The sequence below is a fragment of the Halobacteriovoraceae bacterium genome, assembly GCA_020635115.1.
Taxonomy (GTDB): domain Bacteria; phylum Bdellovibrionota; class Bacteriovoracia; order Bacteriovoracales; family Bacteriovoracaceae; genus JACKAK01.
Window position 1 is genome coordinate 115,343 of record JACKAK010000008.1, and the last position, 115,343, is coordinate 230,685.

Annotated in this window: 109 protein-coding genes (2 of these 109 running past the window's edge); 53 read left to right on the top strand and 56 right to left on the bottom strand. The window is 32.4% G+C overall.

The genetic code is table 11. The features are described from left to right. A protein-coding gene (locus H6622_13695) for an IS5 family transposase (GenBank protein MCB9062571.1) crosses the window boundary here: on the bottom strand, nucleotides 1-543 show its 5' portion. Its footprint begins 207 nt before the window's first position; 543 of the gene's 750 nt are visible here — the first part of the coding sequence; its start codon is at nucleotides 541-543; its stop codon lies off the left edge, out of view. A gap of 143 nt (nucleotides 544-686) precedes the next feature. Between H6622_13695 and H6622_13700 the strand changes: the two genes are divergently transcribed. The 3 genes from H6622_13700 to H6622_13710 all read left to right on the top strand — a co-directional run bounded on the left by H6622_13700 (nucleotide 687) and on the right by H6622_13710 (nucleotide 2,414). Beyond that, complete coding sequence (locus tag H6622_13700) at nucleotides 687-1,259, top strand: hypothetical protein (GenBank protein ID MCB9062572.1); 573 nt, start codon at nucleotides 687-689, stop codon at nucleotides 1,257-1,259. A gap of 22 nt (nucleotides 1,260-1,281) precedes the next feature. Continuing rightward, nucleotides 1,282-1,980 (top strand): hypothetical protein, encoded by a 699-nt coding sequence (locus tag H6622_13705; GenBank protein MCB9062573.1) that lies wholly within the window; start codon nucleotides 1,282-1,284, stop codon nucleotides 1,978-1,980. 95 nt (nucleotides 1,981-2,075) lie between these two features. Continuing rightward, nucleotides 2,076-2,414, top strand: a complete 339-nt coding sequence (locus tag H6622_13710) for an alkylphosphonate utilization protein (protein ID MCB9062574.1) — start codon at nucleotides 2,076-2,078, stop codon at nucleotides 2,412-2,414. Nucleotides 2,415-2,422: 8 nt separating this feature from the next. Here the strand turns inward: H6622_13710 and H6622_13715 are convergent, their stop codons facing one another. After that, complete coding sequence (locus H6622_13715) at nucleotides 2,423-3,619, bottom strand: DUF1343 domain-containing protein (protein ID MCB9062575.1); 1,197 nt, start codon at nucleotides 3,617-3,619, stop codon at nucleotides 2,423-2,425. A gap of 86 nt (nucleotides 3,620-3,705) precedes the next feature. Between H6622_13715 and H6622_13720 the strand changes: the two genes are divergently transcribed. From H6622_13720 to cheB, 5 genes are all read left to right on the top strand, one after another. Next, nucleotides 3,706-4,500 carry a thymidylate synthase gene (locus tag H6622_13720; GenBank protein MCB9062576.1) on the top strand — a complete coding sequence of 265 codons (795 nt, stop codon included), beginning with the start codon at nucleotides 3,706-3,708 and terminating at the stop codon, nucleotides 4,498-4,500. Further along, entirely contained in the window at nucleotides 4,500-4,991 is a 492-nt protein-coding gene (locus H6622_13725; GenBank protein ID MCB9062577.1) for a dihydrofolate reductase, read from the top strand. Before H6622_13720 ends, H6622_13725 begins: the two co-directional genes overlap by 1 nt. Nucleotides 4,992-5,115: 124 nt before the next feature. Then, complete coding sequence (locus H6622_13730; GenBank protein MCB9062578.1) at nucleotides 5,116-7,005, top strand: chemotaxis protein CheA; 1,890 nt, start codon at nucleotides 5,116-5,118, stop codon at nucleotides 7,003-7,005. Continuing rightward, entirely contained in the window at nucleotides 7,002-7,538 is a 537-nt protein-coding gene (locus tag H6622_13735) for a purine-binding chemotaxis protein CheW (GenBank protein ID MCB9062579.1), read from the top strand. Before H6622_13730 ends, H6622_13735 begins: the two co-directional genes overlap by 4 nt. Further along, the gene (cheB, locus tag H6622_13740) at nucleotides 7,538-9,436 is read left to right on the top strand and encodes a chemotaxis-specific protein-glutamate methyltransferase CheB (GenBank protein ID MCB9062580.1); all 1,899 of its coding nucleotides are present in this window, start codon (nucleotides 7,538-7,540) and stop codon (nucleotides 9,434-9,436) included. Before H6622_13735 ends, cheB begins: the two co-directional genes overlap by 1 nt. On the opposite strand, the gene H6622_13745 is transcribed toward cheB, so the two are convergent. Genes H6622_13745 through H6622_13765 form a run of 5 tightly spaced genes read right to left on the bottom strand, consistent with a single transcriptional unit; the run spans nucleotide 9,433 to nucleotide 14,892 of the window. Next, on the bottom strand, nucleotides 9,433-10,332 hold the full coding sequence (locus H6622_13745; GenBank protein ID MCB9062581.1) for an MCE family protein: 900 nt from the start codon (nucleotides 10,330-10,332) through the stop codon (nucleotides 9,433-9,435). The genes cheB and H6622_13745 overlap by 4 nt on opposite strands. After that, nucleotides 10,329-11,096, bottom strand: a complete 768-nt coding sequence (locus tag H6622_13750) for an ATP-binding cassette domain-containing protein (GenBank protein ID MCB9062582.1) — start codon at nucleotides 11,094-11,096, stop codon at nucleotides 10,329-10,331. The genes H6622_13745 and H6622_13750 overlap by 4 nt, the downstream gene beginning before the upstream one ends. Beyond that, nucleotides 11,093-11,827, bottom strand: coding sequence for an ABC transporter permease (locus tag H6622_13755; GenBank protein ID MCB9062583.1), 735 nt, complete (start codon nucleotides 11,825-11,827; stop codon nucleotides 11,093-11,095). Before H6622_13755 ends, H6622_13750 begins: the two co-directional genes overlap by 4 nt. A 37-nt stretch (nucleotides 11,828-11,864) precedes the next feature. Then, nucleotides 11,865-14,528 (bottom strand): PAS domain-containing protein, encoded by a 2,664-nt coding sequence (locus tag H6622_13760; protein ID MCB9062584.1) that lies wholly within the window; start codon nucleotides 14,526-14,528, stop codon nucleotides 11,865-11,867. Between the two features lie 31 nt (nucleotides 14,529-14,559). Then, nucleotides 14,560-14,892, bottom strand: coding sequence for a hypothetical protein (locus tag H6622_13765; protein MCB9062585.1), 333 nt, complete (start codon nucleotides 14,890-14,892; stop codon nucleotides 14,560-14,562). An 83-nt stretch (nucleotides 14,893-14,975) separates the two neighbouring features. Between H6622_13765 and H6622_13770 the strand changes: the two genes are divergently transcribed. The 3 genes from H6622_13770 to H6622_13780 are packed head-to-tail and all read left to right on the top strand — an operon-like array spanning nucleotide 14,976 to nucleotide 16,740. Then, on the top strand, nucleotides 14,976-15,284 hold the full coding sequence (locus H6622_13770; GenBank protein MCB9062586.1) for an Hpt domain-containing protein: 309 nt from the start codon (nucleotides 14,976-14,978) through the stop codon (nucleotides 15,282-15,284). Beyond that, nucleotides 15,284-15,958, top strand: coding sequence for a hypothetical protein (locus H6622_13775; protein ID MCB9062587.1), 675 nt, complete (start codon nucleotides 15,284-15,286; stop codon nucleotides 15,956-15,958). The genes H6622_13770 and H6622_13775 overlap by 1 nt, the downstream gene beginning before the upstream one ends. Next, on the top strand, nucleotides 15,955-16,740 hold the full coding sequence (locus tag H6622_13780; GenBank protein ID MCB9062588.1) for a response regulator: 786 nt from the start codon (nucleotides 15,955-15,957) through the stop codon (nucleotides 16,738-16,740). Before H6622_13775 ends, H6622_13780 begins: the two co-directional genes overlap by 4 nt. Before the next feature lie 4 nt (nucleotides 16,741-16,744). Here H6622_13780 and H6622_13785 read toward each other — a convergent pair whose 3' ends face one another. From H6622_13785 to H6622_13815, 7 genes are all read right to left on the bottom strand, one after another. Further along, nucleotides 16,745-17,911, bottom strand: a complete 1,167-nt coding sequence (locus tag H6622_13785) for a response regulator (protein ID MCB9062589.1) — start codon at nucleotides 17,909-17,911, stop codon at nucleotides 16,745-16,747. 106 nt (nucleotides 17,912-18,017) lie between these two features. Then, nucleotides 18,018-18,728: a 1-acylglycerol-3-phosphate O-acyltransferase gene (locus H6622_13790; protein ID MCB9062590.1), complete on the bottom strand. Its 711-nt coding sequence runs from the start codon at nucleotides 18,726-18,728 to the stop codon at nucleotides 18,018-18,020. 2 nt (nucleotides 18,729-18,730) lie between these two features. Further along, entirely contained in the window at nucleotides 18,731-19,774 is a 1,044-nt protein-coding gene (locus tag H6622_13795) for a tyrosine-type recombinase/integrase (protein ID MCB9062591.1), read from the bottom strand. A gap of 81 nt (nucleotides 19,775-19,855) precedes the next feature. Then, nucleotides 19,856-20,833: a PAS domain S-box protein gene (locus H6622_13800; protein MCB9062592.1), complete on the bottom strand. Its 978-nt coding sequence runs from the start codon at nucleotides 20,831-20,833 to the stop codon at nucleotides 19,856-19,858. Between the two features lie 297 nt (nucleotides 20,834-21,130). Continuing rightward, a complete protein-coding gene (locus H6622_13805) occupies nucleotides 21,131-23,245 on the bottom strand; it encodes a hypothetical protein (GenBank protein MCB9062593.1) in 2,115 nt (704 codons plus the stop codon). Between the two features lie 206 nt (nucleotides 23,246-23,451). After that, on the bottom strand, nucleotides 23,452-26,325 hold the full coding sequence (locus H6622_13810; GenBank protein MCB9062594.1) for a PilZ domain-containing protein: 2,874 nt from the start codon (nucleotides 26,323-26,325) through the stop codon (nucleotides 23,452-23,454). Nucleotides 26,326-26,333: 8 nt separating this feature from the next. Beyond that, the gene (locus tag H6622_13815) at nucleotides 26,334-26,693 is read right to left on the bottom strand and encodes a TIGR02266 family protein (GenBank protein MCB9062595.1); all 360 of its coding nucleotides are present in this window, start codon (nucleotides 26,691-26,693) and stop codon (nucleotides 26,334-26,336) included. A gap of 1,028 nt (nucleotides 26,694-27,721) precedes the next feature. Between H6622_13815 and H6622_13820 the strand changes: the two genes are divergently transcribed. Together H6622_13820 and H6622_13825 are read left to right on the top strand one after the other, a co-directional pair. Beyond that, entirely contained in the window at nucleotides 27,722-29,710 is a 1,989-nt protein-coding gene (locus tag H6622_13820) for an Ig-like domain-containing protein (protein MCB9062596.1), read from the top strand. A gap of 265 nt (nucleotides 29,711-29,975) precedes the next feature. Continuing rightward, a complete protein-coding gene (locus H6622_13825) occupies nucleotides 29,976-30,791 on the top strand; it encodes a hypothetical protein (protein MCB9062597.1) in 816 nt (271 codons plus the stop codon). Nucleotides 30,792-30,938: 147 nt separating this feature from the next. Here H6622_13825 and H6622_13830 read toward each other — a convergent pair whose 3' ends face one another. Together H6622_13830 and H6622_13835 are read right to left on the bottom strand one after the other, a co-directional pair. Beyond that, entirely contained in the window at nucleotides 30,939-31,682 is a 744-nt protein-coding gene (locus tag H6622_13830; GenBank protein MCB9062598.1) for a hypothetical protein, read from the bottom strand. Between the two features lie 276 nt (nucleotides 31,683-31,958). Further along, entirely contained in the window at nucleotides 31,959-33,083 is a 1,125-nt protein-coding gene (locus H6622_13835) for a hypothetical protein (protein ID MCB9062599.1), read from the bottom strand. 202 nt (nucleotides 33,084-33,285) lie between these two features. Here H6622_13835 and H6622_13840 point away from each other — a divergent pair, with 202 nt between their 5' ends. Together H6622_13840 and H6622_13845 are read left to right on the top strand one after the other, a co-directional pair. Further along, entirely contained in the window at nucleotides 33,286-34,131 is an 846-nt protein-coding gene (locus H6622_13840; protein ID MCB9062600.1) for a TIGR02147 family protein, read from the top strand. A 281-nt stretch (nucleotides 34,132-34,412) separates the two neighbouring features. Continuing rightward, a complete protein-coding gene (locus H6622_13845) occupies nucleotides 34,413-36,929 on the top strand; it encodes a hypothetical protein (GenBank protein ID MCB9062601.1) in 2,517 nt (838 codons plus the stop codon). 81 nt (nucleotides 36,930-37,010) lie between these two features. On the opposite strand, the gene H6622_13850 is transcribed toward H6622_13845, so the two are convergent. The 5 genes from H6622_13850 to H6622_13870 form a co-directional block, all read right to left on the bottom strand. Continuing rightward, entirely contained in the window at nucleotides 37,011-37,598 is a 588-nt protein-coding gene (locus tag H6622_13850; protein MCB9062602.1) for a hypothetical protein, read from the bottom strand. Between the two features lie 87 nt (nucleotides 37,599-37,685). Then, nucleotides 37,686-38,975 (bottom strand): cyclic nucleotide-binding domain-containing protein, encoded by a 1,290-nt coding sequence (locus H6622_13855; GenBank protein MCB9062603.1) that lies wholly within the window; start codon nucleotides 38,973-38,975, stop codon nucleotides 37,686-37,688. Between the two features lie 6 nt (nucleotides 38,976-38,981). After that, nucleotides 38,982-40,025, bottom strand: coding sequence for a globin (locus H6622_13860; protein MCB9062604.1), 1,044 nt, complete (start codon nucleotides 40,023-40,025; stop codon nucleotides 38,982-38,984). A 50-nt stretch (nucleotides 40,026-40,075) separates the two neighbouring features. After that, nucleotides 40,076-41,044 carry a nitronate monooxygenase gene (locus H6622_13865; GenBank protein ID MCB9062605.1) on the bottom strand — a complete coding sequence of 323 codons (969 nt, stop codon included), beginning with the start codon at nucleotides 41,042-41,044 and terminating at the stop codon, nucleotides 40,076-40,078. Beyond that, entirely contained in the window at nucleotides 41,034-41,795 is a 762-nt protein-coding gene (locus tag H6622_13870; GenBank protein ID MCB9062606.1) for a hypothetical protein, read from the bottom strand. The genes H6622_13865 and H6622_13870 overlap by 11 nt, the downstream gene beginning before the upstream one ends. An 86-nt stretch (nucleotides 41,796-41,881) precedes the next feature. Between H6622_13870 and H6622_13875 the strand changes: the two genes are divergently transcribed. Both H6622_13875 and H6622_13880 read left to right on the top strand, forming a co-directional pair. Continuing rightward, nucleotides 41,882-42,556 carry a hypothetical protein gene (locus H6622_13875; GenBank protein ID MCB9062607.1) on the top strand — a complete coding sequence of 225 codons (675 nt, stop codon included), beginning with the start codon at nucleotides 41,882-41,884 and terminating at the stop codon, nucleotides 42,554-42,556. Next, a complete protein-coding gene (locus H6622_13880; protein ID MCB9062608.1) occupies nucleotides 42,553-42,903 on the top strand; it encodes a hypothetical protein in 351 nt (116 codons plus the stop codon). Before H6622_13875 ends, H6622_13880 begins: the two co-directional genes overlap by 4 nt. A 2-nt stretch (nucleotides 42,904-42,905) precedes the next feature. Here H6622_13880 and H6622_13885 read toward each other — a convergent pair whose 3' ends face one another. The 10 genes from H6622_13885 to H6622_13930 form a co-directional block, all read right to left on the bottom strand. Beyond that, on the bottom strand, nucleotides 42,906-43,331 hold the full coding sequence (locus H6622_13885; GenBank protein MCB9062609.1) for a hypothetical protein: 426 nt from the start codon (nucleotides 43,329-43,331) through the stop codon (nucleotides 42,906-42,908). 18 nt (nucleotides 43,332-43,349) lie between these two features. Next, nucleotides 43,350-44,960, bottom strand: a complete 1,611-nt coding sequence (locus H6622_13890) for a hypothetical protein (protein ID MCB9062610.1) — start codon at nucleotides 44,958-44,960, stop codon at nucleotides 43,350-43,352. A gap of 165 nt (nucleotides 44,961-45,125) precedes the next feature. Beyond that, entirely contained in the window at nucleotides 45,126-45,551 is a 426-nt protein-coding gene (locus tag H6622_13895) for a hypothetical protein (GenBank protein MCB9062611.1), read from the bottom strand. An 18-nt stretch (nucleotides 45,552-45,569) separates the two neighbouring features. Continuing rightward, nucleotides 45,570-47,180 (bottom strand): hypothetical protein, encoded by a 1,611-nt coding sequence (locus H6622_13900; GenBank protein MCB9062612.1) that lies wholly within the window; start codon nucleotides 47,178-47,180, stop codon nucleotides 45,570-45,572. 135 nt (nucleotides 47,181-47,315) lie between these two features. Continuing rightward, a complete protein-coding gene (locus tag H6622_13905; GenBank protein ID MCB9062613.1) occupies nucleotides 47,316-48,098 on the bottom strand; it encodes a hypothetical protein in 783 nt (260 codons plus the stop codon). 56 nt (nucleotides 48,099-48,154) lie between these two features. Further along, nucleotides 48,155-48,823 (bottom strand): haloacid dehalogenase-like hydrolase, encoded by a 669-nt coding sequence (locus tag H6622_13910; GenBank protein ID MCB9062614.1) that lies wholly within the window; start codon nucleotides 48,821-48,823, stop codon nucleotides 48,155-48,157. Nucleotides 48,824-48,839: 16 nt separating this feature from the next. Further along, the gene (locus H6622_13915; protein ID MCB9062615.1) at nucleotides 48,840-49,685 is read right to left on the bottom strand and encodes a helix-turn-helix transcriptional regulator; all 846 of its coding nucleotides are present in this window, start codon (nucleotides 49,683-49,685) and stop codon (nucleotides 48,840-48,842) included. Between the two features lie 259 nt (nucleotides 49,686-49,944). Next, nucleotides 49,945-51,765: a hypothetical protein gene (locus H6622_13920; GenBank protein ID MCB9062616.1), complete on the bottom strand. Its 1,821-nt coding sequence runs from the start codon at nucleotides 51,763-51,765 to the stop codon at nucleotides 49,945-49,947. A 333-nt stretch (nucleotides 51,766-52,098) separates the two neighbouring features. Further along, a complete protein-coding gene (locus H6622_13925; protein MCB9062617.1) occupies nucleotides 52,099-53,085 on the bottom strand; it encodes a tyrosine-type recombinase/integrase in 987 nt (328 codons plus the stop codon). A gap of 69 nt (nucleotides 53,086-53,154) precedes the next feature. After that, nucleotides 53,155-53,448 carry a hypothetical protein gene (locus H6622_13930; protein MCB9062618.1) on the bottom strand — a complete coding sequence of 98 codons (294 nt, stop codon included), beginning with the start codon at nucleotides 53,446-53,448 and terminating at the stop codon, nucleotides 53,155-53,157. A 164-nt stretch (nucleotides 53,449-53,612) separates the two neighbouring features. On the opposite strand from H6622_13930, the gene H6622_13935 reads away from it, so the two are divergent. From H6622_13935 to H6622_13945, 3 genes are all read left to right on the top strand, one after another. Further along, on the top strand, nucleotides 53,613-54,599 hold the full coding sequence (locus H6622_13935) for a hypothetical protein (GenBank protein MCB9062619.1): 987 nt from the start codon (nucleotides 53,613-53,615) through the stop codon (nucleotides 54,597-54,599). A gap of 95 nt (nucleotides 54,600-54,694) precedes the next feature. Next, nucleotides 54,695-56,260: a hypothetical protein gene (locus tag H6622_13940; GenBank protein MCB9062620.1), complete on the top strand. Its 1,566-nt coding sequence runs from the start codon at nucleotides 54,695-54,697 to the stop codon at nucleotides 56,258-56,260. Between the two features lie 70 nt (nucleotides 56,261-56,330). Beyond that, nucleotides 56,331-57,401, top strand: a complete 1,071-nt coding sequence (locus tag H6622_13945; protein ID MCB9062621.1) for a putative porin — start codon at nucleotides 56,331-56,333, stop codon at nucleotides 57,399-57,401. Here the strand turns inward: H6622_13945 and H6622_13950 are convergent, their stop codons facing one another. Next, nucleotides 57,402-58,214 (bottom strand): hypothetical protein, encoded by an 813-nt coding sequence (locus H6622_13950; GenBank protein ID MCB9062622.1) that lies wholly within the window; start codon nucleotides 58,212-58,214, stop codon nucleotides 57,402-57,404. A gap of 676 nt (nucleotides 58,215-58,890) precedes the next feature. On the opposite strand from H6622_13950, the gene H6622_13955 reads away from it, so the two are divergent. Together H6622_13955 and H6622_13960 are read left to right on the top strand one after the other, a co-directional pair. Next, nucleotides 58,891-59,151, top strand: a complete 261-nt coding sequence (locus tag H6622_13955; protein ID MCB9062623.1) for a hypothetical protein — start codon at nucleotides 58,891-58,893, stop codon at nucleotides 59,149-59,151. 361 nt (nucleotides 59,152-59,512) lie between these two features. After that, a complete protein-coding gene (locus tag H6622_13960) occupies nucleotides 59,513-59,728 on the top strand; it encodes a hypothetical protein (protein MCB9062624.1) in 216 nt (71 codons plus the stop codon). On the opposite strand, the gene msrA is transcribed toward H6622_13960, so the two are convergent. After that, nucleotides 59,729-60,319, bottom strand: coding sequence for a peptide-methionine (S)-S-oxide reductase MsrA (msrA, locus tag H6622_13965; GenBank protein MCB9062625.1), 591 nt, complete (start codon nucleotides 60,317-60,319; stop codon nucleotides 59,729-59,731). Nucleotides 60,320-60,522: 203 nt separating this feature from the next. Between msrA and H6622_13970 the strand changes: the two genes are divergently transcribed. The 3 genes from H6622_13970 (at nucleotide 60,523) to H6622_13980 (ending at nucleotide 61,788) form a co-directional block, all read left to right on the top strand. Continuing rightward, nucleotides 60,523-61,122: a hypothetical protein gene (locus H6622_13970; protein MCB9062626.1), complete on the top strand. Its 600-nt coding sequence runs from the start codon at nucleotides 60,523-60,525 to the stop codon at nucleotides 61,120-61,122. Nucleotides 61,123-61,236: 114 nt separating this feature from the next. Beyond that, nucleotides 61,237-61,443, top strand: a complete 207-nt coding sequence (locus tag H6622_13975; protein MCB9062627.1) for a hypothetical protein — start codon at nucleotides 61,237-61,239, stop codon at nucleotides 61,441-61,443. A 102-nt stretch (nucleotides 61,444-61,545) separates the two neighbouring features. Then, on the top strand, nucleotides 61,546-61,788 hold the full coding sequence (locus tag H6622_13980) for a hypothetical protein (GenBank protein ID MCB9062628.1): 243 nt from the start codon (nucleotides 61,546-61,548) through the stop codon (nucleotides 61,786-61,788). A 20-nt stretch (nucleotides 61,789-61,808) separates the two neighbouring features. Here the strand turns inward: H6622_13980 and H6622_13985 are convergent, their stop codons facing one another. Further along, nucleotides 61,809-62,489, bottom strand: coding sequence for a hypothetical protein (locus H6622_13985; protein ID MCB9062629.1), 681 nt, complete (start codon nucleotides 62,487-62,489; stop codon nucleotides 61,809-61,811). A 161-nt stretch (nucleotides 62,490-62,650) separates the two neighbouring features. On the opposite strand from H6622_13985, the gene H6622_13990 reads away from it, so the two are divergent. Continuing rightward, nucleotides 62,651-63,415, top strand: coding sequence for a hypothetical protein (locus H6622_13990; protein ID MCB9062630.1), 765 nt, complete (start codon nucleotides 62,651-62,653; stop codon nucleotides 63,413-63,415). A 3-nt stretch (nucleotides 63,416-63,418) separates the two neighbouring features. On the opposite strand, the gene H6622_13995 is transcribed toward H6622_13990, so the two are convergent. The 7 genes from H6622_13995 to H6622_14025 all read right to left on the bottom strand — a co-directional run bounded on the left by H6622_13995 (nucleotide 63,419) and on the right by H6622_14025 (nucleotide 67,517). After that, the gene (locus H6622_13995; GenBank protein ID MCB9062631.1) at nucleotides 63,419-63,913 is read right to left on the bottom strand and encodes a hypothetical protein; all 495 of its coding nucleotides are present in this window, start codon (nucleotides 63,911-63,913) and stop codon (nucleotides 63,419-63,421) included. Next, a complete protein-coding gene (locus H6622_14000) occupies nucleotides 63,906-64,370 on the bottom strand; it encodes a hypothetical protein (GenBank protein ID MCB9062632.1) in 465 nt (154 codons plus the stop codon). The genes H6622_13995 and H6622_14000 overlap by 8 nt, the downstream gene beginning before the upstream one ends. 12 nt (nucleotides 64,371-64,382) lie before the next feature. Next, on the bottom strand, nucleotides 64,383-65,084 hold the full coding sequence (locus H6622_14005) for a hypothetical protein (protein MCB9062633.1): 702 nt from the start codon (nucleotides 65,082-65,084) through the stop codon (nucleotides 64,383-64,385). Between the two features lie 38 nt (nucleotides 65,085-65,122). Continuing rightward, nucleotides 65,123-65,452 (bottom strand): zinc-binding dehydrogenase, encoded by a 330-nt coding sequence (locus H6622_14010; GenBank protein ID MCB9062634.1) that lies wholly within the window; start codon nucleotides 65,450-65,452, stop codon nucleotides 65,123-65,125. 9 nt (nucleotides 65,453-65,461) lie between these two features. Further along, nucleotides 65,462-66,109, bottom strand: a complete 648-nt coding sequence (locus tag H6622_14015) for an NAD(P)-dependent alcohol dehydrogenase (GenBank protein ID MCB9062635.1) — start codon at nucleotides 66,107-66,109, stop codon at nucleotides 65,462-65,464. 343 nt (nucleotides 66,110-66,452) lie between these two features. Continuing rightward, the gene (locus tag H6622_14020) at nucleotides 66,453-67,175 is read right to left on the bottom strand and encodes a DUF481 domain-containing protein (GenBank protein ID MCB9062636.1); all 723 of its coding nucleotides are present in this window, start codon (nucleotides 67,173-67,175) and stop codon (nucleotides 66,453-66,455) included. A gap of 9 nt (nucleotides 67,176-67,184) precedes the next feature. Further along, nucleotides 67,185-67,517 carry a hypothetical protein gene (locus H6622_14025; protein ID MCB9062637.1) on the bottom strand — a complete coding sequence of 111 codons (333 nt, stop codon included), beginning with the start codon at nucleotides 67,515-67,517 and terminating at the stop codon, nucleotides 67,185-67,187. Between the two features lie 136 nt (nucleotides 67,518-67,653). Between H6622_14025 and H6622_14030 the strand changes: the two genes are divergently transcribed. Continuing rightward, the gene (locus tag H6622_14030; GenBank protein ID MCB9062638.1) at nucleotides 67,654-70,203 is read left to right on the top strand and encodes a DUF4214 domain-containing protein; all 2,550 of its coding nucleotides are present in this window, start codon (nucleotides 67,654-67,656) and stop codon (nucleotides 70,201-70,203) included. Here H6622_14030 and H6622_14035 read toward each other — a convergent pair whose 3' ends face one another. After that, nucleotides 70,204-70,800 (bottom strand): hypothetical protein, encoded by a 597-nt coding sequence (locus H6622_14035; GenBank protein MCB9062639.1) that lies wholly within the window; start codon nucleotides 70,798-70,800, stop codon nucleotides 70,204-70,206. It lies immediately after the preceding gene. Nucleotides 70,801-70,999: 199 nt separating this feature from the next. On the opposite strand from H6622_14035, the gene H6622_14040 reads away from it, so the two are divergent. The 4 genes from H6622_14040 (at nucleotide 71,000) to H6622_14055 (ending at nucleotide 73,687) form a co-directional block, all read left to right on the top strand. After that, nucleotides 71,000-71,317, top strand: a complete 318-nt coding sequence (locus H6622_14040; protein ID MCB9062640.1) for a hypothetical protein — start codon at nucleotides 71,000-71,002, stop codon at nucleotides 71,315-71,317. 19 nt (nucleotides 71,318-71,336) lie between these two features. Beyond that, nucleotides 71,337-72,191 carry a hypothetical protein gene (locus tag H6622_14045; protein ID MCB9062641.1) on the top strand — a complete coding sequence of 285 codons (855 nt, stop codon included), beginning with the start codon at nucleotides 71,337-71,339 and terminating at the stop codon, nucleotides 72,189-72,191. Nucleotides 72,192-72,347: 156 nt separating this feature from the next. Then, nucleotides 72,348-72,545, top strand: coding sequence for a hypothetical protein (locus H6622_14050; protein MCB9062642.1), 198 nt, complete (start codon nucleotides 72,348-72,350; stop codon nucleotides 72,543-72,545). 197 nt (nucleotides 72,546-72,742) lie between these two features. Beyond that, nucleotides 72,743-73,687, top strand: coding sequence for a hypothetical protein (locus H6622_14055; GenBank protein ID MCB9062643.1), 945 nt, complete (start codon nucleotides 72,743-72,745; stop codon nucleotides 73,685-73,687). Nucleotides 73,688-74,321: 634 nt separating this feature from the next. On the opposite strand, the gene H6622_14060 is transcribed toward H6622_14055, so the two are convergent. Beyond that, nucleotides 74,322-75,098 (bottom strand): hypothetical protein, encoded by a 777-nt coding sequence (locus H6622_14060; protein ID MCB9062644.1) that lies wholly within the window; start codon nucleotides 75,096-75,098, stop codon nucleotides 74,322-74,324. A gap of 13 nt (nucleotides 75,099-75,111) precedes the next feature. Beyond that, nucleotides 75,112-75,882 (bottom strand): hypothetical protein, encoded by a 771-nt coding sequence (locus H6622_14065; protein MCB9062645.1) that lies wholly within the window; start codon nucleotides 75,880-75,882, stop codon nucleotides 75,112-75,114. A gap of 245 nt (nucleotides 75,883-76,127) precedes the next feature. On the opposite strand from H6622_14065, the gene H6622_14070 reads away from it, so the two are divergent. Then, nucleotides 76,128-76,874 carry a hypothetical protein gene (locus H6622_14070; protein ID MCB9062646.1) on the top strand — a complete coding sequence of 249 codons (747 nt, stop codon included), beginning with the start codon at nucleotides 76,128-76,130 and terminating at the stop codon, nucleotides 76,872-76,874. 364 nt (nucleotides 76,875-77,238) lie between these two features. Continuing rightward, nucleotides 77,239-78,918 carry an asparagine synthase B gene (gene asnB, locus H6622_14075; protein MCB9062647.1) on the top strand — a complete coding sequence of 560 codons (1,680 nt, stop codon included), beginning with the start codon at nucleotides 77,239-77,241 and terminating at the stop codon, nucleotides 78,916-78,918. A gap of 51 nt (nucleotides 78,919-78,969) precedes the next feature. Here asnB and H6622_14080 read toward each other — a convergent pair whose 3' ends face one another. Continuing rightward, nucleotides 78,970-80,241, bottom strand: coding sequence for a hypothetical protein (locus H6622_14080; GenBank protein ID MCB9062648.1), 1,272 nt, complete (start codon nucleotides 80,239-80,241; stop codon nucleotides 78,970-78,972). Nucleotides 80,242-80,533: 292 nt separating this feature from the next. On the opposite strand from H6622_14080, the gene H6622_14085 reads away from it, so the two are divergent. The 8 genes from H6622_14085 (at nucleotide 80,534) to H6622_14120 (ending at nucleotide 89,077) form a co-directional block, all read left to right on the top strand. Next, nucleotides 80,534-81,988, top strand: coding sequence for an ankyrin repeat domain-containing protein (locus H6622_14085; protein ID MCB9062649.1), 1,455 nt, complete (start codon nucleotides 80,534-80,536; stop codon nucleotides 81,986-81,988). Next, entirely contained in the window at nucleotides 81,988-82,893 is a 906-nt protein-coding gene (locus H6622_14090) for a chemotaxis protein CheX (GenBank protein ID MCB9062650.1), read from the top strand. Before H6622_14085 ends, H6622_14090 begins: the two co-directional genes overlap by 1 nt. Nucleotides 82,894-82,983: 90 nt before the next feature. Then, nucleotides 82,984-84,405 carry a hypothetical protein gene (locus tag H6622_14095; protein ID MCB9062651.1) on the top strand — a complete coding sequence of 474 codons (1,422 nt, stop codon included), beginning with the start codon at nucleotides 82,984-82,986 and terminating at the stop codon, nucleotides 84,403-84,405. 147 nt (nucleotides 84,406-84,552) lie between these two features. Continuing rightward, nucleotides 84,553-85,638 (top strand): bifunctional 3-deoxy-7-phosphoheptulonate synthase/chorismate mutase type II, encoded by a 1,086-nt coding sequence (locus H6622_14100; protein MCB9062652.1) that lies wholly within the window; start codon nucleotides 84,553-84,555, stop codon nucleotides 85,636-85,638. 10 nt (nucleotides 85,639-85,648) lie between these two features. Beyond that, nucleotides 85,649-86,824 carry a pyridoxal phosphate-dependent aminotransferase gene (locus tag H6622_14105; GenBank protein MCB9062653.1) on the top strand — a complete coding sequence of 392 codons (1,176 nt, stop codon included), beginning with the start codon at nucleotides 85,649-85,651 and terminating at the stop codon, nucleotides 86,822-86,824. Then, the gene (locus tag H6622_14110) at nucleotides 86,824-87,549 is read left to right on the top strand and encodes a prephenate dehydrogenase/arogenate dehydrogenase family protein (GenBank protein ID MCB9062654.1); all 726 of its coding nucleotides are present in this window, start codon (nucleotides 86,824-86,826) and stop codon (nucleotides 87,547-87,549) included. The genes H6622_14105 and H6622_14110 overlap by 1 nt, the downstream gene beginning before the upstream one ends. A 4-nt stretch (nucleotides 87,550-87,553) precedes the next feature. Continuing rightward, the gene (pheA, locus tag H6622_14115; GenBank protein ID MCB9062655.1) at nucleotides 87,554-88,384 is read left to right on the top strand and encodes a prephenate dehydratase; all 831 of its coding nucleotides are present in this window, start codon (nucleotides 87,554-87,556) and stop codon (nucleotides 88,382-88,384) included. Nucleotides 88,385-88,471: 87 nt separating this feature from the next. Continuing rightward, the gene (locus H6622_14120; protein MCB9062656.1) at nucleotides 88,472-89,077 is read left to right on the top strand and encodes a hypothetical protein; all 606 of its coding nucleotides are present in this window, start codon (nucleotides 88,472-88,474) and stop codon (nucleotides 89,075-89,077) included. Nucleotides 89,078-89,159: 82 nt separating this feature from the next. Here the strand turns inward: H6622_14120 and H6622_14125 are convergent, their stop codons facing one another. The 5 genes from H6622_14125 to H6622_14145 form a co-directional block, all read right to left on the bottom strand. Continuing rightward, the gene (locus tag H6622_14125; protein ID MCB9062657.1) at nucleotides 89,160-89,543 is read right to left on the bottom strand and encodes a response regulator; all 384 of its coding nucleotides are present in this window, start codon (nucleotides 89,541-89,543) and stop codon (nucleotides 89,160-89,162) included. Then, the gene (locus H6622_14130) at nucleotides 89,512-92,358 is read right to left on the bottom strand and encodes a response regulator (GenBank protein ID MCB9062658.1); all 2,847 of its coding nucleotides are present in this window, start codon (nucleotides 92,356-92,358) and stop codon (nucleotides 89,512-89,514) included. Before H6622_14130 ends, H6622_14125 begins: the two co-directional genes overlap by 32 nt. A 2-nt stretch (nucleotides 92,359-92,360) precedes the next feature. Further along, entirely contained in the window at nucleotides 92,361-93,554 is a 1,194-nt protein-coding gene (locus tag H6622_14135; protein ID MCB9062659.1) for an FIST C-terminal domain-containing protein, read from the bottom strand. Between the two features lie 198 nt (nucleotides 93,555-93,752). Next, complete coding sequence (locus H6622_14140; GenBank protein ID MCB9062660.1) at nucleotides 93,753-94,022, bottom strand: hypothetical protein; 270 nt, start codon at nucleotides 94,020-94,022, stop codon at nucleotides 93,753-93,755. A 14-nt stretch (nucleotides 94,023-94,036) separates the two neighbouring features. Next, complete coding sequence (locus H6622_14145) at nucleotides 94,037-95,134, bottom strand: hypothetical protein (protein MCB9062661.1); 1,098 nt, start codon at nucleotides 95,132-95,134, stop codon at nucleotides 94,037-94,039. Between the two features lie 332 nt (nucleotides 95,135-95,466). Here H6622_14145 and asd point away from each other — a divergent pair, with 332 nt between their 5' ends. Genes asd through H6622_14180 form a run of 7 tightly spaced genes read left to right on the top strand, consistent with a single transcriptional unit; the run spans nucleotide 95,467 to nucleotide 102,382 of the window. Next, nucleotides 95,467-96,468, top strand: a complete 1,002-nt coding sequence (gene asd / locus H6622_14150) for an aspartate-semialdehyde dehydrogenase (GenBank protein ID MCB9062662.1) — start codon at nucleotides 95,467-95,469, stop codon at nucleotides 96,466-96,468. Continuing rightward, a complete protein-coding gene (lysC, locus tag H6622_14155; protein MCB9062663.1) occupies nucleotides 96,465-97,823 on the top strand; it encodes a lysine-sensitive aspartokinase 3 in 1,359 nt (452 codons plus the stop codon). Before asd ends, lysC begins: the two co-directional genes overlap by 4 nt. A 3-nt stretch (nucleotides 97,824-97,826) precedes the next feature. Next, complete coding sequence (locus tag H6622_14160; protein ID MCB9062664.1) at nucleotides 97,827-98,519, top strand: hypothetical protein; 693 nt, start codon at nucleotides 97,827-97,829, stop codon at nucleotides 98,517-98,519. Further along, nucleotides 98,516-99,400: a 4-hydroxy-tetrahydrodipicolinate synthase gene (locus H6622_14165; GenBank protein ID MCB9062665.1), complete on the top strand. Its 885-nt coding sequence runs from the start codon at nucleotides 98,516-98,518 to the stop codon at nucleotides 99,398-99,400. Before H6622_14160 ends, H6622_14165 begins: the two co-directional genes overlap by 4 nt. After that, on the top strand, nucleotides 99,400-100,140 hold the full coding sequence (locus H6622_14170) for a 2,3,4,5-tetrahydropyridine-2,6-dicarboxylate N-succinyltransferase (protein ID MCB9062666.1): 741 nt from the start codon (nucleotides 99,400-99,402) through the stop codon (nucleotides 100,138-100,140). Before H6622_14165 ends, H6622_14170 begins: the two co-directional genes overlap by 1 nt. After that, nucleotides 100,140-101,333 (top strand): PLP-dependent decarboxylase, encoded by a 1,194-nt coding sequence (locus H6622_14175; GenBank protein ID MCB9062667.1) that lies wholly within the window; start codon nucleotides 100,140-100,142, stop codon nucleotides 101,331-101,333. Before H6622_14170 ends, H6622_14175 begins: the two co-directional genes overlap by 1 nt. Further along, nucleotides 101,333-102,382, top strand: coding sequence for a succinylglutamate desuccinylase/aspartoacylase family protein (locus H6622_14180; protein MCB9062668.1), 1,050 nt, complete (start codon nucleotides 101,333-101,335; stop codon nucleotides 102,380-102,382). Before H6622_14175 ends, H6622_14180 begins: the two co-directional genes overlap by 1 nt. Here the strand turns inward: H6622_14180 and H6622_14185 are convergent. The 3 genes from H6622_14185 to H6622_14195 all read right to left on the bottom strand — a co-directional run bounded on the left by H6622_14185 (nucleotide 102,369) and on the right by H6622_14195 (nucleotide 104,225). Beyond that, nucleotides 102,369-102,770: a response regulator gene (locus H6622_14185; GenBank protein ID MCB9062669.1), complete on the bottom strand. Its 402-nt coding sequence runs from the start codon at nucleotides 102,768-102,770 to the stop codon at nucleotides 102,369-102,371. The genes H6622_14180 and H6622_14185 overlap by 14 nt on opposite strands. 2 nt (nucleotides 102,771-102,772) lie before the next feature. Further along, nucleotides 102,773-103,261 (bottom strand): response regulator, encoded by a 489-nt coding sequence (locus H6622_14190; GenBank protein MCB9062670.1) that lies wholly within the window; start codon nucleotides 103,259-103,261, stop codon nucleotides 102,773-102,775. Nucleotides 103,262-103,502: 241 nt separating this feature from the next. After that, nucleotides 103,503-104,225: a response regulator transcription factor gene (locus H6622_14195; GenBank protein MCB9062671.1), complete on the bottom strand. Its 723-nt coding sequence runs from the start codon at nucleotides 104,223-104,225 to the stop codon at nucleotides 103,503-103,505. Between the two features lie 509 nt (nucleotides 104,226-104,734). Between H6622_14195 and H6622_14200 the strand changes: the two genes are divergently transcribed. The 3 genes from H6622_14200 to H6622_14210 all read left to right on the top strand — a co-directional run bounded on the left by H6622_14200 (nucleotide 104,735) and on the right by H6622_14210 (nucleotide 109,228). Continuing rightward, nucleotides 104,735-105,706, top strand: coding sequence for a ribonucleotide-diphosphate reductase subunit beta (locus H6622_14200; GenBank protein ID MCB9062672.1), 972 nt, complete (start codon nucleotides 104,735-104,737; stop codon nucleotides 105,704-105,706). 52 nt (nucleotides 105,707-105,758) lie between these two features. Then, nucleotides 105,759-108,128: a ribonucleoside-diphosphate reductase subunit alpha gene (locus H6622_14205; protein ID MCB9062673.1), complete on the top strand. Its 2,370-nt coding sequence runs from the start codon at nucleotides 105,759-105,761 to the stop codon at nucleotides 108,126-108,128. Nucleotides 108,129-108,364: 236 nt separating this feature from the next. Continuing rightward, a complete protein-coding gene (locus H6622_14210) occupies nucleotides 108,365-109,228 on the top strand; it encodes a hypothetical protein (GenBank protein ID MCB9062674.1) in 864 nt (287 codons plus the stop codon). A 49-nt stretch (nucleotides 109,229-109,277) separates the two neighbouring features. On the opposite strand, the gene H6622_14215 is transcribed toward H6622_14210, so the two are convergent. Next, nucleotides 109,278-110,726: a S8 family serine peptidase gene (locus H6622_14215; protein ID MCB9062675.1), complete on the bottom strand. Its 1,449-nt coding sequence runs from the start codon at nucleotides 110,724-110,726 to the stop codon at nucleotides 109,278-109,280. Nucleotides 110,727-110,908: 182 nt separating this feature from the next. Between H6622_14215 and H6622_14220 the strand changes: the two genes are divergently transcribed. Beyond that, the gene (locus tag H6622_14220; GenBank protein ID MCB9062676.1) at nucleotides 110,909-111,844 is read left to right on the top strand and encodes a D-glycerate dehydrogenase; all 936 of its coding nucleotides are present in this window, start codon (nucleotides 110,909-110,911) and stop codon (nucleotides 111,842-111,844) included. A gap of 36 nt (nucleotides 111,845-111,880) precedes the next feature. Here H6622_14220 and H6622_14225 read toward each other — a convergent pair whose 3' ends face one another. Together H6622_14225 and H6622_14230 are read right to left on the bottom strand one after the other, a co-directional pair. Continuing rightward, nucleotides 111,881-112,345: an Hsp20/alpha crystallin family protein gene (locus H6622_14225; protein MCB9062677.1), complete on the bottom strand. Its 465-nt coding sequence runs from the start codon at nucleotides 112,343-112,345 to the stop codon at nucleotides 111,881-111,883. Nucleotides 112,346-112,418: 73 nt separating this feature from the next. Further along, nucleotides 112,419-113,390 carry a hypothetical protein gene (locus tag H6622_14230; GenBank protein ID MCB9062678.1) on the bottom strand — a complete coding sequence of 324 codons (972 nt, stop codon included), beginning with the start codon at nucleotides 113,388-113,390 and terminating at the stop codon, nucleotides 112,419-112,421. Between the two features lie 83 nt (nucleotides 113,391-113,473). Here H6622_14230 and H6622_14235 point away from each other — a divergent pair, with 83 nt between their 5' ends. After that, nucleotides 113,474-115,343 carry the 5' portion of an RNA-binding transcriptional accessory protein gene (locus H6622_14235; protein ID MCB9062679.1) on the top strand. Its footprint extends 437 nt past the window's final position, so the window shows 1,870 of its 2,307 coding nt (coding positions 1-1,870); the start codon lies at nucleotides 113,474-113,476; its stop codon lies off the right edge, out of view.

Below are 115,343 nucleotides of genomic sequence, written 5' to 3' on the forward strand. Positions count from 1 at the left end.
TTTTGTTCCTCTGATTACCCAACGAAGATATTCACCATCATACCCCTTATCAGCAATAGTATAAGTACTATGAGGAGTTCTTTCTATAAGTTCTGGTGCCATTTTTATATCATGAACTTGCCCCTCAGTAATTTCAAAATCAATTGGATTCGCGTGAGAATCAACAACCATATGTATTTTAGAACTATTGCCTCCAGCTGTTTTTCCAATACCACTCTCGGCGTCCTTACGTGCACCACAAGCATGTTGATGAGCTTTGACTACACTTCCATCAATAATTTTCCACTCCATATCTGGTTCAACTACAAGTTTCAGAAATATACTCTTTAATTTGTCGTACTTGGACCAGTCGTTAAATCGCGAATACACTTTTTTCCAGCTCCAGTGCTCTTGTGGCAAGTCTCTCCAGGGGCATCCAACTCTCATTTTGTACAAGATTCCTTCTGTGGTATGTCGAAGATCAGGCTTGTCATAGATGCCATTTTGAGACATTATTGGCCATAACTTCGACCAAAGCTCATCTGTGAGCATTAATCGAGGCATAAGTAAGTCCTTTGTTGTTTTTTGCAAATCAATTCTAAGGACTTACTTTCAATTATGCATACGGCCCTGAGTCGAATTCTGGACAGCCCCTAGTATCATCTCTATATGGACAGGTCTGCCTTGAAAATATTTCAAAAGTTACAATGGGAATTAATAATTCAGTTTATAAAAGAGATATAAAAGATGTCTCTGATGAGATTGCTTCAAAGTATGATGCCGAAATAAGTTTTGAAAAATATATTTGCGCAGATTATAGGCCGCAGTATGATTTTGCCTTTGGACTGGGCGGACGCATATTACGAGTAGACATTGAAGGATCTAAATCTAAGCTACTCATGTCCATTTGGGGAAGTAAGTTCATAGGGCATATGAATTCCGCTGAGTTTTGGATTGAGAACAAAGTATTTCAAGACATAAATGGTATCGATTACAATCATACAAACTACTTCAATCAAATTCATATGACGCTGAAATTTTATGTATTAAATGAGCTAAAAAGTGATTTATTTTTTTATTTGAAATTGGGGTCCGTCTCAAATCTTAGCGAAGATCTTAAAACAGGGCCAAGTGTTGGTTTAGGTGTTCATTATCTTCAAACTTTTAAATATAAAAATCATTTTGACTTTTCTTTAACTTATAATAATTACGAAGTTAATTACGAAAAGGATAGTGTCAATCAGTCAAAATTTTCGTTAAATATAGCATATTTATATTAAATTTTTTTTAAAGAGGTGAGCTATGTCAAATCTAGTAGATAAGATACAAGCACAAAAAATTGGGGATGTTCTTCATATGTTAGTTGATAATTATGAAAGAAATCCAGATGGACATTTTGTAAAAGCAAATTTGATTTTAAATAGTGGAAATAGTGTGGCCGGAGTAGTTATTAAAATTGAGGACGTTGAAGGGTACAAGAACATTGTGATGTGTGAAAATCCAATGGATGAAAAAATAATGAATCTTACATTTCTTCCAATGTCTCAAGTCATCGGCCTTCATTTGTCCAATGCTCAGTTTATAGCTCCTCAGTTAAGCAATGGAAAGATTTCACGAGTTCCTGGAGGAGTAAGTGAAATTACTAATTTGGATTGTAAAAGAAAGTTGCAGATAATTTGGGATGAAATAAAATCAGAAGGGCAATTAAACACAGATTTTAATGTAGATTGGAATACCTGTACAGATTCAAATGAACTCAGATTTAATTTGCTCGATGTTGCGAAGGCCGTAAAAAAATCTATATTGAAAATAGTTGAGGATGATTACGGAGCTGAAGCTTTTTCTCAGATAGAAAAATTTATTGTGTCAAATGGCGCTGATAAAAATATGAAGATCCATAAAAATGGATCTGAACTTCAGTTGCAATTAAACTTAGAGATGATGTTACCAAATAAGTTGAATGAAAAAATTGAAGAGTCATTAAATTCAGTTTTAGGTTGATAGTCATCATTTTGGGGCAGATAAGTTCTCACATTTTTTTAATAAAAAACTAGATTACTTTCTTGAAACGTAGTATGTTTCAAAAAAGGATTGCTATGTCAGAAGATGTTAAAGAATGCCCAAAATGTCAGTATCCATATTGTTATTTTGATTCCTCATTATGGATTTGCCCTGAATGTTCTCATGAGTGGAATCCAAATGAAGTGTCTGAAGTAGCAAGTTCTTTTCAAGATGCATTTGGAGCAGTACTTGAAAATGGTGATAGTGTTAAAACGATTAAAGAACTCAAAGTTGGTAAATCTGTTATAAAATCTGGAACAAAAGTAAAAAATATCCGCCTTCTTGATGTTCCTGTAAATGACCACGATATTTCTTGTAAAATTGATGGAATTGGGCAGGTCTATTTGAAGTGTTCTGTTGTCAAAAAGGCATAGGTCGTTGCCTAACTGTACAGAAGACATGCTGATCGTTTCTCAATGAACTCACTTAGGCCACTTTTATCAACAATTGTTCTAAGTTCTTTTTTAGTGCCATTGTTTTCAATCCAATTTCTTATTTTGCTTGAGCCATTTATTAAGTCGATGGCCAATCGATCATGTTCATATTCATACGGTTTTTCATTCCAAATAAATTCTTCCTTTAAATGCTTATAGAAGTTTTTCATTAGATGTTGTCCAAATTCCCAAGTCTTTGCACAACGAGGATCTTTGACTTCTATAAACACACCTCCACATCCAGTGTGTGCATGTTTTTGAAACATAGGGTGAAAGTGGATGGGTCTACAGGCCAGCCCATTTCTAATTTCTTCATCAATTTCATTTTCAAGTTGTTTGCAAAATGAATAGGCCTCAATTTTTGGGAATCCAATTTGTTCAAGTGCTCTGGTCGTACCCCGGCCCTCTGAGATATGACAACCTTCAAATAAAACACTACCGCAAAAGACATAGGCCCCATTTGGAGTTGAGAGATTCGGAGAAGGATTTGTCCATGGAAAGAGTAAGGAATGATAGACAGTATTTCTATTCCAATTTTCACATTTGATTACATGCAGATCAAGATCATCTAAAGAATGATATTTTTGAGTAAATAGTGCTATTTCACCCATGGTCATTGCATGGCGCATCGGTATTTTATGATGACCTACAAAGGAATGAAATTCTTTTTCTAGCACATTACCCTCAATAAGCTCTCCTCCAACCGGGTTGTGTCTATCTAAGATTATTACGCGTATTCCTGTTTTATTTAACTTCTCTAGAAGTAGCCCAAGTGTAGATATGTAAGTATATACTCTCGTTCCTACATCTTGTAGATCTATAACAAAGGTGTTGATATCTTTAAGCATATTGTCAGTGGGGATTCTAGTTTCTCCATATAAAGAATGAACCGGGATTCCAAAATACGGATGTATATAATCATAAGTTTCAATCATATTATCTTGCACATCACTTACAAAACCATGTTGCGGCCCAAATAATTTGATAAACCTTTTTTTAAATAGCATTTGGAAGATTTCAGGAGCAGTTTGGTAGTCTTCTGTAATTGAAGCATTGTGACAAAGAAGGGCAATATTTCCTACACACAAATTCTGTAAACTGTTGCTTTCTTTAAGTCTTGATAGTGCTGGCCTTATTGTTTTCATAGATATCCTTATTTCTATTGTTTACTATTGGTTTTGATTGAGTACAATCACCTCAGATTTTAACAAAGATTAAAAGGCATCTCTACATGAAACAGTACTTAGATCTTATGAAATATGTATTAGAAAACGGACATGAAAAAAGTGACCGTACTGGAACTGGCACACTTTCTGTTTTTGGCCATCAGTCTCGTTACGATTTAAGTGAGGGCCTTCCTTTAGTGACGACAAAAAAGTGTCATATGCGTTCTATCATTCACGAGCTTTTGTGGTTCATTAAGGGTGAAACAAACATTCAATACTTAAAAGATAACAAGGTTTCCATTTGGGATGAATGGGCAGATGAATCAGGAGAATTGGGACCTGTTTACGGAGCTCAATGGAGAAGATGGAAAAATAGTGAAGGAGATATAATTGATCAGCTTGCTCAGTTAATTGACGGATTAAAAAATAATCCAAACTCTAGAAGGCATATTATTAATGCTTGGAACGTAGGGGAAATTGCTAAAATGGCCCTTCCTCCTTGTCATGCTTTTGCACAGTTTTATGTCAATCAAGGTAAATTGTCGTGCCAGCTTTATCAAAGATCAGCTGATATTTTTCTTGGAGTTCCTTTTAATATTGCTTCATATGCTTTATTTACCATGATGATCGCACAGACCACAGGTCTTATTCCTGGTGAATTTATTCACACATTGGGGGACGCTCACCTATATTCTAACCACCTTGATCAGGCCAGATTACAACTGGAAAGAAAACCATTTGCGTTACCAAAGATGAAAATAAATCCTGAAGTGAAATCAATTTTTGAATTTTCTTTCGAAGATTTTGAATTGGTTGACTATCACGCACATCCCCATATTAAAGCAAAAGTAGCTGTTTAATGATTATTTCGATGATTGTAGCAATGGGAAGTAATCGTCAAATAGGAAAAGACAATCAGCTTTTGTGGCATATTCCGGAAGATTTAAAAAATTTTAAAAAACTAACTATTGGCAAAACTATCGTTATGGGACGAAAAACGTATGAGTCTATTGGAAGGCCATTGCCGAATCGTGAAAATATTGTATTGAGTAGACAAGAAATCCCTTTGGGCGATGTGAAAATTTTGAGAAGTGTTGAGGAAGTTATTTCGTATGCAGAATCTGCTCAGATTCCTGAGCTAGTCATATGTGGAGGTGAAAATATTTATGCACAATTTTTACCTCGAATTCAAAGATTTTATTTAAGCAAAGTTATGTGGAATGGGGAAGCGGATGCCTTTTGTCCTCAAATTAATCTTGATCAATATAGTCTGACTTATTCTAGTAAACACCCACAAATAAATGCTCAAATTCCTGCATGGGAGTTTGAGCAATGGGACCTAAATTCCTAAATTATTTCAAACAGTTAAATTTATCCACTTTTTAAATACCGAAAAACTACATCATGTAGTTTTTTTTTAATATTCAATAAAATCCAACCGATATGAAATTGAAATATCATAAAAGGTGGGAGTCGTGGACGATTTAGATATGAGTATCACCCTTGATTTTATTTGCGAGGCAAAAGAACTTGCTCAGGGTGCAGAAGAAAGCATACTTGCTTTAGAAAGTTCTGAGGATAGAGAGACTCAATTAAGTGCTATTTTCAGAATGGCCCACAATATAAAGGGTTCAGGGCGTGCAGTTGGCTTCACAAGACTGGGAGATTTCGTACACCTTTATGAAGATGTTATTGGTGCTGTTCAACAAGGGAAAATTGAACTCAATCCAAATATCATAAATCTAATGCTTCAGAGTAATGATGTTATTATACAGTATCTAGATTATCTTATGGAGAATCCTGATGGGGGATTTGATACAAAAGAAATTGAAGGAAAATTATCTCAGGTATTAAATGGAGGAGAAGCTGCTGTTCCTGCTCAAAATGCTGCCACAGGAAGTGAAGAAGAAGTTACTCCAGCAATTCAAGAACTATCAGAAGAAGATAAAGCATTGCTTGCAGAGTTTCATGCATCTCTAGAAGGTGTTCCAGCTCCCAAAGAAGAGAAAAAAACTGAAGAAAAAAAAGAAGAACCTCCACTCAAGATTGTCCAAGCTTCGGAAAGTGAGAAGGTTGTACCGGTCCCAAAGAAGGAAACAGTTCAACAACCTCAAAATACTGGAGGGGGAACAGGTGATAATGGGGGAGGAAAAGGACAATCCCAAAAGAAAGCAAGTGATGATTTTTTAAGAATAAGATTAAGTAAATTAGATGCTATCATTGATTCTTTGGGAGAACTTTTAATTTATCAAAGTATGTTAAATGAAGCGCGTAGCGAGTTTACTGGCCCACGCTTTATGAAATTAAATAAAATCGTAGATGCCTTAAATGGAATAACAAAAGAGATGCAAGGAGTGACAATCACTCTCAGAATGCTTCCTTTGCAGAATGTTTTTTCTAAAATGAATCGTATAGTTCGAGAGCTTTCTAATGAGCAGAAAAAACGAATAAATTTTATTACTACTGGTGAGCATGTTGAGCTTGATAAAATTATAGTTGATTCTCTGGGAAATCCACTCACACATATGATTAGAAATGGTATTGATCATGGAATAGAAACTCCAAAAGAAAGGGCCGCAGTAGGGAAACCTGAGACAGCGACGTTAAATCTTGAAGCAAAAATTGAGGCCGGAGTTGTCAGAATTATAATTGAAGATGATGGAAGGGGACTGAATAAGGAGAAAATTCTTCAAAAAGCTATAGAAAAAAGAATGATTTCAGAACAAAGTGCCCAAAATCTAGAGGAACAAGATATTTACAGGTTTATTATGGAACCAGGTTTTTCAACACGTGACCAAGTTACAGATGTTTCTGGTCGTGGAGTTGGAATGGATGTTGTTAGAACAATCATTGAAGGCCTAAGTGGTTCTATTGAAATTCATTCTAGACAAGGTGAAGGCACTCGTTTTGTAATCACGTTACCACTATCACTTTCAATTATCGAGGCCATGCTAATTATGTCCCATGGGGAAAGATATATTATTCCTATTTCACAACTTACTGAGACTATTGAAATAGAACCTGATCATGTTGCATTTATTAATTCTAAAGCAATGGTCCTTAAAATTAGAGATGATGAAATTCCGCTTTTTCCATTGTCTGAGGTTATGAAGTGTAAGGTAGTTGATGGTGATGATTCAGATGCTAAAAAAATTGGGATTGTCACAATTGTTGATGGTATGAAATATGCCTTTTCTGTAGATAAAATTATTGGAACACAATCAGTTGTTGTGAAAGAAATGGGTCCTGAGTTTTCTGAGCTTAAAGGACTATCAGGGTCTGCAATTCTTGGAGATGGGCAACCTGGAGTTATTATCGATTTACCTGCTCTCATTAATCATAGAACACAGAGGGATGCAGCATGAGTGAAGCAATTAATATCGAAGAGTTAAATCAACAAGAAGAAAGTAAAAATGAAATAGCTCATCATCAAGAAATTGAATATCTGGATGAAGCACAAAGATTTTTAATTTTTAAAGTTGGCGTAAATTATTATGGGGCACCTCTGCTTTCAGTTCAAGAAGTAATGGAAGAACAAACAATTAAGCCAGTTCCATATGCACCAAGTTACTTTTTAGGAATAATGAATCTAAGAGGAAAAATTATATCAGTACTTGATTTGCGTTCTAAGTTTAGAATCCCACAGACTGAAAATGAAAAAAAAGTTAAATACATTATGATTTTGGACTTAGAAAACACATCTATAGGTGTAATGATTGATAAAATAGTTTCTGTTCAACATTTGTCGCCTAAGGAAATTTCACATCTTCCGTCTGTCGAAGCAAACATTCGTCCGGAATACATTATTGGGGCAACCAGAATTGATGATCGTCTCATTACTCTGGTACAATTATCGAAATTAATTGAAAAAGATGAAGTAGAAAGGTTTTTGAAGTAATGTTTATCCAAGAAAAACAAGCTATTGAAATAAAAAAACTTCTTACCTTGGCAACAGGTCAGGACTGTTCAGATATTTCAAATAAGAAAATGTTAAACATACTAGAAAAAAGATTGAAAGAACTCAAGTTTAACGACTTCAATAATTACTTAAAATATTTAAATCAAAATTCACTTAAAGAAATTTCACAACTTAAAGAAAATGTTGATATTGAAAAATATGCTTTTTTCGAATTTAAGTTCCATCATGATAAAATTTCTAAGGAAATTTCAGGAAATAACGTTTCAAATAAATTGCCTAAAGAACTTAATATTTTATCTATTGAATCAGGTAAAGGCGAATTTAGTTATTCAAATGTCTTGTTTTTTAAGAATCTTTTTGAAAAATTATATTCAAATTGCAAATTAAATTTTTATTCAATGTTCGCGGATGTTAAAGGACTTAATCATAGTCAAAACGGGGTTTACTTAACCGATTGCCTTATAAAACAAATTCCTTCGGAATACCATAAATATTTTAAAAAAGGTAAAGGTGAATTGTCCAAATATATAAAAATTCAAGATGAAATAAAAAAAATTGTTAGTTCTAAATGTGCAAGTTTCAAAGATAAAGTTTTACCTTATTATTCTGAAAAGTTTGATTATGTTTTAGTCGATTTAAATAGTTTGGAACTTCCAGGAGTTGATTCTCAAAGTATTTTAAAAAAATTAGAAATTGTGACGACTCCTGAATCTAAAGTCTTTATAGATCCAGATTTTAATATCAATCCATTTGGAAGCTCCTTTAATAAAAATAGTCCAGGATGTTTTGTAAGAACAAAAACAGAAGCAGAAAATGTTGCTACTTTTTCCTATAATAAAATTAGATTACTTATTGTAGATGACTCTAAAACAATTCATACATTACTTAACAAAGTTTTTGAGGATATAAAGGGATTCGACATAATTGGAAGTTGTTACGATGGAGAAGAAGCACTCAATTTTCTTTCAAAAAACTCGAGTGTAGATGTTATTTTGTCCGACATTAATATGCCAAAGATGGATGGACTTACCCTTCTAAAAAAACAAATGGCAAAATATAAAATACCTACTCTCATGTTAAGTGCTATATCAAAAGATGAAGGAAGCTATCTATTTGATGCTTTAGATGCTGGAGCAATTGATTACCTAGAAAAACCAAGTACGAGTGATTTGAGTGCAATTTCAAATAATCTTCTTGAAAAAATTAAAATTGCAAAAGACTCAAAGAATAAGAAAAATACAGTAAAAAACAAAGGTAAAGTTGTTAATTTTCAAAATATTGGTAGTCAGGATAAAACAATTATTCTCATTGGCTCTTCAACCGGAGGGCCACAAGCGTTACTTGGACTTTTCAAGGCTCTACCAAATAATTTACCTCCCATTCTTGTATCCCAACATATGCCTAAAGAGTTTGTTGCTCATTTTTGTAAAAGGTTAACTGAGCAAACTGAATTTCAAGTAAGCCTTGGATCTCGTAATGATAAGCTATTGCCAGGACATATTTACTTTTCGGAAGGCGATAAGCATATGAAACTAGTTAATAAGGGAAATATGTTAGGAATTGATTATGATAACTCTGGCACTTACAAGGGACCAACTTCAGTTGATTGCCTTTTTCATTCTGCAGCAAAATATGCAAATGAGTATGATTTCATTAGTATTATCTTAACAGGAATGGGAAAAGACGGTGCGGAAGGAATGAAAAAACTCCATGATCAAGGTGTTTATACAATAGCTCAAGATGAAAAAAGTAGTGTAGTGTGGGGAATGGCCGGAACAGCAGTCAGTTATGGTGCTGCTGATGTCGTTTTAGATATAGATGATATTCCTCAAGAAATTGTAAATCATCTCAATAAAAAAATTCAAAAGTCAGCTTAATTATTTTTCTTTCCTTTTATATCTTTAACGTGATCTTCCAGAATCCAAGTTTTCTGCAATGCTCTTAACGTTATTGTGAGCTCCTGAATTGCTTTCATGAGTTGTTTACTAAACCCTGGGTTATCTGCTAATTCTTTAGAAAATAACTGAAGATTATCTAATAATTGATTTACCAACTCACCTCGTTTAGATATTGGATTAAATACGCCATCTACACTAGTAAAAACTTTGTTTCCAGATTCAAAAAAATCAGGAATATATGAACTTTTTTTAGATAAGGATACTGTAATTTTTTTTAAATCACTAATCATACCATTTAAATTTTTAAATAATGGAAGTACATTTGAGTATAGGTCTTTTAAATCTTTTTCATTCATTTCTGTTAGCAATAGCCTCATCGCTTCAGAAAGTTTACCAATTCCATCTCCTAAATTTGCCAGTTTCCCAAATATATTAGACATATTCTTACCTGTTAGAAGGTCAGTTATGCTCAGTCCATCTTCTCCTAATATCATTCCCATATTTGGAATTTTTTCACTTTCAATTGAACCAGGTACTATATCTATTCTTTTTTCACCTACGACAAATGATCTATATGCCCTTGCAATTGAATCTTTAGTAAGTTTATCTTGCATGCTACTAAGAACAGAAAATTTTACTTTTATTGAATTGTCCCGATCTACATAAATATCTTTAACTGTACCGACTCTTAAACCTGAGATTGAAACCATGGAACCAATCCGTAGCCCGTCTGCATCGTTTAATTTTGTAAAATAAGTATTTTTTTTGTAAAACCAAAGATTTCGTTTTCCAATTTGATAAATACTAGCGCCTAAAAAAATACTTACCCCCATAAGTGCTAGGAGTGACTTCTTCTCAAATGGATTTAATTTCATATTTGACCTTCCATTAACGATTTGAACTGTAGTGATGTGCTATACCAGGGGTTATCTTTTAAATTTTCCTCGTTATTTTCTAGCTTCATGTTTGATTTTGGATCAATAAACCAATCACAGATTGATAGACCAAACGGATAATCATTTGTACCAATTAGTATTCCAGAACCTTTTATTTTCTGTATTTTTATCCAGTTCAATATCTCTGGAAGTTCAATTGTGGAAAACAAAGAAGATGGATCATCTAATAATAAAATATCTGGGGAGAGAACAACTGATCTGGCCAGAAGCGTTCTTTTCACAATTGTCCAACTCACAAGATGTGGTCTTCTATTCCACAATTCTTCTGGAACATTGATTTCTTTTAGCGCCTTCTGTGCAAAATAAAAATCCTTCGCTCTTCCGTTATAGTAACCATGAAATTTTGCAGGCAAATCAACATTTTCTAATATTGTAAGATTTGATAACAGACCTTTATCTCGAAAAGCAAAGCCTATATGCTTTCTCCATCTAATTTGTCCCTTTAAAAGAGAAGGATCAACAAATAGCTCCTTGCCTAAAATTTTAATCGATCCACCTTGAATTTCTCCATTTCCAAGTATTAATCTTAAAAGCTGGCTTGGACGTTTCCCACCTAAAATAAGACCTATTTCATTTCTGTTAAGTTCAAAACTTAAAGATTCTTCTCTGTGAACAACATTATCGATGAGCTCGGTACTGCCTTTGAGATTTATAATTTCTAAAACAATATTACTGTCTATCAAAGTCCTACTCCATTAATGAAATAAAAACATGCACTTAAAGTAATTTGAAAACTTACTGTAAAAAAAAGTGAGTCTACAACGGCCTTATTCGTTACAATTGGAACCTCAAATGGGGCCTTATTGAGTGACATTCCTCTTGTGTAGGCAATGTGAATCACAATGCCACCAGTGATTGAAGATTTAAAAAAGAAAAACAAAAGATCACCTGGACGCAGAGAATCTGTCACATTTCCAATGAAATGAGAAATTGGAACGTAAGATGACCAGTTTGCTCCATACCAACCACCGATTAAACAAAAACCCCAAAATACAATCGACATACATGAAAGAGAAATGATACCTGAAAATACTCTAGGTGGAATGAGAAATTTTTTAGTATCTATTCCCATTATTTCTAATGCCTGGATTTCTTGTTGAACTTTCATCGTGGCCATTTCCGATGCTACTGCAGTTACACTTCTTGCTATTAAAATAAGTGACGTTCCAAGAGGAGTAATTTCACGAAAAAGAATTGAAACTAAAAAACTTCCAAGTTCATCATTTTTCCCAAGTGGTGATAGGTTTTCTTGAAAAGATGATGCCAGACCAACAACACTCCCGAGAATAAGAAGTAGGGGAATACTTTGTACAAATGTAAAATATATTTGCATGAGTAGTAGGTGAAAAAATTGTTCAATTTCACCTTCTTCTAATATAGTTCCTAGAATACTTTCTTTGATTTTTCTAATCATTAAATATGATTATCTCAAAAACTGACCGAGTAAACCATTACGATACTTTTTTCCGTTGAAATCTATCGAAATAGTCAGATAATAAGGGTCTTAGTTTGTTCATCCGAATTGGTTTTTGAATATAATCAGTCATTCCTGCGTTCAAACATTCTTTTATCTCAATATCAAGGACATTTGCAGTTAAGGCAATTATTTTGTCTTTGTAATTTTGTCTGGCCGAGAGTAACTTTTTAGTTGCGGTTATACCGTCCATCTCTGGCATATGAACATCCATAAGAATCAAGTCGTAATCTTTATTAAGGGCCATTTGAAGACCTTCGTTCCCATCATGAGCAATATCTATTTCATTATTCATTTTTTGAAATAACGAATGAATTAATATTTGATTTGTGGAATTATCCTCGCATACAAGAATATTATACTTTGAAAGATCTAGTTTTTTATCTTTTGTTTTAATTTTAGGTGAGCTTAAGGGCGTTCCAATAGCTGGTTTAAATTTTGTAGTAAAGCTAAATACTGACCCGATATTTTTCTCAGATGTTACTTGAAGTGATCCTCCCATAATATTAATTAGCTTTACACTAATTGAAAGACCTAACCCTGTTCCTCCAAATTGTTTTTGAACTTTTGAATTGGCCTGACCGAATTCGTCAAATATTCTAGAAATTTCAATGTCGGTCATTCCTATTCCAGTATCTTTTATTTCAAAATAGAGTGTATTTATATCAGTATCAAGACTGACTTTTAATCTTACCTCACCTTGTTCAGTAAACTTGATCGCATTTCCAAGAATATTTATAACAATTTGTCTTAGTCTTCCTTTATCAATATGTATTTCGAGATCTCTATCAAAATGACATTCAAGATCAAGTCCAATATTTTTTTGTTGGGCCATACTTTGAAACATATACATTATATTTTCCAAATATGGCCTTAGCTTTAGGTCTTCTTCAAAAAGTTCTAATTTCTTTGCTTCTAATTTTGAAAAATCAAGAATATCATTTACAATTGCGAGCAGGCCTTCACTGCAATCAATCATTGTATTTACTATCTTATTTTGTTCCTCTGTTAGTTTTGTATCAAATAAAAGATCAACCATACCAATTATTCCATTAAGGGGCGTTCTGATCTCGTGTGACATATTGGCCAGAAATTTTGACTTGAGCTCAGTTGCTTTTATTGCATCTTCTCGAGATTTAATAATTACTTTTTCTTGTCTTTTTTCTTTTGTGATGTCTAGATTGACACCCAATACACGATAGGCCTTGTCATTGTCATCTCTAAAAACTTTTGCAATATTTTTGATATATTTAAAATTTCCGTCATTATTCTTAATTCTTAGTTCACTCTCTATTCGGTCACCTCTTATAATGGCCTCATGAAGTTCATCTTCAAATTTTTCTCTATCTTCATCACATATAAGTCTATACCAAGCACCTATACCTTCTTCCATATTCAAATTATCAATATTGTACATTGATAACATGTTTTCATCCCAAATAAGTGTGTTTGATAAGATATCAAGATCCCAAATTCCAATATTTGCCGATTGTGCCGCTAAGTTTAATCTTTCTTCACTGTGAGCGAGTTCTATTTCAGCTCGTTTACGTCCATCAATGTCTTGAAATGTTCCATAAAGTTTTTGAATTTCTTCATCATCTCTATCAACTTCACAAATGACTTTTATCCACTTAACTGTCATTTCATTAGTAATTATTTGAAATTCACCTTCGAAATTTTTCCCATGTTGAATGGCCTCATCGAATAATTCAGAAATATCATTTGATTCAATCTTTATAAAAAAACTTATAATTTTATTCAAATTAATTTGCTGATTTCTATTCATCTGAAAAATTTCATTATTAAATTCCGTCCATTTAAATTCTTTTTCAGAAATCAGATATTCCCATGATCCAATTTTGGCGGCCTTTTGTGTTCTTTGTAAAAAGAGCTCATTTTTTAAATTTTTTGTAATATCTGTCGTTGTTGCAAAAACTTTTCGCCCGGTTTGTGGATTGTTTTCGATAATTGTTCCTCTCGTTAGAGCATAAATCCATCGGCCAGAGAAGTGTTTCAATCTGTGACTACTTTCAAAATATTTATCATGTCCATTTATATGTTTGTTTATATCTTTTTTAAATTTTTCGATATCTTGAGGATGAACTCTAGAAATAATATCTTCAAGTGTTCCTAGTTGTGATTGACTGTTTTCTCCAACAAGTTTAAGCCATTCCTTGTTGAGAATGACTTCTCCTGATTCAACATTCCACTCCCATGTTCCAACATTTGTGCCGATAAGGGCCATTTTGAATTTTTGGCCTTGAAAACGGATTTGATCTTCAAATATTTTTTTTAAGGTAATGTCGCTACCAATAAAGACCAGAATTTTTTTACCCTCATAATTTAATAATGAAATTTTTAAATCTATCCAAAATGGTGTGCCTTGTTTAGAGATTTGCTGTAGTTCCCCCTTCCAAATATCGTTGTTTTCTACGGTATCCCAAATTTGCTTTTTATAATTTCTGTCATGAATTGGAGAGGTCAAAGTTTTTATATCAAGTCCAAGAAGTTCATCTGCGCTATAACCAGAGATACTGCGATATCTTTCATTACAATAAATGATGATTCCTGTTTGATCAGTTATACAGGCCAGACTCATTTTCTCCATCAAATTTTTAGTAATGTTTTCAAAAGTATCCATTGTTCATGGATCGGTAAAATTTAATGAAAAGTTAAATAACTTGTAACTGAGCAACCAGGTCGGATATAATCTTTTTTATTTCCAAGATTCTCGATTTTATTTCTTCATCTGAGAGTTCATTATAACTATATTCCACTGACTCTATTAGTCCGATTATCTCTTCATCTGGATAAAAGATTGAAGTGCTTCCGCGTAATGAATGTAATTCTTTAGCCATTTGTTCCATTTCAGCAGAAATAAATGACTTATCAATCATATTTAGAAGTTGAAGCGATTTAATACTAAAATCCTTAATGAGTTTATCTAGTATATCTCTATCTTCCTCGTAATCTTCTAAAAGAAGATCCTTATCAAACTTATGCAAGGTCATTGTTTCCTTATTTTTTTTTTACCCTTCAGTGCCATTTTATTTTATAATGAATTTAGTTTTAAAAATAGGGGAACATTATGACTAAATTTGTTGTAAGAGTTGACATTGACCTCGAAGATTTGATTCCGGGTTTTTTAGAAAATCGTAGAAAAGATATCGAGACTTTTCAAAAACAATTATCTGAAAATGACGTTGATGGAATCAAAGCACTTGCACATAAAATTGCTGGAAATGCAGGTGGGTATGGCTTTGACGGTTTAGGAGAAATGGGTGCTAAGATTGAAAATTTAGCAAAAAATGGAGATATTTCCAACGTACCTTCAATAATTGAGGAAATGCAAGATTATTTAGATAATGTAGAAGTTGAATTTGAAGAGATAGACTGATGCCTAAAAAAGTATTAATTATAGATACAGACCAGAGTTCGCTATCAGTAGCAAGAAGAATCCTAGAAAATTCTGGACATGATTTATATACAATTGATGAATTAAACAATGCTGTAGCAGGAATGGAACGAATATTACCACATCTTGTTATTCTCGGTTTGGCCAATAATCCACAGTTTGCTATAGATATTTTAAAAATGCGTACAGAAAGTAAAGTTCTTGAAAAATTGCAGTTTCTCGTTTTTTGCGGACAAAAAAATGAGAAAGAAAAGAAGATTGCTCTTGGATTAGGAGCTGTTGATTATCTTGAATATCCAATTAAAGCACAAAATTTAGTTGTGAAAGTAAAACGTTACCTCGATAATTTTGAGTTTCCAGCATATATTCCATCTCAAGATGAAAAAAAAATCGAATTGCGTATGAAAGGAGATATTGAAAAAATAAGTGAGGTATCATTGATTTTACAATGTCAGGCAAAATTTGATGGTAAAAAACAAGTCGAAATATTCTCGAATTTTCTCAGATCAATTGGAGCAGAACATTGTCAATATAAAACGTATGGCAAAAGTTCATTTGTCGACAAGGGTGTTTATAACGTAGAATTTATAATAGTAGGTGCAGATAATAATGTAACAACAAATATACGAAAAGTATCAAGAGATAAAATGAGATGATTAAAGGACGAAGAAACTATACATTGTTAAATATTGATGATGATGATGAATTCAATGTACTTCTAAAAAGAATTCTCAAAAATTTAAATTTAAAAGTAGTTTCCACTACTGACCCAAAGGATTTCATTGAAAAATTAAAAACTGAAGAACCTGATATTTGTCTCATTGATCTTAATCTAGGATCTTCTTTTGGAGCTGGATTTCAGCTTATCAAGGCACTGAGAAAAGTCAAAGGTCCTGAGATTCCTCTGCTTGTGATGTCTAAAAGAGCATCTAAAGAAGATATCGTAGCTGCTCTAGATGCAGGGGCAAATGATTATCTTACAAAACCAATTGATCGCATTTTGCTTTTTAATAAAATAAATGAATATATTCGTTTATATGGGGAAGTTGTAGATAGTCTGCCTTTTTATACTGTTGCAAAAGATAAAAAAAGAGCTGAATTTAGCTTTGATTTAGAAATTGTAAATATGACCGAAAACGGTCTAACAATATGTGGTACTGTTTATATTTCACAAGGTACTCACATAATGATAAAAAACTCTTTACTTGCGAAATTAACTGCAAGTGAGGAATCACTTGTGACTGTACAGAAATCATGGATTGTTCGCTCTGAAGATGGAATGAATGATCTTTATTATGCTTTTTTAGAATTTGGACAAGAAGATTTTGAATTAAGAGATGCTGCTAAAGCGTGGATTGTTGAATATGCACAAACTGTTTCAGCAGAAGAAAATAAGTTACCAAAAGGTGATGAAAATATTGAAGATGAGCTGGTCTAAAATTTCACATTACGATTTTTTTAATCTCTTCAACTAATTTTTTCGGACGAAATGGTTTGTTTATAATCCCAACAGCTCCAAGTGATAAAAGAGCCTCAATTTCATTACCTCTACTTTTTGCAGTCATGAATATTACAGGTATGTTTTTGGTTGAAGGATTATTTTTCAATTCTATAATAACTTCTTCTCCACTTTTATGAGGCATGACTGAATCAAGTAAAATAAGATCTGGCTTATTTTTTTTAATAAAATCAAGTGAACTTAAACTGTCTGAATGTGTCGAAAGTTCTATTCCACTACCTTTAAGACCCATGTTCGCCAACTTATGAAAATCCAAATCATCGTCTATATAACAGATTTTTTCTAGTTTAGTTAATTTAATTTTATTAATTGAAGGACTAATTACTTCGCTTTCATTAGATTGAGTTTCTTGCTCCTGTGTGACTCTTCTCAGTAAATCTTCGAGATTTTTTCTAATATTAATGTCCTTAACTAAATGATATTGATATGGTGGCGTTTTATGTCCTACATTAGAAGATAAGAGGATGGTAGGAATTTTTTTATGCAAATCTTCATTTGCAATTCTTGCAACAACATCTCCATTCAAACCAACTAAAGTTTTTGATGTTACTATAATATCAAAATCTTCTTCCATAATTCGACCTAAAGCTTTGTATCCATCAGTGTAAAATGTTCCTTTAAAACCTAGATTTTTTAAAACTTCTTTCAAAACAGTATTGATGCTTTTTGAAGATTCAATAACAAGTGCCTTATATCCCATCGGAGAGGCGAGATAATTAATCTTTTTAAGTTCTTCATTTAAACTTTCTTCCACTAAAGTTCCATGCAAAAAGCCATTGATATATTCTCTTACTAGATCAATATAGGACCACAGATAATTTTTCTCGCCAATTTCTATATGTTTTTGAAAATTATGTTCAATATAATCTTCCATCATATGAAACATATTAGAAAGTAATCGAAACTCAAAAGAACCTGAACTACCTTTAGCACTATGAAGAACACGATTTATTTCTTTAAGCTTTTCAGGATCTCTATCACCCTCGTATTCTCCAATCATACCCTCAATATCATCCAAAGTGTCCCTAAGCTCTTGAATATAATCTAATCTAAATTCTTCAAAATCTTGATCGAAATTTCTCTGATTCATAGTATTTCCTAATTTTTCAATACAAAATTATCGGAATTTTTTTAATATTATTAAATTTGTTAATAGAATTCAGAAATGTAGTATTTTTCTACAGAAATACTTATGTCTAGTATTGTAAAAGATCTCTTTCGTAATAATGATTTAATTTTTCTCTTGCAAAAATGGCCAGTTCTTCAATATCCATATTTTTATAGTCCTCAGGCGAAATTGCATCTAGTACAGTTATAGTCACCTTACCAGGAGAACATTTATTTAAATTGATATTTTTATAATTGGAAACATAAATTGGAACAAGAGTGGCTTCCAATTCTTTGGCCAACTTGAAAGCTCCTTTTTTGAAAGGTAGCAACGTTTCTGAATGATTTCTCGTTCCTTCTGGCATAATCCAAATTGAAATTTTTTCTTTGAGCATTTTACTACGAATTACTGCTAATTGTTCATATGCCTTTTTTTTGTTTTTACGATCTATTATGAAATTTCCGGCCAATACAAATAACTGACCAAATATGGGTATCATTGCTAATGATTTTTTACCAATGGCGACAATTTTGGGGCCTACGATTGAACCTATAGAAAAAATATCAAAGTTTTCCTGATGATTGGAGTAAAAGATTGTTGGACTATCAACGAGTAGCCTTTCTTTATTAATAATTTCTACTTTTACATTTGTTAAAAATAATCCTATTTTGCCCATTATTTTTGCAATATAGTAAGTATTATTTGGATTAAATGGCCTGAATAAACAAAAAAATACTCCGACTATACTTGATAGTCCTATATGAATCATGATGAGAAGTCTTCTTATCAAGTGTAACATTGTTATACATTAACTTCAGCTGTGTATTTCGCAAAGTCTTTTTCTTTCTTGGCACGCAAATAATGATTGTCAATATAAGTTTGTGTTACTTTTGCGTCTTTATGATTCAAATAATCTCTTACTTCTAATAAATCCTTTGATTTCTCATATAATCTAGTTGCACATGCTTTACGAAAGCTGTGGGGAGTAAGGTCTGCAGAAAGTCCATATTTTTTAAAAAGTGCCATAACTCGATTGTGCAGAGATCTTTTAGTAAGTTTCTTGCCCTTTGAGTTCAAAAATAAAGGCCCTTCATCTATTTCAGTATGAAGTGAATATCTCTCTAACATGGTGAAAATGATATTGGCCATTTGTGGCCTAAAAATATGCAAAGAGCCACCTTTTCTTTTAACTGAGATGACCTTCTTTTCAGTATCAAAATCATCAATATTCAAATTGGCCAACTCTTCAAGTCTAAGACCTGCATAATAAAGTAGATAAATCATTAGACGATCATGACCTCGATAAACTTTATCATCAAGGATTTGCCAATCTTCTTCAGTTAATAGTTTTGTGTGTTTAATATCAATATCTTTCAATTTAATATTATGAAGTTTTGGTCTTACAGGATTAATATGAAAGTCTTTATTTTCTTCTTCATATTTTTGTTTCAGATATTCATAGAAATTTTTAATTGTTGATAAGTGTCTTTTTCGAGACGAAATTGATAAAGGTACCTGGATGAATAATAGTTGCTGAATTTGCTTTGCTCTATTTACATTAAATAATTTTGCAACAAAATAGACAATCTTGCGGGCCAATCGTTGTGTTTTGGTAATTGATCCACCTTTTGCAAGAAAATCCATGTAATCAATAATAACCTGCCCGTTAGCTTTGCTTATCGGCCCATGAAATTTCGATTCATACCAATGCAAAAATCTAATACAATCTGAGTGATAGTTGATTTTCGTGTGAATTGACTTATTTGTAGATACGCAGTGGTAAACAAATTCGTTTAACCACTTTGAATTTTCTTTGATTTCGAGTTGTATTTGGTTTAAAGACATATATACATAATATATCAATTTACTTTTTTAATAAAGGCCGTTGATAAAAAAAATTGTTAATTTTTAGCTAATCGTAGAATCTTAAATTTTTATTTGTGAGAAAATATTATTTTTAATCTCAATTGTTTTTAAAGGTTTTACAATGTAGTTATTAACGTTGGGAAACTCAAATGCTCTTGAAATATCTTTTGCATGAACACTTGATGAATAAATTGTAACATTATCATTTTCTTGAAGTGGTGCATGTTGCAAAAATTCAAATCCATTAACTCTTGGCATATTCAAATCTAACATTATCAGATTCTTTGAACCTGAATACTTCTTTAGCAATTCGATTCCAGTATCACCATCATCAGCGAAATGAATTTTGCTTTCAAGCCCCAGTTTTACGGCCAGAGATTGAAAAAGTTTATGAATAGATTCTGAATCGTCTATAACAAGTAGGTTGTCATAAAACTTTTTCCTAATTTTATCCTTTCTACTACAAACTATCTTATTTTTTTCAATAAGTAATTGCTCTATATCATCAAGAAGGTGTTTAAATTCTCTAAATTCACTATGACTTTTTAAATTTTTTGAAGTTTTTGCGAGAGCAATTAAACTTGTTAAAGGCCCTTTTAATTCATGCTCTAAAAAGTAATCAAGACGACTATCGACTTCAACTTCATGTATCAGTTCCAATAGTCCATTTTTTTTAGAAATAGCCTCCGAGTAATCAGATATGAAAACGACAACTGATTCTTCTCCTCTAAATTCCCAAGGGTTTAAATTGATTCTAATTTTTATTATTTCACCATCTTTTTTGAGGCCAGAGACAGTTCTTGTGCCCATGCTGAGGTATTGCTTGTTTTCCATAAAATTTTGGACTAACTGTTTATGATATTGACGTTTTTCATATTCAATTAAAGTCTCAACATTCTGGCCAATTAATTCATTATTCTCGTAACCAAAAAGCCTTGAAAGTTCAGGGTTTGCGAAAGTTATCGTGGCATCATTATCAGTGATGAGAATAGGCTGTCGCACATTCTTGAAAAAATCTTCAACCTTTGTTATTCCCATAATTCATCCTAAAAGATATGTTAGTATGTCTAAGTTTATTGCTACATTACAGAATCTGTCAATCCATCTATCTTAGATATACTCAAAGTAAACTATAACAAACTTATTTTGAGTAAGTTTGAAAATACACCTTACTGAAAAAGAAAACAAACGTTTTTAAATATATAGGAATTACTAGCTATCTTTCTTAACTTCTCAAGTGTTAAGGAAAGTTAGCATAGTGTAATGCTAGTAATTTCTCAGTAATTCATTAAACTATAGAACATTTACCAAATTTTTTTATAATAAGATTTCATTTTAAGCACTTTTTTTTAAAGTAACTAGACTTTCAATTTTATCTTTTAGATATAGAAGTGTAGAGTCAGCTATGGTTTCTTTATATTGATGTTTCGGACATTGATTAATTAGTTTTTCAATAGAATTCAATGAGTTAAGATCTAAATTATGATTTAACTCGTCATCAATAAGTTTTCTGAATGTAGGTGCATGTTTTGATTTAATTTCACGAATTTCTTTATTGTTGTGGCCATAATATTCATAGAGTACACGGGCTTGCGAAGACCCCCTAGGAGTTTCAATACCAAGAGGCCTTAGAAATCTATAATCAAAACCATTTATAAGAACTGATTCATCAAGTATTACATCGACAAAATACTGTTTTGTAATCCCTTCTAATCTAGCTGCTATATTGACTATATCTCCAATTATTGTTCTATCCATTTTTGAGAGAGTTCCAAAATTTGCAGAAAGTATATCTCCATATGCCACGCCAGTTCCAAAATGGATGGTTTTTTTGCCATTTTGATATCGTTGTCTATTTAATTCAACCATTTTATCACGAGATTCACAGAGTGCAGTAAAACATTTGAATTTGTCTTTGAACGAGCACATAACTGCATCTCCTATAATCTTCTCTACATGACCACCAGCGTTTTGAACACTATCAATAATTTTTTCTATATATAGATTTATTATATAGTGCAATTCTTCTTTATCGAGTATTTGAGAAAGATGAGTGAAATTTCTCATATCATAAAACATTACGCATAAATCCTCTCTTCGAGGTTCATATTTCATCGGATTCAAACCTAAGCTTAACTCTGTATTGATTATTGGGTTTGAAAATGTTCGAATTGTTTCCTCTCTCATTTTTAATTCTTTAAAATTATTTTTTAATCTGTCATAAGTTTTATTAAGTGTATTATATGAACTAGCTAAATCTAACCTCAGTTTTTCAACAATCGATGTTGCTAATAAAAAAATCATAGATAGAAAACCAATCATTGTTCCCCATAACCTGAATATTTCAATGTCAATAAAGTCAAAAAAATAAGCAATTTGTATAGTAGTTAAAAAAGAAAATGAAGCCCAAGCTATAGTTGAATAGATTTGTTCCTTTTGCCCTTCTCTATATTTTTTTAACGACCAATAGGCGGCTTGGTATATAGACAAATTTAAAGAAAAGGAAAATATGTTTATTGCAATCACTTGATCATAGAGAGAAACAATACCAAAAAGAACTTGACCAATAATTGATAAAGTTGAGAGAGACTTCGAAAATATTGACCCAAAGTAATGTTTTTTACCGATAACGTTTATTGAAAAAAAAGTTAAAGATAAAAAATATAAACACGAAAAAAAAAACCAATATTTGTATATTGTAATATAGTTAAAATTAAAGTTTAAACCAATGGTGGAGGAAGCATAGAATATAGATCGAAAAATTCCAAGGAGAAAACTTGCAAGTAGGAAAAAGTTAACAAGTGCACTGATTAAAAGAAGAACTACTGCTTTTTTTGCCATAACAAATACAACCATTAAGAGTGCCAACAAAGAAATACATACACCTATAAAGATTGAAGATTTCATAATCATTTTATCTTTTTCTTTATAAAATTCTATTTGATCAAAAACACGAATAGGAAAGTGTGGAGCGACTGCATCCATTGTGAAAAATATACTAGATTTACCATTGGGAATTGTAAATTTTAAAGTAGGGTAATTGTGTCCCGAAACAAAACTCTCTTTTTTAGAATTTATAAACATCCCGGCAATTTGAGTATCATTTATTTTATTGGAAATAGCTTGATATCCATAAATCTTTTCAATTGGAGCATAGAATTCAAAGAAAATATCCTTTGATGATTCGTCATTTTGGATATCGATTCTGGCCCAATAATTTTTGTGAGTGTATCCAAAACGTGGAATTCTGTTTTTAGATTGGAAAATATATTCACTTTTATTGAAAATTTCATCTATTGTTACATTTTTTTCAAACATATATATTTTGAGTTTACTCCCCAAATATTCTCCATTTGATAGATTATTTAAATTTGTATATTCAACCTGTGCAAGGCCATCTGTTATAGCAAGAATCAACTGAATGAATAAAAAGATTATTTTGAGGGTCATTCTACATCCTATAAATTATAGTAACTTATCGACTTTCTCTATATAAACTTTATAAAGAGAAATTTCTAAAAAAATCATAGTATATTAATAGATATCAAATTATATTGTACTGAAATAGTGCTCCTTTTGAGTACTTTGGATGATTAGTACAGACAAAAGATTAATACTATGTTTTAAAATTATGAGTATAGATATTGAAGACAAGCTTATAAGGACAATATTTTATACATTATCTTTCTTTTAACATCATTTGCCTCTAAATCATCAAGAAACTCAAAGACAAATCCATCATCTTCAGACCTGATTATAATTGCATTTAAATACTCGTTTTGATTCTCTAAATAGGGCATAACCTTTATTTGTTCACCTATTCCAAATTTAAATTCCGTTAATATCTTTCCTCCATTTAAAGATATGTTTTCAAGAAAATAACTCCCATTTTTTTTGGTATTTTTAAAAGATATATGTATTTTGCAATTAGCTTTAAACCTTTCATTTTTTCTTTTGTATCCAAAGAAAATTTTATTTTTTAATTGAAGTTCAAGAACTCCGGCCAATTCAAGTAAAATCGAAAATGGGTTATCACCACTTTTTTCAATAAATGAATAATTATTATTTGAAATCGATATGTCTCCTGTTAGCTGAAAATATTTCAAGATCTTCTCCAAAAATATTTGTCTTTCCATAGATATTCGAATGTAGTAAGTCTTTACAACTTCATCAAAGTTTTTGTTGAATATTCCCTCTAAATCAGAGATTTGACCTTTTTTGTTAAATTGAATTATTTTTGCTATAAATGCTGGCAGTATATAGTAATGAATAATATTATTCCGATAATGTTTTGCTCTTAAGATGTCAACATCTACGAGAGATATTACTTCTGGAATCTTTACATTGTTTAACTTAAATTTTCGATTTATGAAGGGAACACTATTTAATTGTTCTGTAATATTCCCAGTATGATTTTTAAATATTCTTGTATCATTTTCACATCCATATAACTTTAAAAGTACTGATGAAAAGTTAATGAAATGCTTGATGTCATTAATATAGAGATGTTTTTCTTTTGAACTTAATAGTGCTAAACAAGCTATAGAAGATATCAAAGGGGCCGCTGAATTGTTTATTCTACTCATTGTTTCATTCACGGTATCTTGAAGCAGTTCCTTGTTGACACTAAATCCGTTATTTATATCAAAATAATCATCTACTTTATCGATGTAAATGGGATCGGAGAAATTAACATGCACACTGGATTTCTCTTTTCCAAGAAGCAGTTTCCATACAGTAGATAAGAAAATTGAAAATTTATTTTTTTTTGTATAGGTTTTAATTAGCATATCAGTTTTTTCTTGTATATCAGTACCAATTGATTCAAGGTTTTCCTGATGCATATCCTTTAACAAAGATTCTGACTCTGGAAGTATATCATATACAAGTGAAATCGGTTGAATACAGATCTTAATATTTTTAAGTTGCTGTGCATTTAACAAGTAACTTTTCAGGGCACCAACTTTTGGCCTCAATGTGTACCCTTGTCGGCTTCGTTGTCCTTCTAGATAAATATTTGTAGTTCTAGAATTTATTAAAGAGTGTTTTATAACTGAGTTCAAAACCGCCGTATAAGTATCATCAACTTTCTTTCTTCTTATGAAATATGCTCCAACAATTTTCCCTACTATTCCTACTATATTTTGTTTCATTTTTAGAGCTGCACTAGCAACAGGAACTCCACACGAATAGTCACAATATATTTTCATGAGCAATGTAGAGTCAAAGATACTTCTATGAGAAGGAGTAAATATCACAAAATAATCTTTTTCAATACTACGAAGATCATTAGGTATATTAACATGTATATTTTTAAATAAAAATTTACACAAAATTTTCGAGTATAGATGGACTAAATAGTTACCAAATGCCGATCTAGAGCTAGTCATTTCTCTTACATATGACATCACTTTTTCATGATTATAATTTTCTCCCAGTTCTCTAATTACATTTTCTTTTACAAAACGAACTAATTCAGTCTTCCCAATATGTTCAATTTCGAAAAATGGGCTTCCACTATCTATGTTGAAATGACTGTAATAATCTAATATTAGCCTCTTGAGGAAACCAACTTTTTTTTCAAAGTTGATTTCTTTATTTAAGTAGTCATAGGATGAAAGATTGACGGAAGTTGTAAATCCCAAAGGGTTATTTATTAATAGTTTTATATCGCTCATATTTTTTTCATGTCTCTTCAAATACTCGTACATTCTACTTTTTCTTGTAAGACCACGAAATGTAGAACTACCAAATTCGCAGGTAGTGATATTTACTTTTTTTGTAGGAGAAATTTTAAGCTTATGAATGATTATTTTAAAAAATATTGTAATACGTCCAAAATACCCATAGCTTGGGGCAATAAAGAGATAATTAAACTTTTTGTCAGGATGCTTAATTTTCCCAAGAAAACAACTTATTTCATTGCAAATATCTGATCTTTTAATTTGTCTTTCTTTTGAATACTCTCTATTCCAAGGAGTAGAAAGGAGTAATGTAGAAAAACCTTTCTTTCTTGCAGAGTCAATTTCATTTACATTATCATCTATGAGAAGGCAGTTTTTTTTATCAATATTGAACAATTTAGCATAAGAGTCTATTATTTCACATTTGGATATGGACTTTGAAAACATTGGCCCACATGCAACATAACGATTTTCAAAATCAACACCTAAGAGTTCTTTTAGTCTTTTTATTCTCCATCTTGAGAAGATAGGTGGATTTTTACTAAGTAAAATCACTCTTTCATCTTTAAGAACATTAAAAAATTCTGGAGTGTTCAATTCTTGAAATAATTTTTGTGATCGATGTAATCCAAAGGGTAGACTGGATAGGGCCATTAACCACATCGTGTTTTTTGACTTTAAAGTTTCTGGAAACGCCTTATAATAATCAATATGAGAACGATTTCTCATCTCTTCTTCTGAGGGAAAGTTCTTCATAAAAAGGAATTTACTTATAACACTGACACTTCTATGTGGTGGAGTAAGAAGGGTGTCATCAACATCGAGGAAAACATATTTATTTTCCATCTCGTTTCCTAGGTATCCAAATTGAAAATATCAGCATATTGTTCTAATGAATCTCTAATTTCTTCAGCGTCATGTTCTGTTAAATCAAGGAATTGAACACCAAAACCTGGAGGATAATTTGGCTTTTCCTCCCTAACCCACGCAACTTTAGAATTTACTTTATAGGATTTATTATTATGTGGAAGGGCGAAATTAATTGTCAGTTTGGATCCTACAGAAGGAATACTATCTGCTTCAATGAACATTCCCCCTTTACTGATATTTTCAATGAAATAATCATCTTCAACATTTCCATTATTGAAAGTTATTAGAAGTCTTAACTTAATCCTTAAATAACTATTTGAATCTCTGCGCTCAAATTGACTCATCTGTCCCTCGATCCTAATTTCAAAATTTTGTTTATAAGCATAAGTTTATCGACTTGAAACAGATTATCTTTAATCCCAATATCTATAAGATGTGATTACTTAAATTTATAATATTTTTACGTTATCACATTCGAAGTATACTGTTCAGTTGAGGGCCAGGCACATAATTGAATTATGATAACATTAAATTGGAATCTTCCACCTATACTGTTAGCTGACTCTTATTGTTTAGAGACAATGTAATTGCCGAACACAAGAGTCCAGTTCTACAGGGAAATTTTGTTTCAAATATCTTAAATCTTTCTCAATCATCAAACACTTCGAGTATCTGACTCGAAATAAACAACAGGCAAAGGAATCATAAGTTTTTTGGAGACAGGGTTATAAGTATCTAATCAGAACATTAAGACTTGATTTCCCTTCACTATAACAGTCTCAATTTTAGGATTTTTTCGAATGTGGGGACTCCAATAATTTTTTTCTAGTTAATATATGCGCAACAATATAACTCAGCATATTATTCACAAAGATTTTATCCAAAAATTGTGAGAGCTTTAAGACCATATTAATCCAGCAAAACTGTCGTTCAAAAAAGTTTTGTATTTGGAAAAAGTGCCGATAAAAACCTATATGTCAGACCTCTTATAATCCAAAAAATCAAAAATTTGCCAATTTATTTTCATATAATTTATATTATATGAAATATAATGCATCTAACTAGTTGAATTTACAAAATGAAGGAAAAATACTTAAAAATGAGGCTCTAGGTATGGGACAAATGAAATTTGAAAAACATAAGCAAACCAAGCGCGTTATTTGTAACAAATTTAACAAGTCATACTTCCAAAGGGGATCGTCACATCAGATAATTCTTTTATTTCAAAGGCTTAATAACTTCTGTGTTTTTTTAGCATTACAATTTAGACTCAATAACACAAATTTGAGGCATATATATGAAAAAAGACTTTTGATTAGCTCTCTAACATATAGAATTTATGATAGTAAGTTACTTGGACTATACTAACCCAATGAATAGATTGTTACTTTTTTTATTCTGTTTATATTTAGCTACTTCATGTGGAAAGTCTGGTGTCAGTGTTGGTGAAATTTCCAATCTGAAATCAACAAATGACAATGTCTCAGCTAACAGTACCCCTGTAGCTGTTAATGATACTTATGACCTCCGCCCTGGAGAAAGTGTTAGCTTTAATATTCTTTCAAATGACTCAGATTCTGACGGAACATTTAGTGTCACGTCGATTGACTCACCTCGTTCAGGCAGTCTAATTGATAATGGTAATGGAAATTATACTTATATCGCAGATGCAAGTTTTCACGGACAAGTTTCCCTAAATTACACCATAACTGATAATCAAAGTGCACAGGCCAATGCTCTAATAAAATTTAATGTTCTTTACGCTACAGAGTACACGGGTAGAGAAAAAGATGGAGATTGGAATAATCCTAAGAATTGGTGTGGGACAATAACTGATGATACATGCGACGGAGCAAGTTTTGCTCCAATCACAACCGATGTCGTTTATTTTTCTGGAGTGTGTGAACTGGAGTGTAATGTATCTCTTGACACTAGCTCTCAGGCACAAACATATCTTGGTTTGAAAATGGCCAGTGATTATACAGGAACTATCACTTTACAAGGTTCCAATGACTTTACTTTAAAAGATGAGGGTTTTTTACAGGAAGGAGGCATTCTTAATGCATCTGGTCTAACAGGAACATTTTTGATTAGTGATTATATTTACACGAAGATTGGAATGGAAATAAAAGGTGGAAACTTTACGGCCGGAATCAATACGGAAATTTCAATTTCTATTTTAGGATCAAATGCTTCTACCCTTATTAAAATTGATGATGCAAATTACTTCGATCATAATAACGGTCATTTTAAAATTGAATACAAAAATGCCTGGGCCCAAGCTCCCTCTATAACTTATAATCTTGCAGATCAAACGACCTTTTATAATCTTGAACTTAATGCAGGAGGAGCTGACTCTAATAAACCTCAAAGTTCTATCACAACTGCATCAAAAATAGTGGTTGAAAATGATTTTACATTTAATCTTCCTACTTTAACTGAAGGCAATATCGATCTTTATGGGGATTTATATTTAGGATCGAGACCAGTGAATTACTCTTATCAATCTGGAAGTTCTTCAAAAGCGATGATTACTTTCAAAGGAAATAATCATAGTCAGTATGAGTGTCTATATACCTCAAGTATCAATGTAGGTCCTCCTATTTCAATAGATAAAGGATCATATTCAGTGGCACCAAGTGCAGGTACGACAAACTGTGGTTTTTCAGGTATAAATATATTATCGGGTACTTTTATTGCTCCTTCTGAAACCTTGAATATAGCTCCATATATACCATATGATAATTATGATTTTTACTTATTAAACACAAGCTCTGGTACCACATTTAATCATAATGGAGGTCACTTATATTTGCAGCTTATGGGAGGATGGATGGTTGATCCAAATGCTAAGTTAAATATTTCAGAAACTGGCATTACTTTGAACGATCTTACAATAGTTAATAGTATGAATTCAAGCTACAAACAAGAAATTGTCGCAGATTTAGGAAGTGGAATGATTACAGTTGAAGGGAATCTAACTATTGATCAAACTTACCTGACGTATCTTAGTTTACCTACGGTAGAAGTACAAGGAGATGTCTCAATAACTGGGAACCAAAGTAGAAATTTCGATCTGATACTAAATGGATCAAATCAATCTTTTTCGAATTCTTCTACTTTATCAACCGTTACAGGAAATTTAACTTTTGCTAGTTCTGGAACAATAAGTGTTTTAACTGATTTGAATATGTCTACAGATAATTCAGATATATTAATCTCATCTGGAGTCGTCAATATTTTAGGAAATGATTTACTCGTAGATGACAAACTCACAATAGAATCAGGAGCTACTTTGGATATGGGTGGAGGAGTAATTAGCTACGGAACAATTTTAAATAGTGGAACTTTCATTCCATAAAGCTTTCTTTTCAACACAATATTTAAATTTTTAGAAATCTATTTATACTTTTTCTAAATGAATATTCTCATTTCATAATATATAAATGTCTCTTATCCAGTTTTAAAGAAGATTACAAAAATCTATTTTTTAAATATGCAGACCTTGCTATCATTATGATTTTACTAGTATATATAGCGCCAAATATCTCACGCTCAATAACTTTTTAAAATGCAATAATGGATAAATAAGATCAACAATTTTCATTAATTTTAATGGAGTACGTATGAGAACTATGTCATATATTTTACCTAAAAGCATGAGATCTACTATTGTTAGAAATAAAATCGAGCTAACGAAGGCCCAAGAAAATATAGAAAAGCTTGATATCAAGGTTGCAACAACAACTGATGAAGTATCACAAGCACTTAATATAGTATATGAAGAGTACTACAAGTTGGGTTTCACTGATTATTCTCGAACTGGATTATACTGGACTGATCACATTTTAAAAGAAAACTCTCATCTACACGTTATAAAATATCAGAATAAAGTAATAGGTACCTTCACAGTTATCGTTCGAAACGGGGAAAAACTCCCAGTTGAAGAGAATGGTCTAAAAATTCCAGAAAAATACATAAATAACTGTGCTGAAATAAGTTTGTTGGCCATACACAAAAAATGGAGAGGAAAGACAGGAGAAATTTTATTTCCTGCTCTAGTCAAACTATATAACTTTTGTAAGCAGGTAAATGTAGAGGACTTATACATCGTTTTTAATCCAAAACATGAAATCTTTTATGAGGATATTCTATTATTTGATATTCTCAAAGACTATTCGTCTAAAATATATTGTAAGCAGGTAAACGGTGCAAAAGGTGTACTTGGACACCTCAATTTATACAATGCTCTAAGTAAATACAAAGAAATTTATGAGAAAAAAGAACAAGAACGTAATCTATACCAGTTTTTCGTTTTGTCTAAGTATTACACACAGAAGGACATTGAAGTAGGAACAGGGAAAATTGTTTTAAGAGTAATAAACCAAGCTATTTCAAAAGATCTTCTAAGTCGCAATTTATATTATGAGACTGCCGCCTGAGTCACTCTTAGCTACTGAATCCAATGCATACTTATCAATATTCAAAACAAAAAGGGGCCCCAAAATGCTATATTGGCCCCTTTTTCATATTCTTGGTAAATTCGGATATATGATTATCGTCTCAAAAAAACAGTACTATAAAAAAATCTAGAAAATATTCTCGTACCATTTTGGCCTTAACTCATTAGAGTCATATTGCATTTTTACAAGATTGTAATACTTTCTTAGAGATTTTAATTTCTCAAATCTTCCTACTATTATATCCTTTCTATATTGAAATGATTCACTTTCAAAATCTTCACTTGAAAGGTCATTATGTATAGTAGTAAATTGAATCAATTGGTTTTCAACCTGTTCAACATACTCAGAAAAAAGTGCTACATAATCTTCTATGACACCACTATCAATTTTAGAAAGATCAGAATCTCTTTTAATTAAATAATCATATAATTTAATAGCACTATCAATAGTGTCTTTCTCATATTTGAAAGTGTATACGATTGAATCAAATTTCTTGGATTGATTTATAAAATGTTCTCTTTTATATAGTTTAATATATTTAATTAAGCTTAATGAGAGTTCTCTTTTTTCAAGTAACGAGACTGAATTGTTTGAAAAATACTCATTATTTTCTATTTCCAAATCATTTATCGATTGAATATATTTTCCTAGTCTATGAATTAGTATTTTGATTTCATTCAAAGACCGACATTGATCTTTTATGCTATCAAAATTTGAAATTTTAATAGCTTCTGAGGAATCATCGAAATGAACATTGGATTTTGTAACAATATCTTCTTCTGCAGTATAAAATTCTTTAACTACGTCATCGCTAAATAGAGAAAAATTTAAAGATAATATAAAGAATAAAAGAAAAGTAAATTTGTTCATATACATACCCACTTTATATAAAAGTTAAAGAAGAGTTAAATTCTTAGTAATATTTCTTATATAACAATTTCATTTCTTTGTCTTCTTGATAGTAAGATTTACAGATAACGTGAATAAAGTGACAATTTGATAGACATTCTTAAACCATAAAATCCAATTTAATCAAATAGATAGAATATTTTATGAATTCTTGAAATTTATATCCTGTTGAGGATGGCCTAACTTTTTAAGTATAGGCCATGTTTTCGTAAAAATATTGTGTTTGATAATATCCTTCTATTCCTGGAAATGTTTTTCAGTGTTTTCCTCTGAAACCGCAAGTTCGGCATGCGCAACTTGATCTGTTGGCTCATTCGCTAATAAAGTTAAACTGTCTACTCGTTGAGATTTCATATTTTCGGCCATTTCCGATAATGGAAAACCAATTCTTAATAACCATGTAGCTGTATCATTTTCTTCAAGTCTAAAAAGATTTGAAAATAAATCATTTCCATTTTTAAATAGATCTTTTGCCTCTTCATGTACTTTTGTTTTTGTGTTTGCACTCTCGTCAAATATACAAAGAGAAGATAGAGTTAAAGGTTGAGCTACTATTCCATGTTTGGCCAATGTAAGCCAACAATGAATGGCCTGTCTACCAACTTCAACGAGAGAACTGTTTGAACTTTCTTTTACAGAAAAAAGAAGAAATCCAGGAGTTTTTTTATAAACGTCTGATGTCTTTTTACTTAGTACCTTTGCTACGCCAAGCTTTAATAAAAAATCATAGATTTTTTTAGATGCAAACATAAGTCTAGTCATAAGAACATCTAATTTGTTCATTCCAAGATTTCTCCAGTTTAATCCTTTTTTGGGAATATTATTTGTGAAATCTATCCATTGAAATGTCGCATAAATTAATTCTGATATATTCCAAAATTGAAAATCACTCTTTTTGAGATAACTCCATAATGAGCTTTTCTTTTCAGGTTTATAAAAGCTTACTTTTGAATGATAAAAATTATTTGTGTCAATAATCTTACTTAATACTTCTAGTGGAATATCTTTAGTTTTATATTTCCTTCTATCTGTCGCACGTTTTCTAAGTTGGGAGTATAGATTATGTTGTCTATCTGTAGTTTCTTTAAAAGTAAGTTCAACACTCATACAATTATCATCTTCAAACTCATAGCTCATATTATATCCACGCACTTTAGAAGAGATTGAAATATATTCTAGTAGCCCCCCAAGTGAAATCATCATTGCATGATAATGTGGATCTATTGGATGATATGCTTTTTCTTTGTCTATTTGAACAACAAGAGAATTATCTTTAACAATAAATCTCCATGCTTGCATATTATCACCTGTAGGTGCCCAAATTGCTTCTTCTATAATTTCTAGTAAAATTGCTGGTTGCATAAATTTGCTCCTTACCTAACGTTCTCTCTATATATTACATATCAAAGACGACAATTTCATTAAATTAAACCATCATATTTGGCGTCATATTTCTTGTATTATTCATTATAAATATATAATATTACTATATTTTTATGAAATTAGTTGATGGGAATAATATTTATTTATTTTATTTTTGGCGTCATTATGCTAAAATTATTTTATGAGTAAGCCAAATATTTTCAAATTTTCAAATTATCGAATTTTCTTAAATGAGCTATTTTTGGCAAAGAAGAACGATCTTGTTAAATATTCATACCGCCAACTGGCCAGGGATGCTGGATACATCACTTCAGATCACTTTCAGAGAATTGTAAAAGGAAAGAGAAATCTCACAAAGGATGGAGTAGAAAGATTCTCTAGGGTCTTTTCTCTCAATGAGACTGAAAAAAGATTTCTCATTAACTTGGTTGGATTTAATGATGCCAAAAAACATGAGGTGAAAAAAGCTTACTTATCGAAACTTACTGAATTTCAACAATTTAAACAATTTAACCCTTATGTAGAAGAAAAGTTTAAGTATCTTTCACATTGGTACTACGTTGCAATTCGAGAGCTCTCTTTATTACCCTCATTCAATGAAGACCCACGTTGGATTGCTTCACAATTATCACCAAAAGTATCTTTGCAAGAAATAATGCAAGCAATTATCGATTTGCAAAACTTAGGACTCCTTAAAAGAGACATCAATGGACAACTCGTCACTGGGCAGGAGAGGAAAATAGATATGGGGCAAGAAGTTTATTCAACAATTGCCATTAACTATCACCAAGAAATGATTGAACAAGCGAAGAGTAGCATTGAAAGATTTGATAGATCTTTAAGAAATATTTCATGTGTCACTTTTCCTTTCACAATCAAAAATGTCGAACAAATCAAAGAAATGATTGTTGATTTTCAACAAAAAGTTATGAATGTCTGCCAACAAGAGAAAAATGCAGATTCAATTTATCAGTTCAACCTTCAGCTTTTTCCTCTAACATTAGTACATGACAAAACAAGAGCTTGATAGAGGGAAATTAGAGTTGCTTATAGACTTTCTAAAAATAAGGTACTTACTCTTTCAAGTAAGTTGTCTCTGATCATTTTTTGAGGCATAAAAAAAATTAAAGACTGTAGGTGCCCACAATAATCGCAACATATAATTTTATGTTTATACTTATAAAAACAAGCAGATAGTGTTTTCTAGGATTTAAGTTAGCGTCGTCTCAGATATTGGGTCTAAAATAGTTTGCAAAGGTCTATTAGAAATAAATTTATTATAAGTTATTTTAAATACTTGGAGAATTTATGAAGATATATTCACTGTTGTTTTTATATATCGGAATTGTTTTTTTTACTGGCTGTATTGAAAATCAAGTTCAAAACAAATCTCTGCTTAAGGATATTATTTCTGGGGAGAATCTTGTACTGTATAAGATCTATTCCTCTGGAAACATTTATCGTTTGTCTATTAATAATACAGGATCTGCTATATCTAAACCAATATCAATTAACATTTATCATTCTGAATCTGATCAGAAAATTTTAGTTTACTCCTTTAAACTAGAAGAGATGAACCCTGGATCAAGCACTTCTAAAGAAACAAATATATCAATTAACCAATTTTCAACTGGATCCATATATGTTTGTTTTGATGGAGAAAATAATTATAAACCATATACTGATCAGTGTAAGTCCTTTGACTTAAATGATCTAAATTGTGGGAGTATTTCTAACAATTCCAAAGAGTCAAGAACGCGGTATGTTTCTCCTCAGGTTGAATTTGGACAGTCGTGTGTTTCTGAAGTTCAAAGAAGATCTTGTTCAAATGGGGTCCTTTCTTCTTGGTCCGGATCTTATATTTATGATGAATGCGTCGTAGCTGACCAAGTTGTTGTAGGTTGCGGAGAATTATCAAATGGACAAACAGAGTCAAGAACACGATATGCTTCAGCAAAGGTCGAATATGGAAAATCATGTGTATCTGAAGTTCAAACAAGGTCTTGTTCAAGTGGGGCCCTTTCTTCTTGGTCTGGATCTTATAGCTTTGACAATTGTCATGTTGGATCAAGTCCTGCATCTTTTGAATTTTTAAGTTTTTCATCTGATTCAACTTCTATTAATCTAAACGGTGGCCTGACTACAAATTTTAGCATTAAGAATGTGGGTGATATTCCTTCTAACACAGCATCGATTACATTTTTTCTATCAACTGATAATTTAAAATCACCTGACAATGATAAATATTTAGCTGGACAAAGTTTTACAATTGGTTCAAACCAAACATTTTCGGGATCATATACAATTCAAAATTTCAAAGATATTGGAAACTATTATATATATGGGTGTTTAACTCCCTCTATTGCAACACCAGATTATTCTAAATATTGCTCATCAATGGTTAGTCTCAGTGTTTTGCCTGAAAAGAAAGCTAACTTAATTATAGAATCTATGGCCCCTACAAAAAAGATATTTTCACCTCAAGAATTTATAAGCTTCAATGTAAATATCAAAAACATTGGTACAGCTGATAGTTCCTCCACGTTTTTTTATATCAAGCAAGTAAACATAAATGATAACCCTACAGTTGTTCAAAAAAATATAGGATCTATTCCTGCTGGTCAAAGTTCCATCTTTACAATAGAGCTCAATGACAAACTCGTTGAAAATGATTACTCTTTTTACGGACAAATCGCAACATTTACTGCGGAAAGCAGTTCTCAAGATAACATATCATCTTCCCTGAAAGTTCTGGTGCAAGATAATACCCCTATCGTTTTTGAAAATTGGGACCCCGTCATTCAGGGAGTTCAAATTGTATCAACTCCTTCACAACAGTATAATGTGTCACAATTACCTTTAGAACTCGCTGCTGTTAAAGAAGACATTTCATATGAATGGGGTGTTTATGGTATCGATAATATAGACAATTCTAATTTTAAAATAGTTCCCAACGGAAATTTTGCAGAAATTGATTGGTCCACACAAAATAGATATGGATTATTTGTAAATATTAAATACAAGAATTTAGAAAAAGAAATTTCAAAAGAAATTATTGTAGAAAACTCTCCGGATGCGAAACTTTCGATCAAAAGTTTTAGTTTTACAGATGGATCAACTGAAATGATTCCTGAGTTCTATAGTGGAAATCAGATGTTTCAAATTAAAGCTGAGATTGACCATAACTACCAATTTTCAATTTTCGCATCCTATAACGTGAAAATATATCACTCTATGGATAATAATTTATCATTTACTAATGATGAATTAATTTCAGATTCTTATAACCAAGAGGGTCTTGACCCCGGGGCAAATAAAAGCTTTAGTTTTAAAAGATTTCTACCTGAAGAAGTAGGGATTCATTATTACTTCATATGTGTAGGATTAGTTGGACAAGAGGAATATAACTGTTCTTCACATTCAATCAAAATAAACATGCGCCCTATGCCAAATCCAATATTGAAAAGTATAACTGTGAACGGGAAAAGTGGTGAGGTTAATTTAACAAATGTCAGTGATGCAAATTTTTTAATAACTGCCAACGTTGTAAATGATGGTGACATTGCGACAACTGAGGATGTTATCATCAATTATTATAGATCTACCGATGATGAATATTTCTCACCTGAAAATGATGAGCTATATGGATCAAGAAATGTTTCCATTCTTGAAGCTGGCGAATCAGGTGGTTGGGGATATACATTTCCCAAACCAACAACTCCTGGAACCTATTATTATGGGGCATGTGTTACAACTGCAGGATTAGATAAATTTAGAACGGACAACTGCTCACCAGTGAATCCTATTAAGGTTATTATAGACTGAAATTTTTACTTACAAATAAACTAACACTTTAAAATTAAAGTGTTAGTTTATTTAATTTTGATATTTGTAACTTAATTAGTTCTAATTAAAATCACTAATTCCTGCTGAACCTCTATTTTTGTAAGTTGCCTTAGCTAAAGATAAGCAAAGTGCCTTTATTTCAGTAACATTCTCTGCGTAAAGTCTACCAATAATATATTGCCCATAGGTGAAATCTGGATCATCATCTATATGGCAAATAGCACTTGTTAATCTATCCCTGCGAGGCAATCGTATTGCTTTTACATCGCTAAGAGTATATGACGAATAACTTCCAAACATCGCATAAGATCGCTCATAACAGTCTTTGATAAGCTTCAAAAAATCACCTCTCACAATACCTCCATTAAACTGGCCAGGAGTGAAATCAAGATCATCATCTATCCAACAGATTCCTTCATACTCTACTTTTTGATTATATCCTGGAGGACCGGGTCTTATATCTTGATCTTCAATGTAGGTGAGAATTTGGTTATAAGAACTAAGTATTCTTTGTTTTTGATCCTGGTTTAAGTTATAGAATTTTCTTTCAATTAAATTGGCCACAAAAAAGGCCTTCTGAATTAACTCATCTTTAGATTGAGCTAGTATTTGAAATGAAATTAAAAATAAAAATATTACATTTTTCATAGAATCTTCCTTGATTATTATTAGTTTAGAATCAATTATCTTTTTAAGATTGTCTTCAAAAAGTTTTTAACATAAACTTTCAATTTGTTAAGAAGCTTTTGGTTCAGAATATTTATTGCTGGTGATATTTTTAATGTTGAGCTTTAAGATGGGGTATTTTTCAATGATTTCTAAAAAATCAGACTTATTTAATCTATAAGTATCACAATAGGAACGTGCTTTTACATCTGCATTCCTTACGGTTTTTTCCATGAGGGCCATTTCACCAAAAAACTGTCCATCATTTAAAGTGGCCACAAGGTGCTTTTTTGATCCATCTTTTTCAGGCGTAAAAATGTCAACAGTACCATGTGACAAAACATACATTTCTTCACCAATTTCACCACAAGAAATAATTGTTTGGCCGGGAGAGAATGAAAATTGCTCTAATACATTTGCAATATCTTTAAGGCATACGGCCCCACAGTTTTTAAAAAGAGGAATTTCAGCAATAAGTTTAATATTCATATATGTTTGAATTTCACTTTGAAGTGCCGTTGGCAACTCTGAAATAATCTGAGTGTCATTGTCACTAAGTCTTTTTTGAAATATATGGTTGTAGTAACTTAATACTTCTTTTTGCAGGCCAATAGGAATATTATAATGCTTCATAAAAAGAGTAAGGTCATTTATTTTTTCTCTCGTTTTTTCTTTATGTTTATCAGCATTATCTATTAATTTGGCCACATTACCGATAACTAAACCGTAGACCCCAACCCCCAAGATCATTATAACCATTGTATAAAGCCTTGAAAGATTGGTTGTAGGAGTAATGTCTCCATAACCAATAGTGGTAAGTGTAGTGATGGCCCAGTAGAGAGATTTGTTATAATTGGTAAAATTATCAATTTCATGAAATGGTGTAAGAATTTGCCATCCACATGCAATCCAGTGAATCGCGACAATGATAGAAACTAATACACTTGAAAATCGAATTGTCGTTGGAAGTACTGTAAGGCCACTTAAGATTGAAAATTCTTTAATGAGTCTTATTATTCTAAATAGTCTGAGAAGTCTTAAGATCTTAAAAATTGATAATACCGGAAAGATAGTCGCAAGTAGCTCATAGGGGATAGCTGCAAGTGCTTCTATAATATAAAGTCCATAACGTTTTGATTTTGGCCATTTATATATTTTTTTATCATTTTTTAATAAGAAACGTACAAAATCAAATCCAAAAACGATTGAAATGAATACATCAATTACAATCTGAACCGATGAAATATTCAATTTGTATGCATAACTTAAAGGGGCCTCAATTGCTACGTAAGTGATACAAATCGCAACACCAAGTCTCCAAATAAGATCTTTTTTATTCTTTATACTTATACTGACCATTGTAAATTATGAAGCTTTTTTTAATTCTGCTTCGATTTTTCTAAGCTCTTTACTAATTTCTTCTCTTATTATTTTTTTAATAATTTTTCTTACATAAGTTCTAATGAAAGTCACATTTTCAGTTATTTGACCAGCAATGTCCGATTCAAAAGATTGATCACTTAACTCATCTTCAATAGGAGGACTTTTGTTAAACACTCCCTCTTTTACATGTTTCATTGTTTCATCGAGAAGTTCTGATTCAATATTTTTCATTGGCAATTTAACCTGTTTTTCTGAAATAAATATCTCTTCATTGCTACTTTCTTCATCTTCTTTTTCCGCTTTCTCATCTCTTAACATATCAATGGTATCATCGGCCTCACTCTGATGTTCTGTTCGATCCAATTCATCTCTAAGGGGTCTATCACTATTTTCGATTTGAGAATTTATTCCTGATAATAAATCCATATGATCATCTTCTGACAAATTTAACTCTAAAACAGTATTTTCGTTATCGGGTTGAATTTCTTCTTCAATTTCTTCCTCTCTTGTAACTTCTTCAGGTACAACAATTTCATCTTCTAAAAGAGGATTTTCATCTATTTCCTCAGAAAATATTTCCTTAACTTCTTGTACAGTTTGTATATCTTCACTTATAGAAGGTCTAGTAAGCTCACTTGATACACCGGCCTTAAATATATCTAAAATGACGGCCCAATTTGATTTATATTCATCATTCCATAATTCTTCAAAATAGTCTTCCAGAGACTTTTCAAAAGCATTTCGAATGATTTCCCGCTGTTCTGATGTGATATCTTCCTTAATATACACTCTTGCAACTTCATCACAAAGCCCTCTAAGTTGTAAGAGATTGTTTACATTTTGTGAGACTTCATCAAAAAAACGATACACAAAGTTTTTATTTTCACTTATGGTTTTTTCATTAAACAAATTTTTAGGGTCTACATCAAAAAAAAGAAGGTTATTAAAAAAGAGTTCATAAAAAACTTCTCGATTTGGTATGAGAAGATTGATTGACTCCTTGATAACATCGATATCAACTAACAAATTTACCTCCAGATATATACACTTATCTATCGGATTTATTTTGTATTGATTTATAGGAGATTATTAAAGTTTTCTTTTTTTAACTTAATATCCTGAACTATTGAGTCAACTACTTGTTGAGTTGTTGGAATATCATGAATCATGCTTGCAATTTGACCTATTTCAAGCTCACCATTTTCGATGTCTCCTTCAAACATACCTGCTTTAGCTTTTCCTTTTCCAAGAAAATCGCTCAAGGTTTGACTACTAGCACCTTGATCCTCTAGATTTTGAATAGCTTGAGTCAATTTATTTTCAAGTAGCCTAACTGGTATAGATTTTTTCATAAGAAGTTTTGTGGAACCAGGACTGCTTTTTAATATTAATTTTTTAAAATTTTCATGAGCACTGGATTCTGTGGTGAGCACAAACCTAGTTCCCATTTGAACGCCCAAAGCACCTAGGGCAAAAGATGCTAACACTCCTCTAGCGTCTGCAATTCCACCTGCGGCAACCACAGGGATATCCACGCAATCGACAACTTGAGGAATTAGACACATTGTTGTTATTTCTTCACGTCCGTTATGACCGCCGGCCTCAAAACCTTCTGCGACAACTAGGTCAACTCCAGATTCCTGAGACTTGATCGCAAATTTTGGGGACGATACCACATGTGCAACTTTGCATTTTTCCGATTTTAAAATAGAAGTATATTCTTTAGGATTTCCTGCGGAAGTGAAAAAATTTTTTACTCCTAATCGCAAAGCTATCTCTATTTGTTTAGCACTATAAGGTGTAAAAATTGGAATATTCACACCAAAAGGTTTGTCTGTAAGACTTTTAAGTTTCTTTAAATTTTCTTCAAATAGGTCTGGTTTCATTGAACCGGCCCCAAGTAGACCGAGACAACCGGCATTGCTCACTGCCGCTGCTAATTTGGGCCCTGAAACCCAAACCATTCCGCCTTGGATTATTGGATATTTTATTCCAAATATTTTTCTTATGGGATTACTTTCGCAAAATGGATTTTTATTCGTCATATAGTATTTTTATTTCTTCAGACTTCAATTCCTCACAAATAGGCAACTCAATGTTATAAATAGGCGTTGCTCTTAGACAAGTCTTTTTTCTCCCATACCCAGGCCTTTCTTCATATAGCCAACCAGATTTAAGTAATGTCTTTTTAACAGATGCACTTGTACTATAAGTTCCAAGAATAGTATTTTCATGACTTTTTTGTCTGAGCATAGTGAACCACTCGTAAGTCCAAAGAGATGGGTTTTTTTTCACAGAGAATGGGTCTTGATAGATAGCATCAAGTAGTGGAGGGATACTGTCGGTCATTTGCCTTATATCTCCTAGAATAATTTTGATCCGGTAAAAGTTGTTGGTGTTTATCTCAAAATTAATTTCATTTGAAGTATGTCTTAGTTTTTCACTCTTATAATTACTCGAAGCTATCCCAAAACGTGCGAGTTCTGAATCTATTTCACAGCTGCAATAGTCAATATACTTAGCGCTGTAAATTTCATCGATTTTTTTTATTGTCGTTTCAAGACCTAGTCCAATCCCAAAGCCCATTTCAAATATTTGAATATGCGTTTGTTTTTCTAACTTTTCTATAATTTTACATCCATCAATATAATTATGAATGGTCTCTCCTGCAGCTCCACTTAGGGAATGTCCATCTTCATTATAGGCCTTTGAATGAAAACTAACAGATCCATCTTCAGTAAGATGTAGAGTGTATTTTGAAAAAGCTGTGCGAAGTGTTTTATCTTGATGATTCATGTCGGGATAGATACATTTAAAAAATCAAAGTGGGAAGGGCCACTATTAGGCCATCGTGTATTTTTGTCGATAAGTGATATGTGAGTATGAAGCTTTTTCAAACATTATTATTATTATTTCTATTAATTTCTTGTGGAAAACCACAAAAAGAAGTTATTCAAGAAATTTCAAGAATTGGAGATAAACTGAGTGCTCCAATTAGTTCAGAATCTCCGGTATTTGAAGAACTTCTGGCCATTTGCTCTGCTTTAAGATCTAAAGAAAGATGGTTTTCGGGAGTCTACGGCCCCTCAGAAGGTTTTCAATTCAGTTTTTCACATACCGATTGCGATGAGAGTAAAAATGTGAAAAAACAAAATGTACATGCTTTTTTAAAAGCAAAGGCTTCTCCTATTTTTTTTCAAACCACACAGGAGTTTTTTCTTAAAGAACTTCAAACTTCAAGCGACTGGCCTCATAATGTTCTTGGTAGGTTTTGTCCTGATTCACTTGGGAATTCGATTTCAACAAATATCTATCAAGATTTAAATTATATATATGAGTTTCAGATTCAATCTGGAATTGGAAAGTATTCTACTGTTTTTATAAATAAAGCTGATATCAGTAAGAAAATCATCCAGACAAATGAAATTATGGTTCGTTTAGAAGGTAATAAAAGAGAATATGGACTCGTGTATTATCATAAGCAAATTAAATTATGTAATGATGGAACAAAGGTTAGCTCGACTACTCAGAAACTGATTGAACTACCAAAGAAATGAAGATCTTTTATAAATGGTTAAATATTTCACTGGCCTTGATATTTTTTTCTACAACGGCCATATTATGGTTTAGACACTATTCAATGAATTTGAACTATGGACTTGTGACAGTTGATAAAAAATATTGTTTTGAAGAAAAAAATTCATCTCTATACCATCTTACATGGAATAAATTTTCAGGAATTTGTTATATTGATCAAGTTCAAGTTTTCTCCCATTTTCTATATTTGGAGTATTTCAAGATTTTAAATGGAAGGTTGGTCTACATAGATCTACCAATTATTGATTTTCACAAAAAAAAGGCGGAAGAAATCTTCCGCCCAAAACTAAAAATTTCAAAAGAGTAAGATTAGTTTACATTGAAAGTTTTAACTACTTTTACTGAACCATCTGCATCTGATTTTGGGATATATCCTATCGCTTCTTCTTTTTTCGAAACGAATCTTTTTATACCACTAAATTCTGATGTTGGTGCTGGTTTTGTTGTCTTACCAGAGGCCTTTCTATCTGCCCAATGTTTGTTGTAATCTGAAATACTCATTCCTAAAACTTCTTTTAGAAATGCTTTTTTCACTAGTAGCTTTTTAAGATCTCCTGCTTCTTGGATCTCATAAGGCTCTACTTTTTTTCCATTCGACCAAGTCTCTGCTGAAAGCAAAAAAGCATCCTTTACGTTTGCGTCTGCGTTGCTTGGATGAACTACTACTGCATACTCCTCGCTTAGTGCTGTGCCTGCGAGGAAAAATAATGTCATTATTGATATTAACTTTTTCATTTCTACACTTCGCCTTTATTAAAATGAAAATACAACGTTAAACCTATACTCCATAAAGTCAGGATTTGTGCTTATTTTACTATATACTGCGTTTACATCTTCAGTTGATAGAAGTGCTGCTTTCATGGCAGCATAACTAGCTGCACCTGCAGCTGGATTGCCTAAGGCCGAAACAGCAGCAAGGTTAAGAGCAGCAGAAGCATCTGTAGTAAGATCTCCACTTGCTAGCCCGTCTAAAGCTCTAAAAATTTCATTTTTACCATTTGGTGCTTTGTAGTCATGGTATATGGCAGAGAATTGAAAGTTTATTAAATTATAAGGTTTATAATTTAAAGTCGCTGACATGACTTTTTTAGCTTCACCCATGTGAAAGGCCTCACTATTTAAGTCAATATAGTCAAAACGTGTTGCTAATAAAATTTTATCAGTTATTTGAAAACTTGGCTCTATATACCATTGTGTTTTGTCTGAAACTATGTCATCAACCAAAACGCTTTTGGCACCAGCTTGCAGATAGGCCAAAAGAGCTAAACTTTTATTTCCTGTTGCTGCATAAGCAAGATTATAACCTTTAACCATATCGTCTCGACAATTTAATGTTTCATCCCCTCCAACATAATTCATTGCTATAGAGCTATGTTTTCCCAAAGCACTGCTTATAGAATCATAAACAGCAACTCTATAAACCGCATCAGCAACTTGCTTAGCATTACATCCTTGACCTGAGAAAGTATTTTCCTTTGAAAAAACATATTCTCCTTTCATTGAAAATCTACCAAAACGTAGAGTTGTATCAAGCGCATAATTAGTAAAAGAAGATCTTCGACGTCCGTGATAGGCCGAAACTCCAACATCTACTTTATCGGCCAAAGTTGTAAATCTAATTCTTGCACCAACATTGATATCTTCAGGATTACCTGTAAGATCAACCTCTGAATAAGCTTCTGAACTTAGTACAGAGTTAACTCCAGTATAAATTTGTACATTCAATTTATGTTGTCCGAATCTGAACATTTTTTGATACTGAATACCATCAATATTTATATCAACAAACCGACCGTTCCCTGCACCTAAAAGCAAAGATTGAGGCCAGATAGGAATAATTTCTGCTACAGGAGAATAGGTGTTCATGTATGTTCCAAACGGAGTAAGCATACGACCAAACTTGAAATTTCCGAAAGATGTTTTATACATACCCCATAAACGGTATACAATCATTTCTGTCCATCTATCTCCATCAAATGTTCTAGCAGCAGAATCAAAATCATCACCTGCAGTATTGTGCCATAAAGAAGGAACGAGCAAGTATTCAATGTCATCATTAACATCACCTGCAAAGTAAAGATCCATTCTTGCGTTTGAAGTATTTATTGTATCTGGAACTTGCAATTTTTCAGTTGTTGCAACCCCGCTATTAAGAGAGTAAACTTTATTGCTTTTAACTATGTTATACTCATATCTCAAGGCACCACCAAATCGTGCCTTTTTCGCATCGATAGGTGTTATTGGATATTTTCCTCCCATCTTTTCTTCTACATCAAAAAGACGGTCATCAATCTCCGTTAGTTGGTTGGCATAAGTACTGTTAAAAACAGATAAGATTGCCAACAGCGCACTAATTTTAAGCATAGCTCCTCCATTACAGCATCGTTAATAAATTCAAGAATTATTGTTTCTTTGTGTAAACTTAAAGTCAACTAATTTAATAGAAATTAATTTAAGAATTCTCGAATATATTGCATAAAAAAAGGGCAGGATAAACCTGCCCTCAAACTTTTTTAAAAGTGTAAAAAATTAATTTACATTGAAAGTTTTAACTACTTTAACTGAACCATCTGCATCTGATTTTGGGATATATCCTATCGCTTCTTCTTTTTTCGAAACGAATCTTTTTATACCACTAAATTCTGATGTTGGTGCTGGTTTTGTTGTCTTACCAGAGGCCTTTCTGTCTGCCCAATGTTTGTTGTAATCTGAAATACTCATTCCTAAAACTTCTTTTAGAAATGCTTTTTTCACTAGTAGCTTTTTAAGATCTCCTGCTTCTTGGATCTCATAAGGCTCTACTTTTTTTCCATTCGACCAAGTCTCTGCTGAAAGCAAAAAAGCATCCTTTACGTTTGCGTCTGCGTTGCTTGGATGAACTACTACTGCATACTCCTCGCTTAGTGCTGTGCCTGCGAGGAAAAATAATGTCATTATTGATATTAACTTTTTCATTTCTACACCTCGCCTTTATTAAAATGAAAATACAACGTTAAAATAATATTGCATAAAATCTGGATTAGTGTTGGCCTTGCTTATGACTTTAATAACATCTTCTTTAGTGAGAAGAGCATTTTTCATAGCGGCATAACTAGCTGCACCTGCAGCTGGATTACCTAAGGCACCAACAGCTGATAGATTAAGTGCTGTTCCATCAGATACTTGCGCGCCAGTGGCCAAGTCATCTAAAGCTCTAAAAACAGCATTTTTTCCATTTCCAGCTTCAAAATCATGTTTTGCGGCAGTGATTTGGAAATTTACTAATGGATTTGGTTTATAGTGTAAACTTAAAGCATAAACTGTCTTTTCGCCACCCATAAATATGGCCTCAGTATTTGCATCAAACCAATCGTATCTACCAGCAAGCATCAATTTATCAGTAATTTGAAAAGTTGGCTCAATATAGTACTGACTCTTATTAGACACTAAAGTATCTCTTAAAGCTGATGTTGCTGCGGCCGATAAATAGGCCAGTAAGGCCGTACTTGAACTGCCAGTTGCTGTTTTGGCCAGATTATAAGCTTTTACAGCGTTGTCTGTACAATCAAGATTTGGATCCCCTCCTGATACTCTAATGGCCTCAGATGGTGCAGATCCAAGTGCTGCTAGCACGTCGTTATAAACGGCAACTCTATAAACTGCATCTGCAACTTGTTTTGCAGAACATCCTTGACCTGAGAAAGTATTCTCCTTAGACATCTGGTATTCACCTTTCAGTCCAAATCTACCAAATCTCATCGTTGTATCAAATGCATAGTTCGTAAAAGAAGATCTACGACGTCCATGATAAATAGATGCACCAACATCTATTTTGTCACCTAAAGTAGTAAATCCAATTCTTGCTCCAACATTGATGTCCTCTGGATTTCCAGAAAGGTCAACTTCGTTGACTACTTCTGATGAAAGGACAGCACTTACACCTGAGTAGGCCTGAATATTAAGTTTACTAGAACCTAGTCTAAATTGTTTCTGATACTGTACACCATCTAAGATAAAGTCAAAGAAGATCCCGTGTGAGGCACCTCTTAACATAGACTCTGGAAAGAATGGTACTCTTTCAGCAATTGGAGAATATGTGTTTGAGTAAGTTCCAAATGGAGCAAGCATACGTCCAAACTTGAAATTACCAAAAGATGTTTTGTACATACCCCACATACGGTAAACTATCATTTCAGTCCATCTGTCACCTTCATATGTACGAGCTGCTGAATCCCAGTCATCTCCATATGTATTATGCCAGAAAGAGGGTACCAACAAGTATTCAAGATTGTCAGTGATATCACCTGCAAAGAACAAATCCATTCGGTTATTCATTGTCGTAATGGTGTCATCTACCTGAAGATCCTGTTGTGAAACTCTAGTCTTGTCAATTGAATCTACGGTTTCACTTTTTACCATCGTAAATTCAAACTTCATCGCACCTCCAAAGCGCGATTTTTTAGCGTCGATCGAAGTCATTGGATATTTACCACCCAACTTTTCCTCAACATCAAAGAGACGATCATCAATCTCAGTGATTTGGTTAGCTTTCGCTGCGTGCGTGAACCCAGCAAGTACTGCTAACAGCATACTGATTTTAAGCATAGCTCCTCCAATTCAGTATAAGTTAATATTAAACATTAAGATTGTTTCTGTAAGAAAACTTAAAGTCAACTATTTGGCCTGATTATTTTTTTTATATTGATCTATATGAATATCCGTAGATTTTGCTCGGATTACTTATGCTGCTTTCTTTCCTCGTTCATAACTTACTTGTTGGGCATGGCCTTCACGATCATATTCCATCCATGTTCCTTGTTTTAAATTTTCAGAATAATCACCTTCTGCAAGTTTGCCACCATTACCATAGTAAAAAACCCAAGGACCTACTTTTTCACCTAACTCATAAAGTCCTTCAACCATAAGATTGCCTGTTGGATAATAATGTTTCCAGATACCATGACGCTGTTTTGATCGCATCTCACCTTGTAATGCTAAAGTTTTTGTTTCTTGATAGTACATGGTTACAATTCCTTCCTTAGGTAGTGAGCTCATTGAGTCACCATTTAAGATTTCTTTTGGAGGAATGTGCCAGTTAAATGGAGTTATTACGGCATCGTCTTGTAATTTTCTTATTGTCTCTAATATCTTGGTTCGAGCTGTACGCATTTGTGCTATGTTAATATTAATATTTTCTGTAAATTCTTTCCATTCTCTTTTGATTTTTTCACTGGCCTGATTTAAAAAATCACTCTCATAATGGGTCTGAAAAAAGGCAAATGCACATGTCTGAACAGAATTAGGTAATGCCTCAACAACTTTATCAAAGTCGGACTCATTTAATTTAAAGAGAAAACGAAAAGAAATCAAATTATGATAAATCCATACCATGTACATTGGATCTTCTAATATACCACGCTGCATAATGTCTTTAAATTTATCATACGGAGTCGTTTCTAAATTTTTAACGAACTTTTTTAATCCGACTTCACCATTTTTTTTGTGCTTGCTTAAAATTCCCATATTTGTATGATAACAAAAAGCATTTGAGTTTGCCGGAGGAAAAGATTTCTTATTAACTAGAGGATAATTTTATTTGGATGTTTCCAATCTTCATGCCAATCAGTTTCCCCCACAAAAATGGGAAATTCACTCATTTTTAACATTGGTAGATCTGGTTTTGAATTTCCAACACAGATGAATACAGGTTTTCCTAGAGATTCTAAAATTTCTTTTTTCCCATTACCTGCAGATAAAATTCCTGAATACTCTCCAGTGAAAATATGATTTCGATCTTCCTTAAACTCCATCCCATATACTTTTAAATTTTTATAAGTATCTAATAAAGGGGAAAAAAGGAGGCGTGGTGAACCCGTTACAATAATCACTTCAAAATCATCTGATATCAAATCAATTAAAAGTTTTTTCACCGGAGCGATCCATCTTGGTGTGAATATGTTTTCCCACCATTCATAAACAAGTTCATGAAATCTATTCTTAGAAAGATTTTTAAAAAACTTCATATAAAATGCACAGGCCCCAACTGGGTCAGTTGTAATCATTTCTTTATATTCATCCCATAGACTTCCATCTATGTAATGAGCATTTTTAGGACAATTAATTAGGTATAGCGCAAATTCATCGGCAATATCATCTATCCAAAGCGTACCATCAGCATCGAAAACATTTATGAATTTACCTTTTTCGAATCTTGAGAGACTTTTCAATTCTTTTAATAATTTTTCCATGAATGTGAATCTAACATTATTTTAAAACCAAAGAAAGCTTTAATAGATGATTTCTATCATTAAATGTTTTGTGAATTTGCATATGATTCAAATGAAAAAATACAGTTTGAAGTCCAATAAGATGTCTTTGTATTATACTTCCATAAAAATCTAACACATTATCAGTAAGTTGTTTATAGTGGCCAATGTCTAATTCTATTTCACAATGTTGGGCATCTCTAACGAAAGAAATCAAACCTACTTGTGAATCATATTTATGATAGTTTTTAAAAAATATTTCAATTAACCCGAAAATATCACTTGATTTCAAATATTCGTTTACTAACTCTCCGTGTATTTCATAAAGATCATTCAGGTTTTTAGGTACGTATTTCTCAACCTTATAGGTCTCGTTAGATTTATATGACAAGTATAAATCATTTAAGAATTGTGGGCCAAATGAATAGTCAAGAAGAATACAGTTGAATGCATTTAGTTCTAACTGTTTAAAAAATTCATTACGTTTTCTATGATTTAAATTATGAATTAGGTCAAGACAAATAGGTCTTAAAAACCTTACTGATAAGGACACATTCTCTTCATATTTTTTTGGTCCTAAATTTTGATCTACAAGGACTTCATTGTCAAAATGTTCTATAACTCCTGAAAAAAGTGAATTGGGATGAATACAAAAATATTCACAAAATAACATCCAGTGATATGCAGAGGGCATCATGTTCGCGGACTCAATTTTCGATAAATAGGACTGACTGACGCCTAAAATTTCAGCGAGATCAGATTGAGTAAAATCTTTGATTTTTCTAATTGATTTAAATATTAGTGATATATTTTGCAAAGTCTCTTGTTCACTTTTATAAAACATAATTTACACCAATGATCAGATTTAATAACTTAAAATCATTATGAGAGCTTGTTTTAAATATTCCTAAAAGAATGCGATCTAACAAAATTCTTAGGCTAAAGGTCTAATATTTACAAGAGTATACAAATCTAACCTTAAACCAAGAATCATACTTAAAGAAAACGAGACGAATGCATTAAAACCAATGTTTAGACTTGTAAGAGAACTATTTGAGGCAGGAATAAAAGATGAAATCAGTAATATGGTGTAAATTTACACATTACTCAAATAGCTTTGGAGACGCAGGATTAGAGATATCTAATATTAAAAAACCATTGGATTTATCTGAAATATACACGTTTTTGTCATCTTGGGTAATAAGGGCCTTAAAAGCAATATCTTTTGTAGTATATGTTGAGACCAAAGTCGGTGAATTTGGATTTGAAATATCTAAGATAACAATACCATTGCTGTAGTCAGCTACTACGGCATAATTTCCATCACTCGTAATATCAACTCCAAATGCATATCCATTTGTATTATAAGACGCAATTTTAGTTGGAGCTGTTGGATGAGATATATCGACCACTATCATACCAGAAGCATAGTCTGCTAAGTATGCATAATTGCCATCACTTGATAAAACGAGATCAAATGCATATCCAGTGGAATCATATCTTCCTGCAAGTGTTGGCGAATTGGGGCTCGAAATATCAACAACAACAAATCCATAGTTGTAATGAGCTAAATATGCATAATTGTTATCAGCTGATAGTTTGATCCCCACTGCTGAATCAACAGTATCAAGATGTCCTACTTGGTTAGGTGATGCCGGATTTGAAATATCTATAGCTACAATTCCATTTCCAGAATCAGCAACATAAGCATAATTATTATCGCTAGAAATTGCCACGGCACTTGCAACACCTGCTGTATTATAAGTGCCAACTATGGAGGGGGAAGTTCTATTTGAGACATTAATAATTACCAGACCTGTTGTACCGTCAGCAATATACGCATAATTATTATCACTGGATAATTTTACCTCACTAGAGAGTCCTGGAGTGTCTATAGAACTTAAAAATTTTGGAGACTTTGGGTTCGAGTTATCCAATATAACCAAACCTTGGTAAGCATTTGCTACAAACACATATTTCTCATCACTAGACAAAGAAATGTGTCTGCTATCAGAAATCGTCCCGTAACTACTCACTAAGGTGGGTGAACTGGGCGTTGCAATATCTATTGAAAGAAATCCTGATGTGCCATCAGCTAAAAAAATTGTATCAGTATCTTCATCTACTGAAAGACTTTGAGAAGCTCCATTTGTATCCAAAACTCCAATTTGAGCGGGGGCATGAATATCTGATACATCTAATATGAGCAGACCAGAAGTATCATCAGCAACATAGGCAGTTTGCTCATCACTTGATAAATGTATTCCCTTGGCCTTTCCACTTGAGTTATAGATGCCGGTTTGTGAAGGTGTTGCTGGTGCTGAAATATCAACAATAACGACACCTGCTGTATCATCTGCAATATAAGCTGTATTTGCAGAGTTTGATAATTCGACATCACTTGCAATTCCAGGAGTATTATATGTTCCCATTAAAGAAGGTGAGGCCGGATTTGTTAAATTTAGAATTTGAATACCTTGTAGGCCATCAGCAACAACAACTTTTGAATCATCTGATGAAATTTTAACTCTACTTGCGTTTCCGGGTGTATCGTAACTCCCTACAGTTGAAGGTGAATTCACATCAGAGACATCTATCACTACTATACCATTAGTATCGTCTGCAACGACTGCGTACCGATCATCACTGGTAAGTGCAACGCCATAGGCCTTACCAGCAGTATCAGCAATAACTTTTTGTTGAGGTGAATTTGGATCAGAAATATCTACAATAGTAAGACCATTAGTATCATTGGCCAAATAAACATGTTTACCATCTCTAGCAATGGCCGTCTCTCTTACTGGGGCTTCATTCTCTAGTCTAGAGAGTAACTTCATATTTGATCTATCCGAAGTATCATAAATTTCAAGACCTTTGTGTCCCTTGGAGATAAAAGAATGTGTACCATTATTTTTTACATCCAATACTTCTCCACCGAATCCGTTCCAAGATCCTTCAATTCCTTGTGAAGTTACATTTTGATTTCAGTCAGTCGACTCAGCATTAAATAGCTCAATATTTATGCTTGTTTTCCCACAACTGATCAGTAAAAATAATATTAAAATATCTCTTTTCATACTTTAAAGATATTACCACAACATACTGGAATTTAAGATTTTACTAAATTGATCTAGCATTTCACTGATTTAGACTTTTCTGGAGTTGATAGGCATTTGAAGAAAATTTCAAAAACTGCAAATTTAAATTGCTAGCTTCAGTCGATTTCTTTTAATTTCGAACAGATATCTATTAGAACACTATTTTTTTAAAAAACCAAGTGAATGTACTGGCGATTGTGAAATCTTTAAACGTCTCTTATTATAAAGTTCCGTTGTTTTGACAGAACTATGACCTACATCTTGAGAAACCCTTAATAGATCAACTCCATTTTCGATTGCACTACCTATATAGGTCGCTCTAGCACTATGAGCAGTAATATGTTTTGTAATGCCGGCCTTCAGTACATATTTTTTAACAATATAATCGATGGATGAAGGTCTAAGAGGTCGATTTAAAGCATCAGTATTATTTTTATATTTTTCATTTGGATTTTTACTTGGCCTTAAAAGCCAGTCCTCCAAATGAACTTCATGATTACTGGCCTTAAGTTGATGAAGATACTCAAATAGAAGATCGACTGTTTCATCTGGAACTAGCTTTTGTAAAATTTTTCCACCTTTGCCGATAACTTGTATAATATATTGATCATCTCTTATTGTTTTAAAATCTTTAATTTTTAAATTTATTAGCTCTGACTTTCTAATACCAGTTGAAAACAGCAAATAGATTACGCAACGATGCAATAATGATCCATCCGTATCTACTGATTCAAAAAGCCTCAACACTTCTTCATCACTTAAATCATTTGTTTCTTTGCAAACTTCTTGTTTTGGTCTGCGAATATGGAGACATGGGTTAATATTCATGACAGATTTTTCACATAAAAAGTTGAAGAAGGCCGAGATTGAACTTATTTTTCGAGTCGTGGATTTAGGTGTATAATCATTATTTTTCAACCAATCTTTAAATGCTACAATATGAATTTTTTGACTTTGCTCAATACTCAAAATATTTTTAAAATTTTGCTTAACAAATTGAGCGTATTGAGCAATGTCATTTCTGTAGGCCAATCTGGTATGGGGAGAATCAAAATTTTGAAAAAATTCAAATTCAAGTTCGTTAATTTTTAGTTCTTCTATTCGGGATAAACTGATAGGGGAGTAAATCTTTTTAGTCAAATTCATCAATTTTCCTTTTGAAAATTTTATCGTCTCTTTCTTAGAAATATTAATGAAATTAAAGTGAGCGGAAAATCAAATCACATTGAGCTTTTTAAGGGCCACAGAATCCACTGTAATGTTTGGTTTCTCAAATTGTTGATCCCTTTTCCAATTGGCCTCATTGCTCCCACCTTGAGTGGGTATAGTTGATAAACCGAAAATATCCTCCACATAGGGAGATTTTGTTGCCGCTTTCTGAGATTCTGAAAGTCTTTGTTCTTCAATTTCTCGAATATCATTTCTTAATCCACGAATTTCTTTAGCAATATCTCGATTATTGATTGTTCTTTGTGGAAGATCTAATATTTTTGGAAGTTGAATTGACATAACATACCTTTTTAGACAGTTTATCGGTTTGTCATAGACAAACCTTGAGTCTACATACTCTAACTACTCAATAATACATACAAGCGGACAAAGCTAACCCAGAATCAAACTTGAATTTTGATCATATTTGGCCTATATCTCAAAAAACAACTCAGGGGACATATATGCAAAAAATTATCTATTTAATTTTCGCTTTTGTGTTTACATTGGACCTTTTCGCTACTGATCCTCAATTCATTTTTGATCCTGAAGGTTTTGAACTTACAAAACTAGACTATCGTAGATGGCAACGTGATGAGTTCATGATTAAGTACATTTATCCAGTTATTTCTGATGAAAAACAAAATGAGCTAGTTTTAAACGCAAAATCGGACAGAAAAAAAAGTAGACTGGCCTATGATGCTTTTGATTTTATAAAATGCTCTCCCATCAAAAATGTAAAATTAACCTATTTCTGCATTTTTTTTCATAATAATACAATGACAGATGCTCTTGCTAGATTATCAACTTATTACGAAGGAGATGGACATCATCGTGCTGGAACATTTGTTAATTTAGAATCAGATTCTGCTCATTACTTAGGAAAAAATTTAATAGCTGGTCACAATATGAATAGTACATCCATGAGAAACTTTTTTGAATTGGCCTCAGCAAAGAATGAATTTCTGAATCATCGTGAGAGACGATTCAAAGAAAATGTTTTTAAGCAACTTGAAGAACATTCAAATGGACAATATTATGAATTTATTACAGCTTCGATTCAAGGAGATCACAGAAGAACACTCTCTCATGAAGCCGATCATGCACTTTTTGGTTCTTATCCTGAATATAGGGATGCGGTTTATAAATTCTGGGATGAGGTCGTTACAGAAAAAGACAAAAAAGGGATGATTGAGATTCTCACAGATGTGATGCATTATCCAAAAGATGATGTTAAAGTTCTTCGAGATGAGTTCCAGGCCTTTATGCTTATGGAAGGAGCTGAATCTTTGGCCTTCTATGAATACATTGGAAAATATCAAGAGAAACTCTACAAAACTTTACTTAAAACTGGAATTAAACCAGCTTTTAGAGATGGGCCAGATATCCCTTTATGTGAAGATAAAATGAAAGGTTTTAAGAATAAAATATTGAAAATGTTTATCCGTTGATATCAATTTAGACTGATTAATTCATATCCAAATATATTCAAATCATGTATAGCAGGGATAACTTTTAGATATCAATCCTAGATCGTGGAGTGAATATGATTAAAACAATTTTTTTCATTTTCTTTTCAGTCACTCTTGTAGCAAATCAAGGCCCTTTTAAACATAATTTTAACCTCGATAAAAATGTAGTTAATTTTATTGATTACATGAACGATCCTCATAAATTTAATAAGGACAATTACATACTGGTCCTAAGATATATATTTCAGAATCTAAAAGAGTTACCAGTAAACTCATTTAAAAAAGAATTTGGAGAAAAAGGACTTAATCGAATATTGAATAATATTTTTAATGCCCGTATGATATTGAGGCAAAAAGTCAAAGAATTCTATGCAGATGGTCATCTAACTCTCGAAGGTAATAATCAAGTTAAAAATATGTTCAGATTACTAAGATTTCTAGAAGATACAATAGGGGAGTTATACACTAGGCCTAATCGATTGAGTTCCCTTTCAGGTGTTCATCCGAAAATTACGAACAATCACTTTCCTTGGACACTTAATAACTCTAAATACAGTGATTTTGATGTCAGACAAGATCTTAAGGCGGGAGATATACTATTATGGAGAGGAGAAACAAGTGTTTCAGCGGCCATTGCTCGTATAGGAGGCCATTATCCTTCTCAATTTTCACATGTGAGTATTATTCATGAAGTAAAAGGTAAGTTGCTAAATGTCGAAGCGGTTATAGAAGCAGGTACAATTAATTATTCAATTGATAAAATATTCAAAAAATCTTCAGCTCGAATGGTTGTCTATAGATACCCAGATGAGAAAGTGGCCAGACTTGCAGCAAAATTCATTTTTGATAGAGCTAAACTCTATGAAGAGACTCACGGAAAATCTGTTCCTTATGATTTTACTTTCGATACAGAAGATTCTGCCTGTTGGTATTGTTCAGAATTAGTTCACTATGGTTACAAAGAGGCCAGTTATTATTTAGGCCTTCCTATATTAGATATTCCGGCCTTTAAAACACAATTTGATATGAAAAATAGACAATTTCTTAATCATTTGGGAACAAATGCTTATGAAGGTTTCCAACCAGGGGACATTGATTTAGACCCGAGATTTGAGCTTGTTGCTGAATGGCGTAATTATAATAGTGTTTATGATAATCATATCAAAGATATGATTTTTTCAAAAATGTATGAGTGGATGGAAACTTACGAATACAATTTTATACCTAATACTAAAAATACAGTATTGGCATGGATCGCCTATAAAATAAGAAGGATGCCTTCGATTGGAAATATTCCTTTAATCAAAAAAAATATGTCTCTGGAGATGTCAATTGAAACACTGAGTACAATCATAACCATGGATTCGACTATGAAAACAATATTTAGTAATGTTAGACCGAAATTGATTCAACACTTGAATGAAACGGGTTTTTCTATGTCGGCCAAGGAAATTATGGACCTTATAGAAGAATTTAGAGAAGTAGATCTTGAACTATATGTAAAACAACGTGGATTGTGTCAGGATTTATTTGAAAGCAAAAAACAAAATTTTCGTCGTGCAAAATTTCATAATAATCTCAGACCTAGAAATCCTGAAAAAATTTATAGGTCTCAAAAAATCATTCTAACCAATTCATAACTTGAATTTTTAAAGTTAGTTTTCGATAATTTTTATGTTGTATATCACCCATTTTTCTGGAGAGAGAATTTTGAAAATGCTAATTTTTATATTTATGATGTATTCTTACTCAATTAAAGCAGAGCTCAAGGATTCCTCAATTAAACTTAAAGGTGATATTCGCTACCGAAATGAAAGAATGTCGTCTGGAACAGGCAGTTCTAAAACCACATTGAACAGAGATCGAATACGTGCAAGAATTAAGGCCAGTGGTAGTGTAAACGACCAAATTAAGGCAATTATTGGACTTGCAACTGGAAGTACTGGTACAAGTTCTATCACTTCGACAAACCAAACTCTAGAGGGAGGAGGATCTAAAAAAAGTATCACTTTAGATTTGGCCTATATCGACTGGTCTATTTATAATGGAATTGGATTATCTGCAGGAAAAATGAAAAATTACATCTTTAGTCCTGTAAATAGTGATCTCATATTTGATAATGATTATACCCCTGAAGGTTTTTCAATTTATGGTGCGCATCAATTTGAACTTGTTGATTTTAATTATATTTTCTCAAGACATTGGATAAACTTCAAAGAAGATACTGCCAATATTATTCTTAATGCTCCACAGATATCACTTTCATATAAAGGCCCTGTTTTCATCAAATTTGGTGGAGGATTTTTAAAATATAGTTCTATTAAGAATGAAACAGTCATTGTTGACAAAGGAAATTCATTATCGGCCCAAAACAAATATTTAATGGGTTTTTCAATCTTGCAAATGTTCACAGAACTAGAATACACATCTGGTGACTATATGGTTAAGTTTTTTTACGAATTTGCCCACAATAAGGACGCGATAAAAGTCTCACCGTCAAAAAAATTTGAAAATAATGCTTATCTTCTGGGAACTCAACTTAGTTTCAAAAAGTTAAGTTTGATCTATGACTATAGATCAATTGAAAAAAATTCAATATTAGGAGGTTTTGGTGAAGGTGACAGTTGTGGAGGAGTAACAACTTGTAGAGGCCATCGATTAAAATTGAAATATGGAATAACTCAAAACACCCATATCTCAGCGGTTTATTATGATATGAAAAACACGAACTCCAAATCTCACTATAATAAAATTCACACTGATTTTGAATTCAAGTTTTGATTATTCTGAGAGATTTATATATTTGATATCTAAGTTAAATTTTACTTGAGAACTTGAACAATCGGTATTGATATCATCATCACCTGTAACAACAAAGCTCAAAGAATGAGCTGAATTCTTAAGATTTTCAAGCATGATTTCTTTAATTTTTTCAGAAGCAATTGAAACCTGAATGACTCCATCATTTTCAGTTTTAGGCCATCTACAGTTAGATCCAATATTTCTGCCAAGACAATATCCTGCCTCATGTATTACATTTCCAACGCTTGGTTGTTTGGCAGGTGTATAGATAAGTTTACTCCAATCATAAATATAATAATCAAAGTGGGGATGTTTATCGAAAATCATTTTTTTGGTTCCAAATTCATCATAACCTTCAGAGACCATCCAGTTATTTGTTGCAACGACGGCATTATCAAGTAATAGTAAGAAGTCGTCGTCATAATTCATGCTTGATTGGGGAGAAGTAAATGAAATATCACAAATAGCAATATTTGGAGGTAGTTCAAAAACAACATTACGCTCAACTCTCGCTGTTATTTTTGCATTGATTCTGTCTCCATTATCTGCTGTATTCCAAGGACATGAACTATAATTGGCCCCAAAATTGGCCTCAATAACTTTTGAATTTACTTCACCTTTGCACAAATCTTTGATCACCTTAACTTGCTCATCTTTTTCGAGATCATCTAACTCATCAACAGTTGGGGCCTTTCCAAATAGGACCTCTTTGTCTTTGATAAAAAATTCAGACTGATCTGTACAAGATACATTCACGATTGTTAAGAATGAAATAAGTATTTTTCCCCTCATAATTTAGCATGATAGCTCAAGCTATAAATTAATTATAATTCTATATAATTTCAGGGGGTTAATTTTAAGGAGATAGTGAATGATTGACCAATTTTCAAGGCATCAAATTTACAAACTATAACGTCTGAATTATATCATAGGCCTTCTGTTTTTTGATTTTTTTTGCTTTCTTTAAAAGTTTTGTCTTTTCGTCTTTACTCACTTGAAACTTATTACTAGTTATTAAAGTTTTTTAAAATAATATTATCTTTATCAAGAGTGCTTCGAACTATTGCATTATCTATAATTCTAAAATCATCTTTTTGATCTTTAATAAATTTAATTATATTTTTTTGTTTTAAGGTTTTGATGAGTAAAGAATTATGATTTATGGATGAATACTTGGGTATCAAGTATATTAAATAGACTAAATATGGGCGAGGTTGATTTGAGAAAGAAAATTCAATTTTTGTTATATCAATGTTTATGTAATTAACCTTTAATACAAATATTAACCATTTTGAGATTTTACAAAAGTCAAAATCAACACTCTATGAGTTATAATTTCTATTATAACTCATAACATATATGACTCCCGATATGACTCATTAAAAAGGATACCAAAACAAGATATTAACAAACCAATGAATCAACTGTTTGGCCTTGCAATATTACATTTGATAATAAAGGGGAATGCATGCATCCAATAATGTTAATTGATGAAACTATTCATGACCCCAAATTAAAAACTTATCTACATAAAATGAATATCACCAATAATATTGGAGTCTCTCAAAAAAAAGAAATATTTGAAAAACGCTTTCAGGCCCTCAAAGGCAGTCTAGTTCCAAGAGGTTTAATAATCTTTCCTACAGGATTTAAAAGTTTTACATATACGGAATATAAAGGCTGCTTACTCTTCCCAGATCAGACTTACCAATGTCAAACTATAGACTAATGTATTTGTCCTTCAAAAGTATTAAAAAAAATCGCCGAGAGTTGTCGACATTTCGTATCAAGCAGTATTTTAAAATTGGTTTTTCTAATTGAGTAACTGCAATTATTCTACTTTCTATTGAGAGTTGAGTCATGTCGAAATATTTATCGGATAATATTTCTAGCTTAAAACATCCAGGGAAATCACTTAAACTAGACCAATATCTCGCCTTTAGAGAAACTACCCTTCGGTATCCTTTTTATCTGATTCAACTCGACGTAAATACGCATGTTTGAATGCTTCGACGTCATTTAAACATTGGATATCACATATTAATAGATTTTTTTACTCTACATCTGCTTTTATTTGCCGATAAGTGACTATGAATTTAATATGGCTAAATTCCCCTTTACCTCTTATAAACTCGAGCTACTATCAGTTTCAAAAATTAAAAGAAGCTGGATCAATAGCCTTTCAAATCAGTGTTTTGCTTGAAGCGGCAGAAAAAGTACATAAGGATAGTGCTGAGGTTATGGCCAGACCAGTGAACACAACTAGTGTACAAGTCAATTTGATGAAAAAACTTAATATAATATGATTAATGATTCCAGATTTGATTCAACCTTTGATCTCTACCACAATTCCATCGATATAGTTTATATCTGACGGGATTTTTTTTATAGTAATCTTGATGATATTCTTCATTGCCTTTCATTGGAAAAAAATCTGTTGTATCTAGTATCGCCGTTGCTATTGATTGGCCAGGGAATCTATTTTCAATACCTTTTTTGCTTTCTTGTGCTATTTTTCGTTCTTCTGAATTTGAGACAAATATTGCCGTTTTATATGTTGGGCCTTTATCACAAAATTGTCCTTCTGAATCAAATGGATCTATATGTATCCAATAGTAATCTAAAAGTTCTTTGTAATTCAATTTCTTAGAATCGTAAGTTACTCTGACAACCTCATAATGGCCTTCATGGTTCCCCCTATAAGTTGGATTCGCTTCTATCCCACCAGAGAAACCAGAACTAACATCTGTGACCCCGTTAAGCTTTTCAAAATCGGCCTCCATACACCAAAAACATCCACCTGCAAAAATAGCGGTTTTCTTCTCCGCAAATAATTGAGATTGAAATATGATAAAAATACAAATCAATTTTTTTATGACAGATAATTTTCCTTTCATTTTAATACTCCTTCGTATTTCAATATAAGTGTCCTCGTCACAAAAAATGTTACATTTTTTTCATAACTATCTGATTATAGAAGAACAATATTTAAAATGCATATCTTTACTTTAAATTGTAAAAACAAACATTTGTTTTTTGTTGGAATTTTTTAATTATTTTGATAATGGACTATGTTTTCTATGAAATATTAGGTGTAAGAATGAAGTTTGTTGTAATAACTTGTTTAATTGTATTCTCTTGGTCATCACAGGCGCAAAATAAAATATGTGAAAAAATTCTCAGGTCGTCTGATATAACAAATCACAAAGGTAGTGAATTAATCGCTGACTACATCAATCAAGTTCATAATAATTGGTTGCAAGTTTCTAATTCGAATTATAACTTGCACTTTATTCACCCAAAGAAGCTTAGATTAAAAACATATGTTCAAAGTAAAAATGAATTGCATAAATATATAAAAGTTCAAAACCCGATTCTCAACCTCAATGGTCGCTTGAATATATTTGAGTTACTTTTTGAACAAAATTTATATAAAGACATAGGAGATTGGATTCTTTTAAATGGATTTAATCAAGACAAACTTGAAATTGTCATCGCAGAAATTGAGATTAATAAATATAATGCGAAATATATAGATGCACTTAATATGTCTATAAGAGAAAATATAAAGATTTTGGGTGAAATCGGTTATATACCAGAACGTTTTCAAGAAACATTGCACAATGATACCGAAATAGATCATGACCCGTATTTGGAAATAATAATCAAATTAATAAATTATCTAAGAGTACATATTTAGTCTCACTTGAAATCTCCTCAAATTTTGAGAGAACATTCATGTTAGTCTGTTTAAAAAGAATAAACACAATTTTAAAAGAGCGAGTATTTTTTTATAACTACACTCACAAAAAAGATGTTTACAGATAATAAAAATCTCTTTTTGCAAACTTCTAAGAGAAGTCCTACCGAAACGTCAAATGAAAAACATGAATCACAAAATGAAGCGTTTTTATACACTAAAAATTCACTATATATAAAAATGAAAATAATTAGCACTCAAAATAACGAAGAAAAATGGGAAAACACATTAGAAAATTTAGATAGATTTTCAAAATATTGATAAAATAGAAGTAAATAAACCCGAATATATATGAAGGTGATATCGTGAAATACTTCATGTCTAGCACTAACCCATTTGAATCTTATATAACAAAAGAATGATATGAGTAATAAAATCGTAAATGTACAAGCTCCTTTATGTCCAGAATGTGGAAATAGTATAGAAGTCAAACTTTCAAATATTTCGAATAATGAAAAGAAAATTGAATGTCCAAAATGTTTCGCAAAACTCATTGCCTATAGCGGTTGGGAAAATTTATTTGCAGGGAATGAAGAAAGTCCAAACCATCCCGATCCAAAGATTCTGCTGAGATTTATTGATCCAAAGGCCAAGAGAAAGAAATAAATTCATGTATATATATTAATTTAATCTTCATTTTTAGGAACATTTTTCTTCATACGTTCAGCTAAATCTTTAACTATGTCTACTTTTTGTTTTTTAGTATTATTAGATTCAAATTGAGTCATATAAACTTTAATATCAACTCGTTCTAAATTCATTTTAATCGTTTTAAAAATTTTTGGAATAATTTCTCCTGGAGTTTGTACATGATGAAGACCTCCACTATAAATGATGACCATCTCTCCTTTTGAAATGAGAGGGAGAACATCTGCAATTCCACTTTTTATACTCATCTGTTTTCCATCTTTATCCAGTCCAGTTTTTCTCATCATGCGTCCTTCTGGTGCCATTGTCACGATGACTCGCTCTTTTTGAATTTTTTTTAAAAATAATTGCCAAGTTTCATCACGTTTCCTAGTAATTGAGACCACCTCTGGTGCAAAATAGTTCCAAAATAGACCTACAATTGGCCTATTGATTGTAATGTCGGCAGCACAAGCGACCATATTTTTTGAAAATTCCCAAAGAACTCTAATGGGGACAGGCGCTAAAAAAAGAGGTTCATATAAACTGGTGTGATTTAAGAAAGCAATAATTCTCACATTTTTAAAATCATCAAAATTACTACCATCTAACCAATTATATTCAACTTTATAAAAAATATTCGCAATTGCCTTTACAAAGAAAAGTATAAAAAAAGTCAAAAATTTTTTGAAACGTATAAATTTAAACATTGCCGCTTATTGTTTATAATGTTTATAGTGTACTCTTCGACCAAATCTTAGACAGCTTGAAATTTATATAGAATTCGAGAATATTCGAATCTATTATGCTATAAGTTCTCCGTCTCTTTTTTGGAATACTTATGAAATACATCATTATTTTGATATACTTATTTTATTCTAGTTGTTTTGGAGCTGCTCTTGAAGATCTGCTAGATAAAAAAAACCTACCAGAGAAGGCCAGTATAATAATTGTGGTTGGAACTTTTGATCCTGTACATGATAGACATATTGAAATCAATCGTGGGGCCATAGAACAAACTGACGCGGATTACCTCATTGTCCTGGCCAATGATAGAACTCTTCATAAACCATTCACTTCTACTCATATAGAAAGAAATAATATGCTTTTTGAGGCCTATAAAAATGATGAGAAAATTTTAGTCCCAAGAAACTATGATTTTTTTGGCCCTTCGATTACAACTCAAGTCTTAAAGTTTCTAAAGACAGTTTTTAAGGAAGTACAAATTCATGGATTGATTGGACAAGGTGATGTCAATAATTTCAAAAATAGAGTGGCATCTCATTTTTTCAAAGTCGACAAATGGTATGTATCCTCAGTCTTACCACTGGATCAAGTTCAAATTCCGGATACTTTTGGAGGAGTACCTACTGTAGGTCTTTATATACCAACAGTAGCTGGAGACCCACATTCAACAGAGATTAGAGAATGGTTTAAAAATAATCAAAAGATATTTGAACTACCTGAAAAACTTCCAATTTCTAAAGAGGTTTTTGACTTTATCAAAAAACAAGGGTTGTACTTAAAAGAAAAGAATTTTAAGAATGGCTCAATTGGATTTTGGCGTTGTCTTAAAATTATGTCAAAAGGTATGACAAGAAATTAACTATCAGTTTTCCCTTTTGATCATCATCTTTTGACAAATTCTGGCCAATATTCTCAAAACTGTTTTAAATGTTTTAGTTTTTGATTCAACTTCTTTAATAGCATCAGCGTATAGGCCATTAAGTTTCAATTGATCTATGATTCCTGAATCAGTTTTATCAATCAGTTCTCTAATTAGAAATAAATCTTCAATCTTTCCGTCGGTAAATAATTTTAGTCCAATTCCAAGTGGAGTTGTAAAAATGGACGATGATTTATTGAAATCAAACCCTTCGATTAGAACTAATTGTTTAAAATCCTCTATATGTCCTCGGTAGAGTGCTAAACTTGGAGGAGACATTCCATTATTGTTTAATTTATTGATATCTATATATTGGGCCAACTTTTTTAAAGTCGTTATATGAAGCGTACTATTAGAATCTATTACTTTTTCTTTATGATGAATAAGATTATGTATTACGGTATCACCATCTGAGTCTTTTCCGACGATCTTAAACACTTTTCAGTTTGATTTTAATGCTATAAATCAGGGGATTATCTCCATTATCGTTTGGAATCTTAAAGAGCGGTGCCAAATCAAACAAATATTTTTGAATGGCCAAATACCATCCCTTACCTAACAAAATATGTAAAAAATTATTTCCAAGATGGCCTCGATAATTTAGAAGATTTGAGCTTGTAATGCCCTTTCTTGAATAATATTTGACCATATCTAATTCATAATCTAAACCTAATCCCAATTGTATTATGTTTTTTACAATTTTTGAGTTTTCTTCCATTTTAGAAATAATTTCTACATCTAGATTTTCTGTACAAATACAAATAGTTGAATAGATAAGGAATAAAGAGATGAAATATTTTAGCATAATAGACTCATTTGAAGCTAATTTTTGATTGTACGAAAAATAACAGGTTCCTACGATAATGACGAGTGTTTTACTGGCCAGATTTACCATTTTTACATTTTACTAATATTTTTCCCATTGAATGAGTAGAGTTAGTCTTTTCCCTGCAGATAGAGATGAACGATGTTGAGGAGGATATTTAACTCTAGATAATCCTGATAGAATAATTGTTTCACCTGTGGAAACTTTTTTAATTTTATGATTGTAATTTGAAACTTCATATTCAGTACCATCACCAATTAATGTAGTGACTGAAACCAGATACGGAAGATCATAGTGAAGATTCAATGGCCCAATTTGAACAGTACCATCTGTTTTTCTAAAGGCAGCATACAAAGGATATACTTGTTCGTCAGTTGGAAGCCCCTTATTAATAATATGCTTGAGTGCATTAATAAAATAATAAAGATCATTTAAAATATTTTTTGAAAAATTTTCTTCAATATCTATCAGTATTGGGTCTAAATATGTAGCTTCACTAAAACGCTGAGAATCTTTATAAAATGTGAATAAACTCTGAACATTATCTTTAACTTCTCCAACTCCTAAAAGCAGGTTTGGAACAGTTTTATAGATTATTTCAATTTGATCAGTTGAAATATAATCAGAGGTATCAACCAATGCGTAATGAGGAAAATATAAGTCATCTAGCCTTCCTCCTAAACCTGCTCTAACTTGTCTTATATTTTTATAAAAAACTGATTCAATACAATCTTGGGCATGAAGGTTTGTTGATAATAAAATTAAAATGATAAAATGTTTCATAGATTTTTACTATCACATTTCGAATTCGAAAACTAATTTTAATCAATTGGATCGATCATTTTTAAAGCGACACTCCCTGTTTTATTTCTTTTTTCAATATATTGATACGCCTCGTTGATATTATAATAATCAAAAATACGATCAATCATTGGCTTAATATTACCATTTTCAACCAGTGTCATAAAATTTTTATAATCTTGCATTTTCTCGCTGGCAGGGCCTGCGAATACCTGATGAGGAGTCAAAAGTGAAATTAAAGGTGCACAGATAAGATCTATTAAACAGCCACTAATGAGAATCAGTTTTCCATTTTTCTTAAGTAAATGTTTCAAATCACTGTATGACAGATCTCCATAACTATCAAATATGACATCAAACTATTGATCTGTTTTTAGGTGTTCATTATTTTTATAAGTGTAAACGTTTGAAGCTCCAAGATTTTTTACATATTCGAAGTTTTTAGTGCTACATACGGCAGTAATTTTTGATTTTAAAAATTTTGCTATTTGGATGGCCATGCTTCCAACACTTCCACTTGCTCCAATGATCATAATTTCATCATCAGAATTTAACTTTGCTCTTCTCACTAAAAAATCATAAGCACAAAGTCCTCCGAAACTGCATATCGCTGCTTGCTCATGAGTGAGATTAATAGGTTTTTTCATAACTGTAGAGTTTTGATCGACACAAATATATTGAGCATGACCTCCCATTTTAATACCTGTCATGGCAATTACTTCATCATTTACCTTAAACTTTTCGACAGAATTTCCAATCTCACTAACCACTCCAGAAATTTCTGTTCCTAAAATTGGCCGTTTGGGTTTAAAAAGACCAAAAAAGATTCTTGTGATGAGTCTAAATCCTCTTGGTACATTTAGGGATTTAATTCTCCAGTCTCCTGTATTTACAGATGAAAAATGAACTCTTATGAGTAGTTCATTATCATTGGGAGTCGGAATTTTTAAATCAACTATTTCTATATTATTTCCAGAAGAATAGTTTTTACATTTAAGTGCTTTCATTTTTTCTCCCAATCTAATCTAATTTTATTATGGATTTAATTGGGAGAATTGTGAACAAATAAATTATTCAATGCTAGAATTTAAATAAAATCTAATCTTGTCAGTCGAGTAGATTTTTTTTGTTTTGTCGATCTTTTTTCTTCCGTTGATGAACACGAACTCAAAATTGCGATTGTGAATAGAATGAAAAGGATAGATCTCTTCCATGAAACCATACAACTCCCCTATTATTTTTGGACGTAATTGTCCTGAACACAATGTATTCAAAGAATGTGCCAATTTTTATCAAGATAATAGATTCAATCTGGCACTACTCGGAGTCATTTTGCTTTTATCATTGTGCTCAAAAATTATAAGCAAAACCAAATTTATAATTGAAATCTGATTTTTCAATACCTTCTTCAGGCATACTGTCTTGTTCCCATGTGAATGAAACAATTGATTTCAGTGAGTTTGTTATCATTGTTGACAATGAAGATTTTAACATTGATCGCCAATCACTTGGATTATTTAATACTGGTTGATAATAAATTGTTATTGCATAGAAAACATTTTCCACAATTTTCAAATCAATTCCTGTATATAGATTTGCTCTCATTTGGGATTCATTTTTATTTTTATATTTTTGAAACTCTTGAAAAAGGGCCAAACCAATTGCACCGAGATTGATAAATTCAAATCGATATCCAGCACCAAAAAGATTTCTGCGAATCAGATTTTTAAATTGATCTGAGCTATATTGATAGAAGAGTTCAATTGCTTGTCCTTCTGTATGATAATAGGAAGTTCTAAAATGGGCAAAGTTTATATCCGTGCTTTTTTGGCCATTACTTTTACCAAACTCTCTTTGCCCGGTTAAAAATAAATGCCACTTCTCTTTTCTAAAAGAATGGAAAAGATCGATATCAATGTCTTGCTTGTTACTATTTCCTTTTGAACCAGAGAGGGCGATTGCAATATTATGGTAAAATGTTTTGTTTAGACCTTTAGTTCTTTCAACTTCCATATCTATTATTGCAAATAGTTTAGAAATTGATAAAAGTAAAAAGATTAGGCATAATTTCAAAATCATCTCCTATTTTTTCAGATTATCTAAATTTATTCCAATATTTTTCATATCATCATTCAATGTTTCAATATTATGTTCAAAAACATTTCCTGACAAATCTATAGGTTTAACAATACCTGGTTTACCAGGGCCAGGAGGAACATTTTGAAATTCAGAAATCTCTTCATCCTTGTTCTGTACCTTACTTTTTACTCTTCTTATTTTCTTAAATATGAGTGCCAGAAAAATTATGAACAAAAGTATGAGTATTATGTATACACAAAAAGTACAATCGGTCTTAGAAAAATTGAAAAGAGTGAGCATAGATACAGGAAATATTGTTGTCAAATAAAAATTCATTCTTTTAATTTATCCTTGGTTTTCTCATGTTAATAAGAGCATATTCATCAAATATAATTATCAACGGATACACAAAACGATGTCATTCTATATTTATTTCTTCCGATAAGTATACTCATCAATACAGGAGTTGGAGATGATTAAATTTTTATTTTTACCATATTTTATTATTTTCCTTACAATAAGTTGTCAGTTCAATAAAAATCAAACCATTCCAGAATTGTCAACGACTACTAAAAATGAAATTCCTCAAACACAATTAATAAATGGGATATTGAGATATACGATTATAGATGGAGATCCAGATCATCAAGCAAATCGGGGTTATTATACATTAGAAACAGAACAAGGTCACTATATTGATCTACAAGCTTCAGGTATATCACCCACTGAACTTAATAAATTACAAATCAATAAACCACTTTCTTTATTTTTCAAACAAGCTAATTTCTCAACTATCAATACTCAATTAGACAACGGTCTTGATGTAATAGATGCTCTATCAGTGGAACAAAATATCTTTTCTCAACTAGATTTAAGACCTGATGATGATGATTTTTTTGATATGGATATTGCATTTGTTATATTAAACTTTAAAAATAAAAGAAGTCCAGGTTTAAATGAAAACTTCATAGAAAATTTCAAAGCAATGCTTGAAAATTCTACATGGAACAAATTTAGATTTAATATCTCTCAAGAGGATGTATACGAATACGACATCGACAAAGAATATCCTGGCTGTCAAAACTGGACAAGCCTGGGAGGAACGGCAAATAGTTATATTTCAAACAATATCAAAAAACACTATGATCGGATTGTAACGTTTATTCCTAATATAGAGGATGATAGAAATAGTTGTGGGTGGATTGGAATAACAAATATCACAAGTTATAAAGAAAAAAGATCCCCTCCAATTGTTTTAAGAAGTAGACATCCACAAGTAAGCGCTCATGAAATCGGTCATACATTGGGATTTGGGCATTCTGGTGTCGATGATGGAGATGGTAAATACACTGATAACGATTATAAATTTAGATACCAGGATTATTCTTGTATTATGGGCAACGGTAACAACGTGACAACAATGAATGCTCCAAAAATGTTAAAAATTAATGTCCTTAATCCTGAAAATGGTCTAAGAGTTGTGGCAAAAGGAGATAATATTTTACACGCACTTTCCTATCACCCACAGGATCATGGCGAGGCCTCAGCACTCATACATAAAAATTATGTCTTTTCATTAAGATCCAGAAATAAAGAACTAAAGGGAACAAGTGGTTTAAGTAAAGAATATCTAGGCGCAATTTCAGTCCATTTAATAACTGGAAAAAGTGTGGGAAATAAACCTTCATCAATTTTACTCAAACTCGTAAGGCCAGGTGAAATTTGGGAAACACCTGATAAAGAAGAACTCAGAATGCAATTTATAAAATACGATCCTATTCATGAAGAAGCAATATTGCGTTTCAACGGAGACATTGTTGATGATGATGATTATATCAGAGATGGTTGTCTCGTTTATGGATTAGAAAGAATATCTGTAAGTCATGAAAAAAGATATTTTCAAAGTCCTTTTGGTTATTTAAATCTAAATATTGCCCCAAGTTTTGTTGGGAAATGTAGATCTGAAGATTTTTCTTTTTCCGTTAAATCAATAGATAGTTCAATTAGTATAGATTCTGAAGTAAATAATATTGAGCAAGACATGACTGTTGTAGATCAATTTAACTTCCAAGTCCCCTATTCATCTTTCCAATTAGGTGATCTTTATGATGTGAATGTTGAGGTTCTCTATAAAAATGAGAATATTTACAATCAAGACATTAGGGTTAATAACCAAAAATGTAACCCGGGTAGTTTTGGATGTGAAATCCAAGTAGAATGCCAAAAAGATCCTGTGTATTTTCTAAGTGTTGAAGATGATATTTACAAAGAAGGGAAAGAGTTCAAAGGAGAATTGGTAGTTGCCAATAATAATGGATCTCAATGTGAAGCAACTCGTTTTATTATTGAACCCTATTTTTCATCAAATAGTGGGTGGGAAGATTCCGATTTTACAATAAGTAAAAAACTAGATACAAACGATCATTTTAAAAATTCTAGACTTTTTTATTTGAAACCTCTTAAAGCAATAAGAATACCATTTAAAGGTATCTTTACACAGAAGAACTTTAGTAAACCTCTTGTCATAAAACTTAAGCAAGATGAAAACTCAAAAGCATACAATATTTTTATAAATAAAACCAACTTTAATCAATTCGATTTAGATCATCATAAATTCGGACCTGAAAATATAAATGAGTTTCACAAAACGGGTATTGAAGTTAAGTATGATGCGAAGGCCTTCATTGAAGAAATAATGTATAAGCAATTTTTAAATAGAATTGTAGACAAAGAATCTCTAGATTACTGGCTTGGTATTGCATTACAGGATAAAATGACAAAACTAGAGCTATTTTCAAGATTTATGTATCCTGCCATTCATGAAGATCAATATAATAAAATGAATAACCGTACTTTTGTCTATTACATGTATCTCAGAATTCTAGGAAGGAAAGGTGAAAAAGCTGGCATTGACTACTGGACAGATGAACTGAATAAGGGAATGGATCGATTTCAAATGGCCAAGAATTTTGTTGGGAGTGAAGAATTTCATGAAAAAAATGCAAAATACAAGCTTCGGTAGTTATTTGATACCAGAGAAAATAGAAAGCATTATTTCAAAATCACCGACATCTACTTTATAGATTTTTGTTTTGGAAAGATTAAAGAGCGCTAGTAAATACTGCTTTCCCTTATTAAGACTAAAAATATACTCTCCGATGAATACTATTGCTTGAACAGGAAGTTTTACAATATCAAATATTACTCCAGGAATGGCCCCAACAATTGTTATCGTTTGCCTTATTCCTTTTTTATCTTCAATTATTGGAAATATTCCAAGTTTATCTAAGGCCAAACCTGTAATGAATACACTGGCCCTCGTTCCAATGATGGCCGTTCGAATGTGATTAAACTTAAGTCTCTCTAAGATTTCATTATCAATTTGACGCGGATTACCCTCATTGATAAGCCAATCTCCCTTAAACTCGGAGATAATGGTTTCTTTTTTTCCAATTTTAAGAATAGCTCTCATTTGAGAACAATCTTTAATTTCCACATGTTCACATGCGATATACAGATATTTATTTTTGTTCTTTAAAACGCTTCCTATTGGAAAGTGTTCCAGGGCCAGAATTGGACTTATGAGTGCAATTAATGAGATTACATAAATTATTTTCATGATTTATCCTTCACATTTAACTGAATAAATATATTCAACTCTTATTCTTTATGAGTCAAGAGATTAAAGGCATAAAAAGAATCAAACTTATTAAGTACATTTTAAATTTTTCATGTAAAAATTTTAAGTAATTTTCAAGTAGAGTATGTAAAAAATAACACTATTGTTTTTAAATCATCATAATATATTAAAATGAGCTATGAAACTAATTTTTAGCTTATTATTTCTATTTAATATATCTACTCTTTTATCAAATGAAGAGATTTCATATCCTCAATGTGAAAGACATTTTGGAAATATTTTATTCAAAGCAATTGATGATTTCTATACTAAATACCCTGAGTACAATCTTCAAAATCAAAAGATTGACACACAACTTATTGAAAAGTTTCTGAGTAAAAGGAACAAGAACCTAGGTCTTTCCCAATTTTTAGATATTAATAATATTACAATTTTAACAATAAAGGATTTATCTGAGTGGTTAGATCTCTCAGTAAAAAATGCTTCTGAGTTCTAAAAATGCAGAACAAGGCACAATGCTTGTCCAGATTGTAGAACATTTCACATATTATGCTGAAGAAAGTCAGCTGCTTATGAATAGTCACCCTCTAGTAAAAAAGGCACATAGAATATTTTTAGACCTAGCAGATGCATTTTCTTCACAAATTCCTAAATTCACTCCAAAACTAATAAGTATTCCAAAAAATGCATCTTATCAGGAAATTGATGAAGTCTTTGATGTATCCAATGAACAAGTCGCCTATTGGTCTTTAATTTCTTTAAAATTATATTTGGATCCGAATTATCTTAATGATTGGTTTTCTCGTATAAAAATACCAAATCAAAGTGATTATAATGAACTTCGCTATATCTCAAACACGATCAATCATGTTTTTCTCAATATTTTATCATCTCATATTTTTAAAAATAGAGTGAATGAGTTAGAGTATAAATTTATTAATTTTTACATTCAGGATATTCATCTAAATGGTTTAAATACTGGAAATTTATTAGGAATGTTAGAAATTTCAGATGTTCACGGAAGCAAATTTTTGAAAGTTCAAAACATCATAGCAAACTATCTCAATTCCTTTTATGAAAATAATATTAATGTACCAAGTATTTCTGATAAGAATAACTTCTACTCTATAAGAGATTTTTATAAAATGAAAAAGCTTTGGAAAGTTTCCCTTAGTTATGGATGGCAAAATCCTCTGAATAACGAGGATGGATTACACAGGCAAGAACTTATTGATTTTATTATCAAGAAAAAGAATTTTAAAAGGCCCACAATAGATATGGAAACTCGATTCATGCAATTATCGAAACAAGGTAAGACCCAACATGAAATTATGTCTATTCTTAGAGATGAGGGTTATTTCCAGTTTTAAATATAAGGTATTTAACTACAATGATATCTTTCTTTATGAGAGATAAATCCGTTAATCTATATATTGTTTAAATAAGAGTACTTTTTACCACACAATATTCGAATGCTTGCATGCCATGACAACTTTCGTTATAAGCAATGCTCCGGGGGAAAAGGTATGATTGCAAGAATTTTTAGAATTTTAAATTTCACTGAAATTTTAACATCACAGCATTTATTCGGCCAAAAAAAAAGTAAAACAAATGAGAGAACTCAAAATTTTATTGTGAATAACAAATGGTTTTATCCCAAAGAAAGAGCTGACTATCAAAATACACTCAATACCTTAAGAGCTGGCAGAGGTGATTTTAAATAATTGCCAGGCCAGTTTACAATTACTTTTTTTAAAACAGATATTCTGCCTTATCAAATACTAGGAGTGATAGTTTTAATATATTCCATATATTTTGTAAGAAACATTAAACTTGTATAAATATTAAACGAATCCCATAAAAAATTCACGACGGTCATCTAGGCCTTGAATCTTTATCAGAAATCTTCTAGTCTTATCCTATGAAGATTTTAAATATATTTGTGTTTTTTGTTTCTATTGTTTTTTGGGGATGCGACCGAAATCAAAGTGAGATACCTAAAAAATCAATTAAAAATCTGAAAAATACAGTTGCGCTTATTGAGGGTTTTGAATCAATTTTTTTGAAAGAACAAGGTATTGTAACTCAAGAATGTAATACAGATAAAATCCAGCGAATTGAAAGCATTCTAAAAAAGAATGAAGATGCATTTAGTTTTTTGAAAGATACCTTTGAATTTGAAACTATAGTTTGTTCTGACAGAGAAAATGATTACGATTTTAAAGAAATTTATCTTAATACTGATGATATAGACCAAAAGTTAGGTGAATATCTCCTAGAGGCATTTAAATCTAATTTAACATTCTATGATTTACTACTGAACTTAAGTGTTGGAGATCAATTTAAGTTCACAGAAAGTTTAGATGTCTTGAAAAATTATGAAAAGATTTTAGAACTGGCCAATACTTTTGAAAACAAAATAGGTAGACAAATTTTTTTCATGGAAGCACTTAAAATTGACCTCAATGATTCCAATGCGATCGAAGAGAAAATAACCAAAGATGTTTATGAACTTTCTGAAAATATTAATAAAGACTATGAACAGACTTTTTCAAAACAAATTGGATCTCAATCTGTCCAATTGGATCTCATGTATTCTCAAAATAAATTCACTACGGCCTGTGATATTAAATTAGTAATTGAGGCCATCAAGAGAATATCCTCCTTAAAAAAATATCATCAAGGACTAGATTTAGGAGAGTATAAAATTGTTTTTTCAAATCATGAATATGAATTAGACAACCAAGGGTTTGTGTTAAATTGTATGAACGCTGATACACTTGAGAGCTCTCTTAATATGTTCCTTGGTAATTTTTCACTTGAACAGTCGTATATAGATGCTTTTCTAGAGTGGACTCAATTATAAAATCTGGAGCTGATAATTTGGAGTTCAGTCCATGTCATAATGACTTGCAAATTTTTCTGGCATATTCCCAAAAGAATAATTTCCCAATTTCAGGGAGTTGTAGATCCTAACTTAGTTTTTTATGTTTTTACTCAATATATTCTCGTTATATGCAAAAATTTACATAAGATATTCAGTCATTACTAGAAACTTAAGAGGACCTTATGTGTGATGTATGCAAAATCAAGAACTTAAACCCCTATATTCTAAACGGTAATAAGCCAACACGACTTCAACAGAAATTATATCGTTTTTTTAAAGACAATGTGGCAAATTTAAGTTTATGCTACGTACATTCTATAGAGTTATTTGGACTCGGTGAGAGGCGTTTTATCACGAAATATCCTTATCTTGTGAGAGAGGTTACTTCAAAGACTTACACTCGAAACAATAAGGATTCCATGTTAACTCTTCAAGCAGCTTAAAACGTACGAGAAAACCTCGTTAAGTATATAAACCTTGTGTATTAAAAGTAAATTGTCGGGCCCATGAATATGGGCCCTTTTATTTTTCTAGAGTAAAGAAATTTTTGAATTCAAGTTTTGATTGAATAAATAATAAAACATTTCATCTTGAAAATAACTAAGACAAAATGCTAAAAACCAAATGAAAGTTTTCCAATCAAACGAGAATTTCCAAATACACTGCCATATTCAAATCCAAGTCGCATGACGAATAAATCAAGTTCGATTCCACCAAAAATATTCAAGTCACTGTCGCTCTTGTTGTAGCTTGTTGCAAAACTTAAAATAGAAGCAGTCCCGCTGTATTTAATTGTAGAATCAGCATTGACGTAACCTAGACCAAAGTAAGGTTCAATGAAGATAAGTTTTTTTGAAAAAACAAGTGAGTACTGCTGAATATCAGATTGCAACGTTACTTTAGATGTAAGACTCGATTCTGTTTCAGTATATTGTAACTCACCTGAAGCAAAATCTAATTTTAATTTTATATTAAATGGGATGGCCGTGAATACATCTGTAAAGGTCCATTTTAAACCAAGGTTAAAATAATCATATTTAAAATCTCCTACATCAATTGGAAGAATATTAACATCAACACCAAGACCAAAAGGCCCATGCAATTGAATAAGGGCATTTAAAATAGGAAGTTGATCAAATTTTTGTCCTCCAGCACTTGAAGTGAGACTTTTAATATTTGGAGCATCACTTAGACCGCCCACGGCACCTATTTGAAATCCAAATATTGTTCCAAGGCTCGATGCACCTGATACAGTAGTTGGAACAAAGCTTGTATTAACATCATTGAGAACTTTAGTTGCATCAGATTCTGTTAAATTTAATAAGGTAGGGGTTCCTGCATAGATATTAATAGATAATATGAGAGATAAAATTCCAAGTATTCTGTTCATTATAAAACTCCTTTTAGCTTTGTTCTTTCATTCCAACAATGACTTCATTAAATGACAAATTAGTATATTTTTTTATACCATCCGCGAGATATTTTATTATAAATAGTGTGACGACCATACAAGGCAGCATTATCACTATATAACTTTTCCACATCATATCAGAAATCTGTTCATTTAAAATTATACCCTTCTCATGAGCTGAAAGTCCTATTGGTAATTCAGTGAAAATATAGGAGGCGAGAGCAAAATTTAAAATTGCACTTAAAAAGAATGAAAAGGAGAGAAATATAGTAGACTTTCTCAAGTGTGAAATAAAATATTGTTGATTGCCATTGTCCAGTAAAATTTGATTAATCCTGCGTACATCCATTACCTTTTCATTGTACAACATAATTTCAATAAGTGGTCTTCCATAAAAAGCACTACTAAGGAAGAATACACCAAACATCAAAGGAAAGGCCGCTTCTTTTATCGCAAACCAGATACCACTAAGTTGATAAGCTGCAAACCCTCCAGTCATAAGGGTGTTTACTATCCCCATTATAGTTATAAAGTTCTTTTTTCTGAATTTGATATATTCTAGAAGGCCAAAACCAACGGGAATTGAGAGGGCAATGAAAAGTGTAATAAGCGAGGAGTTTTTTCCAAAATAAGGATTTAAATATGGAGTAAGTTTATTAAGGATAGTTACAGGTATGACAAAACTAAATAAAATGTTCGATATTGGTCCAAATTCATCTCTCTTTCCTTGTAAGTTTTCTAGATTTTTGATCTGGTCATTCATTTGCGAGTCTTTGTTAAGGTTTTATTAGCTAAATGTAAGAATTTGACAACAATTTAACATTGAGCAAATCTTTCATTTTTGTAATTATTTCAGTTCTAAAGGATGTTTTTGATTGTGTAAATATCCTATAGAACTTGGATTAAAAATTGAAGACATTGACATTCTTTACAATTCTTATTCTCGGTATAAATCAACTTAAAGCAGATACAAAGTTCAGCCGCTGTCAAAATGCCGCGTCTAAATTAATGATAGACGATATAGACAATGACACTATGCGAGCTATTGATGATTTTTATTCAAACGAAAATTCAAGATTTTTCGATAAATCGCTAGAAAAAAGAATTTGGCCTATAGGCACACGTCTTTACACTACGGATAATTTAAGATTGCCAAGTCTTGCCGAAAGCGGTCTGGATTCATATGTTAAACTTTTTCACTTAGAAGAATCCACAGATCAGTATGAAGAATATGTTGGAAAAATTGGTATTGGTATAGTTTCTGTGCGTATCTTTGAAAAAAATCAACAGACGCATGTTCAAAAGACACTTGAGCTTTATAACTTCCTTGAACAAAAAGGTATGAAGACCGCACAAATGTTCCATCGTGAGAAAATTGAAAATGGCAATATAGTGATTATCAAAAATTACATTCCCGGGCCAAGACCAGAAGATCTCATTTCTCTTATGAACAAAAAGCAATTGACCAAGGATCAAATGACAAACAGCTTTAATGCTTTAAAATTTACATACCATGAACTAGCTACAAACCTCATTTCAAACTCTAGCGTAAGAAACGAATTTTTTCACCATGCAAATAAAATTTTAGATCAGGCCATCGATGCGCTCGACGAAAAGCATTCTGAAGCCTATTGGAACAAGATTCTTAATAAAATTGATTCTCTCTATCTTTATTATTTTCCAGGAGACTTACCACCAATAAGTGTTCATGATTTTAAATATTATGAAGGTGAATGGATCTTAAGCTCCATTTAATCTCTTTTTCTTAAATATTGGTCTACCTACTTCAACAAGCATGTGGATTTAATCTTATTGCTTCTTCAAAGTTTTGCTTATAATCACCAATACTTGGCCATCCATACAATTGACCTAAAATTTTATGGTCGTGGAAGTAAGAACCAAATCCAAGCACAATAGATGCTCGGTTGCTAACATTTGGATATTATTCCATTATTGATTTCACAAAAAATCTGTACTAAAAACATATTTTTTTACATAATTCATAAAATAGGCAAATAATTTATTATAATATTAAAATATATGCATTTTTATTAAATAATATTCTGTTTTATTCCGTTTTTGTTATATATTTCCAATATAACCAATGAGGAGAATGAATATGTGTGGAATTTTAGGTGTTTTAGGTAAAATCGATGCGCAAGAGGCCCTTGCTGAATCTCAAAAACTCTCTCATAGAGGACCAGATCAAAGCGATTTTTATCAGTCTGCTTCTGGAGCAATCCTGTGCCATGAAAGGTTATCAATAATGGATCCAGGGCACGGAAAACAACCTCTACCAGGTCCTGAAGGTCTTCATGTCATCCATAATGGTGAAATCTATAATTACTCTGAACTCGAAAAGAAATATTTTTCAGATAGAAAATTTCACTCAACATCTGATTCAGAAGTAATTCCACATATGTATGAAATGTTTGGGCCAAAATGTGTTGATATGCTAGATGGCGTCTTTGCTTTCATCATTTTAGATGAAAGAGAAGATGAAGTTAAATTCTTTGTGGCCAGAGATCCAATCGGTGTTAAGCCACTTTATTACGGAGAAGATAGAGAAAACAGAATGTGGTTTGCTTCCGAATCAAAATCTCTAATGGCCCATTGTATAGATATAAAAGAATTTCCTACAGGCCATTACTATACTAAGGAAACTGGTTTTATAAAATACTATGAACCTAAATGGGCCCAAAAAGAACAGAAGCTAGGACCTGAGAAAATTAAAGATTCTCTAGAGGCCGCAGTTAGAAAGAGACTCATGAGTGATGTTCCACTAGGAGTACTTCTTTCAGGTGGACTTGATTCAAGTCTTGTCACTTCTATTGTAGCTAGAGAAATGAAAAAAATTGGCAAAAAAGTCATGTCTTTTAGTGTCGGACTTGCAAAAGGTTCAAAAGACTTAGAGCTCGCGAGAAAAGTTGCTGAGTTTTGTGGAACTGATCATCACGAGGTCATTTTCACACCTGAGCAAGGTTATGAAGTGATCAAACAACTCATATGGAAAGCGGAAACCTATGATGTAACCACGATACGTGCAGCAACTCCAATGTATATAATGTCAAAATACATTGCTAAGCAGGGAGTTAAAGTTGTGCTTTCAGGAGAAGGTGCCGATGAAATTTTCGGAGGATACCTCTATTTTCATAACGCACCAAGCGTAAAGGATTTCCATGATGAGTGTGTACGGAGAGTTAAAAGACTTCATACTTCAGATGTTCTACGTGCTGATAGAGCGACAATGGGAGCAAGCGTAGAGGCGAGAGTTCCCTTTTTGGATAAAGAATTTCTTGAAGTGGCCATGGGTCTTGATGCTCAGTATAAATTTAGTGGTGGTAAAGTAATTGAAAAAAAGGTTTTAAGAGAGGCCTTCGATGACAAAAAAGATCCATATTTACCGGATGAAATACTTTGGAGGCAAAAGGAACAGTTTTCTGATGGTGTTGGCTATACATGGGTAGATACGCTTAAAGAAATCGCTGAAAAGATTATTACGGATGAAGAATTTGCTTCTAGTGAAATTCTCTATCCTCACAATACACCTTCTACAAAAGAGGCCTATATGTATAGAAAGATTTTTAGCGAGCTTTTTACACACAAGGACTCTGATCGTCTTGTACATAAATGGCTTCCAAGATGGCAAGAATATGATCTCGACCCTTCAGGAAGAGCAAATGCTGTTCACAAGGTTTCCTATCATGAAGTTGATAAAGTTAAAGACTACGAAGCAAAAAGTGGGAAAGAAGATCTTTCTTTGAAAGAAGATCATTACGATTATTCAAAAGCTCTTTAAAATAAATTTATAAGAAAAGGCCATCCTTAAAGATGGTCTTTTCGTATATATCTAGGCAACTTTAATGTCTTTATCGCTGTGAAGAAAATCTTGAGTTAAGGCATCGATAAATCTTTCCCATGCTTGAGGGGTGTTGGCCTCTATTCTAAGTCCAAGATTATGATTGGGCCCTAACCAAACTGGTCTGGCCTCAAGTGTTGCATATTCGCCTTGAGAAAGGCCAATTTTGAGTTTAATTTCCTTTGCGTTCATTAGGGTTGCAAGAATTTGATTATCAAGAATACTTAGGCCCATTCCATAATTTGAAACATTAAATATTCTTATCTGCTCAGACACAAATGATTTTCCATCCGCTTCAATATAAAGAACAGGACAAGTAACTAAGAATCTCGCTTCTTTTCTCAAACAGGTTGCTTCATCTACAAAATGCGAAAGAACTCTTTTGTACTCATCAAAAAACAAAGCATTTTGGATTGTTTTCATATCATCTGGTTTTAGCTTTGATGATTCTGAACTGTTAAACATTTTAATATAATCGTCGAGCATTAATGGATTCAGAACAAAATCAAATGCTTTATGAATATTTCTTTTTGGAAAAATATAATTTTCATCGTATTTTTTATCAATGAGAAAGTTAAATAAATTTTTATTCTCAGGACAATTATAGAAAATGTCGGCCAAATAGGTATTCAGGCCTGTTGTTAAATCAACAAATACAGGAACTCTTTTTCCTTTAGGAGAAAATCTATATACATTAGGCGTCGGCGCAAGTAATCTAGCATCCCAGTAGAAATGATTTGCTTCAATTTCTTCTTCATGAAGAGCATAGATCAATAGATCAACTCCTGTATATTGGTTTGAATATTGAAATACAAATTTTATCAGTGGAAAATAATACTTTTGAACAACTCCTCTTTTTTCTTTTTTGATCGCAACAGTAGTAATTTCTCCAATCCTTTTTCCAAGCCCCCTCAAATGTCGGGCCTCCCAAACTTCTTCTATGGGTAGGCCAAATGCACCATCCAGGTGATGGGCCATTGTTGCTATCAACTCTCCATTTTCTAGCATCATAATGAATGAAGTTGAGGGCAGAGTATTAAATTTAGTTACGAGATCCTGTCTACTTGGCATTTCAAAATATTCAATCATTAAATTAATACATTTGTTTATTTCATTTTCAGTCTCTGCAATTTTGAATTGAATAGAAGTATCAATTGTTTCTGGTAAATATATGCGTTTTAAAAATCTTCTTTCATAAAAATAATCAGAAAAAGGTATATAGTGATAAAAAATATCCTTTAAAAAACTTGTAAATTTACTCATGAAAGACCCTCATTTTACTTGAATAAGTCTATATTAACTTAGAATTAGCTCAACAAGAATTAATTAGATATTCACAATTCAAGCATTTGATATTATTAAAATGATATTGAGGCCAATTCAAAATGTAAGTGCCAATATTTTTGGTCAGTTAGATTCACTTAAAAAAATCAATTTTACTCAGTCATTCATTTACTTCTAAGCTACTGAAATATTTAATACACAATCAAAATATATTTATTGAAAATTATTCAAAAAATATGTCTCAATAACCGAAAAATTCCAGAGGTGGAAATTGCTAGAACATTTAGAAATAATAAATCAAGTTTACAGTTTATTTAAATCTGGAAAAACAGATGAATTGAAAATCTTACTTTTCGAACATCCTGAAATTTACTTGGATGAATGCAATTATGCTCTCCAATTTGCATGCCAACAAGTTGATTTAGATTTTTGTTATTTTTTACTTTCTCTTGGGTCTTCTCCAAACCTTGATGAAAAAAATATTTCTTCACCACTCATTGAGGCCGTAAAAGTAAGAGATAAAGACATCATCAGCCTGATGCTTTACAGTGGAGGAGATCCAAATCTGGCCACAAAATTAAATGACACTCCATATACTATTGCTAAGGGACTTGAAGACGTTGATGATGAAATATTTCATTATTTAGAGTTGTCAGAAGAAGAAATTTCCCAAAGAGTAAGAGGGTCTTACCAAGACGAAGAAGCAATCAATAGAGTTAAAGGAAGAATAAATAAGGATGAACATAAAGAAACTGTGAGTGGTGAGATCGAAATTGATACTTCTAAAACCGTAGTTAAAGGAAGTAAACTTAAGTCCGATGATATCGTAAGATTTCTCCATCAAAAAGATGAATTCGACAGAGAATTAGCAATACTTAAAAAAGAAAAACTCATTGCAAAAAAACGCAATTTACAAAGTTTGATTCATAATTCTGATCAAGTAGCTAATAGAATTAAGAAGGCCATTAAAGATAATCAAATTACTGGTAATAGTTTTTTAGATGACGTAGATATTGGTCTAGGGCATGTTGAACATGATCCATTTGATGAAGATAGAACATTAAAGACTGAGAAGTCTAAAAATCTTTCTGAATATATTTATTCACAAGATACTGAGATCGATTCTCAGGAAAATGATCATAATCCCTTTGAAGAAAATAACGATATCAATCTTAAAAGCAAAAACAAGAAAAAGAAAAACTTTCTTCAAGCAGATGAAAAAGAAGATAAGGGACGTACACCATTTTTGTTAGCTGTTCAGAATGGAAACATAGAGGAAGTAAATTCATTTTTAGAAGATGGAGTAAATCTTGAAGTGAAAGATTATGATGGAATGACTGCACTTATGATTGCCATTGAATGCAATCATATTGAAATTTTTAATCTCTTACTCCCAAAATACAAAAATCTGAATACTAAAAATAAAATTGGTGCTAATCCTTTGATTATTTCAGTCATGAATAATCGTTTAGAAATGATGAATATTCTACTAGCAAGAGGCGCTAAAAGAGATTCAAAAATTAAGGGTCAAACAATTCTCATGCTTGCTTCTACATTAGGATATTTAGATATAGTCAAAGAGCTCGTCTATAAACATAAATTCAATATTTTTACAGACAAAGACTTTAAAGGACGGACTGCTGTTGATTATGCAAAAACAACTCGGCAAATTGCCATATTACAATTCTTTGTAGATTATAGTAATCAAAAAAAGGAGGCCTCATAATGAATGTTGCCATTAGAGTTAAGGAATCCTTTATAAGTGACTATTACAAAATCTTTAATAGAGGGGAAAATACCTTTATTTCCCTCTATGGAGTTCTCCCTGAAAGTGTTCCTTCCTCTTTTGACAATGAAATCAAACATATAATTCATAACCCAGTGGATGTTATTGTTAATTGTTTTTTTCTTGAGAAGATGAATACTAATTGGTTATCGTATCTTTCAACATTGCAAAATATTCTTAAAGACATTGGTGGAGAGCTTATTTTTATTCATATTTCTGAAGAACTTAAAAAATCCATCTCTGAAAACATGAAAATTAGACATGAATATGGAAGTTTTATAGAAGCTACACATGACAAACTTGAAAGGAGTGATTCTCCAAATAATTTTATAAGTTCATTTATTCACTCTACACAAAAAACTATGTTCATTCAGGCCCACACTCCAGTACTTCGCAAACAATTTAAACTAAATACCGAGCATAGTTTTCCACAGGAAATAAATGGGTATACAATAGTCGAATTCAGCAATTTTGTCTTAGTTATAACTCTTTCATTGGATAAAAAATTATATCTTGAAATAGTTTCAAACATGCTTGGAGAAGAAGTTATAGAAATAAACGATGAAAACAAAGATGCTGTTGCTGAGCTTATGAATATTATTTTGGGAAATACAAGAGGTCTACTTGGAGACGACCATGGACTCAATGTATCAATACCGGTTGCAAATTTAGGTCTGCGTTGGCCTCTGATTCACTATACTTTTCAAGATAAAGAACTCAATCTTCTCAGTGGTGGAGAAGTATACTCTTTACCTTTCGCTTCAAAAAACGGAGACTTTGAGATCAATTTTTGGGTTTCAGAAAACGACCGTGTTCATCTCTTTAATCTCATTAAGAAAATTTAGATTTTTTTATTTTATAATCTCTCTATTAAATAGTTTGACATATCAAACTATTTAATAGAGAACACCGGAATACTTAAAAAGCTAGAAGAGATGATCAGAAATATTGTTTGTACATTTTACTTAATTATTTTAACTGTATCATTACAGGCGCACGATATACCTGAAAACCATATCGAATTGCTTGAAAAAATACAACAATATATCGGTGATATTCATGAATATGGACCAAGTGCCACCATTCAGACTCCAAGTATAAGATTAGTTAAGTTTGAAAATGACACTTTGGCCATACCTGAATCATCCTTAGCACATATCATTTCAATTATGTTTGATGACTATATCCAAAAAGCTGAGAGTCATTGTCATTGCCATCACCACCATTTAAAAGAAAATAAAGAAATATACGTAAATAAAATATTTAAAAACATAGTTAATTATTCTGTATTTGTTGTAAAAAACAGCTGGCGAGTTATTCCTGGTGCTTTTAATTTAGTTGAAGACATTATATTAACCGAGTCTGTAGGCATTAGAAGATTCAAGTGGATTTATCTAATGGTATCGGCCATAGGCGAAACCATTGACTGGTTAGTCATTCACCCTTTTATTCCCTTCCCAACTCCTATTTGTAAGGCCATTACTGTAGCGGCCAGAATGGCAGGTAAAAGAAACAAAGAATTTATTGGAACGTTTATGAACTATGCTGGTGGTAACGCAACATTAGTAGATTTACTGAAAGTTCACATTGCAAGACAAGAATATCGGAAACACTACCGAGAACTGGCCTACGGAGTAATTCTCAAAGATCGTTTTTATGGCCTTAAAGGCCAACCACGAAGTGAAAAATCCAGATTGCAGTTCAGAGCATTGGCCCATAACTTAGGCGTCAAATTAGGTATAAATCATGATCACCTGATTGCATTTCCTTCCCACCACTATCAATCCTTTAAAAAATGGTGGAAAAATTTAAAAACTTATAATTATGCAAGATACCATTTCCCAAACAATGGTCTTGAAGTCTCATCTAAACCAATCTCTCCTTTCAGTGATATTGATCTCATTTTAAAAACCAAAGATTCAAATAAAAGACATCTCATTATTGATAGACATATTGAGGCCCTCAATCTTATTTTTGATATGATACAAGAAACAATACGTGATCAATATAAAAATAAAAAAATGCTCAGTTTTTCAAAAACTATCAAAATCCTCAACTCCCTTGGAGGTCTAGGAAATGCTATTGATGCCTACAAAATGAACCTCATTTCATACAGTGAGTTAACTCTAAAAATGGGAAAAACTCCAAATATTAGTGCTGAAAATTTTAAAAATCATTTAAAACTCATTTTAAGCGATGCCAAACTCTTTACTGACTATATAAAACTTGAAAGTGCCAATAAAACTGGCCAATCTAAATTGTTAAAAAAACTCATAGACATGAATGTCAACGATCTAGTCACAGAGATAAAAAGTCACTCCAAGTACCAGTATTGTAAGATAAATGCCCTTCTCTAAATCGACCAAAATTTCAACATTTAGATTGAGCAAAAAAATCTTTGAAAATTGACTTTTGTCAAAAAAAATTCCTCCTATACTAAAAAATAAGTTGAAGTTGCCCACCTTTTACATGTAAATTGAGGGCCCTACCAAAGGATTAAAAATATGGATATAAAACCTCTAAATTCTTACATTCAAAATCTAACTAAACCACTTGTTATTGCCGGGCCATGTAGTGCAGAGTCTGAAGAACAGGTTATGGCCGTTGCTCGAGAGGTAAAGAATATTGAACAAGTAAAAATATTTAGGGCCGGGATCTGGAAACCTAGAACAAGACCTGGAACATTTGAAGGCGTTGGAAGCTTAGGACTACCTTGGCTCAAAAAAGTAAAACATGAAACGGGACTCCTCGTCTCTACTGAAGTCGCAAACGCATGGCATGTGGAAGAGGCCCTCAAACACGATATTGATATTCTCTGGATCGGTGCAAGAACTACAGCTTCTCCATTTGCCATTCAAGAAATTGCTGATGCAGTTAAAGGAACAAATATTCCAGTTTTTGTAAAAAATCCTATCAACGTTGATCTGGCCCTTTGGATTGGGGCCCTTGAGAGACTCTATAATTGTGGTATTACTAAAATGGCCGCAATACACAGAGGCTTTTCAGCTCCAGATAAAACTAAATACAGAAACATGCCTCTTTGGAGAATTCCAATTGAGTTGAAAAGAAGACACCCAAATATTCCTATCATCTGTGATCCAAGCCATATCGCAGGAAATAGATCACTCGTTCCAGTTGTTTGCCAAAAGGCCATGGATGTCAACCAAGATGGACTAATGATAGAAACACATTGTGATCCTAACAATGCCATGAGCGATGCTGCTCAGCAAATTACTCCTTCTTCACTTCGTGAACTCCTAGGAGGATTAAGTCTTAAAACAGAACGTTCTGATGATAAAGACTTTGAACATCACCTAGAGGAATTGAGAGCTAAAATTGATAGAATAGATCACGATCTACTAGAAGTTCTTCAACAAAGAATGGAGGTTGTGGAAAAAATTGGTGAGGCCAAAGCAGAATGTAATATTACTGCTCTTCAACTAAGCCGAATGGATGAATTGCTAATTGATAGAATGAGACAAGGTGAATCTCTTGGTTTGAGTCCTGAGTATATCAAAGAACTATACAATGTGATCCATGAAGAATCTGTTCGAAAACAAACTCGAATTATGAGCAATAAAAAGAAATAAAAGTAAATCTATGTCCACAAAAAATGAAAATAATCTAAAAGGACTCTCTAAGAGAGTCCTTTCTATTTCACCATCTAAAAGTGTAGGTCTTGCTGGCATCGTTGCAGAACTCAGAAGAAATGGTGAACAAATAATTGGTCTCAATGTTGGTGAACCAGATATTCTACCACATAAAAGTGTATCTGAAGCTATAAAGAAGGCCATTGATGATGGCCAGGTTAGATATGGAGAGATTAAGGGACTACTTCAACTAAGAGAAAAAATCATTCAATATGAAAATGACAATCTATCGACTGATTTTGACATTGAGAATGTTTTTGTAGCTTATGGCTCAAAACAAATTCTCTATTTGCTTTTTCAATGTCTAATCGAAGAAAGAGATGAAGTAATAATTCCAGCACCATATTGGGTGACCTTCCCTGAAAGTGTAAAACTTGCAGGAGGGACTCCGGTAATTGTTCCAACTAAAGATCATCAATTGGACATCGATCTCATTAAGAAGGCCATAACTCCAAGAACAAAGGCCATCATAATAAACACACCAAACAATCCCACAGGTGCTGTATATGGCAAAGAATCGCTGAAACAGCTTTTAGATCTTGTCAAAAAAAATGGTCTGTATCTAATTTCAGATGAAGCTTATGAGCACTTGAGATATGATGGAGTGTCCCCCTATTCTCTATATGGATTAGATCCAAGGGCCAAAGATAATTTAATCATTGTAAAAACATTTTCAAAAAACTTTTGTATGACCGGAGTTAGAGTTGGATATGTATTTGCTAACCCCGAGATTATTAAAAATTTGAGTTCACTTCAATCTCATGCAACTGGAAATGTATGTGACTTTACGCAAATGGGTGCGATCGCTGCTTTAAATCTGCCTAAAAGTTATTCATCTGAACTTGTTGCTATCATGAAAAAAAGACGAGATTTAGCATTTGAGTATTTCAGTGAGTTTTTTGATTGTATTTTGCCTGAAGGGGCCTATTATTTATTTCCTAATATAGATAAGTACAAAGAACAATTCAAGAATGACATCCAAATGTCCGAATATATTCTGAAAGAAGCAAAAGTGGCCTTACTACCAGGGAGTGCTTTTGGAGCAGAAGATCACCTTAGGATTTCCTTCTCTGTGAGTGAATCTCAACTTGAATTAGCATATAAGGCCTTAAAAAGGATCTTCTAATGAAAATTGGAATTATTGGAATTGGTCGACTTGGTGCCCTTATTGCGAGATATCTTTCACAGGACTTTAAAATAATTGCCTATGACCAAAATTATTCTGCTCCACTTGCAAAAAAAATGGGCATTGAGTGGGGAGAGTTTGATGAAATTTGTGAACAGAAAATTATTATTCCTATTGTTCCCATTTCAGCATTTGAAAATGTCATTCGAGAAATGGCTCCTAAATTAAAACCTGGTACTCTCGTTATAGATGTTTGTTCGGTTAAAATTCTTCCTTCTGAAATAATGTTGAGGTATCTTCCACAACACACACAAATACTGGCCACTCACCCAATGTTTGGGCCAGATAGTGCAAAAGATACACTATTTGGAAAAAAAGTTGCCCTTTGTCCAATAAGAATAGAATCTGAAATATTAAATAATTTAAAAAAATATCTAGCTAACAATTCTATAAATGTAATTGAAACGACACCAGATAAACATGATCAAGAAATTGCCCATTCTCTTGTCCTGACGCATTTCATTGGTCGAGCACTCATTGACTATGATGCCAAACCTCTTGAAATAGATACACTTGGATATCGAAGATTAATGAAGATTTTAAAAACAGTTGAAAACGACACTTGGCAATTGTTTATAGATATGAATAAATACAATCCATATGCCGCAGAAGTACGTACAAATTTTTTAAAAGCATTGAGTAATATTAATGAAAAAGTCGGATAAATTGTTGAAAGTTGCATTTCAAGGTACTCGTGGTGCCTATAGTGAGATGGCATTAAAAAAATTCTTCTCTCATCATGATAATATTGAAGTTCATGGATTTGACTTGAGTGAGCATGTATGTGAAGCAGTAAGAGATGGAGAAGTAGATTACGGGATTTTACCTGTCGAAAATAGTATTGTAGGTAGTGTAACAATAAATATTGATATGTTTTATGAATATCAAATTTATGCAATTGGTGAAGTCTATTTAAGAATTAATCACTGTTTATTGGGATTGCCAGGGGCCAAAACTGAAGAGATAAAAAAAGTCTATTCTCATCCGATTGCCCTTGGTCAATGTCGTGATTTTCTTACCCGACACAAAATTGAATCCGAATATTTCTATGATACTGCTGGTGCTGCAAAAATGCTTTTTGAAAAACAAGATTCCCAATTGGGGACTATTTCATCGAGCTTGTGTTCTGAAATTTATGGATTAAATATTATTGAAGAGGGCATTCAGAAAGTAAAAGAAAACATCACACGTTTTTTAGTTTTTGTAGACAAGCATAAAGTTATTCCTGACGTAAGAAAAGAAAAAACATCTCTGGCATTCTCTACTAAACATCATCCTGGAGCTCTTTTGAATTGCCTCCAATCTTTTGCTTCCCACAATATAAATTTAACCAAATTAGAATCTCGACCAATTATAGAAAATCCATTTGAGTATATTTTCTTTGTGGATTTTTCATCATCAATTGACGACAAAAATGTGAAAGATTGTTTAAATGAACTTGAAAAAGATGCCAAGGATATTAAAATCCTAGGAAGTTATCCAAAAAATCCAAGTATTTAACATTGTAAAAGTATTTCTGTCGGCCACTAAAGTTTTGAAAGAATTTATCCGAGAAGTTCTTGCTATAACACTTTAAGGAGTCTGGCCATGGGTCCAAATTTTAAAAATCAAGATCATACTAAAGCTAATTATCGAGGTAAATGCATGTATCTGCTGATGCTAATTAAAAGTATTAATCCAAAAGTATGGGAAAGATTAAGTGCACCTTTTCAAGGTACTCCTAATGATCAAACATGGGCCTTTTATCAGAAACTAATAGCAGAATATAAACAACTTCAAAATAATAATGGTAAAGATCTAGGGCCAGTTGTGATGCAAGACCAAACTATTCCTAAAGTACAAGAACCAAAGAAGCCCAAGGGAAAAGATGCTGAAACCAAAAATAAATTTTACAAGAACGTTGAAAAGAAAAAAGAAGAAAAATTAGCTAAATCAGTTGATGAAATAAAAGAAGAAAAAAATATCAAATCTCCTACTAGAAAAAAGACTAAAAAAATTACTAAGAAAACTGTATCAAAAAAAGTTGCAAAGAAAACGGCCAAGAAAAAAGTCGCTAAAAAAACAGCAAAGAAAAAAGTAGCAAAGAAAACTGTAACCAAAAAAGTTGTAAAGAAACCTGTGAAGAAAAAGGTTGCTAAAAAAACTGCCAAGAAAAAAATTGTAAAAAAAACAACTTATAAAAAAGCTGCATAATAAAATACTAACTCTTTTCTGAAGATATTTCTCTATGATTCTGGGTCCAGGTAATTTTCGAGACTGTTAGTCGCAGAGGAAATTATTTTAAAAATTTTTCCTCTAATTTTTCAACCATTTCAAGAAAATCTTTTGGCCCAATATATTCATTTTTATCCATAACTTTATGATAAACGTGTGAAGAGTTTTTTATAATATCCTCATCTGCATAACCAGTGAGTATAATTCTAGTTGTATTGGGATTGAGGGCCATAACTTCTTCAAGTATTTCAATTCCATTTTTCTCAGGCATTTTGAAATCACTCAAAATTATATCTAATTCATCAGAATGCTCTTTTAAATATTTTAAAGCAGGGCCAACTTTTGTGAACGCTTTTACGTTAAAATACTCATCTAGCTGATCTTCAATCATTTCAACCAGATCTTCAACATCATCAATTAGAAACAAATTTCTTTTCTTCAACATTATTCAATCCATTGTTACATGCTTTTATAAACTCTTTAAATGTTAAAATAAACGTCGTACCAACATTTTGAGTACTATCAATATCAACATCAATTTTATTATTTTTGATAATCGTATTACAAAGATATAAACCTACTCCAGTACCTTTCTCCTTAGAAGTTCTAATTTCCTTAAAAAGGCCATCTTGTATATTTTTATCAATCCCTTTTCCGTTATCTTTAATTTTTAATTGTACAAACCCCGCAATATTATATTTACTTTCAATTTTGATTAGACCTTTTCTATCCTCTGGTATTGCCTCAATTGCATTTTTTATTAGATTACTTAATAATTGATTTACTTCTGCCGCATTTCCTTTAATTCTAGGTATTCCTTCCTGAAGTTCACTAACGATTGTAACATGAGATGGTTTTAAATAATCAAGAATATGCAGCGATGTCTCAATTTCATTATTTAAATCATATTCACTCTGTTCACTTGCTTGAAAACGAATATAAGATTTGAGTTTATTAATGTGATGTCTCATCTTTTCTATTGATGAATTCATTATTTTTGATTTTTTATTTCTTCGTGGTGCTTGAGTATCTATTAAATCCAAATTTTGATTATAAATTTTTAATTGCTGTTCTAAATCATCGATATATCTATTAAACCAGGATAAACCACTCGAAAGTGCCAGAAGTGGTGAGCTTAGTTCATGACTTACTCCCGCTACAATTTCTCCTAAAACATTCATTTTTTCGCTTTTAATTAATGAGCTCTGCTGGTCTTTTATTTTCTTATTTGCACTGTCTAAATCATTATTTAATGTAATCAAGTTTTTTTGATACTGCCGTAATTTAATCATATTATTAACTCTGGCGAGTAATTCTGTTGGATTAAATGGTTTATTGATATAATCATCGACTCCCATTTTCAGTCCCATAAGCTTCAAATCATAATCCATTTTTGCTGTTAACAAAATAAATGGAATTCTAGAAAAACGAAAATCATTTTTAACTTTTGCACATAACTCATTTCCAGACATATTTGGCATCATCACATCAGAAATGATAATATCTGGTATTATTTTTTGTATTTTATTCCAGGCATCCAGTCCATCACGAGCAGTGAAAACTCTATGTTGTTCACTTAAAAAGACCTTTAAAAACTTTCTTAGCTCTATGTTATCTTCAACAACTAATATCGTTCCATGTACCTCATTCGGTTTAGAATTCGTACGAATTTGATGACTTTCATCATATTGGATTGAAGAATTCTCAATAATCTGATCATCTTCTAATAGGCCGTTTTCATAAGAAAAATCCTTTATAATTGAATTCTCAATTAGATTTTGATCAATTTCTTGTAGTAACTCGTTTATTTTTAAGTTCTTGTAATGATCTTTACCCTTTTTAAAAGTGAGGATCATTTTCGTGCCTTGGTTAAGATCACCTTCAATCTTTATTTCCCCATGATGAAGTTCAGTATATTCTTTCACCATCGCAAGACCGATACCGGTACCTGCAAATTCTCTCGTTTCAGAACCATCAACTTGGGAAAATCTCTCAAAAACTTTCGAGTGCAATTCTTTAGGGATGCCAGTTCCATTATCAGCTACGATTATTTGAAATTCGTAATCATTTTTATCTTTGATAATGATATCAATATGCCCGCCAACAGGAGTAAATTTAAAGGAATTTGAAAGTAAATTAATAATGATTCTTTCAAATTTTCTAATATCTAAAAATAAATTTGATTGCGCACACTCTTTTTTAAAATCAAGTGATATTTTCTTCTTCATTAGAGCTGATCTCATAGTAGATAAACATATCTGAATTGCTTTTTCGACGTTTATAGGTGATATATTCAATTGAGATTCGTTAGCTTCCAATTTTGAAAATTCTAAAAATTCATTAATTAATGAATAGAGTTTAATTAAGTTTTTATGAATCACATCTATATGCTCGACAACAGGTTGTGATAATTGTGATAAGTATTTTTCTCTAATTAAATCAAGAGGAGCAAGGGAAAGAGTTAGTGGAGTGCGTAACTCATGTGAAATATTGGCAAACATCTGAGTTTTAAGCTTATCAAGCTTCTTTATTTCAGATAAAGCATGGGTTAAGTCGACAGTTCGTTCATTAACTTTGTTTTCAAGCTGTTGTCTTTCTTCCAAAAGTGCAGAAAAGTTTTCTATATTTTGTATTGCAATTCCTGCCTGATTGGCCATATTGGCCATTCCAATATGATACAAATCACCTTTAACTATTCTTGAATAAAATTTCCTTTTTGACTCACTATTGCCACACAAAAACACTGAGGTTATTTTTTTATTTTCATTTTTACTGAGTGGGATTGCTAAAAATTCACAGAGATCAATTGTCTCTAAAAAAATTTTCGCATCATTATTTTTACAATGATATGATTCAAAATATTCATTATTGTTGTGTAAATAATCTGAAACAAAATTAGGCAATTCGAGCCCTAAAAACTCAATATCGTTCTCTTCGTAGTATCCAAACTTATACTTACAAATTAACGTTCCATTTTCTTCGACAAAAAACAAAGATCTTTGTACGTTTATATCATTTTCAATGAACTCACCTATTACTTTGTACAGATCTTCTTTTTTCTTAAGAGAGGAAAATTTATTACCTAATTTATGTAGAGACTTATAAATTCTCATCTGGGCATCTAATTGTTCTTGAAACCTATAAAGTGAACTTTCCGTTTTGATGAGCTTATGGACTTGTTCAGAAAGAAGCTTATTTGTTTTTTTCAACTTCTCATTTTCGACAGTTAAATTTTCTAAAAGTAAATTATTATCTTCCAAATTTAATCTTCTTTTTTATAAAGTGCTAAAATGACAGCAGTATAATTATGAAAAAAGTTTTTATTATTAACAGGTGCAATTTCACCGAATGTATAAAAACCTGACCATGCATTTTCACCCTTAATATTAGATTGAAAGTTTCTTACGATATTTTCTTTTTTTTCATGATTCATTATCATTTTACCTCGGCCAGCACAGTCAAAATGAAAAATGGCAAGGGGTTCACGTCCTCTAGATTTTTTAGTAATGGATTTAATCATTGTTTCAACTCCATTTTCTATTCTTTCTTGATCTCTTCTTGCCATCCAAACTTCCTGCCCCTGTTGAACTTCTGAAGAAAGTGTAACTGATCCATCGGAATCGTTTTTTGCAGGAATAAACCTAATAATAAATTCGTCATAATCTTTTGAGATATCTTCATCGGCCTTAAAACCAAGGCAAATATTTGCAACTGCACTTTCCCAGTTATCAATATCACTTGAAGTCAAATATTCTTTTAAAACATCTAAGATTGGTCGATGATCCATTTCAAAGATAACATTACCCTTACACTTTGTTATTGTTCTTACTTCTCCAATAGGTGAGCAACCATGAGTTACATCCCATAATAGATCAACGTTTCCCTTTAAAATTGTGGCTACAATAGAATTTGAAAAAGATTTTCCATTACAATACTGAAATGTTTTCTTCATCAAAAAATTATCGCCAGTTAATCCTCCAAATAAAGGTAAAATATTTATTGAAGTATTTTCATATCCTCTTTTCAGAGCGTCATAATTACATGTAAGTCCTTCCGGAAACAAAAAAAGCGCTTTTGCATCATTTGAAAATTCTTCTGCCCAAATTGCAATATTCTTCCCAATTTCTTCATCATTGTTATGAAGGTTTTCAAAATATATATTCTCAAATAAAAGCTCATCTCCAGAATATACGAGAACTGAAATTGCAAAATTTTCTTCATTAGTGAAGTCTGGCCCAATGACACCAACCCCAGAACATCCAGAAAAATGAGCTCCATCTAATTCTTGAGATAATAATTCTACTAAAAGCTCCTGATCGTAACCCACTGTTGAGTAGACAAATGCAAAATCAACCTTGTCAATGCCAGCATTTTTTTTCGCAAGACTAACAGACTGTCTAACTGCTTCTTTTATGTTTTTGCTTTTACTAACTCCTGCTCCAAAATAGATGGACATAGCTCCTCCTTGAATATGTACTTTTATATGAAGGATATATAATCTTATCTCAATGTTAACAAGGTTCAGAAAAGTTTTAATATCCTTTTAATTTTAACAATTTTCTTAACAATATTCAGTTAAATCGATCTTTAGAATTGAATGATTGAACTAAAAATTAACATAACTGTATTATAATAAAAGAATTTATTTACTTCTTTACATATCCCCCATTTTTCCCATTCTTTTTTTAATACCTTTGTCATGATGTTTTTTTTGTTTATTTTTTTTCCTGCATTCTTTTAATTGTTCAATATCAGATGCAGCACTAACACAGGCCTTATGTTCATTGATATCAGCAATTCTCTTATCAATTCTTGTCATCATTTTCTGTTTCATTTCTTCAAAGTTTCCTGAATCTATACTTTCTTCTTGAGAGAAGATTTGAATAGACGAGAGTAAAAATACTAAAGTAATCAATTTTTTCATAATCCTTCCTTTTTCTAAAACCCAAATTTATATCCTACAGATGCTTCTGTTTTAAGTAACGAAACTTCGGAATCACCATTTAAACGATGAATCCCCATAACTCCTCTAACAAAGTATTTATCTAGAACAAGTAACTCTCCAAACAATAAAAATTTTCCTCCAGAAATATTTTTAGCTGCAAAATTTGAAGTATTGGTTGTTGAAGCTGTAATTTCTGATGAAGACATAAGATCAAATAAATACATCATTTCAAGGGTTACTTCAAAAATATCTATCTTTAAGTTACCCATTATTCCTGGGCCCATGAGGATAGAAGAAGTTGATCTCATAAACTGTTCGTTAGTATTGGATTGTACAATGGCCAGACTGTGAGTTTTATCATAATGAAGGGCCAAAAGAGTTCTAAATATTGATAAAAAATTAAAATATCTAACTTTGTAAAGTGCATTCATGTCAGTTTGTTTGCCAAAACCCTCTAGATTAAGAGAATTAGAAAACTCATAATGGAAGTAATGGTCTAGGATATTACCGTTATTTAACTTTTGGAAATGTTCAAATTGTATACCAAAACCCATTAAATAGTAGTCATTAAGTTTCGTTGAATTATTATTATAATTTTCTGATAATGCTTTTATCCCATATTTATAAACCGGAGCAATATATGTATTTTTCTTATTGATTTTGTACTCTAATTCTTTTTTTATATTAATATCAATACTTGTTAGATTACCACTTTTGGATTTTAAAACTTTGGCCTTATCCTCTTTATCTACTAAAAAATTCTGCCCTCCATTTTTAAGTGAACTATAATACTTTTTAGCTCTTTGAATATTGATATATTTTTTTATCTTTTTAATATTTGCTATGTTTCTTGGTATTTTTAATCTTAAAATAGAGCCTGATTTTAGTTGATTCCAATTTTTGATTGAAGGATTATCGTTTTTAACTTTCTCAAATAGTTTATCACTTGTATTTAATTCTACAGTAGAAAACTCATTTATAATTGACGTTAATGTGTCACCTTCATAAACCTCATACTTAAATCTAGCATCTTTAGTTTGAGCAAATGAATTGGCCATGAATAATAAAAAAAAGACAAAGAACAATTTCATACAGTTATTATAAATGCATACTATTTAGAAAAAAACTCAAAATAATAAGAATATTTCACAAAGCTAAAATCTAAGGTTGATTAAAAGGTTTTAGTCGTTTATTGTTGCTATACTGAAGAGGAGCGTAAACTAGGCAGCTTTGAGGGAGGTTTTCCCACCGTTGATCCAAGGCCAGGGAGATTTTCGCCGAAATCATTTGTGTATGGGGAAGAGACAAATGGTTGGTTATTTGGGCCGAATCCCAAAGACTGTCACAACAACGTGGAGAGCTTCATGGTATCAAAACTTTTTAGCTATCCACATTACATTTATATATAGAGGAGTGTTCCAAAATGGAAAAGATCTCAATTGCTGTTTTAGGTGCTACAGGAACTGTTGGACAAAAACTGCTGGCCATGCTTGAAAATCATCCACTTTTTCAGGTTACTCAGTTGGTTGCTTCGGACAAAAATATTGGAAAACGCTATGTTGATGCCTGTGATTGGCGCGAAACTGCTCAGATGCCAACTATTTACCAAAATATGATGTTAGAATCATATGAAGATATCACAGCAAAATATGCAGTCTCATCACTTCCCAGTGATATTGCTAAAATTGCCGAACCATATCTCGCTCAAAAAGGGATACATGTCGTAAGCAATGCTTCAACCTTTAGAATGGACAAAAATACACCTTTAATTATCCCGGAGATAAACCCATCTCACTTAGAGCTCATTGGAAATCAAAAGACACCAGGTAAAATTATCACTAATCCAAATTGTGCAACCGTTTTCTTAACTCTTGCACTGAGACCCTTACTCGATCTTGGAAAGATTAACTTTTTAAGTGTTGTTACTCTACAAGCTCTCAGTGGGGCTGGTTATCCAGGAGTTTCTTCTATGGACATCTTGGGAAATATCATTCCCTATATTGGTAATGAAGAGGATAAAATTGAAACAGAAGCTTTAAAAATTTTAGGAACTCCCAATGAGTGTATCGATTTAAAAATTATTACTCATGTTAACCGCGTTCCTGTGTTGCACGGTCACACAGTTGCTATGCATGTTGTGTTTGAAGAAGAAGTGAAAGAGGAAAAAGTTATTGAGAAATTTAGTGAACTTCAAGAAAAGTTCCCAGAACTTTATAAACTTTATCTTGATCCCTTTAGACCACAACCTCTTAAGGATATTACTCAGTATGACCAACGTGCCCATGTTGGCCGCATTAAACAAGGCCCAGATTTAAAAACTATTGGACTAATATCTATGGGACACAATCTTGTTAGAGGTGCGGCCGGGGCCGCAATTTTAAACTTAGAACTTTTGCATAATCATTTAACGGAGACCAACTCATGAGCATAGTTGTATCCAAATTTGGAGGAACATCAATGGCCGATGCACAGGCCATGATAAGAAGTAGTAAAATCACGATAGAAAGAAATGCTAGTATTATGGTCGTTTCTGCAACTTCAGGAACAACAAATGAGCTTCTTGAATTAATTGAACTCGCCCTTACTGATTCATGGGATCAAACAAAAATAAAGCTTGAGTCCCTAAAAAATAAACATCTATCAATAGCTGAAGAACTTTCAGCAAGTGAAGATACTTACTTTGAATTAAATGAACTTACAAATGAACTCGATTCATTAATTAAAGGAATCAATCTTTTAAAAGACTGTTCACCCAAAGCAAAAGACAGAGTTCTTTCATTTGGAGAAAGACTCTCATCTCGACTTTGTAGTTATGCTCTTCAAAAAGTGATTAATGAAAAAGGTCTCGACTTAACTGCTCAATTTTTTGATGTACGCAATGTGATGACAACTGATGACGAATATGGGACAGCTAGACCAAATTTTGATCAAATCAAAGTTCATGCTCAAAATCATAAGGAAAAAATTCTTACTGGAAATATCATTTATGTCACTCAAGGTTTTATTGGAATCAATGAAGATGGACATACCACTACTCTTGGGCGTGGAGGAAGTGATTATTCAGCTGCTATCCTCGCTGAAGCATTTGACGCAGATCTTTTGGAAATTTGGACTGACGTCGCAGGAATAGCGACAACAGATCCAAGAATTTATCAAAACGCAAAACAAATTGAAGAAATTTCTTTTAAAGAGGCATCAGAATTGGCCAGTTTTGGAGCAAAAATTCTACACCCTACAACTTTATTGCCTTGTCAAAGAAGCAATATTCCTGTGTTTGTTGGGAGTAGTTATGCTCCACAAGACAATGGAACTTGGATTCGCAAACAAACTGAGAACAATCCTTTGGTTCGAGGTATTGCTCTCAAAAAAAATCAAGTTCTCCTAACTATTTCAACTCCAGAAATGCTTAATGCGCATGGTTTTTTATATCAAATTTTTGAAGTCTTTAACCGCCATAAAGTGAGTGTTGATTCAATCACAACCTCAGAAATTTCTATTGCTTTAACATTAGACAATAATCAAATAATCAATAGAAAGTTGGTACGTGACCTTGAACTCTTCTCACAAGTAAAAATCGAACAACACTTGTCTCTTGTTTCAATTATCGGAAATCAGATTAATCATACCCCTGGTTTTACAAATCAGTTATTTTCCACATTAGAAGATATTCAGATACGAATGATTTGCGCAGGTGCGAGTAAACACAATTTTTGTTTTTTAGTAAAAGAGAAAGATGGTGAAAATGCTGTTCGAAAAATTCATGAAAAACTATTAGGATAAATCATGTTAAAAATCGCACTTTTAGGTAAGGGAAAGACTGGTAGTAAAATCATTGAACTCAATGATAACAATCCCAAATATTCAATTACTGTATTTGATTCACAAAATAGGCCTACAGTTGAAAAGCTTAAACAACACGACTATATAATCAGTTTTTTACCAGGCCCTATATTTTCAGAATATCTTGACATGCTTCTTGAATCTAGAGTTTGTGTCATAAGTGGGACAACAGGATGTGAATTACCAAATGGCCTAAATGAAAGGCTTAAAGAAATCAATTCATCCTGGGTTCTGTCGTCAAATTTTGCAGTCGGGATGTCTCTGGCCTATCACGTACTTAAAGTCTTAAAATCGGCAAATGTATTGTTTGATGATTATAGTCTTAACATTCATGAAATTCATCACACAAAGAAAATTGACGCACCATCAGGTACTGCTAAGTCTTGGAATGACTGGTTAGGAGGGCAATGTGAAGTAACCAGTGAAAGAATAGGTGATGTTGTTGGAACCCATACTGTGACTCTAGAAACTCCATATGAAGAGATGACTTTTACCCATAAATCTAAAGATAGAAAAATTTTTGCCGAAGGGGCCCTTTGGTGTGTAGAATACCTTCAAAGTACGCAGCTTCCTGCGGGAGTACATTTATTTGAAAATTTAACGAGATCAATTGTAGAAAAGGAATTGTTAAAATGAATCAGTTACCAATAGTCTGGACAGCATTAGTTACTCCAATGAATAAGGATGGAAGCGTCAATTATTCAGAATTACACAAGCTTATTAATCAGCAAGAAGAAGCTGGAAATGGTCTTTTAATACTTGGAAGTACCGGTGAGTCTTTAAATCTCTCTTTATCTGAGAAAAAAGAAATAATTCATTACCTTTCAAAAAACAAACCAAACTCACCAGTGATGATTGGAGTCGGTGGTATAAACCTAGAAGACACAAAGGAATGGATTGAATTCTTGAACCCTTTTAACTTTCATAGCTATTTGCTTGTTACTCCCCTCTACGCAAAACCTGGTGACAAAGGTCAGACTCTATGGTTTGAAAAACTAATGGACATTGCAACATCTCCTTGCATACTCTATAACGTCCCTTCTAGAACAGGAAGGCCTCTGTCATTGAAGGCCGTTGAAGCTCTTCACGAACACAAAAATTTTCTTGGAATTAAAGAGGCCAGTGGGTCTTGTGAAGAATTTAAAAAATATAAAAAAGCAGCAGGTAAAGGTTTTGTTTATTCTGGTGATGATGCACTTTTGCCAGAATTTGCTGATCTTGGAGCTTGTGGGGTGATCTCAGTTGCATCTAATGTTTGGCCAAAAGAGACTCATGAATTTGCGGCCCAATGCTTGAACAACACACTCAAGGACATTAAACTTTGGAAACAGGCCTGTGAATCTCTTTTTATTGTAAGCAACCCCATTCCTGCAAAAGTATTGCTCAAAGAACGTGGAGATATTTCATCATCAACTTTAAGATTACCACTAACTGATCTTGAGCTTGAATCCCCTGCGATACTAATGGAGCAAAATGAATTAATTAGAAATTGGTTTTCTCAACAAAAGGGGCAGTAATGAGCTGGAAAGAGACACTGGATTTATTAGAGCAAGGAAAACTAAGGGCCGCTTCTAAAGTCAATGGAATTTGGCAGGCCAACCCTGAAATAAAAAAAGAAATCTTAGAAGCATTTAAGGCCGGCGAATTAGTCGCAAAGGATGGTTTTGTAGATAAACACAATATTTTTCCACAAGAATTTAGTGTTGATCGAGGCATAAGACTCGTACCAGGTGGTTCTTCTGTTCGTAGAGGTTCATATATTGCTAATGGTGTTGTCATCATGCCTCCGGCCTATGTCAATATTGGAGCTTATGTAGATTCTGGTACCATGATTGACAGTCATGCACTTGTAGGGTCATGTGCACAAATTGGAAAGAATGTTCATCTCTCAGCTGGAGTTCAAATTGGTGGAGTATTAGAGCCAATTGGACTTGCACCTGTTGTCATCGAAGACGATGTTTTTGTTGGTGCTGGTTCTGTTATTGTTGAAGGGATTCAAGTTTTAAAAGGAGCGGTCATTGCTCCTGGTGTTATTCTTTCAAAGGCCATCCCCGTCTATGATTGCGTGAAAGAAAAAATGCTTGAAAGAGGAAGTGCAATACCTGAGGGTGCTGTTGTGGTGCCAGGAACGCGTCCACTTAATAAGCAACTTGCTTGGGGTAATGAACAAGGTCTTGCACTCAATTGCGCTATCATTATCAAATATAGAGATGATAAAAGTGATCAAAGCCTCGAGCTTGAACAATACTTAAGATAATGACAGATCAATTATTTATAAATAAACAGGACTCCCCTTTCTTCTTCTATGACATTGATGCCCTACAAAGTCACCTTCACTCTATAAATCAATTGAGTGGAGAAAAAATTCGTCTTTTTTATGCGACAAAAGCAAATCCACTTCTCGATGTTTTGCGTACAGTACATTCATGTGGACTAGGCATAGACGTCGCATCAAATGGGGAACTTTCTCAAGCAATTAAAGCAGGTTTTAAGGGTGATCAAATTATTGCGACTGGCCCTTCAAAATCTAAAAAATATCTTCAAACGCTTATTGAAAATAACATAAGTACGCTCGTACTTGAAAGCCCTAATCAAGCACTATGGGCCAATGAAATCGCTTTAGAAAAAAACATCACCATTGATTGTCTTCTAAGAGTTCAACTTGAATGGGAAAAAGGTAGCTCTGTACTTGGTGGAAATGAGATCACTCCCTTTGGGCTAGGTAAAAATGATTGGAATTATTCTGAATTAAAAAACTACAAAAATTTAAATATTTTAGGCCTTCATATCTTTCAGTGGGGCAATCTTACAAGTACTGAAAAAATTTGTGAAATTTGGAATCAAATTATTGAAACCGTTTGCGAGATAAGTAAATTTTTAGAAATAAAAAAACCAATTCTTGATCTCGGAGGTGGTTTGGGCCTAGATTATGGACAAACAGACATTACAGCTGCAATGAAAGCAATTGATATAGATGTACTATTTAAATTTTTGAACAGTAAAATTGTTGAAAAGAATTTTACTGAAATTTGGCTCGAATTAGGACGTTTTGCTGTGGGAGCTTTTGGGTATTATTTTCATAGAATCATTGATAAGAAAATGAATCGTGGCGTAAATCAACTTATATGTGAATCTGGTATTAATCATTTAATTCGCCCAACTCTAACAAACTGCCCCTTTCCTGCTGTCGTAGTCGGTAAAAATAAGGATTCTGTTGAATACAACGTATATGGGCCATTATGTACAGCTCTGGATAAATTGGGCACTTATAAGTTCCCAAAAAATACTGAAATTGGAGACTGGATCCAGTACTTTCTAGTAGGTGCGTATGGAATGACTGAAAGTATGCCTTATTTTTTATGTCATGACTTACCTGCAGAGTTTATCAAGAAAAATGGCCAGATTTCATGTGTACGTCAATCTAGCCCACCTCAAACATGGATGAAATAATGAGTATGTTAACTTTTGAAAAAGTTGTTGTAAAAACCTTGCCTTCCGGTGATCAAATTACAATTAAAAAATACCATTTAAAAGGTACTCAAAACGGCCCACACTGTTATATACAAGCTGGTATCCATGGAGCAGAACTTCAAGGGAGTGCTGTAATATCTTCCCTCATTGAAAAATTGAGAAATAGTCAAAACCTCTGTGGATCAATTACATTTATTCCAAATGCTAATCCGATGGCCATCAACAATAAGTTCATTGGTCAAACATTTGGTCGAATCAACCCTGTAACTGGAGTCAATTGGAATAGATCCTATTTTAACGTCGAAGTAGAAAATTATGATCTTGATGATCATAAATTCAAAGAGGCCCTTTTAACAAAAATCACTCAATGCGGTGATGAGTTTAATGAAGATGGCAAACTCCATAAAATCCTTCAATCAGAGGCCCATAAGGCAGATATTGTCCTGGATTTACATACAGGCCCAAAGGCCTGTGAATATATTTACTCACAGTCCTCACTTCTTGAAGATGCAAAGTATTTTAGATTTCCTTATCTTATTTTAATTCCTCCTGTTTTTGCTGGGGCCCTCGATGAAGCGAGCTTTTGCCCTTGGCACAAACGTGAAACCCTTACTGGAAGGAAAAATAATTTTTCTTCTTACACCATTGAATTAGGAAGTGAGGAGACTATCAATTTTGATATGGCCAATAAGCAATCTGAGAATATTATTAATTTCCTGGCCCACAAAGGCATGATTTTAAACACTAATGCTTCGATCTCTGGCCCTCAACTTTACAGTGAATTAAGCAATTTTGAGACCCTTTATTCACCTCAGACAGGACTTTTTGAATTCAATGTGCAACCCGGACTAATCGTTGAAAAAGGCGATAAATTGGGAGTTTTTCTAAGTTTCACTAACGAACAAGGCCCATTAAAGAAGGAGTACTGCGCCAACCAAAAATTGGCGATAATAAACCACCATCAGACATCGAATGTATCTGAGGGTATAGAGCTGTTTCAAATCCTCAAACTTCTTAAAGAGTGTTAATACTTTTTTCGATTTCATTTTCAAGTTTTTTCATCCCTATTGGTTTATGAAAGATTTTGTAATCTTCTTCAAAAATATCCTCAGTAGAATCAGCTGTTATAAAAATAAACGGAATGTCTACCCCACTTTTTCTAAGGCATTTTCTCAAATGGAGCCCATCAATATTAGGCATATGTAAATCGCACAGCACCAGGTCCGGTTGAATATTCTGTCTTCTTAGATCACTTAGTGCCTTCATGGGAGAACTATATTTTAGAAAATTTAGATGGTATCTCTTTGATAAGGTTCTTTCGATTAAATTAAGAAAATCAGTATCATCGTCAATTAATATAACGACTGGTGCATCTTCTTGTTCACTTTTACTTTTAAAAAAATTGAAAAGTTTCATAATTAAGCAACTTCCTTCAAGTTCTTTTTGCCTTGTATTGTTTCTCTAATTGCGTGAACTAATTCTTTACGAGAAAATGGTTTTTGTAAAAAAACACAATTATCAATTTTTAAAACATTCATTTCGGTTACTTTTTGTCGATCGGAAGAGATAAAAATAAATGGAATATCTCTATTTTTAAGATAACGAATATAATCCCCTAGTCTATATCCACTCAGGGCCTCTAAGTTGACGTCGATTATACCAACCTCAATTTCGTGATTATTTATTTCTTCAAGTGTTTCAAGTTCATTTCTGCATCCCAAAGTTTGGTAATCGGGCATACATTCTAACTGTTTTTTAATAAGGTTAAGCATATCATCATCGTCATCGACAATTAGTATTTTTTCAAGATCAGCGGGATTGAACTGAGATAAAGTTTCATCCTCGAGCATTCCAGGTCCATGCTCCTTTTTCCCTAGATATTTTTCGATGATGTTTCTTAGCTCCATACACTTTCTATCCTTGTCCAGTTCGTTTCCTCTAGGCTAAATGAACTTAGATTAAAAAAGGTGAAGAAATCTTGATAAAATTATTAACAGGGCCTAATAAATATATTAATTCAATATGTTACTGCCTTTCTTTAAAGTTTTATTATTCTCATTGACCGATTTTTATTTCATAGAAATGCAATAAATTCTAATCTTTTAGTGATTTTGTGATCTTTTCTTTTATTTCTATTTGTGAATTTTTTTAACCGACGAGGCCAAATCTCTTCTGGTTCAAAGTGAAACAATAGCCTATGCCATGAACAGTTTTGATGTGATAGATGCTTTTTTTAATTTTCTTTCTAAGTTTACTTATGTGTTGATCAATCGTTCTATAAGTAATATTGAAATCATTTTCCCAAATTTGATTAAGAATATCTTCTCGAGTCAGAACATTATCCATATTTTTAACAAGTAACCAAAGAAGTTTAATTTCTTTCATTGTTAATTCTATAGTTTCAACATTTCCCTCTTCACCTTTGAAGCTTACTTGAAACCTATCCATATCAATGACAAGGTCTTCCAATGAAATTTTTGTTTCGACTCCTGAATATGTAGAAATGTCTCTAAAAATGGTTTTAATTCTCATCATAAGTTCCATCGTATCAAAGGGTTTTGTTAGATAGTCTGAAACACCATTTTCAAAGGCCAAAACTTTATTACTGGTTTGGGCATTTTTAGTTAACATGATAATTGGAATTTTGCTTAAATCGGCAGAACTTTTAATATCGCGCCCGAGATGTGTGCCCATGCCATCGGGTAAATGATTATCTAGTACGATTAAATCCATCTTTTTTTTCTTGAGAAAAGGTATCACTTCACTACAACTCATGACATGATAAAACTCATAATCATTTCCTAATTTCTCTCTTATAAGAGCAAAGATTTCGTGATCATCGTCAACTACTAAGACTTGTTTTTTACCCATAGTACACTTTCCATTAGGCCTGTTTTTACACTTGTCGGTCATTTTTGATGATAACTTGAATTGTCAATTATATTAATAGCTTAGAACCATGTAATAAGCGCAGTTAATAGGCGATTTTGGCAAATTGCATATACGCATATCTATGTTCGCAAATTCTAAATTTTAGTTACCCACTCACAAATGATGCAAATAATATGTAAGAAATTTTCTTGATTTTTTTATTTTGAAGCAGTGAAAAAAATGAGCAATTATCGTAGTTTGCTTTTTTTTCTAAATTGCAAGAAAAAAAATCCTACATTTTTTTCGGAGTGCTTGCAGGAGAAACAAATTTTTAAAAAATTTTACTATTCTAAATCACCAAGGTTTGTTAGCCTTTTGTCAGTAGAAACTAACGCAAAAATTCTAGCAGTTATTTAAATTAATTGAAAAATGACCAGGAAGGTCCAGCACATACACACACTACTAAAGGGTTTTCTCTTTGGTTGCTTATTTATTTGAGGAGGCATTCTGTGGACGCAATTATTGCACCCAATGAAGATCGTTTTGTTTTATTTCCAATTGAATATCATAAAATTTGGGAAATGTATAAAAGCCACATGGCCGTATTTTGGACTGCTGAAGAAATTGATCTCGAACCAGATCTTAAAGATTGGGATAAACTAAACCCTGATGAAAAACATTTCATCACACATGTTCTTGCGTTTTTTGCTGCAAGTGACGGAATTGTTAATGAAAATTTAGCTCAAAGATTTTATAACGACGTTCAAATTCCAGAAGCACGTTGTTTTTATGGTTTTCAAATTGCGATGGAAAATATCCACAGCGAAACATATAGCTTGCTTATCGATACTTATGTGAAGGATCCAAAAGAAAAAGATAAATTATTTCATGCAGTAGAAAATCTCGATTGTGTTGCTAAAAAAGCTAAATGGGCACTCAATTGGATTAGCTCAAAAGCATCATTTGCAGAAAGATTGATCGCTTTTGCTGCAATAGAGGGGATCTTCTTTTCAGGAAGTTTTTGCGCTATCTTCTGGTTAAAAAAGCGTGGTCTAATGCCTGGATTATGTACGTCCAATGAATTTATAAGTCGAGATGAAGGCCTCCACTGCGAATTTGCATGTTTACTACATGATTTATTGCAACCAGAAAATCAGTTATCTAATGAAACGATACAACAAATTATTACAGAAGCTGTTGCAATTGAGACAGAGTTTATCACAGAGGCCCTTCCTGTTTCGTTAATTGGAATGAATTCAAAACTTATGATCCAATATATCCAATTTGTGGCCGATCATTGGATAAGCCGATTGGGAGCTCCTAGAGTTTACAATGTTGATAATCCGTTTGACTGGATGGAGCTAATCTCTCTTGAAGGTAAAACTAACTTTTTTGAAAAAAGAGTCTCCGAATATCAAAGACCAAATGTCTTGGGAGGAGATGAAGGTTCACATAAATTTACATTAGATGCTGACTTCTAGAAATCAGTAGGATGACTAGATTGTTTTGAGAAATAGATAAGAGGAGAAAAACATGTACGTATACACAAGAAGTGGTGATAAAGAGCCCATCAAATTTGACAAAATCACTCAAAGGATTGAAGGGCTTTGTTTTGACTTGGATCGTGATCACGTTGACCCATCGGCCATCGCTCAAAAAGTGATTGAAGGGATCTATGATGGGATTTCAACGAAGGAACTCGATCAACTAGCGGCCGAAACAGCTGCGTATCTATCAACACAACATCCAGATTATTCAACTCTCGCAGGTAGAATTGCTGTTTCAAATTTACACAAAGAAACCAAGGGCTGTTTTTCTGAAAACATTAAACAAATGTATCAATTTGTTAATCCCAAAACAGGTGAACACGCACCGCTCGTATCAAAAATTATTCATGATCTTGTCTGCGAACACGCTGAAATTCTAGATAAAACGGTTGATGACACTCGAGATTTTAATTATGACTATTTTGGGTTTAAAACATTAGAAAAATCTTACCTCCTTAAAATGGAAGGTAAAATTGTTGAACGTCCTGGACAAATGTTGATGAGAGTCTCTCTGGGCATCCATGATAATAATATTGACGAGGCCATTAAAACATACCACCTCATGAGCGAAAAATGGTTCACGCACGCAACTCCAACGCTTTTTAATGCAGGAACAAATAAACCACAATTATCATCTTGTTTCTTATTAACAATGCAAGAAGATAGTATCGCTGGTATTTATGATACTCTTAAACAAACTGCACTCATTTCACAATCTGCTGGAGGCATTGGACTTAGTATCCACAATGTTCGAGCAAAAGGTAGCTTCATAAAAGGCACCAACGGAATGTCTAATGGAATTGTTCCTATGCTCAAAGTTTTTAACGATACCGCAAGATATGTTGATCAAGGTGGAGGGAAGCGCAAAGGCTCCTTTGCAATTTACCTAGAACCATGGCATGCGGATATTCAAGATTTTCTTGAAATGAAAAAAAACACTGGTAAAGATGAGCTTAGATCTAGAGATCTCTTTTACGCTTTATGGATTCCAGATCTTTTTATGAAAAGAGTTGAAGAAGACGGTCAGTGGTCTCTTTTTTGCCCTCACCAATGCCCCGGTATGGCCGAAACATATGGGGCCGAGTTTGAAAAACTCTACACACGTTATGAACAAGAAGGTAAAGCTCTCAAAACTATCAAAGCACAAGATCTTTGGTTTCAAATACTAGAATCACAAATTGAAACTGGTTCTCCTTACATGCTCTATAAAGATTCTGTAAATGAGAAATCGAACCAAAAAAATCTTGGAACGATAAAATCAAGTAATCTCTGTACAGAGATCATGGAATACACAGCTCCAGATGAAGTTGCTGTATGCAATCTTGCTTCAGTTGCACTCCCCATGTTTGTTGATTTGGATAAAAATGTTTATGATCATCACAAACTTTATGAAGTCATTTATCAAATGACAGTAAATCTCAACAGAATCATCGATATCAATTACTACCCGGTACCAGAGGCAAAAAAATCAAATTTAAGACATCGTCCCATTGGACTTGGGGTACAAGGTCTACAGGATGTCTTCTTTAGATTAAGGCTACCCTTTGAAAGTGAGCAGGCCAAAATTCTTAATGAAGATATTTTTGAAACCATCTATTTTGCTGCAATGACAGCGTCAATGGATCTGGCCAAAGTTGATGGCCCCTACGAAACCTATCATGGTTCACCAGTTTCTCAAGGTATCTTTCAATTTGATATGTGGAATACAAAACCTAGAAGTGGACGTTGGAACTGGACTAACTTAAAGAAAGATATACTTAAACATGGTGTTAGAAATTCATTACTAGTTGCACCTATGCCAACTGCTTCTACATCTCAAATTCTAGGCAATACTGAGTGTTTCGAGCCCATCACTTCTAATATCTATGTCAGACGAGTCTTATCTGGTGAATTTGCTGTCGTCAATAAGTACTTGGTTAAAGATCTCATTGATTGTGGACTTTGGGACGATACTCTACGCAATGAAATCATAGCAAACAACGGCTCTATCCAATCAATAGAGCGTATTCCTGAAGATCTTAAATCTCTTTACAAAACCGTTTGGGAAATAAAACAACGCTCGATAATTGATCTCGCAAAAGTACGTGCACCTTATATTGATCAAGGGCAAAGTATGAATGTTCACATGCAAGATCCAAATTTTGGAAAGCTTAGTTCAATGCATTTCTATGCTTGGAAGGCCGGACTCAAAACGGGCATGTATTATTTGAGAACTCGTGCCGCAGTTAACGCTGTTCAGTTTACAGTTAAGCAACAAAATCCCGAGGTTTCAAAAACAAAAGACTTAGAACAAGAAAGAGAGGCAATGCTTTGCTCTCTAGATAATCCTGATGAATGCGTGATGTGTGGTTCTTAAGGATTAAGAACATCTCCTCTTCTTATAAGGGCCCGTCTAGGGCCCTTTTTTGTTTTTGAGATGAAATTTTAAGACAAAACAAAATATAATATATTTACAACTAAAAAAATTAGTCAATAAATTATTGAAAATAAAGATCTGTTTAGACTATCACCACTCGTAGAAAGTATTACACAAAGAGTACACTTTATCGTCTTACTATGCTAGTTTGGGGCCCTAACTGATAGGGAGTAACTATGAGCACACAAATTACCCTTATTCATCTTTTACTACTTTGGGTTTTGGCCCTAACAAATTCATGTACAGAAAGTGATAGAACAAATATTACTCCAGACAATGGAGAATATTTTGAAACAACTCATCTTAATAACACTAATAATCAATTCTATCTAGAGCTTGTTGAAACTGAAAAAAACCTAGAACAAAACCCTCTTCTTTTGAAAATTGTTGATGTCCATCCTGATGATCATACTAAATTGGTGTCTTATTATCAAATTGATGAGTCAAGTATAACTCTTGATGAAAACGATTTAAAATACTACATTAGTGCAGCTATTGACTTGGCCAGATATAATCAGCTCCTAGGCCAATTCCTTTCACTTGGCTATTCAACAACGGAGGGGGATTTCCTCTATTGCGAATATGGACATAAAATAAATTTGAAATCAGAAAAAGCTGCTAAATCAATGGCATCCACTAGTATTAGAGACCTTCTAAGCTCATATCTCGAGGAATACTCTCATGGCGAAGACTTTGAAGAAATGTTAGAAGACTCTCATCTTAGTGAACAATTAATTGTACAATACTACTCTCGTAAAAAATATGTTGGACAACCATTACCGTGGCTTCCGCATAAGCATGAACTTATTCAAAATTTTGAAGATAAACTTGTGACATTTAACTCAAATATTGAATCAATTGATAAACTTACACTCTATTTATCAGAGATATCAAAAATTCTAACCGATCAAGTTAAAGAGAATGAAACAAAAATCTTAGAGCTTACGAATCTTAGAGATCAACTCCAAAAATTTTCTCTTGAACTTGAAAAAGCACTCAGTCTTTTAAATGGAGAAGATCTCCGCTCTGAACAAAAATAAAAAAGACGTCGTAGAGACGTCTTTTTAGCTAAACCACACTTTGAATTCTCTATTTGAGAACAAACTCACTTTGAAGTGGTAAAGCAAATGGCGATAAGGGCATTAAAAAATTATTTTTGAAATTAGAAGAAGGTCTATCAGGTACAGTTTCTTTGGCCTGTATAATTGCATCATTTAATGGCATACTTTTAGATAATTGTGCTGCACTGATGGCCCGTTTTGGATTGACGATACCACTTGTTTTCACTTTACCGACTAGAAAATCTTTAACATCGACGGTAGATTCAATTATCTTCTTAACTTGTCTTGGGGTTAGGGCCGGATTGGCATCATTGATTTGCCCGGCCACATTTGCTACATAAGGAGCGGCCTGAGAAGTCCCACTCACTTCGAGGTACTCGTTGCCAGGGACAGAAGATCTAATGGCAACTCCGGGAGCTGCCACATCTACCTGAGTGGCGCCATAATTTGAAAATCTGGCCAATGATAAATTTGAAAAAGTAGCAGCAACTGATATTTCATTAGGAGCTATAATATTTGTAGGTGATGTAGGAAACACATCATTATCAGAACTATCATTCCCAGCAGCAAAGACAAACAATGTTTTAGGGGCCAAATTCATCATTTGTTGTCCATTTTGCATTACCTGTTCCATAAAGTATTTGGTTAGTTCATAGAGATCTTCGGAAGTTGGTTCTTTTCTCAATGTCATATGAAATATTTGATAAATAAGACCTGCTGCTTGTCTAAAACCTGTACCGAAAGAACCATTGGCCACAACTGCACCTTGCTTGTGACAGTAGTAAGCAATTTCTTTTAAAATATTCATTTGCTCTACTGCTACTTTTCTAAGTAGGCCTTTGAATATTTTTTTTATGTTTGGCCCTATGTTTTTGGGTTGATCCTCATCATCGCTTAAACTGCTAATTTCATCAGTGATAAGTGTTTTTTTGAATGGAAGACTATATTTAGAAGCAATTTTTTGTAGAGATGATTCTTCGTCGTTTCCGCCGGGTAGGTTAACTTCAGTTGGTAATAATTTAATTGCTAAAACTTTTGCTTTTTCAGAATTCATTGAAGTAATTCCAGCAACGTGAGTTCCATGCATGAAATTTCCATAGATCGTAAGTTCTTTTATAAATTCTTTTTCTTTAAGTTTTTTCCTCACCCAATCTACTTCTTCTTTGCTAACAGTTCCGTAATAATTTTTCTTTTGTATTTCAAAGAATTTGAAAACATCAGGTGAAAACGTTCCTAGATACTTATAGTCGATTACCAAATTATTGCCTTCAGCAAAATTCCAACCAAAAACATCATCGAGATAACCATTACGATCATCATCAACATTATCAACTGTACTATCTACAGGATTAATCCATGCTTTAGGTGCAATCATCTCATGTTTCATATCAGTCCCAGAGTCAATGATCGCTAGAATTGCAGCATTTGCTTGTCCGAACATTAGGAAAACCAAAAGTGGTTTTAAGAACTTTGTCATGAACGCCTCCAGTGCTATCCCTACGTATTCGACCGTGAATACCTTGTGGGTAAAAGTTCGCATTATTATTCTTATAATCTAATGAAGCAACGTCAAAAGGAATACTCTATCATTCTCTAACATTATTTTGTATAATTCTAGGATATTATTGAGCGTAATAATCAGCTATTTTTAGGACAAAAATGAAAGTACTTATCACATGTGAACTACCTGACACTTTAACTGAACTTTTAGATAAGGAACAAATTAACTATGATATTCTTTCAAATTATATAAATGCAGCAGATGAATATCAAGCGATGGTTTGTATAAATACTGATCTTATAGATGACACATTTCTATCAACACACAAAAAATTGAAATTGATTGCAAATTATGCTGTTGGATATAACAATATAGATCTCATCGCTGCAAAAAAATATGATGTGTTCGTAACGAATACTCCAGATGTTCTTACTACCGCTACGGCCGATTTAGCTTTTACATTAATGCTGGCCATAGCAAGAAAAATCCCCGCGGCAATGAATAATGCAAAAAATGGACAATGGAAAAAATGGGAACCACGTGGTTTTTTAGGACAAGATCTTAGAGGAAAAACATTAGGTATACTTGGTCTTGGAAGAATTGGGCAAAGTTTTGCAAAACTTTGCCGTGATTCTTTTGGAATGAATATTATTTATCACAATAGGTCGGCCTCAGCTTATGAATATGAACTGAAAGCTTCAAGAGTTGAATTTGAAGAGCTTTTGAGAGAAAGTGATGTTTTATCTCTGCATTGCCCACTCACCAAAGAGACTCATAATATTATCAATGAACGATCTTTTGAGCTGATGAAAAATAATGCCATTCTCATAAATACTTCTCGTGGAGGACTGATTTCTACAGATGACTTACTAAAGGCCATTAAAGATAATCAAATATCAGGAGTAGGACTTGATGTAACGATGCCTGAACCACTTGAAGCTAGTCATGAATTGTATAGTTTTGAAAATGTACTGATTGTCCCACACATTGGTTCAGCAACTCATTTTGCAAGGAGTGAGATGGCCAGAATATGTGCAGATAACATCATTCATTTCTCTAAGGGAAAGCCACTGATTACTGCAGTTGAAATATAAGGAAAAGAAGTAGGGCCAAGACCCTACTTCAGTAAATTATTTTATTGAAATCGTTCTTTGTGTTTCTTTGGCCTTCTGACACTTTGAAACTTCGACATGTAGTACGCCATTTTCCATTTTTGCTTCAATTTTTTCTTTATCAATATCATTAGGAAGTTTAATACTTCGATAAAAATTTCCGTGACCTCGTTCAACTATATGATAATCATTCTTTTTTTCTTCATTGAAGCTCTTTTTTTCTCCTTTGATTGTCAGAATATTATCTTTTAGATCGATATTGATATCTTCCTTATTGACCCCTGGAAGTTCTGTTTCTAATACATAGGCCGTTTCATTTTCGTGAACATTTAAAGCGGGAGCAAAACCTTTTTGGAAATTCTCAGTTGTAGGAATTTTCCAATCATTGAAAAACTCATCAAAAAGTGCATTAAATGGATCACGGTACTTTGCTGCATCTTCTCTTTGAACAGGTACTCTGTTGTTAGTTCTTAAAATACTCATACAAAACCTCCGAACAAAATATTAATATTTGCGTGATGATAGTCCTGTGTAAGGCAATGATCAATATTTTTTCTTATGAAATGAGTTCACAGTCAAACATTTTGGGAAATAAGAAAGGTAAACTCCAACCATTTTTATAGCTAGAATGATAAACAAAAACATTGCCGTCTAGTTTTGTAAAAACAGGTGTGCGTCTTTTTCCCTTATGTCTTGGCCCTGAGACTATCCTACCCTGCTCTAGATCAGGCAGTTGAATAATTTTTTTTGCTTCACAGTAGTACTCAATAATCTGTTCATCTGCTGCAAAAATATTCTCTTTCAGAGTAGTTCCACCTATTAAAATTTCATCAGTAATAGATCGATAAATGATATTAAAATTCTTACATGTTAAAACAAAAGAGGATTGATCACTTAGACCGCAATTCTTGAATTGAATATAGTTGCCAGGTATAATTTTATTGTGCGATAGCTCTGAAGAAGTATGCTCATCTTTGTGCAAAAAATTACTATACGCTCCGGCACAAATAAATTTATAACTGCTTTGATCTAATTCATCCAAACTGCTTATAATTTCATTATTAAAACTTAAGTTATGTCCATTTAACAATATATTCTTGTGTATTTTTTGATCTAACCAACTTAAAAACAATTCAGGATAAATTAGATAACACTCAGAAATTAAACCTGAAAGGCCAGGAGCGGGAGATTCTCTTAATTCTTCAACTCGACCGTATCTTTTTTCAAATTGGTCGTGTTTATAAAATTTTGAAAGATAATATTGAGGCACTTGTTCAATTCCGGCCGGTGAATATAATTTAAAAAATTGTACAAACTCTTCAAATGCACTCAATAGAATATCCCCTAAAGGGGATGTACCATAATTAATAAAGTTATGTGAGACAACAGAGGTTGTCGTAAGTGTACAAGGCATGAAACAGGAATCTGCGCTTTTAACCATAATACTTAATCTTTCTCTAGAATGTCCAGATAGATAAAAAAGTGCCAGACGGCCTGCAAACCCATTTCCAAGAATTGTAATCTTCATGAACATCAGAATTAACAATCAAAATAAACATTGGCAAGTAATTGTAAAAAGGCCAATATGCTCAGTCTAAAATAGGAGCATTCATGTCAAAATTGGATTCAAATGCATTAGTTTATGTATGTGAACAGACTGGTCTACAGGCCATTCGTGTACAAAATGTCGTAAATCTACTTAAGAATGAGGACTGTACAGTCCCCTTCATTGCCAGATATCGAAAAGAAGTTACAGGTGATATGGATGAAGTTCAAATTCGAAGCATTGAGGAAAAATACGATGAATTTTTAGAAATCGAAAAACGCCGAAGTTTTGTATTAGAAGCAATAAACAAACTTGAACAACTCACACCTGAATTAGAAAAGAAAATAAAATCGGCAAAAACATTACTTGTCATCGAGGATTTATACGCTCCCTATAAAACCAAAAGAAAAACCAAAGGTATGACGGCCAAAGAAGCAGGTCTTGAAGCGCTTGCCAAAATACTCCTTGCAACAGATTTTCCTATAGAACAAATTTTGGCCGTTGCACAAGCAAAGTTTTTAAATCCTGATAAAAAAATTACAACGGCCCAAGAAGCAATCGAAGGGGCCTGCGATATAATCACTGAAATGATGGCCCATGATTCTGAAATTAAAGAAAAACTACGCAATATTTATACTAATGACGCTGTTTTAAAATCAACAAAAAGAAAAGATTCTGAACAAATTAAAGAATTTGAAAAGTTTAGAGATTATTTCGAATTTGAACAAAAATTAAGCGAATTAAAAAACCCAAAGGCCACTCATCGCTTTTTGGCAATGAGAAGAGGTATGACTCTTAAAATACTCAAAGTAGATGTAGTTTATGATCTCGATAAGGCCATCAATTTAATCCTAAATAAATATTTAAAAAGCGGATCTAAAATACAAAATATTATTGAAGAATGTTCTAAAAGTGCCTATTCAAAATACATTCACCCATCACTTGACTTAGAATTTAAAACCGAACTGAAAAAAATCGCTGATGATTCGGCCATCAATGTATTTGGTATCAATTTAAGGCATTTATTACTTCAACCATATCTAGGTGCTAAATGCGTACTAGGAGCAGATCCTGGAGTTAGAACAGGTGTCAAACTAGCTGTTGTAGATGACACTGGAAAGTTCATTATTGACACTGTGGTTTATCCCCATCCACCACACAATCAAGAACAGGCCTCTGCACAGATTATAGATGCGATCATTGATAAATTTCAGATTGAATATGTTGCCATTGGCAATGGTACTTATGGACGTGAAACTCTAGCGTTTATGGAAAAACTTGTACCTGCGATTAGAGATGGAAAAACGAGGGCAACATTAGTGAATGAAGATGGAGCTAGTATCTATTCTGCTTCTGATATTGCAAGAGAAGAATTTCCAGACAAGGACCCCACTGTAAGAGGGGCCATCTCTATTGCGAGAAGATTCCAAGACCCACTTGCTGAACTCGTGAAAATAGATCCAAAATCAATTGGAGTTGGACAATATCAACACGATGTAAATCAATCAAAGTTAAAAAAATCATTAACGAATGTTGTTGAAAGTTGTGTGAACTATGTCGGGGTTGATCTAAATACGGCCAGTGCTCCACTCTTATCGTATATCTCAGGTATAGGTCCGTCTGTCGCAAAAAATATTGTTAATCATCGTGAAAAACATGGAATGTTTAGACTAAGAAGTGAGCTTCTTAAAATTGGTCGTTTCAGTCAAAAAATATTTGAACAATCTGCTGGTTTTCTTAGAATCTACAATGGAGAAAATGCATTAGATCAGACATTTATTCACCCAGAACGCTATTGTGTTTTGGAAAACTGGTGTTCTCAAAATAGTGTTAAAGTTTCAGAGTTACTAACAGACAGTAATATTCAAAATAAACTTGAAAAAGATAATAAGTTTAAAGAAGAAGTTGGTGAATATACTTATAAAGATATCATTA

What these genes read in the sequence shown, in the direction of transcription:
- H6622_13700 (MCB9062572.1), top strand. Translation starts at nt 687, where the DNA reads ATGGGAATTAATAATTCAGTTTATAAAAGAGATATAAAAGATGTCTCT.
- H6622_13705 (MCB9062573.1), top strand. Translation starts at nt 1,282, where the DNA reads ATGTCAAATCTAGTAGATAAGATACAAGCACAAAAAATTGGGGATGTT.
- H6622_13710 (MCB9062574.1), top strand. Translation starts at nt 2,076, where the DNA reads ATGTCAGAAGATGTTAAAGAATGCCCAAAATGTCAGTATCCATATTGT.
- H6622_13715 (MCB9062575.1), bottom strand. Translation starts at nt 3,619, where the DNA reads ATGAAAACAATAAGGCCAGCACTATCAAGACTTAAAGAAAGCAACAGT.
- H6622_13720 (MCB9062576.1), top strand. Translation starts at nt 3,706, where the DNA reads ATGAAACAGTACTTAGATCTTATGAAATATGTATTAGAAAACGGACAT.
- H6622_13725 (MCB9062577.1), top strand. Translation starts at nt 4,500, where the DNA reads ATGATTATTTCGATGATTGTAGCAATGGGAAGTAATCGTCAAATAGGA.
- H6622_13735 (MCB9062579.1), top strand. Translation starts at nt 7,002, where the DNA reads ATGAGTGAAGCAATTAATATCGAAGAGTTAAATCAACAAGAAGAAAGT.
- cheB (MCB9062580.1), top strand. Translation starts at nt 7,538, where the DNA reads ATGTTTATCCAAGAAAAACAAGCTATTGAAATAAAAAAACTTCTTACC.
- H6622_13745 (MCB9062581.1), bottom strand. Translation starts at nt 10,332, where the DNA reads ATGAAATTAAATCCATTTGAGAAGAAGTCACTCCTAGCACTTATGGGG.
- H6622_13755 (MCB9062583.1), bottom strand. Translation starts at nt 11,827, where the DNA reads ATGATTAGAAAAATCAAAGAAAGTATTCTAGGAACTATATTAGAAGAA.
- H6622_13760 (MCB9062584.1), bottom strand. Translation starts at nt 14,528, where the DNA reads ATGGATACTTTTGAAAACATTACTAAAAATTTGATGGAGAAAATGAGT.
- H6622_13770 (MCB9062586.1), top strand. Translation starts at nt 14,976, where the DNA reads ATGACTAAATTTGTTGTAAGAGTTGACATTGACCTCGAAGATTTGATT.
- H6622_13775 (MCB9062587.1), top strand. Translation starts at nt 15,284, where the DNA reads ATGCCTAAAAAAGTATTAATTATAGATACAGACCAGAGTTCGCTATCA.
- H6622_13780 (MCB9062588.1), top strand. Translation starts at nt 15,955, where the DNA reads ATGATTAAAGGACGAAGAAACTATACATTGTTAAATATTGATGATGAT.
- H6622_13785 (MCB9062589.1), bottom strand. Translation starts at nt 17,911, where the DNA reads ATGAATCAGAGAAATTTCGATCAAGATTTTGAAGAATTTAGATTAGAT.
- H6622_13790 (MCB9062590.1), bottom strand. Translation starts at nt 18,728, where the DNA reads ATGTTACACTTGATAAGAAGACTTCTCATCATGATTCATATAGGACTA.
- H6622_13795 (MCB9062591.1), bottom strand. Translation starts at nt 19,774, where the DNA reads ATGTCTTTAAACCAAATACAACTCGAAATCAAAGAAAATTCAAAGTGG.
- H6622_13800 (MCB9062592.1), bottom strand. Translation starts at nt 20,833, where the DNA reads ATGGGAATAACAAAGGTTGAAGATTTTTTCAAGAATGTGCGACAGCCT.
- H6622_13805 (MCB9062593.1), bottom strand. Translation starts at nt 23,245, where the DNA reads ATGACCCTCAAAATAATCTTTTTATTCATTCAGTTGATTCTTGCTATA.
- H6622_13810 (MCB9062594.1), bottom strand. Translation starts at nt 26,325, where the DNA reads ATGGAAAATAAATATGTTTTCCTCGATGTTGATGACACCCTTCTTACT.
- H6622_13815 (MCB9062595.1), bottom strand. Translation starts at nt 26,693, where the DNA reads ATGAGTCAATTTGAGCGCAGAGATTCAAATAGTTATTTAAGGATTAAG.
- H6622_13820 (MCB9062596.1), top strand. Translation starts at nt 27,722, where the DNA reads ATGAATAGATTGTTACTTTTTTTATTCTGTTTATATTTAGCTACTTCA.
- H6622_13825 (MCB9062597.1), top strand. Translation starts at nt 29,976, where the DNA reads ATGAGAACTATGTCATATATTTTACCTAAAAGCATGAGATCTACTATT.
- H6622_13830 (MCB9062598.1), bottom strand. Translation starts at nt 31,682, where the DNA reads ATGAACAAATTTACTTTTCTTTTATTCTTTATATTATCTTTAAATTTT.
- H6622_13835 (MCB9062599.1), bottom strand. Translation starts at nt 33,083, where the DNA reads ATGCAACCAGCAATTTTACTAGAAATTATAGAAGAAGCAATTTGGGCA.
- H6622_13840 (MCB9062600.1), top strand. Translation starts at nt 33,286, where the DNA reads ATGAGTAAGCCAAATATTTTCAAATTTTCAAATTATCGAATTTTCTTA.
- H6622_13845 (MCB9062601.1), top strand. Translation starts at nt 34,413, where the DNA reads ATGAAGATATATTCACTGTTGTTTTTATATATCGGAATTGTTTTTTTT.
- H6622_13850 (MCB9062602.1), bottom strand. Translation starts at nt 37,598, where the DNA reads ATGAAAAATGTAATATTTTTATTTTTAATTTCATTTCAAATACTAGCT.
- H6622_13855 (MCB9062603.1), bottom strand. Translation starts at nt 38,975, where the DNA reads ATGGTCAGTATAAGTATAAAGAATAAAAAAGATCTTATTTGGAGACTT.
- H6622_13865 (MCB9062605.1), bottom strand. Translation starts at nt 41,044, where the DNA reads ATGACGAATAAAAATCCATTTTGCGAAAGTAATCCCATAAGAAAAATA.
- H6622_13870 (MCB9062606.1), bottom strand. Translation starts at nt 41,795, where the DNA reads ATGAATCATCAAGATAAAACACTTCGCACAGCTTTTTCAAAATACACT.
- H6622_13875 (MCB9062607.1), top strand. Translation starts at nt 41,882, where the DNA reads ATGAAGCTTTTTCAAACATTATTATTATTATTTCTATTAATTTCTTGT.
- H6622_13880 (MCB9062608.1), top strand. Translation starts at nt 42,553, where the DNA reads ATGAAGATCTTTTATAAATGGTTAAATATTTCACTGGCCTTGATATTT.
- H6622_13885 (MCB9062609.1), bottom strand. Translation starts at nt 43,331, where the DNA reads ATGAAAAAGTTAATATCAATAATGACATTATTTTTCCTCGCAGGCACA.
- H6622_13890 (MCB9062610.1), bottom strand. Translation starts at nt 44,960, where the DNA reads ATGCTTAAAATTAGTGCGCTGTTGGCAATCTTATCTGTTTTTAACAGT.
- H6622_13895 (MCB9062611.1), bottom strand. Translation starts at nt 45,551, where the DNA reads ATGAAAAAGTTAATATCAATAATGACATTATTTTTCCTCGCAGGCACA.
- H6622_13900 (MCB9062612.1), bottom strand. Translation starts at nt 47,180, where the DNA reads ATGCTTAAAATCAGTATGCTGTTAGCAGTACTTGCTGGGTTCACGCAC.
- H6622_13905 (MCB9062613.1), bottom strand. Translation starts at nt 48,098, where the DNA reads ATGGGAATTTTAAGCAAGCACAAAAAAAATGGTGAAGTCGGATTAAAA.
- H6622_13910 (MCB9062614.1), bottom strand. Translation starts at nt 48,823, where the DNA reads ATGGAAAAATTATTAAAAGAATTGAAAAGTCTCTCAAGATTCGAAAAA.
- H6622_13915 (MCB9062615.1), bottom strand. Translation starts at nt 49,685, where the DNA reads ATGTTTTATAAAAGTGAACAAGAGACTTTGCAAAATATATCACTAATA.
- H6622_13925 (MCB9062617.1), bottom strand. Translation starts at nt 53,085, where the DNA reads ATGAATTTGACTAAAAAGATTTACTCCCCTATCAGTTTATCCCGAATA.
- H6622_13930 (MCB9062618.1), bottom strand. Translation starts at nt 53,448, where the DNA reads ATGTCAATTCAACTTCCAAAAATATTAGATCTTCCACAAAGAACAATC.
- H6622_13935 (MCB9062619.1), top strand. Translation starts at nt 53,613, where the DNA reads ATGCAAAAAATTATCTATTTAATTTTCGCTTTTGTGTTTACATTGGAC.
- H6622_13940 (MCB9062620.1), top strand. Translation starts at nt 54,695, where the DNA reads ATGATTAAAACAATTTTTTTCATTTTCTTTTCAGTCACTCTTGTAGCA.
- H6622_13950 (MCB9062622.1), bottom strand. Translation starts at nt 58,214, where the DNA reads ATGAGGGGAAAAATACTTATTTCATTCTTAACAATCGTGAATGTATCT.
- H6622_13955 (MCB9062623.1), top strand. Translation starts at nt 58,891, where the DNA reads ATGCATCCAATAATGTTAATTGATGAAACTATTCATGACCCCAAATTA.
- H6622_13960 (MCB9062624.1), top strand. Translation starts at nt 59,513, where the DNA reads ATGAATTTAATATGGCTAAATTCCCCTTTACCTCTTATAAACTCGAGC.
- msrA (MCB9062625.1), bottom strand. Translation starts at nt 60,319, where the DNA reads ATGAAAGGAAAATTATCTGTCATAAAAAAATTGATTTGTATTTTTATC.
- H6622_13970 (MCB9062626.1), top strand. Translation starts at nt 60,523, where the DNA reads ATGAAGTTTGTTGTAATAACTTGTTTAATTGTATTCTCTTGGTCATCA.
- H6622_13975 (MCB9062627.1), top strand. Translation starts at nt 61,237, where the DNA reads ATGTTTACAGATAATAAAAATCTCTTTTTGCAAACTTCTAAGAGAAGT.
- H6622_13980 (MCB9062628.1), top strand. Translation starts at nt 61,546, where the DNA reads ATGAGTAATAAAATCGTAAATGTACAAGCTCCTTTATGTCCAGAATGT.
- H6622_13990 (MCB9062630.1), top strand. Translation starts at nt 62,651, where the DNA reads ATGAAATACATCATTATTTTGATATACTTATTTTATTCTAGTTGTTTT.
- H6622_14000 (MCB9062632.1), bottom strand. Translation starts at nt 64,370, where the DNA reads ATGGTAAATCTGGCCAGTAAAACACTCGTCATTATCGTAGGAACCTGT.
- H6622_14005 (MCB9062633.1), bottom strand. Translation starts at nt 65,084, where the DNA reads ATGAAACATTTTATCATTTTAATTTTATTATCAACAAACCTTCATGCC.
- H6622_14015 (MCB9062635.1), bottom strand. Translation starts at nt 66,109, where the DNA reads ATGAAAGCACTTAAATGTAAAAACTATTCTTCTGGAAATAATATAGAA.
- H6622_14025 (MCB9062637.1), bottom strand. Translation starts at nt 67,517, where the DNA reads ATGAATTTTTATTTGACAACAATATTTCCTGTATCTATGCTCACTCTT.
- H6622_14030 (MCB9062638.1), top strand. Translation starts at nt 67,654, where the DNA reads ATGATTAAATTTTTATTTTTACCATATTTTATTATTTTCCTTACAATA.
- H6622_14035 (MCB9062639.1), bottom strand. Translation starts at nt 70,800, where the DNA reads ATGAAAATAATTTATGTAATCTCATTAATTGCACTCATAAGTCCAATT.
- H6622_14040 (MCB9062640.1), top strand. Translation starts at nt 71,000, where the DNA reads ATGAAACTAATTTTTAGCTTATTATTTCTATTTAATATATCTACTCTT.
- H6622_14045 (MCB9062641.1), top strand. Translation starts at nt 71,337, where the DNA reads ATGCTTGTCCAGATTGTAGAACATTTCACATATTATGCTGAAGAAAGT.
- H6622_14050 (MCB9062642.1), top strand. Translation starts at nt 72,348, where the DNA reads ATGATTGCAAGAATTTTTAGAATTTTAAATTTCACTGAAATTTTAACA.
- H6622_14055 (MCB9062643.1), top strand. Translation starts at nt 72,743, where the DNA reads ATGAAGATTTTAAATATATTTGTGTTTTTTGTTTCTATTGTTTTTTGG.
- H6622_14060 (MCB9062644.1), bottom strand. Translation starts at nt 75,098, where the DNA reads ATGAACAGAATACTTGGAATTTTATCTCTCATATTATCTATTAATATC.
- H6622_14065 (MCB9062645.1), bottom strand. Translation starts at nt 75,882, where the DNA reads ATGAATGACCAGATCAAAAATCTAGAAAACTTACAAGGAAAGAGAGAT.
- H6622_14070 (MCB9062646.1), top strand. Translation starts at nt 76,128, where the DNA reads ATGATAGACGATATAGACAATGACACTATGCGAGCTATTGATGATTTT.
- asnB (MCB9062647.1), top strand. Translation starts at nt 77,239, where the DNA reads ATGTGTGGAATTTTAGGTGTTTTAGGTAAAATCGATGCGCAAGAGGCC.
- H6622_14080 (MCB9062648.1), bottom strand. Translation starts at nt 80,241, where the DNA reads ATGAGTAAATTTACAAGTTTTTTAAAGGATATTTTTTATCACTATATA.
- H6622_14090 (MCB9062650.1), top strand. Translation starts at nt 81,988, where the DNA reads ATGAATGTTGCCATTAGAGTTAAGGAATCCTTTATAAGTGACTATTAC.
- H6622_14095 (MCB9062651.1), top strand. Translation starts at nt 82,984, where the DNA reads ATGATCAGAAATATTGTTTGTACATTTTACTTAATTATTTTAACTGTA.
- H6622_14100 (MCB9062652.1), top strand. Translation starts at nt 84,553, where the DNA reads ATGGATATAAAACCTCTAAATTCTTACATTCAAAATCTAACTAAACCA.
- H6622_14105 (MCB9062653.1), top strand. Translation starts at nt 85,649, where the DNA reads ATGTCCACAAAAAATGAAAATAATCTAAAAGGACTCTCTAAGAGAGTC.
- H6622_14110 (MCB9062654.1), top strand. Translation starts at nt 86,824, where the DNA reads ATGAAAATTGGAATTATTGGAATTGGTCGACTTGGTGCCCTTATTGCG.
- H6622_14120 (MCB9062656.1), top strand. Translation starts at nt 88,472, where the DNA reads ATGGGTCCAAATTTTAAAAATCAAGATCATACTAAAGCTAATTATCGA.
- H6622_14125 (MCB9062657.1), bottom strand. Translation starts at nt 89,543, where the DNA reads ATGTTGAAGAAAAGAAATTTGTTTCTAATTGATGATGTTGAAGATCTG.
- H6622_14135 (MCB9062659.1), bottom strand. Translation starts at nt 93,554, where the DNA reads ATGTCCATCTATTTTGGAGCAGGAGTTAGTAAAAGCAAAAACATAAAA.
- H6622_14140 (MCB9062660.1), bottom strand. Translation starts at nt 94,022, where the DNA reads ATGAAAAAATTGATTACTTTAGTATTTTTACTCTCGTCTATTCAAATC.
- H6622_14145 (MCB9062661.1), bottom strand. Translation starts at nt 95,134, where the DNA reads ATGAAATTGTTCTTTGTCTTTTTTTTATTATTCATGGCCAATTCATTT.
- asd (MCB9062662.1), top strand. Translation starts at nt 95,467, where the DNA reads ATGGAAAAGATCTCAATTGCTGTTTTAGGTGCTACAGGAACTGTTGGA.
- lysC (MCB9062663.1), top strand. Translation starts at nt 96,465, where the DNA reads ATGAGCATAGTTGTATCCAAATTTGGAGGAACATCAATGGCCGATGCA.
- H6622_14160 (MCB9062664.1), top strand. Translation starts at nt 97,827, where the DNA reads ATGTTAAAAATCGCACTTTTAGGTAAGGGAAAGACTGGTAGTAAAATC.
- H6622_14165 (MCB9062665.1), top strand. Translation starts at nt 98,516, where the DNA reads ATGAATCAGTTACCAATAGTCTGGACAGCATTAGTTACTCCAATGAAT.
- H6622_14170 (MCB9062666.1), top strand. Translation starts at nt 99,400, where the DNA reads ATGAGCTGGAAAGAGACACTGGATTTATTAGAGCAAGGAAAACTAAGG.
- H6622_14175 (MCB9062667.1), top strand. Translation starts at nt 100,140, where the DNA reads ATGACAGATCAATTATTTATAAATAAACAGGACTCCCCTTTCTTCTTC.
- H6622_14180 (MCB9062668.1), top strand. Translation starts at nt 101,333, where the DNA reads ATGAGTATGTTAACTTTTGAAAAAGTTGTTGTAAAAACCTTGCCTTCC.
- H6622_14185 (MCB9062669.1), bottom strand. Translation starts at nt 102,770, where the DNA reads ATGAAACTTTTCAATTTTTTTAAAAGTAAAAGTGAACAAGAAGATGCA.
- H6622_14190 (MCB9062670.1), bottom strand. Translation starts at nt 103,261, where the DNA reads ATGGAGCTAAGAAACATCATCGAAAAATATCTAGGGAAAAAGGAGCAT.
- H6622_14195 (MCB9062671.1), bottom strand. Translation starts at nt 104,225, where the DNA reads ATGGGTAAAAAACAAGTCTTAGTAGTTGACGATGATCACGAAATCTTT.
- H6622_14205 (MCB9062673.1), top strand. Translation starts at nt 105,759, where the DNA reads ATGTACGTATACACAAGAAGTGGTGATAAAGAGCCCATCAAATTTGAC.
- H6622_14210 (MCB9062674.1), top strand. Translation starts at nt 108,365, where the DNA reads ATGAGCACACAAATTACCCTTATTCATCTTTTACTACTTTGGGTTTTG.
- H6622_14215 (MCB9062675.1), bottom strand. Translation starts at nt 110,726, where the DNA reads ATGACAAAGTTCTTAAAACCACTTTTGGTTTTCCTAATGTTCGGACAA.
- H6622_14220 (MCB9062676.1), top strand. Translation starts at nt 110,909, where the DNA reads ATGAAAGTACTTATCACATGTGAACTACCTGACACTTTAACTGAACTT.
- H6622_14225 (MCB9062677.1), bottom strand. Translation starts at nt 112,345, where the DNA reads ATGAGTATTTTAAGAACTAACAACAGAGTACCTGTTCAAAGAGAAGAT.
- H6622_14230 (MCB9062678.1), bottom strand. Translation starts at nt 113,390, where the DNA reads ATGAAGATTACAATTCTTGGAAATGGGTTTGCAGGCCGTCTGGCACTT.